Raw genomic sequence first — 115,343 nt, 5'->3', positions numbered from 1 at the left:
ACGCATGCATGGCCTCGGGCTGGTCGTAAAGCATCGCCTTGATCTTGCGGAAGTCCTTCGACGAGCCGCCCTCGACCATGTAGGTCGCCAGCGTCCACGGGCTGCCGGAAAAGCCGATCAGCGGAACACGGCCACCCAGTGCAGATTTGATAGTGCGTACGGCATCCATCACATAGCCCAGATCCTTCTCGGGGTCAGGAATCGGCAACGCATCGATATCGGCAGCGCTGCTGATGACCTTCTTGAAGCGCGGCCCCTCACCGGTCTCAAAATACAGCCCCTGGCCCATGGCGTGGGGGATGGTGAGGATGTCGGAAAAGAGGATGGCAGCATCCAGCTGCGGGTAGCGATCCAGCGGCTGCAGGGTGACTTCGCAGGCGAACTCGGGGTTCATCATCAGCCCCATGAAATCCCCAGCCTTGGCGCGGCTGGCCCGGTATTCCGGCAGGTAACGACCGGCCTGGCGCATCATCCACACCGGCGTGACGTCGACGGGCTGCTTGAGCAGGGCACGTAGGAAACGGTCGTTCTTCAGGGCAGTCATGGGCAGTGTCCAGCAGAAAAGTGCGGGCATTTTCGCAGACCCCAAAACAAAAGGCACGGCGGGTGCCGTGCCTTTCGTCCATCGCGACGATATGCCGCGACGCTGTCACCAGCTCCGGTAAGGCAGGAACTTGCCATTGAGCACGATCTGCACGCGGTCGCCCTTGGGGTCGGCGACGCGGGAAATATCCATGCTGAAGTCGATGGCGCTCATGATGCCGTCGCCGAATTCCTCGTGAATCAGCTCCTTGATGGTCTCACCATAGACATTGATCATCTCGTAGAAGCGGTAGATCAGCGGGTCGGTGGGGATGCTCTTGTCCCAGTGCTTGTGCGGGAAGGCCTGCAGCGCAGCAGACACTTCCTCGGACAGCTCGAGCGTTTCGCACAACGCATCGGCGTGCGCCTTGGGCATGCTGTTCATACCCAGGCAGGCCGAAGTGACCCACACCGGCGACATGTCGATGCCCTGGCCGATCGCCGCCCAGTCGAGGCCGAGCCGCTGCTTGGCGGCGATGATGGTGCTGCTCATCTGTTGCTTATCCATGGTGGAACTCCTTAGCAGGGGACGGTGGTACGACCCTGGTCGCTACGCTGTCGTCCAGGGCTGGATTGATCTCGGGGGCGAACCCATTGGCATCGGCGACGGTGTGGCCACGCAGTTGGGCGGATCGATTGACCAGAAAATCCACGAGGTGATTGCGGATGCGGTAGTACGCCGGGTCATGGATGACCTGATCGCGCTGGCGTGGCCGGGGCAGATCGATGCGTACCGACTCGGCGATACGCGCCTGGGGGCCATTGGTCATCAGTAGGATGCGGTCAGCGAGCAGGATCGCTTCGTCGACATCGTGGGTGATCATGAACACCGTCTGCCGCGTCTCGCTCCAGATCTTGATCAGCTCGTCCTGGATGACGCCGCGGGTCAGGGCATCCAATGCGCCGAAGGGCTCGTCGAGCAACAGCAGTTGCGGCTGCGTGGCAAACGCGCGGGCAATGCTGACCCGCTGGCGCATGCCACCTGAAAGTTGCGCCGGCTTGCGTGTCTCGGAGCCGCCCAGGCCGACCATGGCCAGGTATTGGCGACTGTGAGCCTGGCACTGCGCCCTGGACCAGTCCGGGAAGCGCGCACGCACGCCAAAATCGACGTTATCCAGTGCACTCAACCAAGGCAGCAGGCTGTAGTTCTGGAACACCACGCCGCGCTCCAGGCTGGGGCCGGCAACCTCCTTGCCAGCCATCTCCAGCGTGCCCTCACTGAAGCTGTCCAGCCCGGCGAGGGCATTGAGGATGGTCGATTTTCCGCAACCGGAATGACCGATGATGCAGACGAACTCCCCTTTGGCGAGCCCGAAACTGACCTCTTCGAACACTGTCAGCGGATCTCCGCCGGGCTGCGGGAAGCGCTTGGCCAGACGCCAGGCTTCGAGAAAATAACGGGACATGACATCACTCCTGGTAACTGACGAGCCGGGCGACAGTGCCAAGCATGAGATCGAGGACCATACCCACCACGCCGATCATCAGGATCGAGAAGATCACGCTGGCCAGGTCCAGGTTGTTCCACTCGTTCCACAGGTAGTAGCCGATACCGGTGCCGCCCACGAGCATCTCGGCCGCGACGATCACCAGCCAGGCGATACCCACAGAGATCCGCATGCCGGTGAGAATGGTCGGCAGCGCTGCTGGCAGGATCACGCTGATGGCCGTGCGTAAAGGGCCAAGCTCGTGGGTGCGGGCGACGTTGATCCAGTCGCGGCGTACACCCGCGACGCCAAACGCAGTATTGAGCAGCATCGGCCACACCGAGCAGATGAAGATCACGAAGATCGCCGAGGTCTGCGAATCCTTGATCACGAACAACGCCAGCGGCATCCAGGCCAACGGCGAAATCGGCCGCAGTATCTGGATGAACGGATTCAGCACCCGGTACATCAGAGGCGACATGCCAATGACGAAGCCGACCGGAATCGCCACCAAGGCCGCCAGCAGGTAACCGCTGAGCACCCGGTACAACGAGTGCGCCAGCTGGATGCCGATGCCCTTGTCGTTGGGGCCGTTGTCATAGAACGGCTGGCTCAGCTCCGTGTAGGCATGGGCCAGCACCACCGAGGGCGGCGGCACTCGCGCCTGTTGCTCGGCCTCGCCCATCAGCAGTGCGTACTCGTCATCGGCGGCCGTCGCGCTGCCGGCCGGCACGTGGCAGAGCACTTCCCAGATGGTCAGCAGCAGTGCCAACAGCAACGCGGAAAGAATCGCCGCGCGCAGGGGCATGGAGGCGCTCATCACGACCTCCGCAATGGGAAGCTGGACAGGTAGCCTTCCGGGTCGGCCGCATCGAAGGGCTTGCCCATCACACTGAAGCCCTTGTAGCTGTCGCCCGGCACCGGCAGCCCGAGATCACTCATCACCTTGCCAGCATCGGCGGCGAGAAATACACGCTCGGCGATGGCGCGGTAGTCGACATCCCCCTTGAGGTAACCCCAGCGCTTCATCTGGGTCAGAATCCACACGGCCATCGAGTGCCAGGGGAACGGATCGAAGTCGATGCGCTGCGGCTCGTCATAGACGTTACCCAAGCCGTCGGCATAACGCCCGCTGAGCACCTGCTGCACCACCGCTACGGGTTGATTGAGGTAGTTCTTGGTGGAAATCACCTCGGCGACCGCTTTGCGATTCTCGGCCTTGGAGCTGTACTGGGTGGCGTCAATCAGCGCATGCAACAGGGCGCCGTAAGTATTGGGGTTATCGCTGGCGAAGCGCTGACTGCAAGCAAAGGCGCAGCAGGGATGGCCGGGCCAAAGTTCCTTGGTCAGCAGGTGGATGAAGCCCACCTTCTCCCACACCGCGCGCTGGTTGAACGGATCGGGTGAGAGAAAACCGTCGAGGTTGCCAGCGCGCAGGTTGGCCACCATTTCCGGTGGTGGCACCACCCGTATCTGGATGTCGCGATCCGGGTCCAGGCCGTGCTCGGCCACGTAGTAACGCAACAGGAAATTGTGCATCGAGTATTCGAAAGGCACTCCGAAGCGCATGCCTTTCCACAGCTTGGGATCGCGTTTGTCCTGATGCTGCATGCTGAGCACGATGGCCTGGCCGTTGATGTTCTCCAGCGCCGGCATGACGTAGGGCGTCGGCGTCGCCCCCAGACCAAGGCTGATGGCCAGCGGCATGGGTGAGAGCATGTGCGACGCATCGTATTCACCGGCCAGAGACTTGTCCCGTGCCACGGCCCAGCCTGCGGTCTTCACCGCTTCCACTTCCAGTCCGTACTTGGCGTAGAACCCCATCGGCTCGGCCATGATGATCGGGGTGGCGCAGGTGATGGGCACGAAGCCGATCTTCAGACGCGTCTTCTCCAGCGGCCCGAGGCTGTCCTTGACCGCGGCTTTCACGGCATCGAGCGGAATCAGGCTGGCGAGAATGGCTGCCGCAGTACCGCCGCCGATCAGGCCCATGAAGCTGCGCCGGGAAAGCTCGTCGTGACCGAACAGGCCGCGAACGATGGCATTCTCGACAGCGCGATCGAGCATCGCCTCACTGTTCTGCGGCAGCGCGTCAGCTGCCGGCGTGCAGCGCTGGCACGCGCAGCCTGCGCCATGGCTCAGTTCGCTATCGGGGCTGAACGGATCGTCCAGGCTGTTGACGCTCATGGTGACTCCTCCTGCTGTCGCGTGCCCCAGGATGGTGAGGCGATGTGCTGATGGGCCAGACCGTCGAAGGCCGGTTCTGATCAGCTATTGCAGGAGGCGTACCAACCGTAAAAATACGTAAACAATTGATATCAGGAGACTTTGCAAAAATAACGTTTAACGAAAAATCGTCATTACCGATATCTCGTCATGTAATTTCCCGAGTTTTCGTCATTTGGCATGAGCCTTGATTACTCAAGGCCAGGCACACTTATCGGACAGCCAGATGATCAGCCAAGCCTCCCCCAGCGAACTGCTGCTGCGCCACATGCACGCCGCCACGCTGGTCATCGACCCGGTGAACGACCGTATCCTGCAGGCCAACCCGGCCAGTTGCCTGCTACTGGGCTGGCCAATGGACGCGCTGCTTAGCCAGCGCGCCAGCCGGCTGTGGGGGCATGACCTTGGCGCCATGGTTACCTTCACCGAGCAGGTGCAGGCGCGCGGGCACGCCTGGCACGATGCCCTGGGCCTGCTGGATCGCGACGGTCAGCGCCAGGAGGTCGAGATCAGCGCCAGCCTTCTGCACCATGACAATGCCCCTCTGCTCGGCCTGCTGATCCAGGAACGCCGCCAACTCGATTCCCTGCGCGGCCTGGCGGAAGCCGAACGTTATCAGCGCCAAGGCCTGCTGCAATGGCAGGGTGTCGAGCGCATCTTCCGTCAGTTCGAGCGACAGAATCAGCTGATCCTCGGCGCCGCTGGAGAAGGCATCTACGGCATCAATCGCAAGGGCGAAACCACATTCGTCAATCCGGCTGCCGAGCGCATTCTGGGCTGGCACGCCACTGACCTGATCGGCCACAGCATCCACGCCCTGATCCATCACCATCACCCGGATGGCAGCACCTACGACGATCACACCTGCCCGATCTACGCGGCCTTCAACGACGGCGAAGTGCATCACGTCTGCAACGAGGTGTTCTGGAGCAAGGATCGCCGCGCCATTCCGGTCGAATACACCAGCACGCCCCTACGCGACGATGGCGAGCTGGTCGGCGCAGTAGTGGTCTTCCGCGACATCAGCGAGCGCCTGGAAACCGAGCAGCGCCTGCGCCAGGCCTTGAGCGAGGTGCAGTTGCTCAAGCAGCGTCTGGAACTGGAGAACGCCTACCTTCAGGAAGAGATTCGCGGCGAATACGCCCAGCACAACCTGGTCGGGCGCAGCGCAGCCATGCAGCAGGTCATTCGCCAGATCGAGCTGGTCGCGCCCACCGGCGCCAACGTACTGATCACCGGCGAATCGGGTACGGGCAAGGAGCTGATCGCCCGCGCCATCCATGACAACAGCGGGCGCCGCAGCCGCCCACTGATCCGTGTAAATTGCGCAGCCGTGCCCCGTGAACTGTTCGAGAGTGAGTTCTTTGGCCATATCCGCGGCGCTTTTACCGGCGCCATCAACGACCGAGTGGGCCGCTTTGAACTGGCCGATGGCGGCACGCTGTTTCTCGACGAAGTCGGGGAGATCCCTCTGGAGCTGCAAAGCAAACTGCTGCGTGTGCTGCAGGAGCAGCAGTTGGAGCGTGTCGGCGACACCCGCACCCGTCAGGTTGATGTGCGGGTGATCGCCGCCACCAACCGTGATCTGCGCCAGGAGGTGCGTGCAGGGCGCTTCCGCGAGGATCTATATTTTCGCCTCAACGTGTTTCCTGTCGAATCTGCCCCATTGCGCCAGCGCCCTGAGGATATACCGCCGCTGGCGCAACACTTCCTCGATCGCGTCTGCCGGCAACTGAACCGCCCGCAGCCAAGTCTGCGCCTGGCAGATATCCAGCACCTGCAGGCCTATTCCTGGCCGGGCAACATCCGTGAGCTGGAGAACCTGATCGAGCGTGCCGTGATCATCTCGCCGGGCACGCGGCTGCGCCTGGATCTGCCCAGTGAAAGCCCCGGAGAATTGCCGACGCCACAACCCAGAGAGCAGGACACACGCATTCTCACCCAGGGTGAGCAGCGCCGGCAGACGCGCGACAACCTGATCGCCGCGCTCAGCGCCTGTGCCGGCAGGATCGCCGGCAAACAAGGCGCGGCCCGCCTGCTGGACCTCAAGCCCACCACCCTGCGCTCGCGGCTGGACAGTTTCGCCATCGACCCTCGTGACTATCGTCCACGGCCTATGCGACGTGGCCGCGCCGCCAGCGATCAGCGTTGACAGCTCGGGCAAGCAACACCCGGCGCGCAGCAAAGCCGGAAGTTCCCGAGACAACTCTGCAGGCCTGTAAGAACGTAATTAACGCGGGTAACCACTTCAGGCCGGAAACGACGAGGCCGGCATATTTGCCGGCCTCGTCAGAAAGGATGATGCTCAGACACCGAGGTAGTCGAGAATCCCTTCCGCCGCATTGCGGCCTTCGTAGATGGCGGTTACCACCAGGTCAGAACCACGCACCATGTCGCCACCGGCGAACACCTTCGGGTTGCTGGTCTGGTGCTTGAAGGTAGACTTCTCCGGCGCAACCACACGACCCTGGGTATCGATACGGATATCGAACTCATCGAACCACGGCGCCGGGCTCGGACGGAAACCGAAGGCGATCAGCACGGCTTCCGCCGGGATGATTTCCTCGGAGCCTGGGATTGGCTCGGGGCTGCGGCGGCCACGGGCATCGGGTTCGCCGAGACGGGTCTCGACCACCTTCACGCCTTCGACCTTGTCCTCGCCGACGATGGCAATGGGCTGGCGGTTGAAGAGGAACTTCACGCCCTCTTCCTTGGCATTCTTCACTTCCTTGCGCGAGCCCGGCATGTTCGCTTCGTCACGACGATAGGCGCAGGTCACGGCCTTGGCACCCTGGCGGATCGAAGTACGGTTACAGTCCATCGCCGTATCACCACCACCGAGTACCACGACGCGCTTGCCCTTCAGGTCAACGAAATCTTCCGGCGCCTTCTCGAAACCGAGGTTGCGATTGACGTTGGCGATCAGGAAATCCAGCGCATCGTGTACGCCCGGTAGGTCTTCGCCCGGGAAGCCGCCTTTCATGTAGGTGTAGGTGCCCATGCCCATGAACACGGCATCGTACTCATCCAGCAACTGCTGCAGGGTGATGTCCTTGCCGATCTCGGTGTTCAGACGGAATTCGATGCCCATGCCGGTGAAGACTTCGCGGCGATTGCTCAGCACGCTCTTTTCCAGCTTGAACTCGGGAATGCCGAAGGTCAGCAGCCCGCCAATCTCCGGGTTCTTGTCGAATACCACTGGCGTCACGCCATTACGTACCAGTACGTCGGCACAACCGAGGCCCGCAGGGCCGGCACCGATCACCGCAACACGCTTGCCGGTCGGCTTGACCTTGGACATGTCCGGACGCCAGCCCATGGCGAAGGCGGTATCGGTGATGTACTTCTCCACCGAGCCGATGGTCACCGCACCGAAACCGTCATTGAGGGTGCAGGCACCTTCGCAGAGACGATCCTGCGGACACACACGGCCGCAGACTTCCGGCAGCGTGTTGGTCTGGTGGCTCAGCTCGGCGGCAGCGAGAATGTTGCCCTCCGAGACCAGCTTCAGCCAGTTGGGGATGTAGTTGTGTACCGGGCACTTCCACTCGCAATAAGGGTTGCCGCAGCCGAGGCAGCGGTGCGCCTGGTCGCCAGCCTGGGCTGGCTTGAAGGTGTCGTAGATTTCCACGAACTCTTTCTTGCGCTGACGCAGCAGTTTCTTTTTCGGGTCTTTGCGCCCGACTTCGATGAACTGGAAGTCGTTATTCAGACGTTCAGCCATGTCATAAACCTCTTAGCAGCAGCTACACGCCATAAGCCTGAAGCTGCGAAGACAATCACGTTGAGCTGCAAGCCCGTCACTGCCAGGCAGCTTGGGCTCGCAGCTTGAAGCTGCTTTATTGCGGGTTGGCGCGGATACTGGAGAGCAGCGACTTGAGGTTCGCGGCCTTGGGTTTTACCAGCCAGAACTTGCGCAGGTAGTCGTCCAGGTTCTCCAGCAGATTGCGGCCCCACTCGCTCGACGTCTCTTCGACGTACTCGGCCAACACGCGCTCCAGGTGGCTACGGTAAGCCTCCATGGACTCGTTGTTGATCCGTTGAATCTCCACCAGCTCGTGGTTCACGCGGTCGTAGAAGCTGTTGTCCAGATCGAGTACGTAGGCGAAACCACCGGTCATGCCTGAGCCGAAGTTGTAGCCGGTCTTGCCCAACACGCAGACGAAACCACCGGTCATGTACTCACAGCAGTGGTCACCCACGCCTTCCACAACGGTATGTGCACCCGAGTTGCGCACCGCGAAACGCTCGCCCGCGGTACCCGCTGCGAACAGCTTGCCACCGGTAGCGCCGTACAGGCAGGTGTTGCCGATAATGGCGCTCTCCTGGGTTTTGTACGGACTGCCCTTCGGCGGCACGATCACCAGCTTGCCAGCGGCCATGCCCTTGCCGACGTAATCGTTGGCGTCGCCTTCGAGGTACAGGTTCAGGCCACCAGCGTTCCACACGCCGAAGCTCTGCCCGGCAGTCCCCTTGAAGCGGAAAGTGATCGGCGCTTTGACCATACCGTGATTGCCATGCACCCGAGCGATTTCGCCGGACAAACGGGCACCAATGGAGCGGTCGCAGTTGCAGATGTCCAGCTCATACTCGCCACCACTGGCGCTGTCGATCGCCGACTTGGCCATGGACAGCATCTCTTCGGCCAGCAAGCCTTTGTCGAACGGCGGGTTGCGATCCACCTCACAGAACTGCGGCTTATCCGCGGGGATGTAATCGCTGCCGAGCAGCGGCGTCAGATCCAGATTGTTCTGCTTGGCGCTTTCCCCCGGCAGGATTTCCAGCAAATCGGTACGCCCGATCAGCTCGCCCAGGCTGCGCACGCCGAGCTTGGCCAGCCATTCGCGGGTTTCTTCGGCGATGTAGGTGAAGAAATTCACCACCATGTCGACGGTACCGATGAAGTGATCCTTGCGCAGCTTGTCGTTCTGCGTGGCTACGCCGGTGGCGCAGTTGTTCAGGTGGCAGATACGCAGGTATTTGCAACCCAGGGCAACCATCGGCGCAGTACCGAAGCCGAAGCTTTCAGCACCGAGGATGGCAGCCTTGATCACATCCAAGCCGGTTTTCAGACCGCCGTCAGTCTGTACCCGCACCTTGCCGCGCAGGTCGTTACCGCGCAGGGTCTGGTGGGTTTCCGCCAGGCCTAGTTCCCACGGCGAACCGGCGTACTTGATCGAGCTCAGCGGCGAAGCGCCGGTGCCGCCGTCGTAACCGGAAATGGTAATCAGGTCGGCATAGGCCTTGGCCACACCAGCGGCGATGGTGCCGACGCCCGCTTCGGATACCAGTTTGACCGACACCAGTGCACTGGGGTTGACCTGCTTGAGGTCATAGATCAGCTGCGCCAGGTCTTCGATGGAATAGATATCGTGGTGCGGCGGCGGCGAAATCAGCGTAACGCCCGGTACGGCATAGCGCAGCTTGGCGATCAGGCCGTTGACCTTGCCACCCGGCAACTGACCACCTTCACCGGGCTTGGCACCCTGAGCCACCTTGATCTGCAGCACTTCGGCATTGACCAGGTATTCCGGGGTCACCCCGAAACGGCCAGTGGCGATCTGCTTGATCTTGGAGCTCTTGATGGTGCCGTAACGCGCCGGGTCTTCACCGCCTTCGCCGGAGTTGGAGCGCGCGCCCAGGCGGTTCATCGCCTCAGCTAGGGCTTCGTGGGCCTCTGGCGACAGCGCGCCCAGAGAGATACCGGCGGCGTCGAAACGCTTGAAGATCGACTCCAGCGGCTCGACTTCGTCCAGCGCCAGCGGCGTATCGGCCAGCTTGACCTGCAGCAGGTCACGCAGCATCGACACCGGGCGAGTATCCACCAGCTTGGTGTATTCCTTGAAGGTCTCGTAGCTGCCCTGCTTCACTGCTGCCTGCAGGGTGTTGACCACGTCCGGGTTGTAGGCGTGATACTCGCCGCCGTAGACGAACTTCAGCAGGCCGCCCTGCTGGATCGACTTGCGGTTGTTCCAGGCTTCGCCCGCCAGCGCCTTCTGCTCGGCTTCCAGGTCGACGAAACACGCACCCTTGAGGCGGCTCGGCACACCACGGAAGCACATGCCGGTGACTTCATCGGCCAGGCCGACCGCTTCGAACAGCTGGGCGCCGCGGTAGGAACCGACGGTGGAGATGCCCATCTTCGAGAGGATCTTCAGCAGGCCCTTGGAAATGCCCTTGCGGTAGTACTTGAAGACTTCGTACAGATCGCCCAGCACTTCGCCAGTACGGATCAGGTCGCCCAGCACTTCATAGGCCAGGAACGGGTAAACCGCCGAGGCGCCGAAGCCGATCAGCACCGCATAGTGGTGCGGGTCACGGGCGGTGGCGGTTTCGACCAGGATGTTGCAATCGCAACGCAGGCCGGTTTCGGTCAGACGATGGTGCACCGCGCCAGTGACCAGCGCAGCATGAGCCGGCAGCTTGCCCGGCGCAATGTGACGGTCAGTCAGCACCAGCAGCACTTTGCCGGAACGCACGGCTTCTTCAGCCTGGTCGGCCATGTTGCGCACGGCCGCTTCCAGACCGATCGACTCGTCGTAGTTGAGGTCGATGATCTGCCGCTCGAAACCCGGGCGCTCCAGGTTCATCAGGGTGCGCCACTTGGCCGGGGAGATTACCGGCGAGCTGAGGATCACCCGCGAGGCGTGCTCCGGCGACTCTTCGAAGATGTTGCGCTCGGCACCGAGGCAGATCTCCAACGACATGACGATGGCTTCGCGCAGCGGGTCGATCGGCGGGTTGGTGACCTGCGCGAACTGCTGGCGGAAGTAGTCGTACGGCGAGCGCACGCGCTGGCTCAGCACCGCCATCGGCGTGTCGTCACCCATGGAGCCGACCGCTTCCTGGCCCTGCTCGGCGAGCGGACGCAGCACCTGGTCACGTTCCTCGAAGGTGACCTGGAACATCTTCATGTACTGCTTGAGCTGATCAGCCTCGTAGAAAGCCGAACCATGGTCGTTGTCTTCCATGGTTGCGCGGATGCGCAGCGCGCTCTTGCGCAGCCACTGCTTGTACGGGTGACGCGACTTGAGACGGTTGTCGATGTCGTCGGTGGTCAGTACCTGGCCGGTTTCAGTATCGACGGCAAGTATCTGGCCCGGGCCGACGCGGCCCTTGGCGACCACGTCTTCGGGCTGGTAATTCCATACACCGATTTCCGAGGCCAGGGTGATGTAACCGTTGGTGGTGGTCACCCAGCGCGCCGGGCGCAGGCCGTTACGGTCGAGCAGGCACACGGCGTGACGGCCATCGGTCAGCACTACGCCAGCGGGACCATCCCAGGGCTCCATGTGCATGGAGTTGTATTCGTAGAACGCACGCAGGTCGGCGTCCATGGTTTCGACGTTCTGCCACGCTGGCGGAATGATCATGCGCACGCCGCGGAACAGGTCGATGCCGCCGGTGACCATCAGCTCGAGCATGTTGTCCATGCTCGAGGAGTCGGAGCCCACGCGGTTGACCAGCGGATAGAGCTCTTCGAGGGCAGGAATCTGGCCATTTTCGAATTTGGTACGGCGTGCCTGTGCCCAGTTACGGTTACCGGTGATGGTGTTGATCTCGCCGTTGTGGGCGAGGAAACGGAACGGCTGAGCCAGCGGCCACTTTGGCAGAGTGTTGGTGGAGAAGCGCTGGTGGAACACGCAGATCGCGGTCTGCAGGCGCTCGTCACCCAGATCCGGGTAAAACTGCTGCAGGTCGGCCGGCATCATCAGGCCTTTATAGATGATGGTCTTGTGCGAGAAGCTGCAGATGTAGTGCTCGCTGTCTGCGGCATTGGCCACCGATGAGCGGCGACGCGCGCAGAACAGCTTGATGGCGAAGTCCTGATCGCTCAGGCCATCGGCGCTGATGAACACCTGCTCGATCTGCGGCAGGCGCTCCAGAGCCAGACGGCCGAGTACGCTGGTATCGATCGGCACCTTGCGCCAGCCGACCAGGGTCAGGCCGGCAGCCTGGATCTCGCGGTTCATGTTGTCGCGGGCAGCGCTGGCCTTGGTCTCGTCCTGGTTGAGGAAGACCATGCCTACGGCATATTGCTTGGGCAGCTCGACGCCAAAGGTGTCCTTGGCGACGGCGCGCAGGAACAGATCGGGCTTTTGAATCAGCAAACCACAGCCATCACCCGTCTTGCCGTCGGCATTGATGCCGCCACGGTGGGTCATGCAGGTCAGTGCTTCTATCGCCGTCTGCAACAGGTGATGGCTTGCCTCACCTTGCATGTGGGCGATCAGGCCGAAGCCGCAGTTATCCTTGAACTCATCAGGATGGTACAGACCTGCTTTCATAGGGAACTCTCACCAGACTGCCTTACTCGGCATTTTTCTTTCTAATTCAATCAATTACCCTGCGCGCAGGTCAATGCGCCCAGCTTTGCGCAGGCAAACGGAGGTCATTGTACATAGCGAGATAGACGTCACAAAGAACAATGTGACGAAAAACAGGAATAAAATGTCGCAAAAATGAAAGAACCCGTTACAGCGATTACACCGTAACGGGCACGTTTCTATCAGGGCGCCATTTCCTGAGTGACACTGGCGAAGGTTTTCGGCCACGGCTTACCGGCTTGAACCTTGGCGGGCAAGGTCTTCACGGCGGCCTGGGCGGCGTCGCGGGTGGCAAAGCTACCATAAGTGATGACGAAAAGCGGCTTGCCCTGGTGCATCTTCTTGAAATACCGATACTGCGCGCCATTCTGGCTGACGAAGGAACGCGCACTGCTTTCCGTACTGGTACCGAGAATCTGCAGGGTGTAGTGGCTCTTGGTCTGCATCGCATACCAGCCACTGCCCTGCGTTGCGCCGGCCGCTGCGGGCGCCGGAGGTGCAGGAGTGGGCTTGGGTGCTGGCGCCGGGGTCGGCTTCGGCTGCTCAGCGGGCTTGGGTTGCTGCGCCACTGGCGGCGCTGCCTGAGGGGCGGGAGCAGGCGCAGCGGGCGGCGCAGTCTCGGGGGCTGACTGGGACGCCACTGGCGGCACGGTCACCGGCGTGCTTGCCACTGGCTCGGGCAACTCCACATTGGCCTCACCATCAGTCTCGCCGGCTGCCTGAGCCAGGGGCTGACGAATCACCGGCTGGGACTGGCCAACCAAAGGCAGCGGCAGCGGCTGATTGCTACCGGCGAACTCGATGGCAGGCCGGCCATCCGCTCCCTGCTCGGCGCTTGGCTGAGCCGCCTGAGCTTCGGGCGGCTGTTGCGGCTGTTGCGTGGCATCGATAGGCAACTGCGCCTGAGTTTCCGGAGCATCCGAGGAGCCCGAACGGCCTTGCATCAGCAGGGCCGCTACCACACCGAGAGCGACCACACCCAAGGCGAGCAGATGCTTCCTCGGCAGATTGAAGGAGAAACCACCGGCCTTTGCCGATCCGCGGCGCGACGCCATGGCATCGACCAAGACGTCACGGGCCACCCGATTGATCTCGCCCGGCCAGCCGCCGGAACGATCATGAATCAATTCGATCTGCTCCTCGGAAAGCAACTCTATACCCTGCGCGGCACCCTCCAAACGTAACGCCAGGTATTCACGCGTCTCATCCTCTGCATAAGGCTGCAGTTCGATGACGTGGAATGCCTCTTCTGCGCCTGCCAACGCCTCCAGGCGCGAGATCAGATCCGTATCGGCGAATAGAAAGACATGGGGACGCCCGTCAGAATTGCCTTGAGTGAGCACCAGCAAAGCTTCCAGCGACGCCTCACTGAGCTCCTCGGCATCGTCGATGAGCAGATAAACTTCCTGCCCTGTCAGCGACAACTGGCCGACCTGAGCCAATAACGACGCGCGATCCGTCTGCTGAGTATTGAGGCCCTGCGCGATATGGCGCATCAGTGTCGCAGGGTCTGCCGCGCCCTGAGCAGAAACCACCACGTTGTGCACGGCTTGCTTGTTGGTACTGGCGACCAACGCCTGCCGCAGCAAGGTCTTGCCACTGCCTTCAGGCCCCGTCACCACCAGCAGCAACTGGCTATAACGCGCCAGATGGTGCAACTGCCCAAGCACAGGCTTGCGCTGCGCTGGGAAGAACTTGAAGCCCGGCACCCGCGCCGCGAACGGGTCATGGGTGAACTGATAGTGGTCGAGAAACGCTTCGTCGGCGTGCAAACTGGTCATTGAATACTCACTGATTGTTAAGCCGAGCCACCAGCGCCGAGTAATCGGCAGCCAGGGTGGCACTCAAGATGTCTCGCGGGTAATCGCTGGTCACTACCGCTTCGCCTAGCGAACGCAGCAGTACCAGTCGCAACTGGCCATCCAACACTTTCTTGTCGACTGCCATGTGCTCGAGAAAGTGCGCCGAGTTCATTTCCTGCGGCGGCACTACGGGCAGGCCAGCCGCCTGAAACAGGCGAATACCACGGTCACGCTCATCGGCATTGATCCACCCCAGTCGATGAGACATCTCCAACGCCATCACCGTTCCGGCGGCTACCGCTTCACCATGCAACCAGACGCCATAGCCCATATGAGTCTCGATGGCATGGCCAAAGGTGTGACCGAGATTCAGCGTGGCTCGCACACCCGTTTCTCGCTCGTCAGCGCCAACCACTCGTGCCTTGGCCGTACAGGAGCACTCAATGGCTTGGGTCAATGCAACCTGATCCAACGCGCGCAATGCAGCCATATTGGCCTCGAGCCAGCCAAGAAAGGGCTCATCGCAGATCAACCCATACTTGATCACTTCGGCCAGCCCTGCCGACAACTCACGCGGCGGTAGCGTATCCAAGCTACGCGTATCGATCAGTACCACCTGCGGCTGATAGAAAGCACCAACCATGTTCTTGCCCATTGGGTGGTTAATGCCAGTCTTGCCGCCTACGGAGGAGTCCACCTGGGACAGTAGTGTGGTAGGAATCTGGATGAAATTCACGCCACGTTGATAACAGGCTGCCGCGAAGCCAGCCATGTCACCGATCACACCGCCACCCAAAGCAATGACCGTAGTGCGGCGATCATGACGAGCACCGAGCAGGCCATCGAAGATAGTTTGCAGCGTTTGCCAGTTTTTGAACCCTTCGCCATCGGGTAGTACGACCGAAGTGACGCGATAATCCGCCAACGTCGCCTCCAACCCCGCCAAATACAGCGGTGCGATGGTTTCATTGGTGACAATGGCAACTTGGCGACCGACGATATGCGGCGCCAGCAAATCGGCACGAGTGAGCAGGCCAGCACCGATATGAATGGGGTAGCTGCGCTCAGCGAGATCAACATGGAGTGTTTGCATGGAGCCCCCAATTTAAAAAGGGCTCTAGGATAACGCAGTTCGCCCCAGTCATTAACGGGGCGCTAGCGCTTCCAGCCTCTCTAGAATTTCCTGAACCACCAAACGCGGCGGGCGCTCATCGGTTTCGATGATCACATCGGCAATTTCCCGATACAGCGGATCACGAATAGCGAGCAGGTCAGCAAGCACCTGCCCAGGGTTGGGCGCACGCAGAAGTGGACGATTGCGATCACGCGCCGTGCGGTCGATCTGCTGCTCGACAGAGGCATGCAGATAAACCACTCGCCCGCCGCCTCTTAGTGCTTGCCGGTTCTGGGGTCGCAGCACTGCTCCGCCCCCGGTAGCCAACACCAAGCCTTCAGACTCGCAAAGCGAGCAGATCACCGCTTGCTCACGCTCACGAAAACCCTGCTCCCCCTCGACATCGAAAATCCAGGGAATGTCTGCACCGGTACGCTGTTCGATCTCCTTGTCGGAGTCCTTGAAAGGCAACCGCAACTCTTTGGCAAGCAAGCGCCCGATAGTGCTTTTTCCAGCACCCATCGGGCCGACAAGGATCAGATTACGCACAAATTACCGACTCACGGCCACCGCGGAAGTGTTCATGATGCGCGGAGTGATGAAAACCAGCAACTCGGTCTTGTTGTCAGTCACCATGTCGCGGCGGAACAGACGTCCAAGGTAAGGCACATCCCCCAGGAAAGGCACCTTCTCCGTGGACTTGGTTTGGGTATTTTCAAACACCCCACCAATCACGATGGTCTCACCATCTGCAACCAGAACCTTGGCATTGACTTCGTTCTTGTTGATCGGCGGCACGCCATTGACGGCATTAGCAAAGTCTGGCGCATCCTTGGTCACCTTAACTTCCATGATAATCCGGTTATCTGGCGTGATCTGTGGCGTCACTTCCAAGGACAATGCCGCCTCTTTGAAGGATGTCGAAGTGGCACCACTTGAGCTTGCTTCCTGATAAGGCACTTCCTGCCCCTTGAGAATTTTCGCCGTCTCCTTGTCAGAAGTGACCACTTTCGGCTGGGAAACTATTTCGCCATTGCCCGAGTTCTCCATCGCGGAAAGCTGCAGATCTAGTACAACATTATTACTCAGGAAGCCAATACCGATACCAGAAGTGCTGTTGGTTACGCCCATATCTACGAAAGGTAAGCGCGCCAATCCATCATCCAGCGTCGTGCTGCCAATAGTGTCAGTCCCAACAAAGCCTGCACGCTGACCTGTATCTTCATCAAATGCCTGAACCCCATCCTTACCACTTACATCCCACCCACCTCGTCTTGCGCTCCCCCCCCAACGGACACCCAACGCTTTGTCGTAGTTGACTCTGGCCTCAACGATACGCGCTTCAATCATCACCTGACGAACCGCCACATCGAGCTGAGCCACGATGCGGCGCAGTTCGTCCAAACGCTCTTGAGTCTGATAAGCGATGATGCTGTTGGTGCGATCATCGACGGTAATAGAACCCCGATCATCCGCTACGCCGCCATTGGCACTGGTCACCGACTGGAACAGCTTGGCCATATCGGCCGCCTTGGCGTAGTTGACCTGAATCAGTTCGCGACGCAGCGGTGCCAGTTCGGCAATCTGCTTCTGCGACTCCAGCTCCTGACGCTCACGCGCGGCGATTTCTTCAGCGGGCGCAACCAGCAGCACGTTGCCAATCTGGCGCTTGTCCAACCCCTTGGTTTTAAGCACCAGATCCAGCGCCTGATCCCATGGCACGTTCTGCAGGCGCAGGGTGATATTGCCAGCCACCGTGTCACTGGCGACCAGATTAAGGTCAGTAAAGTCAGCAATCAGCTGCAGCACCGAACGTACGTCAATGTCCTGAAAGTTCAGAGACAGCTTCTCGCCGGTATAAGCAAAGCGCTCAGCCTGACGCTTATCAGCATCTTCCTGGGTCAGCGGCTTGACGCTCAGGGTCAGCTTGTTCTCGGTCTGATAGGCCAAGTAGTCGAAAGCACCAACGGGCTCGATAACGATGCTCGCATCATCACCCGCGCCGCTGGCACTGACGAACTGCACCGGTGTAGCGAAGTCCTTCACATCCAACCGCACACGCAGCGCTTCAGGCAATTGCGTACGGTTGAAATTCAGGATGATCTTGCCGCCGCGCTCCTGAATATCGGGACTCACAGAAGCATCGGACAAATCGATAACAATGTTGCCCTCACCCTGCTCGCCACGCTGGAAGTCGATATTACTGATTGCCTTGTTCACCGCGCCGAACACCTTGGGGGCGGCCGGAGCGGCGACAGGGGTTGCAGGCTGAACAGCGCCTGCCGTACTCACCGGAGCAGCAGCGGTCGTGGCAACACCCGCGCCAACCTGTACAAACAGGTTGTTGCCTTCAGTGCGGGTGTTATAAGGCGACAGACTGGTCAAGTTGATGATCAGACGAGTGCGGTCTTTGGCCTCGACAACAGTCACGCTGCGGGCGTTGCCCATCCCCAGCTCGCGATTCTTCACGCCGAGTTTGTTGGTAACCCCGGGCAGATCCAGCGCGATACGCGCGGGTTGCTCGATGGTGTAGCCGCGCGGCGCCGTCACCGGCTCGTCGAAAGACAGTTTCAGCTCGACGCGGTCACCCGGCAGAGCAGCCACATCCAGCGCCTGCAGGTTGGCCGCCAGGACGGCAGGAGAGAGCATAGCCACCAGTAGCGAAATGCTTAGGCGAGAGAGAGAGCTGTTCATGCTTGGGTTCCGTTTGGCAGACCGGTTATTTCTATTCATGCTTCACCTCGCTCCTCAGGAGCGCTCCTTCAGAGTGAGGGTACGGGGGCGTTCGAGCCAGCCACCATCACCGTCAGGGACGATCTCGACCACGTCGATCTTGGCACTGTCGATGGATACGATTCGGCCATCATTGCGTCCAAGGTAATCCCCGACCTTGACGCGATGAACACCGCCCGCCCCGTTAACCAAGGCGAATGAACCGTTATCGTTGGCGAGCGTGCCCACCATTTCGAAGAGCTCGATATTGAATCCTTCGAGAAACTGCTTGACCCGTGTTTCGTCCGGTTTTACTTCCTTGTCGCCTTTCACCCGACTAACCAAATCAATTTTCACGGGCGGCTGGAATGGACTACGCATCGCTGCAGCGCTATAGGTGAAACTCTCGTAAGGCTGTGGCTGAGGGAGAGGCTCGATCTGACCTTTCGGCCGAGCCCTCACTTCGTCCATATAGGTCTGAAGATCAGAAAAATCACCGCCACCACAGCCCGCCAGGCTAAGCAGTAGCAGACTCGACAGGAAGACGCGCTTCATGGCTGTGCTCCCTTGTCGTTGTAGCGATAGGTTTTCGCCAGGATACTCATGCGCAGTTTGGAGGTGCTGCCCTGCTCTGCAGGAACGAGTTCGAAATCATGTAGCGTGACGATACGTGGTTGGCTAGCAACACCGCTGACGAAGGTAGCCAAGTCGTGATAACCGCCAACCACCTTAATCTGGATGGGCAACTCGATATAGAAAGGCTGAGTGACTTCCGGTAGCAACTTGATCTCCTCGAACTCCAGACCGCTATCCAGGCCAATACGAGTAATGTCCTCGAGCAGCCCTGGAACTTCCGTATCACTCGGCAGTTGCTTGAGCAGTGCTCCGAACGAGACCTCCGCTTCTTTCATCTGCTCGCGATAGGCTTCAAGGTTGGCAGCCTGGAAAGCCTTGGTAGAGAACTGCTCCTTGAGCGTCTCTTCATCCATGCGCTGCTGATCCAGACTGGCCTGCAGATCTTTCAGATGGAAGTTGTACCCAAGCGCCAACACCAGTACCACAGCAATAATACCGGCAATGGCCTTGACCGCTGCGGGCCATGAACCGATGTTGTTGAGGTCGAGATCGTTGAAGTCGATCTTGCGCAAGCCCGCCAGTGAATCGTTCAAGCTCATGGCTTGACCTCCGTTTCTTGCTTGACTGGCTGCGCTTGCTGCACGGTCAACTGGAAGGTATTGGCCTGATCCACCGCACCGGCGGTAACGGCCTTGACCTCGGTCAGATTGGGAGATGCCAACCAGTCGGAGGCGTCCATATCACGCATCAACTTGGAAACCCGACTATTGGATTCGGCCGCACCGACGATCGCAATGGTCTTATCGGTCATTTTCACACCAGTGAAATACACGCCGTCAGGCAGCGTTCGCACCATCTGATCAAACACACGGCCAATGATCGGACGATTGCCCTGCAAATCCTGAATGATCTTCATCCGCTCGAGCAACTGCTGGCGGCGCGTGCGCAGTTCGCTGATTTCAGCGATACGCGTATCCAACACAGCGATTTCCTTACGCACATAGTCGTTGCGCGCCTGTTGATTTTCGATTTCGCCATTAAGGTACTGATCGCCCAAGAAAATCAGCGCTGCAGAAGCGACCAGCAAGCCGCCCAACGAAACCAGAAAGCGCTGCTTGCGCTCTTCGCGCAGTTGTTCGCGCCAGGGAAGGAGGTTAATCCGCGCCATCAGTCGAAACTCCTCATCGCCAGGCCGCAGGCAATCATCAGTGCCGGCGCATCACTGGCCAGCGCACCCGCATTGACCTTGCCACTCAGGGCCATGTCTGCGAATGGATTGGCGACCAACGTCTGGGTACCGATTTTCTGCTGAATGAGTCGATCAAGATCCGGGATCGACGCCGTCCCGCCCGCCAACAGGATGTAATCGACATCGTTGTACTGGCCGGCGGCAAAGAAGAATTGCAGCGAACGGGAGACCTGCTGCACAAGTGCATCCTTGAACGGCTGCAGTACCTCGCTTTCGTAATCGTCGGGCAGACCACCCTGCTTTTTCGCAAGACCCGCTTCGTCGACGGAAAGGCCATAACGGCGCTGAATTTCTTCAGTCAATTGCCGGCCACCGAACAGCTGTTCGCGGGTGTAGATGGTGCGCCCGTTGTGCAGCACGCTGAGCGTGGTCATGGTCGCGCCAATGTCGACCACTGCGACGGTCAGCTCATCATGGACACCACCCAACTGCTCGGAGAGCAAGTTGTAGGCACGCTCCAAGGCATAGGCTTCGACATCCACCACTTTGGCAGTCAGCCCAGCCAACGCCAGGGCAGCCTCGCGAACTTCGACGTTTTCCTTGCGGCAGGCAGCCAGCAGCACTTCAACGCGATCCGAGTTGCGCGGGGACGTGCCCTGAACTTCGAAATCGATCGCCACCTCTTCAAGCGGATAAGGGATGTACTGGTCGGCTTCCAACTTCAGCTGATTTTCCAACTCGTCATCCGAAAGCCCAGATTCCATCTCAATGGTCTTGGTGATGACCGCAGAGCCTGCAACAGCGACTGCCACCGTACGCACATTGGTCTTCGCCTTGGCCAGCAAGCGCGACAGCGCCTCACCGACACCCTCGAGCTCGGCGATATTTTTCTCGACGACAGCATTGGCGGGGAGCGGCTCGACAGCATAAGCCTCTACCTTGTAGCGGCTTCCTGAGCGACTCAATTCGAGGAGCTTGACGGAGGTCGAACTTATATCGATCCCCAAAAGCGTATTCGCTTTCTTACTGAAGAGCCCTAGCACGACCGATTTCCTATTCACATCCATAACTTACGGACGATTTATGTTTTTCCACATTAAATAGCAGACTTGACAGAAGCGCAAATGGCTCCCCAGCAAAAAAAACGCTTATAATGTGATCCGTTTTTGCCTTTTCGCTTTGTCTTCCGCTTAACTCATTCTTTTATCTGGAAATCCAAAAATCTTGATGCGTTTGCTGAAGTTTTTCTGCTGGTCCGTTATCGCTGTTTTTTGTGCGCTACTACTCAGCGTCAGCGGTGCCTTCCTCTACCTGAGCCCGACTCTACCCTCTGTCGATGCCTTGCGCAGCATAGAGCTGCAGATTCCGCTTCGGGTCTACAGCAGCGATGGAAAACTCATTGCCGAATTCGGAGAAATGCGCCGTTCACCCATCGCATTCGCCGACATACCGCCTGATTTCACCAGCGCTCTACTCGCTGCAGAAGACGACAACTTCGCAAACCATTATGGCGTTGATCTTACAAGCCTGATGCGCGCTGCCACGCAATTATTGAAAACGGGGCAAATTCAGTCAGGCGGCAGCACCATCACCATGCAGGTGGCGAAAAACTTCTTTCTCACCAGCGAGCGTAGCTTCTCACGCAAGATCACCGAAATCCTCTTGGCTCTGCAGATAGAACGCGAGCTGAGCAAGAACGAAATCCTCGAGTTGTACGTCAACAAAATCTACCTGGGTCACCGTGCCTATGGAATTGAGGCTGCTGCTCAAGTCTATTACGGCAAATCCATCAAAGACTTGAGCCTGTCGCAGCTTGCGACGATAGCCGGTCTTCCCAAGGCACCTTCGAGCTTCAACCCGCTGACCAATCCGACTCGCGCCAAAGAGCGTCGGGACTGGATCCTCGGCCGCATGCTTCGTCTAGGCCGCATTGACCAGGCCCGTTACGAAACGGCACTCGCCGAACCTGTAGACGCCAGCTATCACGTGAAGACACCGGAAGTTCCGGCGCCCTATGTCGCCGAAATGGCCCGCGCCGAAATGGTCGGTCGCTACGGCAGCGATGCTTACACCCAAGGTTTCAACGTCACCACCACGGTGCCCAGCGACCTGCAACTGATGGCCAACAAAGCACTGCGCGACGGTCTGATCGATTACGACCAGCGACATGGCTACCGTGGCCCGGAAAGCCGTCTACCCGGAATGACCCGGGAAACCTGGCAGGCTGAACTGAGCAAACAGGGCACACGGGGCGGACTGGATCCCGCCATCGTTACTCAGGTCGAGAAAAGCGGCATCCTGGTGCTGACTCGCAGCGGCAGCGAGGAAGCGGTGTCCTGGGACAGCATGAAATGGGCTCGCCCCTTCCTCAATACCAACAGCCTGGGGCCACGACCACAGCAGCCCGCTGATGTGGTGCAGATCGGCGACCTGATTCGCGTGCAGCGCCAGGACGATGAGAGCCTGCGATTCGTACAACTACCTAGCGCGCAGAGCGCCCTGGTTTCTCTGGATCCGCAGAATGGTGCGATTCGCGCCCTGGTCGGCGGTTTCTCCTTCGAGCAGAGCAACTACAACCGTGCCATACAGGCCAAACGTCAGCCGGGGTCGAGCTTCAAGCCCTTTATCTACAGTGCCGCACTGGACAACGGCTACACCGCTTCCAGCCTGCTCAACGATGCACCTATCGTCTTTGTCGACGACTACATGGATCAAGTCTGGCGTCCGAAGAATGACAACAACACTTTCCTCGGCCCCATCCGCTTGCGCGAGGCGCTCTACAAGTCGCGCAATCTGGTGTCGATTCGCCTACTACAGGCCATGGGCATAGAGCAGACGCTGACCTATATCGAGCGCTTTGGCTTCAACCGCCAAGACCTGCCACGCAATCTATCTCTGGCGCTAGGCACCGCGAACCTAACACCCATGGAAATCGCTACCGGCTGGACGACGTTCGCCAACGGCGGGCACAAGGTTCAGCCTTACCTGATCCAGCGCATCGACAACCGCCATGGTGATCCGCAGTTCATCGCCAACCCACCAACCGTACCCAACAGCACGCAAATCGAAGTACCGCCCCCGGTGAATGAGGAAGGCGTGATGAGCACCGCCGAGGCAGCTCCGACGCAGTTGCCGGAGGCGCCAGACCCGGTGGACGCTGAACGCATTCTTGACGAACGCACCGCCTACATCATGACCAGCATGCTGCAGGACGTGATCAAGCGCGGCACGGGACGCCGCGCCATGGCACTGGGACGAACCGATCTGGCAGGCAAGACCGGCACCACCAACGAATCGAAGGACAGCTGGTTCTCCGGCTACAACGCCGACTACGTGACGACGGTGTGGGCTGGCTTCGACCAACCGGAAAGTCTCGGCCGTAACGAGTACGGCGGCACGGTAGCTCTGCCGATCTGGATGGGTTACATGGGCGCGGCACTCAAAGACAAGCCCAACCATACACCGAGCGAGCCGGACGGCATCCTCACCCTGCGCGTCGATCCGCACAGCGGTCGCGCTGCGGCACCAGGAACGCCGGATGCCTACTTCGAGCTGTTCAAGAGCGAAGACTCGCCGCCACCAATGAACGAACTCGACCCAGGAATGGGCGCGCCTGGTAGCCCGCTACCTGCCGACGAGGCCGCGCCGATCGACCTGTTCTAACGAGGCTTCGGCAACTGCAAGCCATATTCACGCTTGCAGTTGCTGACTGCTCCAGGCTACAGCGCGCGCTCCTGAGCCTTCGGCAGCCCACGACATTACTTTGCCATACAGCTCCACCTCTAAAAACAGGCATTAAAAAACCCGCCGAAGCGGGTTTCTTATTTTACCAGCCGATCACTCAGCCGTTGAACACGTCGTTGACCGACTGCAGCGGGTAGTGCTTCGGATACGGCAGAGTCGCCACACCACTTTCGATAGCAGCCTTGGCCACGGCATCGCAAACCACGGTGATCAGGCGGGCATCCATCGGCTTCGGAATGATGTACTCACGGCCGAACTCCAGGGAGATGCCGCCGTAGGCGTCGCAGACTTCCTGCGGAACCGGCAGTTTGGCCAGCTCGCGAAGGGCGTTGGCTGCAGCGATTTTCATTTCTTCGTTGATGCGGGTGGCACGAACGTCCAGAGCACCACGGAAGATGAACGGGAAGCCCAGAACGTTGTTGACCTGATTCGGGTAGTCGGAACGACCGGTAGCCATGATCACGTCATCGCGGGTGGCGTGAGCCAGTTCCGGGGAGATTTCCGGATCCGGGTTCGAGCAAGCGAACACGATCGGATTCGGCGCCATCAGCTTGAGGCCTTCGGCGCTCAGCAGATCCGGGCCGGACAGACCGACGAACACGTCAGCACCGGTCAGCGCATCATCCAGCGTGCGCTTGGTGGTCTCGGTGGCGAATACCGCCTTGTACTGGTTCAGATCATCACGACCGGCGTGGATAACGCCTTTGCGGTCGATCATGAAGATGTTCTCGACCTTGGCACCCATGCTCACCAGCAGCTTCATGCAGGAGATGGCTGCGGCGCCGGCACCCAGGCAGACGATCTTGGCTTCCGACAGTGCTTTGCCAGCGATTTCCAGGGCATTGAGCATGCCGGCGGCGGTCACGATCGCGGTACCGTGCTGGTCATCGTGGAAAACCGGGATGTCGCACTGTTCGATCAGCGCGCGCTCGATCTCGAAGCACTCAGGTGCTTTGATATCTTCCAGGTTGATGCCACCGAAGGTAATGGAAATACGCTTGACGGTGTCGATGAACGCCTGCGGGCTCTCGGCATCGACTTCGATGTCGAACACGTCGACACCGGCAAAACGCTTGAACAGCACGCCTTTGCCTTCCATGACAGGCTTCGAGGCCAATGGGCCGAGGTTACCCAGGCCGAGAATCGCGGTGCCGTCGGAAATGACTGCTACCAGGTTGCCCTTACCGGTGTAACGGTAGGCAAGCTCCGGATCGCGAGCGATCTCACGCACCGGCTCGGCGACGCCCGGGCTGTAGGCCAGAGAGAGATCACGGGCAGTGGCGGTAGGTTTGGTGAGCTCGACGCTCAACTTACCCGGACGGGGCTTCTCATGGTATTCGAGAGCGGCAGTTTTCAGATCAGACATAGTGGCATTTCCGCTTTTTTGGGCTATTGACTGGCAGGCGGCCGAGGATACGCAAAGTGCAGGGGCCTGCACAAGACTATGCAGTCAGCCTGCAAACGTGCCTCAGCGAACCGTCTTGAACCAATCGCCAGGACTAGGCTCGCCCTGTGGATAAAGATTATTGAGCAGGCGCAGGCTGCCTTCGGCATCGCCGGAAAGGCCGCTTTCGGCCGCCAGAGCCTTGATCGTCTGGCCTTGCCCCACGCGCACCAACTGCAACCTCAACGGCTCGGCCAGTTTGCGCTCGGTAGCCTGTAAAGTCCGGAAACTCTTGATTGCAGCGATGAACTGCGCATCGTCTTCCGCACGCACTGCGCGGCCCTTGACCGCGCCGACGAACAGATACGCCTTGCCACCCTTGAGGATAGCCGCCACCCGGCGCGACGCACTGCCGTCGATCACCCCCATGTGGCCCAGCAAACCAGCCTGCTGCAGTGGCGTTTCGTCGCGCAGACGATTGCCGCCGATACGCTGACGCAGCAGCGTCGCGGCATCGAGCTGACGAGGGTTATCTTCAAGAGTCATGGCGACGAACACCTGCTCGTCTGCCGAATGCCCGATCAGCGCCTGCGGCTGATTGATGATGCTCCAGCCTTTGGCAAAGTCCAGCGTAAAGTCCAGATCACGGTGATAGAAGCGCTCACCGCGCCGGATGCCACTCTCGACCGAGTCGCCAAACGGCAGATTCTGCAAGCGCTGCAAAAAGGTCTCGCGATTGACCTCCTGCTGCCCACTTACTAACGCCCGAGCCGGGCCTATTACCTGCTGCAGACGCCGATCGTTGTCAGGGTGTGTGTCGAACAAGCCGTGATAGCCACCAACCGGCTGCTCGTCACCGCGTTTGGCAGCCTGATCACGAGCGAAATCCTCCTGCAGCTTGAGCACCTTGACCACTTCGATCATAGCCTGTGGGTCATACCCGCCGCGCGCCAGGTATTGCGCACCCAGGCCATCGGCCTCGAGCTCCATGTCGCGGCCATAACCGCGCACGAACGCCGTGCCCAAAGCGCCGGTGACATCCCCCGCAGCACCGACACCGGTGCCCATCGCCACAGCCTGCCCAAGAATGCTCCAGGCCGTCGACTGACTTTGCTGGCGTACACCGTGGCGCGCCGTGACATGGCCGACTTCGTGCCCGAGCACCGCCGCCAGCTCCGCTTCCGAGCCGAGATAAGCCATCAGACCGCGATGGATATAGATGTAGCCGCCGGGCAAGGCGAAGGCATTGATATCCGGGCTGTCGATCACCGTAAATTTATAGTCCAGCTGACCGCGATGGCTGTGCCGCGCCACCCGCTCTCCGACACGCTGTACATAGGCCTGCAGCGCCTCGTCGGCGTAACGCGGGTATTGCTGAAGAATCTGCTGATGGGCGTCGCGACCAAGAGTCAGCTCCTGAGCCTCGCTCATCATCACGAAATCGTTGCGCCCGGTTGCCGGGTTGACCGCACAACCGGCAAGCACAGCCAACAGAGAGAGTGCGGCCAGCAGGCGAATCATCATGGCAATACCTCCAGCATGGCCCCGTGGGTCAGTGGCAACATCCAGCGTGCCTGGCCGACCTTCAGGCCGCCCTTGCGGGAGCGGTCGATCATCCAGCCACGCGCTTCGATTCGCTTGCCCTGCAGGTCACGCAGCAGTTTCGGATCGAAGGTATCCAGCACCGGTGGCGCTATACGCAACACCACTGAATGACCAAGTTCGATCCAGACACCACCGCGGTTGCGTTCGACCCGCTGTACCTGACCCTCGAGCAGAGCGAAGCCCCCACTGCGAACGGCGCGCGCCGGCAAGGGGCGCAGCTGCGCCCAAAGCCCGGCCCGCGCGCTGCGGGCCTGGTGCTCGGCCTGCCGATGACAGGTTACCAGCGCCGCATTGGGCGCAACAGCAACCAGCTGGCCGAAACCTTCGGCCAGCATCTGTGCTTCGAGGTTCTTGCCGCTGCTGTCATACAGGTGAGCCAGGGTTCGCCCGTAGCGATCCTTTTTCTGCTCACCAGCCTTGACGCCGACGCGCCCACCATTGGCTTCCACCAACTGGCTCAGGCGCTCACGCGCGGCCTCGGCGTATGGCTCCGCAGGCTGCCCCTTGCGCGCCAGTTCCGGGGCGTTGAGTCCGATCAGGCGAATACTGCGACCATCCACCAGGCGCAGGGTATCGCCATCGACCACGCGCTGTACCTTGACCTGCGCCAGCTTACCCGGCGTCGGGCAGAAGGCTTGCGCCGGTAGGCAAACCACAGAAACGAAAAAGGCGCCCACAAGGGACGCCTTCTTCAGTAGCGCGGCACAGCCCATAAGGCCTCCGTCGCTGCGCGCAAGCTTACTGCTTGGCGCCGAACATGCCGAAACGCTGTTTGAAGCGATCAACACGGCCGCCGGTATCCAGCATTTTCTGCTTGCCGGTGTAGAACGGGTGGCACTCGGAGCACACGTCCAGGCTCAGCGGCTTGGCCAGAGTGGAGCGAGTCTTGATGACGTTGCCGCAGCTGCAGGTGGCGTCGATGGCAACGTATTCCGGATGGATATCGGCTTTCATGATTTTTCCTCAGATCTTGTGCCGCCACCAGACTGGATGTCGGGTACCGCACGTAGGTTGGCCGCGGATCATACCAGAGCGCACCTGCGATGCAAGCCGCAGACTCTGCCGACCGTCGCCAGGGGGGCATGCTAGCAGGCCGTTGAAAAACGTTTGCGAGGCAGCCAGCGCAAGGCAAAAACAGGCGAAAAAGCGCAGTTTACTGGTTGTAAATGAGCATTTTGAGCCTGTTTTTAACGCAGCGATGGCAACGTAGGTAGTTTTTCAATGGCCTGCTAATATCGCGCCTCGCCTGCCTGGAGCCCTCCGCGTGCCCGACGCCATCCTGCGACTCGCCCTGCCCTCGCCGCTACGCCGCCTGTTCGACTACCTCGCCCCGCCTGGCGTGTCGGCCCGCGACCTGCAGCCCGGCGCACGCCTACGCGTGCCATTTGGCCGCCGCGAGATGATCGGCGTCCTGATCGAGGTCAGCGACCACAGCGAGGTACCGGCCGACAAACTCAAGCCGGCCCTGCAACTGCTCGACCTGCAGGCGCCCATGCCGCCGGCACTGCTACGACTGTGCCAGTGGACGGCCCAGTACTACCAGCACAGCCTGGGCGACACCCTCAGTTGGGCACTGCCAGTGCTGCTGCGCCAGGGCGAGCCGGCCGAAGCACGTCAGGAGCGTTTCTGGCTGATTGCCAAGGATGCGAAACTGGATGACCCGCGTTTGACAAGGGCTCCGCGCCAGCGTGACGCGCTGAAGACCATCGCCCAGCACCCTCATGGGGTCGCCCATCAGTTGCTCAGCCAACTGCAGATCAACCGCGACAGCCTGCAATTACTGCAGGAAAAGGGCCTAGTACGCGTTGAAGTACGCCGCCTGAGCAGTCCCGAACGCCACACCAGCTGGCTGGCCCAGCCAGAGCTGCCACTCAACCCCGAGCAGCGCGCCGCCGCCGAGGCGGTGCGGGCCGGCCTCGACAGCTTCAACGCGTTTCTGCTTGCAGGGGTCACCGGCAGCGGCAAGACCGAGGTTTACCTGCAACTGATCCGCGAGACGCTGGAGGCAGGCAAACAGGCACTGGTACTGATTCCGGAAATCAACCTCGGCCCGCAGACCCTGGCGCGCTTCGAGCGGCGCTTCAATGCGCGCATCGCCCTGCTGCACTCGGCAGTCAATGACCGTGAGCGCCTGGACGCCTGGCTGGCCGCCCGCGATGGCGAGGCCGACATCATCATCGGCACCCGCTCGGCGCTGTTCACGCCGATGAAGCGGCCGGGCCTGATCATCATCGACGAAGAACACGATGCCTCCTATAAACAGCAGGAAGGCCTGCGCTACCACGCCCGCGATCTGGCCGTTGTGCGCGCCCACCAGGAAAACGTCCCGATCGTGCTCGGCTCGGCCACGCCCTCGCTGGAGAGCCTGCATAACGCCCACAGCGGCCGCTACGCAATGCTACGCATGAATCAACGTGCAGGCGGCGCCCACCCGCCGCGTTTCCTGCGCCTGGATATCAAGAGTCGTCCACTCGACGCCGGCATGTCCCCGCCGCTGCAGCAAGCCATTGCGAAAACCCTGGCAGCAGGCCAGCAGGTGCTGGTGTTTCTCAATCGCCGCGGTTTCGCGCCGACGCTGCTGTGCCACGAATGCGGCTGGCTGTCGCAATGCCCACGCTGCGACGCGCGGATGACCGTGCACCAGCGCAGCCGTGAGCTGCGCTGCCACCATTGCGGCCATGCCGAACGTCAGCCAAGCAACTGCCCGAGCTGCAACAACGTCGACCTGCGCCCGGTCGGTGCTGGCACCGAACGAGCAGAGGAGCGCCTGGAGATCCTGTTCCCCGACGTGCCGGTGCTGCGGGTAGACCGCGACAGCACTTCGCGCAAGGAAGCCATGACCACCCTGTTCAACACCGTCCAGCGTGGCGAGCCGTGCATCCTGGTCGGCACCCAGATGCTCGCCAAAGGGCACCATTTTCCGCGGGTCACCCTGGTGGCCATCCTCGACGCCGACGGCGGCCTGTTCTCCGCCGACTTCCGCGCCAGTGAGCGCATGGCTCAGTTGATCGTCCAGGTGGCTGGCCGGGCCGGGCGCGCGGAGGAGCCGGGCAAGGTGATCATCCAGAGTCATCTGGCCGATCACCCACTGCTGGTGCAACTGACCGAGCAGGGCTACTTCGCCTTCGCCGACCAGGCCTTAAGCGAGCGCCGCGCGGCCGGCCTGCCGCCGTTCTGCCACCTGGCGCTGCTGCGCGCCGAAGCACACAAGCCCGGCCAGGCTGAAGGGTTCCTCGACGAAGCCTGCAACGAGGCCGAACAATTGCTGGGCGAGCTGAACCTGACCGGAATCGAGCTGCTCGGCCCGGTGCCCGCGCCCATGGAGCGCCGCGCCGGCCGTTACCGTGCCCAGTTGCTGCTGCAAGGCAACGCTCGCGCGCCCCTGCACAAGCTGCTCGCCCACTGGCTGCTGGTGCTCGAAAGCCTGCCCAGCGGGCGGGCCGTGCGCTGGTCGCTGGATGTCGATCCGATAGACCTTTTTTGAGCGGCAAGCCTCAGCCTGCAAGGCTAGAGGCAACGTTGAGGCATGCTTTTACTTGTGGCTGGTGGCTTGCAGCTGGCCGCTGCTTTTATAATGCCCCGTTTTCCACCCACGCTTTCGAGCGGCGCCGCACCTAGCGGTCGAATGAGCAGACCATGAAAGACAGTATTCGCCACCTGATCCAGCAAGCCCTGACCCGCCTGACCGCCGAAGGCGTTCTGCCCGAAGGCCTGAGCCCGACGATCCAGGTGGAGAACACCCGCGACAAGACCCACGGCGACTTCGCCAGCAACATCGCCATGATGCTGGCCAAGCCTGCGGCGATGAAGCCCCGCGACCTGGCCCAGAAGCTGATCGATGCGCTGCCTGCGGATCCGCAGGTGAGCAAGGTCGAAATCGCCGGCCCGGGCTTTCTCAATTTCTTCCAGAACAGCGACTCCCTGGCAGAACGCCTGGAAGCCGCGCTGGCCGATGATCATCTCGGCGTCCGCAAGGCCGGTGCGGCCGAGCGCGTGGTCGTCGACCTGTCCTCGCCCAACCTGGCCAAGGAGATGCACGTCGGCCACCTGCGCTCGACCATCATTGGCGACGCTGTGGCACGGGTGCTGGAGTTTCTCGGCGATGACGTGATCCGCCAGAACCATGTGGGCGACTGGGGGACCCAGTTCGGCATGCTGCTGGCCTTCATGGAAGAGAATCCTGCCGCTGCAGAAAGCGAGCTGGCCGATCTTGAAGGTTTCTACCGCGCTGCCAAGAAGCGCTTCGACGAATCCACCGAGTTCGCCGAGCGGGCGCGTGCCCTGGTCGTCCAGTTGCAAGCCGGCGAGCCGGAATGCATGCGCCTGTGGCACCGCTTCAACAGCATCTCCCTGAGCCACTGCCAGAAGGCCTACGACCGCCTGAACGTCAAACTGACGCCGGCCGACGTCATGGGCGAAAGCGCCTACAACGCGGAGCTGCCAGGGGTGATCGAAGCCCTGCGCGAGAAAGGCCTGCTGACCGAAGACAACGGCGCCCAGTGCGTCTTCCTCGACGACTACAAGAACGCCGAAGGAAACCCGCTGCCGGTGATCGTGCAGAAGGCCGGCGGCGGCTACCTGTACTCGACCACCGACCTGGCCGCCATGCGCTACCGCAGCCAGCAGCTCAAGGCCGACCGCGCACTGTACTTCGTCGACCAGCGCCAGGCCCTGCACTTCCAGATGGCCTTCGAAGTCGCGCGCCGCGCCGGCTTCGTGCATGAAGGCATGCAGCTCGAACACATGGGCTTCGGCACCATGAACGGCGCCGATGGCCGCCCGTTCAAGACCCGCGATGGCGGCACGGTGAAGCTCATCGACCTGCTCGACGAAGCGGAAACCCGCGCCTACGAGCTGGTCAAGGAGCGCAACGACCAGCGCCCTGCCAAGGGTGAAACGCCGTTCGACGAAGCCGAACTACGCGAAATTGGCCGAGTGGTGGGCATTGCCTCGGTGAAGTACGCCGATCTGTCCAAGCACCGCACCAGCGACTACAGCTTCAACTTCGAGCTGATGCTCAGCTTCGAGGGCAATACTGCGCCCTACCTGCTCTACGCCTATACCCGTGTGGCGAGCATTTTCCGCAAACTGGGCAAGGGCTTCGATGAGCTCGACGGCCGTATCGAACTTCAGGCGCCCCAGGAAATCGAACTGGCCGGCAAACTCGCGCAGTTCGGCGAAGTGCTGAGCAGCGTCGCGGACAAGGGCACGCCGCACTTGCTGTGTACCTATCTGTACGACGTTGCCGGGCTGTTCTCCAGTTTCTACGAGCATTGCCCGGTGCTCAGCGCTGAAGACGAGACCACCCGCCAGAGCCGCTTGCGCCTTGCCGCGCTGACCGGCCGCACACTCAAGCAAGGCCTGCAATTGCTCGGCCTGGAAACCCTGGAGCGCATGTAAGTGGCAGCCCGCAAGAAGCCCGCACCGAAACGCGGCGCCAGCCGTTACAAGGCCCCGAGCAAACGCCCGGTACCGGGCTGGATCTGGCTGGCCTGCGGCCTGGTGGTTGGCGTGTTCGCCATGCTGCTGTTCAACCTGCAGCCGGGCAGCGATGCGATCAAGCGTGAAAAACCGCAGCCGGAGCGCGCCAGCACCACGCCCAAAGCGACGCCGTCGGCGACCAGCCAGGAACCGGGCAAGCCCAAATACGACTTCTACACCCTGCTGCCGGAGTCGGAAGTCATCGTGCCGCCGGACGCCGTACCGCCGCCCACTACGCCGACCCCGCCGCCGGTAACGCCCGAAGAAGCGGCCAAGATCGACGCGGCCCGCGCACAAGCTGCGCTCAACGGCGAAACCCCACCGCCCGCTCCGCCCGTGGTGACCCCGACTCCTGCCGTGCAAGCGCCTTTGGCTACGCAGTTCTTCCTGCAGGCCGGTTCATTCCGCCGCAAGGACGACGCCGAAGGCGTGCGCGCGCAGATCACCCTGCTCGGTCAGAACGTACGCGTCGAGTCCGGCACGGTGCGTGACGAAACCTGGCACCGCGTGCTAGTCGGCCCGTTCGCCAACCGCGAGCAACTGGCTCAGTCGCAGAAAGCCCTGGCTGCCAACGGCTTCAGTAACCTCCTGTTGCAACAGCGCCAGAGCCGCTAAACCTCCCGCACCTCGTGGATTTGGTGGGCTAAAGCCCACCCTACAACAGGGGCACCCTCTGTAGGGTGGGCCGGGCGGCGATCCGTTTCAGCCCACCGAACCAGACCTTACCCGCCACCCCGCAGCCACGGCCATTCTTCTACCGTTCATGCCGGCCGCCTTGAAGCGCGCACAAGCCATCCCCATATAACAGGTCAACCCCGGAGCTGCCGAAGGAGCACGCCCTTGACCACTATCGTTTCAGTCCGCCGCCACGGCAAAGTCGTCATGGGTGGCGACGGCCAGGTTTCCCTCGGCAATACCGTGATGAAAGGCAACGCGAAAAAAGTCCGTCGCCTGTACCACGGTCAGGTCATCGCCGGTTTCGCCGGCGCCACTGCCGATGCCTTCACCCTGTTCGAACGTTTCGAGTCGCAGCTGGAAAGGCATCAGGGCCACCTGGTTCGTGCCGCCGTAGAGCTGGCCAAAGACTGGCGTACCGATCGTTCCCTGAGCCGCCTGGAAGCCATGCTGGCCGTGGCCAACAAAGATGCCTCGCTGATCATCACCGGTAACGGAGACGTGGTCGAACCCGAGCATGGCCTGATCGCCATGGGTTCTGGCGGTGGCTTCGCCCAGGCCGCTGCCATGGCGCTGCTGCAAAAAGGCAGTGAAGACCTGGACGCCCGCGAGATCGCCGAAACCGCGCTGAAAATCGCCGGTTCCATTTGCGTCTTCACCAATCAGAATCTGACCATCGAGGAGCTGGACTCGGCCATCTAGGCCAGTCCTGATCGGAGCCCGCTCATGTCCATGACACCCCGCGAGATCGTCCACGAACTCAACCGCCACATCATCGGCCAAGACGACGCCAAGCGCGCCGTGGCCATCGCCCTGCGCAACCGCTGGCGGCGCATGCAGCTGCCAGCCGAGCTGCGCGCCGAGGTCACCCCCAAGAACATCCTGATGATCGGCCCGACCGGCGTCGGCAAGACCGAAATCGCCCGGCGCCTGGCCAAGCTGGCCAATGCGCCCTTCCTGAAAGTGGAAGCGACCAAGTTCACCGAAGTCGGCTACGTCGGCCGCGATGTCGAATCGATTATCCGCGACCTGGCCGATGCCGCACTGAAGTTGCTGCGCGAACAGGAAATCATCCGCGTACGCCACCGCGCCGAAGACGCTGCCGAAGATCGCATTCTCGATGCCCTGCTGCCAGCGGCACGCAACGGTTTCGCCGAGGAAGCTGCGTCGGGCACCGATTCCAATACGCGCCAGCTGTTCCGCAAACGCCTGCGCGAAGGCCAACTGGACGACAAGGAAATCGAAATCGAAGTGGCGGACAGCCCTGCCGGTATCGAAATCATGACGCCGCCCGGCATGGAAGAAATGACCAGCCAGTTGCAGAACCTGTTCTCCAACATGGGCAAAGGCAAGAAGAAAAGCCGCAAGCTCAAGGTCAAGGACGCCCTGAAGCTGGTGCGTGAAGAAGAAGCCGGGCGCCTGGTCAACGAGGAAGAACTCAAGGCCAAGGCCCTGGAGGCCGTCGAGCAGCACGGCATCGTGTTCATCGACGAGATCGACAAGGTGGCCAAGCGCGCCAATGCCGGTGGTGCCGACGTTTCCCGTGAGGGTGTGCAGCGTGATCTGCTGCCGCTGATCGAGGGCTGCACCGTCAACACCAAGCTGGGCATGGTCAAGACCGACCACATCCTGTTCATCGCATCCGGGGCCTTCCACCTCAGCAAGCCGAGCGATCTGGTGCCGGAGCTGCAGGGTCGCCTGCCGATCCGTGTCGAACTCAAGGCGCTGTCGCCTGAAGACTTCGAACGCATCCTCAGCGAACCCCATGCATCGCTCACCGAGCAGTATGTGGCGCTGCTGCAGACTGAAGGCCTGGGCGTGGAGTTCGCTGAAGACGGCATCAAGCGCTTGGCCGAGATCGCCTGGCAGGTCAACGAGAAGACCGAAAACATCGGTGCCCGTCGCCTGCATACGCTGCTGGAGCGCCTGCTGGAGGAGGTATCCTTCAGTGCCGGTGATCTGGCCGGCCAGCAGAATGGCGAGGTCATCCGTATCGACGCGGCCTACGTCAACAGCCACCTCGGTGAGCTGGCCGAGGACGAAGACCTGTCACGCTATATCCTCTAAGAGCAGCCACAAGCTGCAAGCTGCGAGTCGCAAGCACATCCGCTTCGGCTCTTCTTGCGGCTTGTAGCATGTGGCTTGGAGCTACCATCATGCTCGTCCCTACCTCGATCAAGCTGCACAAGGCGTCGCGCACGCTGGAACTGCAATACGGCAACGATAGCTACAGGTTGCCGGCAGAATTCCTGCGCGTGCATTCGCCGTCGGCCGAGGTGCAGGGCCATGGCAAACCGATTCTGCAAACCGGCAAACTCAATGTTGCATTGATCGGCATCGAGCCGGCAGGCAATTACGCGCTCAAGCTGACCTTCGATGACGGCCATGACAGCGGGCTGTTCAGCTGGGATTACCTTCAGCAACTGGCGCTGCGCCAGGACGACCTCTGGCGTGACTATCTGGCCGAGCTCGCCGCCGCGGGCAGATCTCGCGACCCCGATGAGTCGGTCGTGCGCCTGATGCTCTGATGCGCAGTCATCCGTAACGATTTGACGCAGCTATTTTCCTGCTGCAATGAAAACGCCCGGCACAAGACCGGGCGTTTTCGTTACCGCGTGCACCTTCAGGACTGATTGCCCGAGGCTGGCGTTGTAGCGGTTGCCGGTGAGGCGGCAGGCGTCGATGTGCTAACAGGCGCAGGCTTGGCAGCCGCTGGCTTCTTCGCTGCAGGCTTGCGTACCGGCTTGGCAGCTGGTTTAGGCGCAGCCTTCGCTGCCGGCTTGGCTGCAGGTTTGGCGGGACTCTTGGTGGCAGACGCAGGCTTGGCAGCTACCGCTTTGCCCGCTGCCGCTTTGGCGGCCGGTTTCACAGGCGCTTTCGCCGCAGGCTTGCTGGCAACTTTGCTCGCCGTCGCAGGCTTGCTCGCGGGCTTGGCGGCAGTGGACTTAGTAGCCGGTTTAGCGGCTGCCTTTGCGGGCAGGCCGGTAAGCGCCTCCAGTTGCCTGGTCAACAGCTCGACCTTGTCGTTGAGTGACTTGACCTCGCTGCGACTCGGCACGCCCAGGCGCGAGATGGCGCTATTGAGGCGTTTATCGAAAGCCTCCTCGAGCTCACCCCACTTGCCGATTGCCCTGTCCTTGACCTCATCGACACGGGATCTGGCACTACCGGTCGAAGGCTTCGCTGCATCGGCTTGCTGGCCTGCATCGCTCTTGGCAGCCTTCTCGGCTCTCTCGCCATCCTTGACCAGCGTGTCGAACAGCTTGGTGCCGTCCTTGCTGACCTTGGAATACGCGCCCAAGCCCGCCAACCAGATCTGCCGCGAGTACTTTTCAACCTCGCCGACCCACGAGCCGGTCTGTTTCTCGGATTTCTTTTTGACAGCCATCCTGCTCTCCTTATTGGGTAAGCGCGACGTGCTCGAGCAACGCGCTCAGCTCATCCAGCGTAGCAGACAGGGCTGGGGAGCCTGTCGCGCGGGAATGCCGAGCCGGTTGGGGGCGCCTGCCACGCTAGGATCCAGGGCCCGCTCGATCTTTCGATACTCACGACGACCCTGTTCTTCACGAAGGACACTCTGTTTCTGACTCCGTCGGCTGGCCTGTTGACCCATTCGACTCCTTCATTGACCCGCTTCTTGGCGCGCTGTTCCGCTGCATCGCCAATCCAGGCCGGCGCTCGGGAGAAGTACGAGCCCAGGCACACCACAGGATTTACATCCCCAGGCCAGTTACCTGCAGCTTGCGAAACATGGAAGCGACGACAAGGGAAACGGGCGCAACCGGCAGGCGCGGCAGAGAGGCGCCGAAACAGCAGGAAGGCAAGACAAGGATGTAGCAGCGAATCGATGCGAGCCATACCCTCGCGGGAGACAGCCCGCGAACACTCCGACAGGGAGTGCTCGCAGGCTTTCAGACAGCTGAATCAGCTGGCGTTAGGCGGGGTTACACCATTGGTATTGCTCGCCGCCGGAGCTGGAGGCGGGCTCGACTCGCTGGCAGGTTTGCCTGCAGCAGGGGCTGCAGCAGCCGGCTTGTCAGCTACAACTGGCTTGGCCGCAGGTTTGGCCGCCGCTGGTTTCGCTGGTGCTTTGGCAGCAGGTTTCGCGGCAGTAGGTGCTGGCTTGGCTGCGGTCTTGGTAGCAGCAGGTTTGGCAACTGGCTTGGCGGCGGCTGGTTTTGCAGCGGCTTTAGCAGCTGGCTTGGCGGCAGCAGGTTTCGCGGCGGCCTTGGCAGCTGGCTTGGCGGCAGCAGGTTTCGCAGCGGCTTTAGCAGCTGGCTTGGCGGCAGCAGGTTTCGCAACGGCTTTAGCAGCCGGCTTGGCGGCAGCAGGTTTCGCAGCGGCTTTAGCAGCCGGCTTGGCGGCAGCAGGTTTCGCGGCGGCTTTGGCGGCTGGCTTGGCGGCAGCAGGTTTCGCGGCGGCTTTGGCGGCTGGCTTGGCAGCAGCAGGTTTCGCGGCGACTTTGACAGCTGGCTTGGCAGCAGCAGGTTTCGCAGCGACTTTGACAGCTGGCTTGGCAGCAGCAGGTTTCGCAGCGACTTTGGCAGCGGGCTTGGCGGCAGCGGCAGGTTTGGCTGGGGCCTTGCTGCGAGTGGCCAAAACCTTGCTGGCAGCTTCACGAACCTTGCCGACGCCTTGGGCCAGTTTCAGGCTTTCCTGAGCATCACGCTTGAGCTGCACGATGTACTGACGGGTTTCGCTCTGGCGAGCCTGCAGCCCATCCAGTACGCCTTCCAGCTCGCCGACGGCGGACTTGGCCTTGGACTGAGCCTTGGCTTTGCCTGCAGCAACGGAGGCTTGCAGTTTACCGCGAGCCTTGTGCAGTTTTTCCTGTGCAGCACCGCGTTGCTTTTCCAGTTTGGCGAGCACTTTTTCAGCGTCGACCAAGGCTTGCGAGCAGGCACTTTCGAGGTGCTCGAGCAAGCTTCCGGAAAGCTGTTGAAGCAGGTGCAGCGGAGTGGTGACCGATTTCTTTTTCACGTTTTTCGTGGCCGACATGGCGCGCCTCCTGGCGGATGAGATGAAGCCATACTAGACCTGTGAATTTGCGCCCGCTAGCGGCGCTTTGCAAGCACATGCGTACAGCAACCGGAGCGGGCACCCGCACACAGAATCGGAGGAAACTAAAACGCCGCGAACTCGCGCGGCGTTGAGCGTCATACCGCGTCGGCGGTGGCCTGCTGCTGGTGAGCGGTGTGCAGCACTTCGATCAGGCAGTCTTCGAGTTCGAAGCGCTCATGCAGCATCTGCCCGAGGCGTTTGAGTTCGGCACTGACTGCCTCGACATCGCCACAATCACCTTCATCACAGCGATCATTGAACGCCAGTGCGGCTTCGGTGATCACTTCGAGGCGCGGGTAGATCTGCTTGGCCAGCTCGAGACCGCGCTGGTCACCGAACGCTCGGGCCTCTTCGGTAAGCTGCTGGTAGACCTCGAAATGCCCAGCGGAAACGTAGTCGACGAGGATCTCGCAGAAACGCTGCACGACGGCCTTGTCGCTGACATCATCGATGGCCGCATAAGCCTTGATCAGTTCAGCACGCTCCTGCAACCAGCGATCGATCAACAGGTGTACGCCGCCCCACCGCTCCTGTGCATTCTGGCAACTCTCGAGCATGGTGATCTCCCTCCCTTATCGGTATTTCCTGTAGGCATCCGGGCAACAACTATCGTTCAGCAAATCGTCGTCGCCCCGAATCGGAAGTTGGCTGATCGCCCTATCGGCAGCATTCACCTGCTGCCGTTCTGGTGTGAGCCATGCTCGTGCACCGACAACGACGAAAGCGTCACGCCTGATCCCTGAACGTGCAGCCGAGTCCGGACACTAGCATGATTCGTATTGCAGTCCGAACACTCATTTCCGCTCAGGGTATGCCCCCTCATCCAAGGCTTCAAGGCGCTTCGTCATAAGCACCGGAGCAGCGCCAGCGCAAGTCATCATGGCTCAGCTTGCAGGGCGCACAGCCTGCGACTCGGCGGTAGCGACGGCGGGAACGCTGACGACCTGCCCACTGAGGCGGCGATCGAGCAGGCCGAGGCCCTCTTGAAACAAGCGGTTACTGCGCTCCACTTCACCCAGTTGCGCGAGCAGCCGTGCGAGATCGGCACAGGTTTCCGGATGACGCTCGAAGGTCAGGCTGCTCTCGAAGTACTCTCGGGCCTTGCCCCACAGCTGGTTATGCAGGCTCAGACGGCCAAGGGTCAGCAGCAAGCCGGCATCGTTGGGGTGCTGTTTCAGCCAGCCCTCGGCAGCCTGCAGCTGGCGAGCCGGATCACGGCCATGCAGAAGGCCGTAAAGACGCGCCAGGCGACTGTCGTATTCGCGATTCAGTGCCTTGTTGAGCAGTTCCTCGGCACCCGGCTCGGCACCCAGCATACGCAGACGATCAACATATACCGCAAGCAGTTCGGGCTCGCCGCGCAGGTTGGGCGACAGTCGCTCCCAGGCCTGGGCCAGGGAAGGCAACGCGCTTTCATCGGCAGCGTTCAAGTCTATGCCGGTGAGGTATTCTCGCCAGGCACGACGCTCCAGCATCATCAGCTCGGCAGGAGCCAGCGCTTTCTCCTTGCGCAACACCGGCAGCAGTTTGAGCAGTGCTTGCCAGTCGCCACGTATCACGTACAGATCCTGCAATTGGCGTAACACTTGCGGGTTACGCGGATGACGCTCCTGCATCACCAGCAGCGTTTCCTGAGCGGTGTCCACCTGCCCACGTGCCAGTTGCAGCTCAGCGTGGGTCAGGGCGATGGCCAGCTCGGCATTGGGCTGGCGCTCCAGCGCCTCGGCCAACAGCGCGTCGCTTTCCTCGTAGTGCTCGAGATTGTGGGCGGCGCGGGCAGCGCCGAGGTAATGAATCAGCGGGCGCGGCTCATTGCGGGCAATTCGGCTCAGATGCGTCTGAGCCTTGGCCCAGCGGCCCTCGATCAGTTCCTGAAAGCCGTGTTCCGAGGCGCTGCGCACACGGCGCTCACGGTGCAGGCGTGACCACGGATTGACCAGCCCAAGCGAGGTCAACAGCGCACGAATGACCAGGCGCAGCAGCCACAGCGTCAGCCATACCGCCACGATCAGCAGCACGAATGCCCACAGCGTCGACTCGTAGCGGAAGCCCTGGTAGGCGAACAGCACATAGCCCTTGTGTTCGGAGATGGCCAGGCCAAGCAGCGCCAGGCCACCGATCACCACCAGGGCGAGCAGCAGCAGGTAAACGCGCTTCATGGGCGCTCCTCCTCGTTGCCAGCTGCCTCATCGGTCGGCGCATCCTTGAGACGCTCACGTGCCGATTGCTTGTGCTCGATGTAGGCCTGCACCGCATTGAGTGACTGCGTCAGCTCGGGCACCTCCACTTCGATGGGCTTGTCGACCAGTTCGCCAACCCGCGTGCGCAGGGCACGGCTATCGGGGTTGTCGCGATTGAAGTTGGCGTCCAGTACCTCGCCAGCCTGCTGCAGCGCCTGACGATAGACCTGGGTCTCGCCGTGCAGCGCCGCCCACTGCGCCTGTTCGAGCGCAAGACTCAGTGCCAGGCGTACCTGGGTCAGGCTTTGCCCGGCAAGCAGCGGGCGAATGTTCTGGTCGGCATTGAAATCGAGACGGAAGTACTGCGACAGCGTCTGCAGACCATTACTCCACCAGGTGCCTGGCGCGCTGTCCGCAGCCAGCTCACCGAGCACACCACCGTCTGCCACGAATTTCGGATTCAGCGAGTTCAACTGCGACGCCTGCTCGCGCAGGGCGCCAAGTTGCAGGAACAACCCGGTACGATCCGGATTCTCGGTCGAACGCAGCGCCTCCAGGCTCCTGGCCAATTGCTCGCGGGCCGCGAACGCTGCCGGGTCATTCTGATCGCGAACAATCTCGTCGGCCGCCTGCACCAGCGCCGTGGCGCTGTTGGTGTCCTGCAACGCGGACAAACGCAGACTGGCCAGACGCAGCAGATGCTCGGCCTCGGCCAGGCGCCAGTCCTGGCGGCTGGCGCCCAGCACGGTTTCCAGACGCTGATTGAGCAGTTGCTGATCACCCTGCAACTGGGCCACCAGGCGACGGCGTTCTTCCAGCTCCTCGACGGTCGGCAGCTGCCCGAAACGGTTGTCCAGAGTATTGGTACGCTGCGACAGCGCCTGGGTTTGGCTACGCGCCTCCTCGAGCTGCCCTGACTGCTGCGCCGCCTCGGCCTGCAAAGCGCGCAGTTGCCAAGCACTCCAGCCGCCGACACCAACACCGATCGCGCCGATCAGCAGGGCCACGGCCGCCAACGCAGAGCCCCGCGAGGCGGGTCTGGCTTCGCCGGTAGCCGGAGAAGATTCGAGGGCGGGTTGTACAGGCTGCTCCTGCTCTTTCGGGGTAGTCGCTTCGCTCACGTATCCATCCTTTGCTTCACAAGTCGGGCGAAGCCTGCGCACGCAAGGCCGCCAACAACGCCGCGGTATCAGCACCACGGCAATCCACAACATTCAGCGCACCCAGTTCGCGGGCCATGATGGCGACTCGCGGGCTGGGTACGAACAAGGGTAGTTGCGCCAGCTGCGGCCAGTCATCCGCTGCCAGTTGGCGCAGATGCATCAGACCCTGCCCACTGCTGACCGCCACGCCATTCAAGCGTTCCACCTGAAATAGCCGCTGCAGGGTGCCAACAGGATAACCCGGCAGCACGCGCCGATAGACCGGCAGGTAGTCGACCTCGACGCCCTGCCCCCGCAATTGCTCGGCTAGTAGGGTGCGCCCATCCTCGCCACGAATGATCAATACCCGGGGAAACAGCGCATCCTGCAGCGCCGTTTGCAGTGCTGGCAAGGCCAGTAACGCCTCGCTGTCGTCACCACCCTCTGGCCAGGCTACAGGCAGCCCGTAGTCGGCGAGAATCTGTCCGGTTCCCGCCCCTACGGTGAACCAGGGCTGATCGGCCAGCGGTTGTGGCCAGTAGCGATCGAGCAGATCGAGGCCGAAACGCGCAGCTGGCTTGCTGACCACGATGACCGCGGTATAGCGATGCAGGTCACAAATGAGCGCACTTTGCTCCGGGGTCTCCGGCAGCGGTTCGATACCCAGCAGTGGCAGGCAGGCGCCATGGACGCCCTCGCTGGCGAGCGCCGCAGCGAGCACCTGGCATTCCTGCTCGGGGCGCGTCAGCAGCAGGCGCCAACCGCTCACTCGGCAGCAGCCTCGCCGTAAATGGCCTGCAGGATCTCGCCAGCACCCTGGGCGAGCAAGGCTTCGGCTACCTCGATGCCGAGGCGCTCGGCATCTTCTGCGTCACCACGCTGCTCGGCACGCAGCAAACGGCTACCATCGGGCTCGCCGACCAGGCCGCGCAGCCACAGTTGCTCGCCTTCAAGAATCGCGTAGCAGGCGATCGGCACCTGACAGCCACCATTGAGGCGCTTGTTCATGGCCCGTTCGGCAGTGACCCGCAGGGCGGTCTCAAGGTGATTGAGCGGCGCCAACAGGGCCTGCAGTTCAGCATCATCAACCCGGCATTCGATACCGACCGCACCTTGCCCACCTGCAGGCAGACTGTGTTCGATGGCGATGGAGTCACGGATGCGCGCCTCGAAACCCAAGCGAATCAGGCCGGCAGCAGCGAGGATGATGGCGTCGTACTCACCGGCATCCAGTTTGGCCAGACGGGTATTAACGTTGCCGCGCAGGAACTGGATTTTCAGATCGGGCCGACGCGCCAACAACTGCGCCTGACGACGCAGGCTCGAGGTGCCGACCACGCTGCCCTGGGGCAGAGCGTCGAGGCTGTCGAAATGGTTGGAGACGAAGGCATCGCGCGGGTCTTCGCGCTCGCAGATGCAATACAGCCCCAGGCCCTCGGGAAAGTCCATCGGCACATCCTTCATCGAATGCACGGCGATGTCGGCCTGGTCTTCCAGCAGCGCGGTCTCCAGCTCCTTGACGAACAGCCCCTTGCCACCAATCTTCGCGAGCGGTGCATCGAGCAGTTTGTCACCGCGGCTGACCATCGGCACCAAGCTCACCAGCAACCCTGGATGGGCCTGTTCGAGACGAGCCTTGACGTATTCAGCCTGCCAAAGGGCCAGGGCGCTCTTGCGGGTAGCGATGCGAATTTCGCGGGGCATGGGGCAATTCCAGAAAACCGATTGCCACCGATGATAACAGGCTCTCGGGCCGCCAGCCCGAAGCCTCCTGCGACCCTTCGCCCTATCAGGTACGTGCGCTAGATGTGATTCATCATCTTGCGCACACCCGCCACGTGACGACGACTGACCACCAGTGCATCGCCATTGAGCCCCTTCAGATAGAGCTGAAAATGCCCCAGCGGCGTGCGCTGCAATCGCTCGATGCGCTCGCGAGCCACCAAGGCATTACGGTGGATGCGCACGAAGCGGTCACCAAACTCGTCCTCCAGCGCCTTGAGCGGCTCGTCCAGCAGTACTTCACCGCCCTCATGACGCAGGGTCACGTACTTATGATCAGCGATGAAATAGATCACATGATCAAGCGGGATCAGCTCGATGCCTTTACGGGTGCGGGCGCTAATATGACTGCGCGGTCCAACGCCACTTTCTGCAGCGGGACGGGTGAGCGCGGCCAATTGCACGCGGTTAAGACGCTCGGCCTTTTTCAGGGCCTCTTCGAGATGCTCGGGGCGTACCGGTTTAACCAGATAACCCACGGCACTGACCCGAAACGCCTCCAAGGCAAACTCATCATGAGCGGTGCAAAAGATCACCGCAGGCGGCGCTTCGCGTTCGCAAAGCCGAGCGGCAGCCTGGAGACCATCAAGGCCTGGCATGCGGATGTCGAGCAGCACCACATCGGGTTTGAGGCTTTCGACCAGAGCGAGTGCCTCTTCACCGTTGCTCGCAGAGGGCTCGACAACACGATAACCCTCCAGCGCGGCAACCATGCGGCTCAAGCGCTCTCGGGCAAGGGGTTCGTCATCGACGATCAAGACATTCATAATGATCTGGCTTCCTGCATGGGTCTTGCACATGGGTAGCGTAGACGGGTGTAGTGTCGGCCATCACGACGCTCCACGCTGAGACTGGCTTGCGAACCGAAAAGTGCCGCAAGACGCGCGTCGATATTGGCAAGCGCCTGGTGGGTACCGCGCGAGACCAAAGGCGTACCGCTGTCCTCGTATGGATTGCTGACACTGAGGTGAAACACACCATCGATGTAATTGGCTGATATCTGCACCAGTCCCCCTTCGATACGTGGTTGGATACCATAGATCAAAGCATTCTCCAGCAGCGGCTGCAGGGTCAGCTGCGGAATGGGTAAATCAGCGGGAACCTCATCAATCTCCCATTGCAACTGTAGTCGCTCGCCGAGCCTATAGTGCTCGATCGACAAGTATCGCTGCGCCAACTCCAGTTCCTCACTCCAACTTACGAGGGTACCGGGCCTGGCCAGACTTGCACGAAACAGGTCGGAAAGATCCAACACAGCCTGTTCCGCCCTGACAGAGTCTGTGACAACCAGGCTAGCGATGCTGTTCAAACTGTTGAACAGGAAATGCGGGCGGATCCTTGCCTGCAATGACTCGATGCGCGCACGCAGCTCCGCCTGCTCCTGGCGCCGCCACTGGCTCTGCAGATAGAAATAGCGCAACAGCAGTGCCGACATGATCAGGCTGATCAGGGCGTGACGCAGGTACAGGTTCACCTCGCCCTCGTGAGGTAGCGGTCCGCCAAGGTCGTAGTAATCGGCGACCGCCGTACAGCCGAGCGTCAGGCCGACCACCAGAGCGCAGCACGCCGCCCCGGCCCACATAGCCTGCAGCCGGGCGAGCAGGGGCCGCAAGCGGCACAGCAGCGCTGAGGACAACAGTACGATCCACTGCACGAACAACGACGTCAGCGCCAGGCGCACCCAGTCGAAACCGGGCAGCATCGGCTCGGCGAGTACCAGCACGAGCACCAGCAGTTCGGCTAGCAGTACGGTGGTGAGCAGCGCCTCGGGCTGGCACAGCTCGGGCACGAAGAAATCATCGGGCGCGGAGGGGGTCGAGGTCTTTCGATTGGTGTTCATCGCCGCAGTGTCCGCGCGCGCCTCGAAGCGAGCAAGAGAGCCCACCGCAAGCGGGCGAAATAACCCACCGAAATGCGTTACTGCTGATGAAATTGTGATCCAGCCAACACTCGCCCGAGCCGCTGCGCAGGCCGACGTGTCTGTTATCATCAGCAGACTTTTCCGTCGTGCCGGAAACTTCCGGCCCGTCCGCACCTGCATACAGCCGAGTCAGACCATGAGCATCGAAAAAACCAATCAGTCCTGGGGCGGCCGCTTCAGCGAGCCCGTCGACGCCTTCGTCGCCCGTTTCACCGCCTCGGTGGAATTCGACAAGCGCCTGTATCGCCACGACATCATGGGCTCCATCGCCCACGCCACCATGCTGGCCAAGGCGGGCGTGCTGACCGATGCGGAGCGCGATGCGATCATCGACGGCCTGACCCAGATTCAGGGCGAAATCGAAGCTGGCCAGTTCGACTGGCGCGTCGACCTGGAAGACGTGCACATGAACATCGAGGCGCGCCTGACCGACCGCATTGGCGTGACCGGCAAGAAGCTGCACACCGGCCGCTCGCGCAATGATCAGGTGGCCACCGACATTCGCCTGTGGCTGCGTGACGAGATCGACCTGATCCTCGCCGAGATCACCCGCCTGCAACAGGGCCTGCTGGAGCAGGCCGAGCGTGAAGCCGAGACCATCATGCCCGGCTTCACCCATCTGCAGACCGCTCAGCCGGTAACCTTCGGCCATCACCTGCTGGCCTGGTTCGAAATGCTCAGCCGCGACCACGAGCGCCTGGTCGATTGCCGCAAGCGCACCAATCGCATGCCCCTGGGCAGCGCCGCACTGGCGGGCACCACCTACCCGATCCAGCGTGAAATCACTGCCGAGCTGCTCGGTTTCGACGCTGTGGGCGGCAACTCGCTGGACGGCGTGTCGGATCGTGACTTCGCCATCGAATTCTGCGCCGCGGCGTCCATCGCGATGATGCACCTGTCGCGCTTCTCGGAAGAGCTGGTGCTGTGGACCAGCGCCCAGTTCCAGTTCATCGACCTGCCGGATCGGTTCTGCACCGGCTCCTCGATCATGCCGCAGAAGAAGAACCCGGACGTACCCGAGCTGGTACGCGGCAAGACCGGCCGTGTGTTCGGCGCTCTGACCGGCCTGCTGACCCTGATGAAAGGCCAGCCACTGGCCTACAACAAGGACAATCAGGAAGACAAGGAGCCGCTGTTCGACGCCGCCGACACCCTGCGCGACTCGCTGCGCGCCTTCGCCGACATGATCCCGGCGATCAAACCCAAGCACGCCATCATGCGCGAAGCGGCCCTGCGCGGTTTCTCCACGGCCACCGATCTGGCTGATTACCTGGTACGCAAGGGCCTGCCTTTCCGCGACTGCCACGAAATCGTCGGCCACGCGGTGAAATACGGCGTGGACAGCGGCAAGGATCTGGCCGAGATGAGCCTCGAAGAACTGCGCCGCTTCAGCGACCAGATCGAACAGGATGTGTTCGCCGTGCTGACCCTGGAAGGCTCGGTGAACGCCCGCGACCATATCGGCGGCACCGCACCACGCCAGGTACGCCTGGCTGTGGAACGCGGCCGGGCCCTGCTCGCCTCGCGCTGATGATTGCCGGCCGACGCATTTCGGTGGTCGGCTGTTCGGGCGCGGGCAAGACCACGCTGTCACGCCAACTGGCGCGACAGCTCGGTTATCGCCATGTCGAACTGGATGCCCTGTATCACCAGCCTGACTGGCAAACCCTGCCCACTGAGCAGTTTCAGGCACAGGTCGCCGAGGCTATAGAGGGCGATGGCTGGGTCGTGGAAGGCAACTACTCCTCGGCTCGCCCTCTGGTGCTGGAGCGCACGGACATGGTGATCTGGCTGGATTTACCGCGGCCAACCGTGATGCGCCAAGTGCTGTGGCGCACATTGCGACGGTTGTTCAGCCGCCAGGTACTGTGGAACGGCAACCGCGAGCGCTGGAGCAACCTGTTTAGCCTCAAGCCCGAACAGTCGATTCTCGTCTGGGCCTGGACGCGTCATGCCATTTACCGGCAGCGTTACGGCGAAGAAATGCGCAACGCCCCGGCTCATCGTCATTACCTGCGACTCGATTCACGCCAGGCAGTCGAACGTTTCCTGACCAGCCTGCCGACTGACGTAACCATTCGATAACACGATTCACTCTTTCCGGAAGAACCAGATGCCACTCAACATTCGCCCTGCGGTGCGCGAAGACGCCGCCCTGATCCTGCGTTTCATCACCGACCTGGCCATCTACGAAAAGGCCGAGCACGAGGTCAAGACCGACGTTGCCGGCATCGAGAGCAGTCTGTTCGCCGAGGGTGGCACGGCCCATGGCCTGATCTGCGAGCTGGACGGCGAGCCCATCGGTTACGCCGTGTACTTCTTCAATTACTCGACCTGGCTGGGCAAGCACGGCCTGTATCTGGAAGACCTCTACGTCACCCCGCAACAACGCGGTGTTGGCGCAGGCAAGGCGCTGCTGCGCCACCTGGCCAAACTGGCGGTGGCGCGTGGTTGCGGGCGTTTCGAGTGGTCGGTACTGGACTGGAATCAGCCGGCCATCGACTTCTACGACTCCATCGGCGCGAAACCGCAGAACGAGTGGATCGGCTACCGCCTCGCCGGCGAAGCCCTGACCCGCTTCGCCGCAGGCTGATCAGCCCGCCACGCGGGCCTTCATGTGTGCCATGAACGGCCCGAACGCCGCCTCTTTGTCAGCCGCTACCCGCTGTACATTGGGGTTCGTGGCAAAGCGCTCGAGCAGTGCGCGGGCCTCGGAAAAATCGGCGAGCAGGTCGATCTCGAACAGCTTGTGCGCCACGGCGGCGGCCAGGTCGATGCTGTACAGGAAGTACAGGTCGGCCAGGCTCATGCTGTCACCGGCCACGTAAGGCGAGAACACACCCAGGCGCTTTAGCGAGTCGACACCGGCGAGCAATTCCTCGCGACCCTTTTTGAGAATCGCCGGATCCAGCTGCATGCCGAAAAACGCCTGGGCGTAGCAGTAGCGCGCCGGCAACTCGATATACAGCTCGATGTGCCTGGCCAGCTCACGCGCCTTCGCCTGCTCGAACGCACCCTGCGGCAATAGCGCGGTGCCCTGCCCCAGCGCCTCGAGGTACTCGAGGATCGCCGAAGTCTCGCTGATAAAGCCCTCGTCGCACTCCAGCACCGGCACCTTGCCGCGTGGGCTGATGGCCAGGAAGGCTTGCTCGCGGCATGCGTAGGCACGCACCTCTTCGAAGGGCAGCCCCTTCTCCAGCAGGGCGAGCTTGACCATGTTGTAGTAATTGCTGACGGCGAAACCGTGGAGCCTGAGCATGGATAGGTATCCTCTGATAGACAGCCGGGACGAGCACGCTAACCTCATTTCAGGCGCGTTACCACGAGCGCTCCAGTCCAACTGGCTGCGGCCGCTCTGGCCTGCTACTCTCCCGCCGCCTCGGGCTCGGCGCCCGGGAATCCCTACCATGGACTGGAGTTACACCATGAAGAACCTGTTCTTCTTCGACGCGATGCTCACCCCGAAAATCATCACCTTCGTCTACTGGCTGTTGCTGCTCAGTGTGGCGATCAGTGGCCTGACGATGATGTTCAGCGGTTATGGCAGTTTTCTTGGCGGCCTCGGCACCCTGATCGGCGGTGCCATCGGCGCGCGTATCTGGTGCGAGCTGATGATCGTGCTGTTCAAGATCCACGAAAACCTGCAGAAGATCGCCAACCGCACGTGATGTGAGTACGCCCGCGCACCTTGCATGCGCGGGCGCTGCAGCTACTCCAGCGCGGCGGCTCCTGCCAGCGCGACCTGCCCGTCCTGGGTCGGGTGCATGCCCGACACACCGATGGCGCCGATGACCTTGCCGTCCTGCACCAGCGGCACACCGCCCTCCAGCAGAATGGCGTTGTGCATCGACAACAAGCGCAATGCCGCACCGCCGGTAGCCAGGGTCTCTTCGAAGCCCTTGGTGGAACGCTTGAACAGCGCAGCGGTGGAGGCCTTCTTGATCGCCACCTCGACACTGCCCAGCGCCGCTTCATCGAGCTTGTGCAACACCACCAGATGACCACCGCTGTCGGCCACGGCAATCACCATCGGCCAGCCATTGGCGCGAGCCTCCCGCTCGGCAGCCGCCGCGACATGCCGCGCCTGCTCCAGACCGATAGGCAGGCCATAACTCAATACCCCTGGGGCGAAAGCGACTGACGCAGTCATGGCATCGCCTGCCCGCCGTTGACGTCGAGCACCTGGCCGGTGATGTAGCCACTGCAGGCATGGGACGCGAGAAACAGGTACGAAGGCGCCATTTCCTCTGGGGTGCCGAAGCGACCCATCGGGATGGTGGTACTGACCGCAGCGCGTGCGGCCTCATCCTTGTCGGCGTGAAAGGCGGTGTCCACGGTACCCGGCGAGACGATGTTGAAGCGGATATTGGCCGGAGTGAATTCACGCACCCAGTTGCGCTGAATGTTGTGCAGCCAGGCCTTGGCCGCCGCATACAGGCTCGCGCCCGGGCCACCGCCGCCATGTGCGGCAATCGAGCCGGTAGTGATTACCGACGCGCTTTGCCCGCTGGCCTTGGCCGAAGCGCGCAGATGAGGGATGGCTTCTCGGGTGACCATCAGCGCCGAGCGCAGGTTGACGTCGGTCATGGCGTCGAAGAAGACGTCGTCGATGCTCTCCAGACCTCGGCGCTCCAGCAGTGCGCCGGCGTTGTTGATCAGCACGTCGATGCCGCCGAAACGTTCGACGAACGCCGCGACTGTAGCCACACAGGCATCGGTCTTGCCCAGATCACCGGCGAAAAACGCGGCCTGGCCGCCATCGGCCGACAGCTCGCTGAGCAGTGCATCGAGATTGGCCGGCGTGTTGCGCGCGGTGATGCCGACATGGGCGCCAAGCTTGGCGAAGGCACGCGCGGTGGCCAGGCCGATGCCCAGGGTGGAGCCGGTGATCAGCACGCGCTTGCCGCGCAGGTCATTGAAAGTCATTGGGTACATTCCTCTTTGCGATGGGCAGGTGATTGCGGGGGGATGCCGGCACGGCGCTTGAGCACGCGCAGTAACAGCGGCAGCATCCACAGCGACAGGGTGATGATGGCCAGCGTCAGGGAAACCGGGCGTTCGAAGAACACCATCAAGTCGCCCTGGGCACGCATCATCGAAGTGATGAAGGTTTCCTCGAGCATCGGCCCAAGAACGATGCCAAGAATCATCGGCGCCAGCGGAAAGCCGTTTTCTTCCATGAAGAACCCGATGATGCCGAAGGCGAGAATGATGGCGATGGCGAACAGGGTGTTTTCCACGGCGAAGGCGCCGACGATGGAGAACGCCAGGATCACCGGCATGAGGATGCTCTGCGGCACCTGCAGCACACGCTTGAACAGCTTGATGGCGAGAAAGCCAAAGGGAACCAGCAGGATGTTGGCGAGGAGGAAGGCCAGGAACACCGCGTTGATCATGTCGGCGTTCTCGGTGAAGATCGTCGGCCCCGGATTCAGCCCCTTCATGAACAACACGCCGATGACGATGGCGGTCAGCGAGTCGCCTGGAATGCCAAACACCGTGGCCGGGATGAAGCTGCCACCCACCGCCGCGTTGTTGGCTGCAGTAGCCGGGACGATCTTGGCCATGTTGACCTCGTCCGGCGTGGTGCGTTTGGCCGCAGCGCGCTTGGACATGGCGTAGGAAATGTACGCCGCCACATCGGCCCCCGCCCCCGGCAGGATGCCGATCAGCACGCCCACGAACGAGCCTTGAGCCACGCCCGCCTTGTATTTGAAGATGTCGCGCAACGCCTGCAACAGCATGGGTTTCTGCGGCACCAGCGCGGCCTGCCGGGAATTACCGACGCGGCTGTTGCGGGTGCAGAAACGCAGAATTTCCGCCACTGCGAACAGGCCGATGATCACCGGGATAAAACCCAGGCCACCGAGCAGGTCGGCATTGCCAAAGGTGAAGCGCGCCTCGCCAGACACCGGATCCAACCCCACGCTTGCCACCAGCAAACCCAGCAGCAGCGAAACCGCGCCCTTGACCGGCGAGCTGTCGGAAACCGCGATGGCGGCGGTCAGCCCCATGCAGGCCAGCCAGAAGTATTCGAACGAACTGAAGTTGAGGGCGAACTCGGCCAGGAATGGTGCGAACAGAATCAGCGCCAGTACGCCGATGCTGCCGCCGATTGCCGAACTGACCGCGCTCATGCTGAGGGCATATTCGCCTAGGCCACGTTGCGCGAGGCTGTAGCAGGGCTCGGTATAGGCCGCCGAAGCCGGCGTGCCAGGCATGCGCATGTACACCGCGGGCAGGTCACCGGCGAAGATCGCCATGGCGGCCATGGTGACGATGGCAGAAATCGCCGGCACCGGATCCATGAAGAAGGTCACCGGTACCATCAGCGCTACCGCCATGGTCGCGGTGAGGCCAGGGATGGCACCGACGAACAGGCCGTAGATGGCAGCCACCACCATCACCGCCAGAACCTCGAATGTCATCACCATGCCGAAAGCATTGATTATCGCGTCCACACTCAGCCTCCTAGGTAGTCGGTGAGAAAGCCCATGGGCAGTTGCACGCTCATCACCTGCTGAAAGAACAGGTAGAGAAACAGGGTGACCAGCACTGCAGTCACCCAGGACAACAGCGGTCGGCCACTGAAGCGCTGGCACAGCACGCCGACCAGCACCACGCAACAGAGCAGGAATCCGGCGCTTTCGATGGCGGCGATGAACGCCACCACCAGCAGCGGTACCAGCAGGATGTTGATCACCCGCTCACGATCACGCAGCCAGGGGCCGGCCTGCACCAGCCAGAAGCCACCGCCCTGCTGAACCAGCGCCAGGCGCACGCCCTTGATCAGCAGGATCACCCCGCAGACCGCCAGCAAGCTGCCGATGATCGACGGGAAAAAACCGGCACCGTATTGGAAGAACGGTGAAACCTTCATCTGCTGGCCGTGCAAAAGAACACCCAGCCCGAGCAGGGTGAAGAGCACCCCAAGGGTGATGTCGCTGAATTTCATGCTGTGCGCTCCTGACGATCAGCCGCCCTACCGCCTGCCTGTTCGGCAGGCGGGTGGCGCGACGATTACGGATTGAGCTTGCTGATCAGTGCCTGGACGTCACGGGTGTGCTGCTCCAGGTACTCACCGAAGGCTTCGGCGTTGCGCCACTGCGGACGGAAGCCGCGAGCTTGCATTTCCTTGCGCCATTCGGGGTCGTTGTAGATTTTCTCCAAGGTCGCTTCGAGCTTGACCTTGATGTCATCCGGCAGGCCGGCAGGCGCCACCAGCGCGCGGAACGAACCCAGTTCCAGATCCAGACCGGTTTCTTCTTTCAGGGTCGGCACGTCTGGATAGGCGGCCTGGCGCTCGGAGCCGAAGACCGCGAGGCTGCGCACCTTGTTGGAACGCAGCAGCGCATCGGCCTCAGGCAGCGAGCACGGCACGAAGTCGACGCCACCGGCAGCCAGATCCTGCATCGCCGCAGCGGCGCCCTGACCGGGAATCATGCGAATTTTCTGCAGGTCGACCTGCCAGGCATCCAGCAACCCGGCCACGGCCATCGGCCAGGAGCCGCCACAACCGCCGGCACAGGCGATGGTGTATTTGGCGGGGTCGGCTTTCAGCGCATCGAGCGCCTGACGCAGGCTGGTGAAGGGCGAATCGGTATTGACCTGGAAACCGGCCAGGTCGAAGTTGTACTGGCCGATGGGCGTGAAGTCGCTGGCCTTGAAGTCGGCCTGACCCATTTCCTTGTAGTGGGCATAGTTGAACAGGATGCCCAGGGTGTAGCCATCGGCCTTGGAGCTGATGATCTTCTGGATACCGACCACGCCACCGCCCTGCCCCAGGTTGATGACGTTGAACTGCTGCCCCAGCTCCTGCTTGAGGTACTTGGACAGGATTCGCGCGGTACCGTCGGAGCCACCGCCCGCACCAGCCGGCACGATGATGCTCACCGGGCGGCTTGGCCATTCGGCGGCCATCGCCGGCATGGCCAGGCCCAGTGCCAGGGTCAGTGCGGCCAACTTGCAGCCGGCGCGGCTCAGCAGTTTGCCGAAAGTGGAAGACTGCGACATGCGAGGTGCATGGTTAACGAGCATAACGAGCTCTCCTTTTATTATTGTCGAGTACGGCTGTCATGTTGATCGGGTGCAGCGAATCTCAGTGTTGCGTCGCCCTCCAGGCCGCCACGAAGGCCTTGCCGTTTTCGCCCACTTCAGCAGCGCTCATGCCCGGCGTGTACAGCGCCGAACCGAGACCGAAGCCGCTGGCACCGGCATCCACATAGGCCGCCATGCCGGCAGGCGTGATGCCGCCGACCGGCAGCAGAGCGATGTCGCGCGAGAACACCGCGCGCCAGGCTTTGACGATCGACGGGTTGAACTGCTCGGCGGGAAACAGCTTGAGTACCTGGGCGCCGGCTTCCAGCGCGGCGAAACCTTCACTGGGCGTAGCCACGCCCGGCGAGCTGAACAGCCCGGCGCGGCGTGTGGCGCGAATCACCTCAGGGTTGCAATTGGGCGACACGATCAGTCGGCCGCCGGCCTGCGCCACCTCCTCGACCTGCCCGGTGCTGAGCACGGTGCCGGCACCGATCAGCGCTCGATCACCCAGTTCAGCGGCCAGCAAGCCGATGCTCTTCAAGGGTTGCGGCGAGTTGAGCGGAATCTCGATCAAGCGGAAGCCGGCTTCATATAGCGCCAGGCCGACCGGCACGATCTCCTCCGGCTTAACGCCACGCAGGATGGCAATCAGTGGCAATTGCTGCAGATAGGAATCAGACATGCAGAGCACTCCTCGAAACGACGGTGGGCGTTGCGGTGACAAGGGCGGCAGCGCAGGCCAGGTGCCAGAGCCCTGCGACCCCGGCGTTTTCCAGGGTGCGTACGAAGGCCACGTCGAAGCGCCCCAGGGCTAAGCGATAGCGTTCGCACAGGTGCGCATCACCGATCAGCACCAGGGGCGGGCAGGCGCCTTCCTCGATGCCGGCGAGCACGCTGCGCAGCTCCTCACCGATCAGCAGCCCGGAGAGGTAATCAAGGCTTTCGCCGGCGGTCAGGCGCTCGGTCAGCAACAGGCTCCGGGTGCTGAACAGGCGCCCGGAAACACCTTCGGCGGCGCTTTGTCGGGCGGCGTCGAGGCCGCGAAAAAAGGCTTCATCGCTGCGCTCGATGCCTTGCTCGCGGGCCGGACGCCCGAGAATCGAATGATCACGCAAGACCGCGAACAGCTCGCCGGTCATATGGGTGGTGAAGTGGCTGATCGCGCCGTCGCGTACCGTCACCCATTTACTGTGGGTGCCAGGCAATACCAGCAAGGCATTCTCACGCAGTTCCGGGGCCAGTTGCAGGGCGCCGAACACCTGGGTTTCCTCACCACGAATCACGTTGGGCAGTGCGCTGGCATCGAGCACACCTGGCAGCAGATGCAGCGGGCCAAAGGCGGTATCCACAACCAGCAAACCGTCGACCAGATCGCTGGAAGTAGCTGGGCACAGTGCGTAAGGCACCTCGCGCCAACCCTGACGGCTGCCAATCATGCCGCACGTCAGCGCCGGCAGGCCCGGCCATTGGCGATACCAGTCACCAACCAGTTCTTCATAGGCGCGGGCGAAGTCGCCATCCGGCGTGTGCTGGACGCCCCACGGCCGGCTCTGCATGGCCAGCACCTGACCGCCTTCACCCAGTAGATAGGCGCGTAGCGATGAGGTGCCCCAGTCGAGGGCGATCAGCGTCGGCGTGAGGCGTTCGGTCATGAGGCACTCCAGCCCAGTTCTCGGGAAATGGCGACGGCACAGGCGATCACGTCCGGGCGCAACTCGTGCAAGCGCGCTTCCGGCATGTAAGGAATGGCACTGGCGACACTCAGCGCGGCGACGATCTGCCCGCTGGCATCGCGCACTGGCGCAGCGACACAACGCACGCCCAGCTCGTTCTCTTCCAGATCAAAGCTGAAGCCGCCTTCGGCATAGCGGCTCATAAGCCCACGGAAATCGTCCCAGGGAGTGAATTCTTCACGCAGACCAGACTGCCCGGCGCGACGCTGCAGGCCCTGCTCATAGAACTCAAGCCATTGCGCTTCAGGCAGATCGAGCATCAGTGACTTGCCGATGCCGGTCAGCGCCAGCGGCATACGCAGGCCAATCCGCGAGCGCATTTCCAGGCCACGGCTGCTCGGCAATTTCTCGATGTAGAGCACATCGCCGTCGTCTCGAATGCCCAAATGCACAGTGTCTTGGGTAAGGCGTGCCAGCGCTTCGAGGTGGGGCCGCGCAACGTTTGCCAAGGGCATTTGCGCACGGGCCTTGTAGCCCAGCTCGATGAGCTTGGGGCCGAGCTGATAGCCACCGGCACTGCCACCGATGGCACGCAGGTAACCGGCCTGTACCAAGGCGGCGATCAGACGATGGGTTGTACTACGCGTGCAGCCGATAGTCGCGCCGATGTCGACCAGGCTACTGGCGCCTTGGGCAACGGCGTCGATTACAGCCAGGCCTCTGAACAGCGCCTGGGCACCTGAAGGTGCTTGGTTGTTATTTTTATCGGGCATGGGGCTCTCCTGGAGGTGGACTCTAATCGGCTTTCTATCAATTCTCAATATGCGAGATAAACTCCCATATTATAGGAATTAGTTGTGGCATATGGCATTACGCATGGCCAGCCTGCGGGCGCTCTGTCTAAACTGGCAGCTCCTTCCCGCCACATGGATCTGCGACATGAGCACTGCCGACGAGCACGACGACGAAACCTTCACCGAGAACACGCTGGTTCAGGCCATCGAGAATCAGTTGGAATCCGGTGAGCCGGCCTTCACTCAGTCAGTGCTGAACAAGCTGACGCTGGTAGGCTACGAGCGCGAAGAGATCGTGCAGATGATGGCCATGGTGCTCGCCCACGAAGTGGACGCCATGCTGCGCGAGGATCGTCCCTTCGATGCTGAAGGTTACGAGCAGGCGCTACGCGCCCTGCCGACGCTGCCCGAGGAAAGCTGAACCGGCAATGACCGCGAGCCACCTTTTCCACTGCCTGGCTCGCTGGTAAGGTGTTCCGATAGCCCATGTGGATTAGCTACGGATGCGCAACTCCACCTCTATCCGCTTTTGCCTTGCGCTGCTGGTTGCGGCGAGCAGTTCGGTGCGGAGCCAGGAAACCCTGCGCATCGGCGCCGAAGACGACTGGTATCCCTACACCGCGTACCGTGACGGCAAGATTCAGGGCATGTCAGTGGATATCGTCGAAGCGGCCTTCGGCGCCAGCGACATTCCCATCGAACTGGTGCCATATCCCTATTCGCGCTGCATGCAGATGGCTCACGACGGCCAACTGGCAGCATGCTTCAACACCTCGCCGGACGAGCGTATCGACAGCGACTTTCTGATCCCCCAGGAGCCGCTGTTCAGTGATGACATCCTGCTCTGGGGGCAACGCGGTGTGGCACCCGATGAAAAGCTCGAGCACCTGGACGGGCGCAAGGTCGCCGTGACCATCGGCTATGAGTACGGGCCACGGCTGGATAACGACCAACAGGTGATCCGCGTGCCGGTGCGCCGTGACCTCAGCGGTTTTCTGATGCTGCAACATGGCCGCGTCGACTTCGTCGCAGCCTACCGCGGCACCGCGCAGGCATTGTTTATTGAACACCCCGAGCTACAGGGCCAATTCGCCGTGGTGGCGACCCTGCATCGACCCGAATTGTACCTGAGCTTCTCACGTCACCAGCCCAACGCGGCAGAGCTGGTCAAGCGCTTCGAGCAGGGCATGCGCACCATCCATGACAATGGCCGCTACCAACAGATTCTCGATAGCTGGCAACACGCCCCAGCGAACTGACGCCGGCTTGACTACACTTGCCCTGCGGGGCGCCAGACACCCCCGGAGCCCACGGCAGACGCCGTGTACGACAACAACAGGCAGGAGTCACCATGGCATTTACCGCCGAACTGGTCGCCGAACTGGAAATCCTTTTGCTGTTCAATCTGGACAACGGTCAGGAGGGATTGAAGATCCACCATACTGCAGCACCCTCTGCCGTCGCCGCTGCCGGGCGCCTGCACGAGAAGGGCCTAATCAGCCTCAGCGATGGCGGCTACTTGACCCGCCTGGGTCACGAGGCCGCCGAGCATGCGCAAAGCCTGCGGGCCATTCTCACCGCACCACAACCGGCTTGACCTCTGACCAACGCCTGCTGCCTTGATGGCGGCAGGCACCTCCCCGCGTAACGATCGCGCCAGAGCACTAAGCATCTATTCAGAGTGACTGCTCAGCCCTTCGCAACACAGCTTGCGCTGAAACGGAAACACGCCCTAGTCTTGCTCACCATTCGGCCGAGCCTGAGCATGAAGCGCCACCCGCCCCTACGCCCAGATATTGACGACGGCATTGACCGCAAGGTGCTCACCCAGTTGCGCGCACGCTTCATGCGCATCAATCACGGGCGCCAAGAGCGGGCCATGCAGGCATTATCGAGCCGCCAGCAGCGGGTGCTCACACTTCTGCCACTGTTGTTTCACGTCAATCATCCGCTGCTGCCCGGTTACGTCTCCGCACAGACACCTGCCGGTCTTAGCGGCTTCGAGCCCAGCGCCGAGCTGCTCACCGAGGCACAGCGCCTGACTCGCTCCTTCGCCTACAAACCAGCCCACGGCCCAGCGCCCACGCCAATCCATGGCCTGTTTCTGATGGGCAGCCTTGGTACCGTGGCTCAGGCCGAGCAGAGCGACATGGACCTGTGGCTCTGCCATGCCAGCGACCTTACCGCTGCTGCCCGCGACGAGCTGCGCCGCAAGTGCGACCTGCTGCAAACCTGGGCCGCCAGCCAAGGCACCGAGGCGCATTTCTTCCTGATCGATGCGCAGCGTTTTCGTGCTGGAGAACGCGAAGCGCGACTCACCTCAGACGACTGCGGCACCACTCAACACTTTCTGCTGCTAGACGAGTTCTACCGAACAGCAATCTGGCTGGGTGGCCGCACACCGCTCTGGTGGCTTGTGCCCGCCATCGACGAACACCGCTACGAGCTCTTTACCGCGACCCTGCTGAGCAAGCGCTTCATCCGCGCCGAGGACGTACTCGACCTCGGTCACCTGGCCCATGTGCCTTCCGGGGAATTCATCGGCGCGGGCATGTGGCAGCTGTTCAAGGGCATCGAGTCGCCTTATAAATCAGCGCTCAAGCTACTGCTCACAGAGGTCTACGCCAGTGAGCACCCGCGGGTGGAATGCCTGTCGCTACGCTTCAAACAGTCGGTATACGACGGCTTGCTGGATCTTGACGAGCTCGACCCTTACGTTCTGATCTATCGTCGGTTGGAGGAGTACCTCAAGGCTCGCGGCGAGCCCGAGCGCCTGGAGCTAATGCGCCGCTGTCTGTACCTGAAGGTCAACAAAAAGGTCAGCAAACCGCCGCGTAACCGCGCCAAGAGCTGGCAGCGCCTGTTGCTGGAACGCCTGACCGCCGAGTGGGGCTGGGGCGAACGCCAGTTGGTGATGCTCGACAGCCGCAGCCAATGGAAAGTCCGCCAGGTAAGCGCCGAACGCCGAGCACTGGTCAACGAACTCAATTACAGCTACCGCTTTCTATCCTTATTCGCACGCAACCATGCCGGTGCTGCAGCGCCGGATACCCGTGAACTGGCGGTGCTCGGCCGGCGCCTGTATGCCGCGTTCGAACGTCGGGCCGGCAAGGTGGAGTTCATCAACCCGGGTATCGCTCCGGATCTCGGCGAAGACACCCTGACCCTGGTGTACTGTTCCACGTCGAAGGGCAGCCACTGGGCGCTGTTCAACGGCAGCCTTGGTTCTCAGGAGTGGCTCGACTTCGCACCGCTGCGACAAGCCCGTAGCCTGATCGAACTGCTTGCCTGGGGCCACCGCAACGGCGTCATCGACAGCGGTACGCACCTGTCACTGCACCCAAACGACAGCGACCTCAGCGAATTCGAACTCAGCAACCTACTCACCAGCCTGGCGCAGACGCTGCCCATGCCGCTGGACAGCGTGCCGGAAAGCGCCCTGCTGCGCGCGCGACAACCTAGAGAAGTGCTATTGCTGGTCAACGTCGGCGTCGACCCGCTAAAACAGCACAGTCAGATGAATGTGCACATGACCAGCGAGCGCACGGATCCGCTGGGTTACTCCGGCGTGCGTGAGAACCTGGTGTTGACCCTTGACCTGATCACCCTCAACAGCTGGAACGAGCTCTTGGTGGAGCGCTACGAAGGCCCCAATGCCCTGCTCGACTGCATTGCCGGCCTGCTCAACACGCTGCCTGCCAATGGCGATCGTCCCACCCTGCATGTGCGCTGTTTCTGCCGCAATCGCGCGGTGGCCATCGCCGAGCGTGTAGAGAACCTGCTACGCGAGCTGATCGCCAGTTTCGACAGCGGCGAGCGACAGCGCTATCTGCTGCAAATCACCCGGCGTTATCACCTGCTCGAATTGACGCCTGGCCAGGTTCGTCACATCACACTGGATGACCTGCCAGCGCTGCTCGAACACCTGGCCCAGGATCGTATTGAGTACACCCCCCTGAGGCTCGACCGTAACGCCCTAGAAGGCGAGGATCTGGCGCTGATTCTCAGCGCGGCCCGGCCCGCCTGCATTCAAGTTTTCTATCGTCTGTACGAAGCGGGTACCCAGGCGCAAATCACTGTGCTCGACGAGCATGGCGCGGTGTGGCGCACTCAGGCAACCTTCCATGACGAAGCCAGCCTGCTGGCCCCCCTGCAGCGTTTTCTGCAATCGCTGCTGTACCGGCGCAACGCCACGCTCGCCCTGGAAAGCCCACAGACACCGCTAGAGATCATCTACCAGCAGTTGCAGCCCGCCGCGCCACTACGCGCCCAGCGCCTCGAGCAACGCCCCGCGCCACTGACACAAGTGAGCCAGCCGTTTTACGACGTGCAGGCAATCGTCGAACCCGGCAGCGGCCAGCGCGCCTACATCAGCCTGTACTGCAACCACCGGGAATTCTCCGAACTCGAATACGGCGACAACCTGTTCAGCGCCGTCGCCCGGCATATCCTCGCCCTGCGCAGCGAGGCAGAGCGCTACCCCTGCTACATCACCGACCTGGATCTTTCCGCTCTGCTGGGCGACCGGCAGCCGTCGGTGGTGCACTACTTGCGCTACAAAGCCAGCCTGGAAGAGGCACTGAACAATGCCCTGCGTGCTCTTTAACGCTGATCGGCGTCAGCCACCAGCCAGCGGTGCAACGCCTGTTCGAGCGCAGCATTGATCTTCAGGAGTGTGGAGCGGCATGCAGGCCGGTAGAGCGGGGACTCGCGACGGCCTGAGCAGATTCCCGGGTCGCGACACTCGACCCGGGTCATGGAGCGCTGACCCGTTACGAGTCAGGCGAAGAAGGCAGCCTTAACGGGCGTATTCGCCTGCCGCTTCCGGCTGATATTCCACCGCCAGCAGCGTCAGTTTGAGCTGCTTGCCGCCCGGTGCAGGCCAGTCGATATGCTGGCCGACGCTGAGCCCCAGCAAGGCAGTGCCAACCGGTGCGAGGATCGATACCTTGCCTTCACCGCCAGCATCCTGGGGATAGACCAGGGTAAGGTGATAGTCCTTGCCGCTGCCTTCCTCGCGGCAATGCACGCGCGAGTTCATGGTCACCACGCCTGACGGCACCTGATCGTGGCCGACCACCTCCGCTCGATCCAGTTCGGCCTGCAAGGCTTCGGCAGTCGGGCCGAAATCGTCGAGGCTGTCGAGCAATTGCTCCAGGCGCTGCAGATCGAGGCGGGTAATGGTGATGGTCGGTGTGCTGGCCATGGTGCGGGCATATCTCCTTTGCTGGACGCCAAAAAAGCAAAACCCCATCGAGACGACGGGGTTTTGCACAGGTTGAGCCGACCGTAACACAGCCACCCAAATAAACAAGGGCAGCCTCAGCCCAGCATCAGACGCTCTTCGGCCAAAGCCCGAATGGCCAGGCGACGCCCATCATCGGCGTTACCCCACTCGAGAATTTCCGCCATCAGACGCCCACAACCCAGGCACCTGTCAGCCTCGTTCAAGCAGCAGCGCCGCACACAAGGAGACGCAATGGGCGAATGAGCCAAGGGCCGATCAGCCGCAACGCTTTCAGATTTCATCGAAATCAAGGTTGGCGCCGGACTGTTCAGCAACGATGCGATCAAGCATCTCGCTCAGCAGCTCGTCGCTGGTGTCGCATATCCAGCGCTGGTTGTCCTCTTCATAATCGAAGTGGAAGCCACCAGAGCGGGCCGCCAGCCATAGCTGACGCAGCGCAGGCTGACGGCTGAAAATCAGCTGCGAGCCATTTTCGAAGCGCACCGTCAGCACGCCAGCGGAGTTTTCCAGATCGAGATCCAGATCGCTGTCGTCGAAGATGTCTTCCACCGCCTGCTGCACGGCATCGACCAGGTCGTGGAAACGGGCTTCGGTCAAACTCATTGCACTTACCTCATGAAAGATTCAGCAACATCGTACGCAAAAGAAGGAACCGCCGCGCCCCATTCGGCGCGCGCCAGTATGCCAGGGCAAAGCCCCGCCGGACGGGAACCCCACCGCATAGGCAACATGCCGGGGGGTCGGTATACTCAGGGGCAATTATGCTTTATTACAAGGATTTGACCATGAAGCGGCTGTTCACTGCCCTCATCGCGCTCGTCGCCGTCACCACCCTGCTCAGTGGCTGTGGCCAGAAAGGCCCACTGTACCTGCCGGATGATACCCAGTCCGCACCTGCGCAAGATCAATAAGGACGGCTCATGAACACCTTCGAATACCGCGACGGCTCGCTGTTCGCGGAAGGTGTGGCGTTGTCCGCCGTTGCCCAGCGCTTCGGTACGCCCACTTACGTCTACTCGCGCGCTCACATTGAGGCGCAGTACCGCGCCTACGCCGACGCGCTGGCCGGCATGCCGCACCTGGTGTGTTTCGCCGTCAAGGCCAACTCCAACCTCGGTGTACTGAACGTACTGGCGCGCCTGGGCGCGGGCTTCGACATCGTTTCGCGCGGTGAACTGGAGCGTGTGCTGGCCGCTGGCGGCAGTGCCGACAAGATCGTCTTCTCCGGCGTCGGCAAGACCCGTGACGACATGCGTCGTGCCTTGGAAGTGGGCGTGCACTGCTTCAACGTCGAGTCCACCGACGAGCTGGAGCGCCTGCAACAGGTCGCCGCCGAACTCGGCAAGACCGCGGCGATCTCCCTGCGCGTCAACCCGGATGTGGACGCGGGCACTCACCCGTACATTTCCACCGGTCTGAAAGAAAACAAGTTCGGTATCGCCATCGCCGATGCCGAAGCGGTCTATGCCCGCGCCGCGGCGCTGCCCAACCTGTCCGTGGTCGGCGTCGATTGTCACATCGGCTCGCAGCTGACCAGCCTGCCGCCGTTCCTCGATGCGCTCGACCGCCTGCTGGTACTGGTCGACCGCCTTGCCGAGCAGGGAATCCACCTTCGTCACATCGACCTGGGCGGCGGCCTTGGCGTGCAATACCGCGATGAGCAACCACCACTGGCCGGTGACTACATCCAGGCGGTGCGCCAGCGCATCGAAGGTCGTGACCTGGCACTGGTGTTCGAGCCGGGCCGCTTCATCGTCGCCAACGCCGGCGTGCTGCTGACCCGCGTGGAATACCTCAAGCACACCGAGCACAAGGATTTCGCCATCGTCGACGCGGCGATGAACGACCTGATCCGCCCGGCCCTGTATCAGGCCTGGATGGAAGTGGTGCCGGTGCAGCCGCGCGATGGCGCCAGCCGTCAGTACGACATCGTCGGGCCGATCTGCGAAACCGGTGATTTCCTCGCCAAGGAACGCGATCTGAGCCTGGCCGAAGGTGACCTGCTGGCCGTGCGCTCGGCGGGTGCCTATGGCTTCGTGATGAGCTCCAACTACAACACCCGCGGCCGCGCCGCCGAGGTGATGGTGGATGGCGAACAGGCCTTCGAGGTGCGTCGGCGAGAAACTCTGGACGAACTCTTCGCGGGCGAAAGCCGCCTGCCGGAGTGATGCCGATGTTATTGCGATTTACCAAGATGCATGGCCTGGGCAACGACTTCATGGTCCTCGACCTGGTCAGCCAGCATGCCCATATCCAGCCCAAGCATGCCAAGCAGTGGGGCGATCGCCACACCGGCGTGGGCTTCGATCAGCTGCTGCTGGTCGAGCCGCCGCAGCATCCGGACGTGGATTTCCGTTACCGCATCTTCAATTCCGACGGCAGCGAAGTGGAACAGTGCGGCAATGGTGCGCGCTGTTTCGCCCGCTTCGTGCTGGACAAGCGCCTGACGGTGAAGAAAACCATCCGCGTGGAAACCAAGGGCGGCATCATCGAGCTCCAGGTACGCGCTGATGGCCTGATCACCGTGGACATGGGTGCGCCGCGCCTGGTGCCCGAGCAAATCCCTTTCCAGGCCGACGCCGAAGCCCTGAGCTACGCCGTCGAGGTCGACGGCAAGGCTCACGAGCTGGCAGCGGTATCCATGGGCAACCCCCATGCCGTGCTGCGTGTCGATGATGTCGACAGCGCGCCGGTGCACGAACTGGGGCCGAAGCTGGAGCATCATCCGCGCTTTCCACAGCGGGTGAACGTCGGTTTCCTGCAGATCGTCGACCGCCAGCGCGCACGCCTGCGTGTCTGGGAACGTGGCGCCGGGGAAACCCAGGCCTGCGGTACCGGTGCGTGCGCCGCAGCTGTCGCCGCGATCCGCCAGGGCTGGATGGACTCACCCGTCCAGCTGGAACTGCCGGGCGGCAAGCTGACCATCGAGTGGGCAGGCCCTGGCCAGCCGGTTATGATGACCGGCCCCGCCGTGCGCGTGTACGAAGGACAGGTTCGTTTATGACTGACCAGCAGAATTCGCCCAAGCCCCTGGATTCGGAAACGGTCGCTGCCTACCTGCGCCTACACCCCGAATTCTTCATCGACCACGATGAGCTGATCCCCGAACTACGCATTCCTCATCAGCGCGGCGATACCGTGTCGCTGGTCGAGCGTCAGGTCAAACTGCTGCGCGAGCGCAACATCGAGATGCGCCAGCGCCTGTCGCACCTGATGGACGTGGCACGCGACAACGACCGGCTGTTCGACAAGACCCGCCGCCTGATCCTCGACCTGATGGACGCCAGCAGCCTCGAAGAAGTGGTCAGTTGCGTAGAAGACAGCCTGCGCCGCGAGTTCCAGGTGCCCTTCGTGGGGTTGATCCTGTTCAGCGACACACCGCTGCCCGTTGGCCGTAGCGTCAGCAGTGCGGAGGCCCACCAGGCCATCGGCGGCCTGCTGGCTGGCGGCAAGACCATCTGCGGCGTACTGCGCGAGCACGAGCTGAACTTCCTGTTCGGCGACGCGGGCGCGGACGTCGGCTCGGCGGCGGTGGTCGGTCTTTCCTATCAGGGCCTGCATGGCGTGCTGGCGATCGGCAGTGCCGATTCGCAGCATTACAAGAGCTCTCTGGGCACGCTGTTCCTAGGTTATATCGCCGAAGTCCTATCGCGGGTGTTGCCACGGTTCTCCACCCCGCTGCGCTCGGTCAGGTAATACCCAGATATTCGGAGCACACAAAGGTCGGACTGTAAGCTTCACGCCCGAGCACTCGATGGGTTACGCGGCGCACGAATGCCTGAAGACACGAAGGCCTTGTACCAGGCGCCGCTAACCCATCCTACGGAGTTTTTAGCGTGAAGCTTGCCGCCGACCTTGAGGCCTATCTCGAACACCTGCGCAGCGAGCGCCAGGTGTCTGTCCACACCCTGGATGGCTACCGCCGCGACCTCAGCAAGCTGCTCGCCTATTGCGAGAAGGAACAGCTTACCGAGTGGGCCGCCCTGGATACCTCACGCCTGCGTCGCCAGGTGGCTCGCCTGCACATGGAAGGTCAGTCGGCACGCAGCCTCGCACGCCTGCTTTCGGCCACTCGCGGCCTCTATCGCTACCTGATCCGTGAAAAGCATTGCCGCCACGACCCCGCCAGCGGCCTGACACCGCCCAAAGGCGAACGCAGGCTGCCAAAGGTGCTGGATGTGGATCGCGCCAGCCAATTGCTCGATGGCGCCCAGGAAGACGATTTAATCGCCCGCCGCGATCACGCGATGCTCGAGCTGTTCTATTCCTCGGGGCTGCGCCTGTCGGAACTGGTCGCGCTAAATATCGACGGCCTCGACCTGCCTGCAGGCTTGGTGCGAGTGGTCGGCAAGGGCAACAAGGTGCGTGAGCTGCCGGTCGGCAGCAAGGCCCGTGAAGCCATGGAGCAATGGCTGCCTCTGCGCGCCCTGGCCAACCCGGCGGATGGCGCGGTATTCATCAGCCGCCAGGGGCGACGCATCGGCGCCCGTGCGGTGCAGCTGCGGGTTCGCCAGGCAGGTATCAGCGAGTTGGGTCAGCACATCCATCCGCACATGCTGCGTCACTCCTTCGCCAGCCATATGCTCGAATCCTCCCAGGATCTGCGTGCGGTACAGGAGCTACTGGGCCATGCCGACATCGCCACCACGCAGATCTACACCCACCTGGACTTCCAGCACCTGAGCAAGGTCTACGACAGCGCTCATCCACGGGCCAAACGCAGCAAGGAACAGGACTCATGAGCATCCGTCTGGTCACCTTCGACCTCGATGACACCCTGTGGGACAACCGCCCGGTGATACTGGGTGCCGAGACCGCCATGCGTGACTGGATCAGCGCCCACGCACCGCGCCTGGCAAGCCAGCCGGTGGATTACCTGGGGCAGACCCGCGGTCGCCTGCTGGAGGCCGAGCCTAGCCTGAAGTATCGCCTTAGCGAGCTGCGCCGCCGCACCCTGCGTCACGCCCTGGAAGGTGTCGGTCATGCTCCCGACGAAGCCCAACACCTGGCCGAAGGCGCCTTCCAGGCCATGCTCGAAGCGCGGCACGCGATCACCTTCTTTGCCGATACCGTCGCCACACTGGAGCAGCTAGCCAACCAGTACCATCTAGGCGTGATCACCAACGGTAACGCCGACGTACGCCGCCTGGGGCTGGCCGACTACTTCAGCTTTATCCTCTGCGCCGAAGAGCTGGGCGTCGGCAAACCCGATCCCAAACCATTCCAGGAAGCGCTCAGCCGCTCCGGCATGCACGCCGAACAGGCTGTGCATATTGGTGATCATCCGGGTGACGATATCGCCGGCGCACGCGCAGCAGGCTGGCGCGCGGTGTGGTTCAACCCCCAAGGCAAGGCCTGGGATGGCGACGACGAGGCCGACGCGCAGATCCGCAGCCTCAGCGAGCTACCGGCACTGCTGCAACGCTGGGCGTAGTGTTGGTGGGCTAAAGCCCACCCTACAGGGGTGATTGTCGCAGGGTGGGCTTCAGCCCACCAATCGCATGTTCAGCAGCGCATTCTCGGCGACCAAAAAGCAAAAGCCCGCCTGAGAAGGCGGGCTTTTTCGTGTGCAACCGGCTTTGCCTCAGATGGGGCGACTGCCGTATTTGCTGTCTGGCTTCTTGGGCGGATCGGAAACCACGTTGGGCTCCACTTCCTGCACCTTGCCACCACGGGAGAGGAACTCTTCCATGGCGCGAGCCAGTGCATCGCGTTCCTTCTGCTTGGCTTCGACACTCGGCAGCTCTTCAACTTCGACAGCCTTCTTCGCTTTGCCCTTGGCGGGCGCCGCGCTATCGGACTCGCTGTCGTCATCGGCTACATCACCATCCGCGGCCGCCAGCTCCTCGCCGTCGTCCTCGTCTGCGCCTTCCAGCTCGTCTTGTTCCAGTTCTTCGTCGCTCATGTTCAGCCTCATGACTTGCGAAAAGCAGGTTAGTTATAGCCCAGTCGTCCAACGTTGCCGAACGCCTGGAAAAAATTCAATTTGCCGTACCTTGCAAGGTCGCCAACACTCGACGCGCACCACCCTGCTCACGGTGCTCGCCCAGGTAAATCCCTTGCCAGGTGCCCAGTGCCAGACGCCCATTACTCACGGGCAGCTGCAACTGAACGCCCAACACGCTCGACTTGAAGTGCGCAGGCAGATCGTCCGGGCCTTCGTCGCAGTGCTCATACCCCGTTGCGTCCTCAGGGACGAGACGGCGAAAAAAGCGCTCGAAGTCACGGCGTACCGCCGGGTCGGCATTCTCGTTGACGGTCAGTGACGCCGACGTGTGCTGCAGCCACAGGTGTAACAGACCTACCCTGTAGCTCGCCAGTTCCGGTAACGCATCCTGCAACTCATCGGTTACGAGGTGAAAGCCTCGTGCCCGTGGACGCAAGCTGATCAGCCGTTGCTGCCACATATCGTCGTCCTCTTTTCAACGGGCGCATTCTAGCGCGCCGTAGAAAAAAACAAAGGGCGCCTGAGCGCCCTTTGCGATTGTTCGACCATCATTTTTCGTGATGAGGTGCTGGAAGGCCGAAACCTTCAGCCCAGGTCGATCAGATCACTTCTTGTTGGTGAACTCGGGATAGGCTTCCATCCCGCACTCGACCAGGTCGACACCTTCGTATTCCTCTTCCTCGGATACCCGCAGGCCAACCGTTACCTTGATGATGCCCCAGACGATCAGGCTGGCAATGAACACCCAGGCGAAGATGCTGGCGATACCCAGCAGCTGTGCGCCAAGGCTGGCGTCGCTATTGGTCAGGCAGACGGCCAGGGTGCCCCAGATACCGGCAGCGCCGTGTACGGAGATGGCACCGACCGGATCGTCGATCTTGATCTTGTCGAAGCCGAGGATAGCGAACACCACCAGCACACCACCGACACCACCGATCAAGGTGGCCTGCAGCGCAGTCGGGGTCAGCGGTTCGGCGGTGATCGACACCAGGCCAGCCAACGCACCGTTGATGGCCATGGTCAGGTCAGCCTTGCCGAACAGGATGCGCGCTACGATCAGCGCAGCGATCAGGCCACCAGCAGCGGCCATGTTGGTGTTGACGAACACCTGAGCGACGGCGTTGGCGTCTTCGATGGTGCTCATCTTCAGCTGCGAGCCACCGTTGAAGCCGAACCAGCCCATCCACAGGATGAACATGCCCAGGGTAGCCAGCGGCAGGTTGGCGCCCGGGATGGCGTTGATCTGGCCATTGGCGCCGTACTTGCCCTTACGCGCACCGAGCAGGATCACACCGGCCAGAGCGGCCGCAGCGCCCGCCATGTGTACGACACTGGAACCGGCGAAATCGAGGAAACCGGCTGCGTCGAGGAAACCGCCGCCCCATTTCCAGAAGCCCTGAACCGGGTAGATGATCGCGGTCATGACCACCGCGAAGGCGATGAACGACCACAGTTTCATGCGCTCGGCCACGGCACCCGACACGATGGACATGCAGGTAGCAGCGAACACGATCTGGAAGAAGAAGTCCGAACGTGCGGCGTAATAGGGGGCGTCTTCGCCACCGGCCAGCACGGACTCGACGCTGTTCTCGTCACCGATCAGAAAGCCGAAGTTCGGCAGGATGCCGCCTTCAGGGCTGGAGTACATGATGTAGTAGCCGATCAGCAGATACATGATGCAGGCGATGGCAAACAGGGCCACGTTCTTGGCGAGAATCTCGGTGGTGTTCTTGGCGCGTACCAGGCCTGCTTCGAGCATGGCGAAGCCCGCCGCCATCCACATCACCAGGGCGCCACAAATCAGGAAGTAGAAGGTATCGAAACCGTACTGCAGTGCAGTCAATGCTGTGTTGTCCATTATTCATTCACCTCTGGCCGTTGCGCTTTTAGCAGCGCTGTTCGGTCGAGGCGCCCGGGTTGGCTCCGGGCGCACTCCGTGTGCTTTGGGCCCGCCGCAAGCAGCGGGCCCCTGATACTTACAGGATGTAGCCACGCTCGTTGTGCTGAGCCAGGTCGAGGCCGACCGACTCTTCTTCTTCAGTGACACGCAGCCCCATCACCACATCGATGACCTTGAGGATCACGAAGGTCACGATGGCGGTGTAGATCACGGTAAAGGCGACGCCTTTGAACTGGATCCACAGCTGCAGGCCGATGTTCTCGACTTCGCCGAAACCGCCCAGGGCAGGTGCTGCGAAGATACCGGTCAGCAGCGCGCCGACGATGCCGCCCACGCCGTGTACGCCGAAGACGTCGAGGGAATCGTCGTAGCCCAGCTTGCGCTTGAGGCTGGTGGCGCAGAAGAAGCAGATCACGCCAGACGACAGACCGATGATCATCGCGCCCATCGGGCCGACGGTGCCGGCAGCAGGGGTGATGGCAACCAGACCTGCGACCACACCGGAGGCGATGCCCAGAGCACTTGGCTTACCGTGTGCGACCCACTCGGCGAACATCCAGCTCAGGGCAGCAGCAGCGGTAGCGATCTGGGTAACCAGCATGGCCATGCCAGCGGTCTGGTCAGCGGCAGCAGCGGAGCCGGCGTTGAAGCCGAACCAGCCGACCCACAGCATCGCAGCACCGATCAGGGTGTAACCCAGGTTGTGCGGCGCCATGGCCACGCTCGGGAAACCCTTGCGCTTGCCGAGCACGATGCACGCCACCAGGCCAGCGATACCGGCGTTGATGTGCACCACGGTGCCGCCAGCGAAGTCCAGCACGCCCCAGTCCCACATCAGTGCACCGTCGCCGCCCCAGACCATGTGCGCGATTGGCGCATAGACCAGGGTGAACCATACGGTCATGAACACCAGCATCGCCGAGAACTTCATGCGCTCGGCAAAGGCACCGACAATCAGTGCAGGGGTGATGATGGCGAAGGTCATCTGGAAGGTGACGAACACGCTTTCCGGGAAGGCCGCGGTCAGCGATTCCTTGGTCAGGTTACCGAGAAACATGTTGCCCAAACCGCCCACGAAGGAGCTGAAGTTGGTCACACCAGCTTCCATCCCGGTGGTGTCGAACGCCAGGCTGTAGCCGTAGGCGAACCACAGGAGGCTCATCAACGCGGTAATGGCAAAGCACTGCATCATCACCGAGAGGACGTTCTTGGAACGCACCATGCCTGCGTAGAACAGCGCCAGACCGGGGATGGTCATGAACAGCACCAAAGCAGTGGCGGTCAGCATCCAGGCGGTGTCACCGGAATTCAGCGTCGCCTCCTGAGCCATGGCCAAGCCTGGGAAAAACAGGGACGAAAGGGCTCCGAGCCCTGCGACTTTTCGCAGAGTCATGATTTAACTCCTGGGACGATTTGGGGGGTGGGGGGCGGAGCTTAGATCGCGTCGGTATCGGTTTCGCCGGTACGGATGCGGATCGCCTGCTCTAGGTTTACAACGAAAATCTTGCCGTCACCGATCTTGCCGGTGTTGGCAGCCTTGGTGATTGCTTCGATGACACGATCCAACTGATCGTCGGCGATGGCCACATCGATCTTCACCTTGGGCAGGAAGTCGACGACATATTCGGCACCGCGGTACAGCTCGGTGTGACCTTTCTGACGACCGAAGCCTTTCACTTCGGTCACGGTGATGCCTTGCACCCCGATTTCCGATAGCGACTCGCGGACGTCGTCCAGCTTGAACGGCTTGATGATGGCAGTGACTAGTTTCATGAAACTCTCTCCCGTGTAAGGTGGACTTGCCCCAGGAATTATTACCCCGCTGCAAGTCTAAGCTCAGTGTCTGGCTTTTGTATGCACCGGTTGCCAAGACAGGCTGATCCGATACCACCAACTGCTCCCGGCGAAACATTCCCCGCCCGCACGATACAACCGAACCGCATCGGTGCATGGGTCAGTAGCGACTAAGCAGAAAGCTTGCCAATAACGGCAAAGCGCCTCGTTGCAGGACGTTACGGGCCTACAAAGGCTTGCCTGGAAGTCTTCCGAGCGGATGTCGCACCAGAACAGCGCCACGCAGCCCCCTCAATCGCACACTATTGGTGCGCCAACGTCAGGCAGCCCTAAAAACACGCCGTGCTACACTGCCGACACTCGTTTTCGGAAGGTTCCCATGCTGCCACCCAAAGCTCTGCTCGACGCCCTCAGCAGCCAGGCCACGCGCCTGCTCAGCGGTGATACCCCCTTGCCACGCAGTGAAATCGAGAGCCAGCTCAAGGCTCTATTGCAGAGCACCCTCAGCAAGCTGGATCTAGTCAGCCGCGAAGAATTCGACAGCCAAATGGTGGTGCTGGCCCGTACCCGTGCACGTCTCGAGGCCCTGGAAGCCAAGGTCGCAGAAATCGAGTCGCGCAGCGCGCCAGCACAGCAAATACCAGTCGAGTAACATACTCGGCAGTAGGGGCGGTTGTCGTTCAACGCGACCGCACAGCAGCGCCGGTAGCACCCAAAGATCAAGGAGTGATCGATGTCATTGGCCGTAGTCCACAGCCGCGCCCAGGTTGGTGTAGACGCCCCCATCGTTACCGTAGAGGCCCATTTGGCCAACGGCCTGCCGTCCCTGGCGCTGGTCGGGTTACCGGAAGCGGCAGTCAAGGAAAGTAAGGATCGTGTGCGCAGCGCCATCCTCAATTGCGCTCTGGATTTTCCGCCTCGTCGTATCACCTTGAATCTGGCACCAGCCGATTTACCAAAGGACGGCGGCCGTTTCGACCTTGCCATTGCCCTGGGCATTCTGGCCGCCAGCAGCCAGGTACCAGCAGACTCCCTGACCCCGCTCGAATGCCTTGGCGAACTGGCGTTATCTGGCGCCATCCGTCCAGTACAAGGCGTGCTGCCTGCAGCTTTGGCGGCTCGAGAAGCTGGGCGCACCCTTGTGGTGCCCAAGGAAAATGCCGAAGAAGCCAGCCTGGCGTCAGGGCTGACGGTGCTGGCGGTCGGTCATCTCTTGGAACTGGTCGCTCACCTGAACGGCCAGACGCCATTGGCCGTTTACCAAGCTCAAGGCCTGCTACGCCACACTCAACCCTATCCGGATCTGGCCGAAGTGCAGGGGCAAATTGCTGCCAAGCGTGCTCTGCTGGTGGCTGCTGCCGGGGTGCACAATCTGCTGCTGAGCGGCCCACCTGGCACGGGCAAAACGCTACTGGCGAGCCGTCTACCCGGCTTGCTGCCGCCCCTTACAGAAGAAGAGGCCCTGCAGGTTGCGGCGATTCGCTCGGTCGCCAGTCACACCCCTTTACAGAGCTGGCCGCAGCGACCATTTAGGCATCCCCATCACAGCGCATCGGGGCCGGCGTTGGTGGGTGGCGGCAGTCGTCCTCAACCCGGAGAAATCACCCTCGCTCACCACGGAGTGCTGTTCTTGGACGAGTTGCCCGAGTTCGACAGGCGCGTCCTCGAGGTGCTCAGAGAGCCACTTGAAAGCGGTCATATCGTTATCGCCCGGGCCCGCGACAAAGTCAGCTTCCCTGCCAGGTTCCAACTCGTCGCCGCCATGAACCCCTGCCCCTGCGGCTTTCTCGGTGACCCCAGCGGCCGCTGCCGCTGCAGCCCGGATCAGATCCAGCGCTATCGCGGCAAGCTGTCCGGCCCGCTGCTCGATCGCATCGACCTGCATATTACCGTTGCCCGAGAAAGCACGGCGCTCGGCATGCCACAGGAAAGCCGCGAAAGCAGTGCAACAGCGGCGGCTCGAGTCGCCGCGGCGCGGGATATCCAGTTACGCCGCCAGGGTGTCGCCAATGCCTTTCTCGACCTACCAGGATTACGTGAGCACTGCGCCCTGAGCGACATCGACCGCCAATGGCTGGAGCACGCTTGCGAACGCCTGACCTTATCACTGCGTTCCGCTCACCGCGTGCTCAAGGTAGCACGCACACTGGCAGATCTGCAGGCGCAAGAGGCGATCAGCCGCCAGCATCTGGCAGAAGCTCTGCAGTACCGCACCAACCTGTGAAGGATGCAGAAATAAGCTGAACAAAACCGCAAGCAAACCTATCGATAGCTGGCACATTCAAGAACCTGACTATCGTGATGGTACAATCGCGGGCCTTCCGCCTTTGGCGGCCATCCGATAGACCGAGTCGTTTCTCCATCCGTCCGCCTGCCTGATCTGGCCTAAGCTCGAACAGGTATACGCGTATCTCATGGACTGACTCCGACCAAGGAGAGCTAGCTCAATGGAGGCACCTCTGTCTTCCCGCTCCACCCTCAACCCGCCGGTTTTCTACGGCTCAACCTTTCTGATCGCCTGCCTGGTGATCTACAGCACCGTGTTCAAGGACAACGCCCAGAGCGTATTCGGTGCCACACAAGCCTGGATCATCGAGAACGCTAGCTGGGTTTACATCCTCGCCGTTGCCCTGATTCTGCTTTTCGTGGTGTTCCTCGCGGTGAGTCGTTATGGCGACATCAAGCTTGGCCCCGATCACAGCGAGCCTGAATACAACAACACCACCTGGTTCTCCATGCTGTTCTGCGCGGGCATGGGTATCGGCCTGATGTTCTTTGGCGTGGCAGAGCCGGTGATGCACTTCATCGATCCGCCGGTGGGCGACCCGCAGACCGTCACCGCGGCGAAGGAAGCGATGAAGCTGACCTTCTTCCACTGGGGCCTGCATGCCTGGGCAATCTACGCCATCGTCGCACTGATCCTCGCCTACTTCGCCTACCGACATAACCTGCCTCTGACCCTACGCTCAGCGCTCTACCCACTGATCGGCGACCGTATCTACGGCCCCATCGGTCATGCGGTAGACATCTTCGCGGTAATCGGCACCGTGCTCGGTGTGGCGACCTCGCTGGGCTACGGTGTACTGCAGATCAATACCGGGCTGAACCACCTCTACGGCCTGCCGACCACCACCACGGTGCAAATCGGCCTGTTGATCTTCACCATGCTGCTGGCGACGATTTCTGTGGTCAGTGGCCTGGACAAGGGCATTCGCCGCCTCTCCGAGCTGAACATGATCCTGGCTGTCGGCCTGCTGCTGATCGTGCTGGTGCTCGGCCCCACCGTATTCATCCTGCAGACCTTCGTGCAGAACACCGGTGGCTACCTGTCGGAGATCGTCAGCAAGACCTTCAACCTCTACGCCTACGAGCCAACCGACTGGATCGGTGGCTGGACGCTGTTCTACTGGGGCTGGTGGCTGTCCTGGTCGCCCTTCGTGGGCCTGTTCATCGCGCGTATTTCCCGCGGTCGCACGATTCGCCAGTTCATCAGCGGCGTACTCGTAGTACCGGCTGGTTTCACGCTGTTGTGGATGACCGTATTCGGCGACACCGCCATTCACATGATTCTGGTCGACGGCGTCACCGACCTTGCCGAAGCGGTGAACAAGGACAGCTCTCTGGCGCTGTTCGCCTTCCTCGAACACTTCCCGATGTCGATGATCCTGTCGCAGATCGCGGTGCTGATGATCGTGGTGTTCTTCGTCACCTCGGCAGACTCCGGTGCCATGGTGGTGGATATGCTCGCCTCCGGCGGCAAGGATCAGACGCCGGTCTGGCAGCGCATTTTCTGGGCGGCGCTGATGGCGGTAGTGGCCGCCTCGCTGCTGCTGGCCGACGGCCTCAAAGCACTACAGACCGCGACCATCGCCAGCGCCCTGCCCTTCGTGGTAGCACTGATGGCGTCGATGTGGGGCCTGCTGCGTGCTCTGCAGCTGGACGCGGCCAAACGTGGCCTACGTGATCAGGTGTCGCTAAGCTCGCGCGGCAGCTCCGGCCCCGGCGGTTGGCAGCGTCGTCTGCGTAGCATGGTCATGCTGCCTCGTCGTTCTCATGTGAATCGCTTCATCAGCGAAACCGTCCTGCCAGCCTGCGAGCAGGTTGCAGATGAACTGCGCAAGCAGGGCCGTGAAGCCAAGGTAGAAAGCGGCGAGGATGGCCGCGTGACGCTATCGGTCAGCCATGGCAGCGAGGCGGACTTCCAATATCAGGTGCGGCCACGCGCGCTGATCCAGCCAAGCTTCGTGATGCGCGACACCCGCGATGACACCAACGAAGAGCGCAAGTATTTCCGCGCCGAAGTCCATCTGGACGAAGGTGGCCAGGATTACGACGTGATGGGCTGGAACCGCGAAGAAGTGATCGGCGATATCCTCGACCAGTACGAGCGCCATATGCACTTCTTACACATGACGCGCTAACGCTTCACGCAAAACAGAACGCCCGGGCCAATGCCCGGGCGTTTTCGTTATGGCCGCGTATTCGTATCGGCGGGCGGTTCCAGCTGGCGCGTTGATGACATCCATGACGAGTAGGAGCCGGCTTGCCGGCGATACTATGGATACGCGTCTCGCCCGCAAGCCGGCTCCTACGGACGTCGACAGCGAAGCAACGCCCTCAGAAACAACAATGCCCGCCTTGCTGACGCAGGGCGGGCATTGCTTGCGACCGAAAGGCTCAGTGAGCGGGCCTGACCTCCGGCCGGGCAGAAATAGCCACCTGACTTTCTTCCATGACCTGCTGAATCGCCTTGCGCCGCCGCTCTTCCGCGCGGTGGGCGAAGAACCATACCAGGAAGGTAACGAAGGACACCGCCAGCAGGATCAAACTGGCCACGGCATTGATTGCCGGAGTAACCCCCAGGCGTACTTTGGAGAAAACCTCCATCGGCAGCGTGGTGGCGCCAGGACCGGACACGAAGCTGGCCAGCACCAGATCATCGAGGGACAGCGCGAAAGACATCATGCCGCCAGCCACCAACGAAGGCGCGATCATCGGAATGGTGATCACGAAGAACACCTTCCAGGGCCTCGCGCCAAGATCCATCGCAGCTTCCTCGATGGACAGATCCAACTCACGCAGACGCGCCGAAACCACCACGGCCACATAAGCCGAGCAGAAGGTGGTGTGGGCGATCCAGATGGTCATCATGCCGCGTTCTGCCGGCCAGCCGACCAGTTGCGCCATGGCCACGAACAGCAGCAGCAACGACAGACCGGTGATCACCTCGGGCATGACCAGCGGCGCCGTAACCAGGCCGCCAAACAGCGTGCGCCCTTTGAAGCGGTGCACCCGGGTCAGTACGAAGGCCGCCATGGTGCCCAGCGCCACTGCGGCGATCGCCGTGTAGCAGGCGATTTCCAGGGAGCGCCACACCGCGCCCATCAACTGTCGGTCATCGAGCAGGCTGACGTACCACTTGAACGACCAGCCACCCCACACCGTTACCAGCCGCGAGGCGTTGAACGAGTAGATCACCAGGATGAACATCGGCAGATAGATGAACGCGAAACCGACCCAAAGCATGAGGGTGGAGAAACGGAAGTTTTTCATGCTTTGCCCTCCATTTCTTTCGCTTGGTTCTTGTTGAACAGAATGATCGGAATCAACAGCAGCGCCAGCATCACTACCGCCAGGGCGGAGGCAACCGGCCAGTCACGGTTGTTGAAGAACTCTTGCCACAACACCTTGCCGATCATCAGCGTTTCCGGGCCGCCAAGCAGCTCGGGAATGACGAACTCGCCCACCACCGGAATGAACACCAGCATGCAGCCAGCGATGATGCCGTTCTTCGACAACGGCACGGTGATTTTCCAGAAGCTGTTGAAGTTGCTCGAGCCGAGATCCGAGGCAGCCTCCAGCAGGCTTTGATCGTGCTTCACCAAGTTGGCGAACAACGGCAGGATCATGAACGGCAGGTACGAATAGACGATGCCGATGTATACCGCGGTGTTGGTGTTGAGGATCTGCAGCGGCGTGTCGATCAGACCGATGCTCTGCAAGAAGCCATTGAGCAGGCCGTTGTTGCTGAGGATGCCCATCCACGCATAGACGCGGATCAGGATCGCAGTCCAGGTCGGCATCATCACCAGCAGCAGGAGAACCATCTGGGTCTCCTTTTTCGCGCGGGCAATGGCGTAAGCCATCGGGTAACCGATCAGCAGGCAGGCAACGGTGCTGATGAAGGCGATCTTCAACGAGCCCAGGTAGGCAGCCACGTACAGCTCATCTTCACTGAGGAAGATGTAATTACCCAGGTTGAGCACCACCTGCAGGGTGTTGTCCACCCAGGTGTAGATTTCCGTGTACGGCGGAATCGCCACGTCGGCTTCGGCGAAGCTGATCTTCAGCACGATGATGAAGGGCAGCAGGAAGAACAGGAACAGCCAGATGAACGGAACGCCGATCACCAGGTGTCGGCCGGTTGGCAGTCGCTTGGTCAGGCTGCTCATTTTCATGACTGCAGCACCACGCCGCTGTCGTCTTCCCAGAACACCACTACCGGGTCATCCCAGGTCGGTCGTTTGCCACGGCGCTCGGCGTTGGCGATGAAGCACTGCACGATCTGCCCCGAGGTGAGCTTGACGTAGTACACCGAGTGGCCGCCCAGGTAGGCGATATCGTGAACGCTGCCGTGGCTCCAGTTGTAGTCCGGGTGCTCGTGGTCGCTGGGCAGTTGTGTGGCCATCAGCAGCTTTTCCGGACGCATCGCATAGGTGACCTGGGTCTCCTGGGCGCGGGTGCTGATGCCATGGCCGATGTAGATCGGCTTGTCGAGCTGCGGGCAGTTGATCACCGCGTGGTCGGTGTCATCGTGAACGATCTCACCTTCGAACAGGTTGACGTTGCCGATGAACTCGCAGACCAGGCGGCTGGCCGGCGTTTCGTAGATGTCGATGGGGCTGCCGATCTGCGCGATCCAGCCCAGGTGCATGATGGCGATGCGCTGGGCCATGGTCATGGCCTCTTCCTGGTCGTGGGTCACCATCACGCAGGTCACGCCGACGCGCTCGATGATTTCCACCAGTTCCAGCTGCATCTGCGAACGCAGTTTCTTGTCCAGCGCGCCCATGGGCTCGTCGAGCAGCAGCAGCTTGGGTTTCTTCGCCAGGGAGCGGGCCAGGGCCACGCGCTGACGCTGGCCACCGGAAAGCTGATGGGGCTTGCGCTTGGCGTACTGGCTCATCTGCACCAGCTTGAGCATTTCAGCGACGCGAGCTTCGATCTCGGCCTTGGGCAGCTTGTCCTGCTTGAGGCCGAAGGCAATGTTGTCGGCTACGCTCATGTGCGGGAACAGCGCGTAGGACTGGAACATCATGTTGATCGGCCGCTCGTAGGCCGGCATGTCAGTAATATCCTGGCCATCGAGAAAGATGCGCCCTTCGGTGGGCCGCTCGAAGCCGGCGAGCATGCGCAGCAGAGTCGACTTGCCCGAACCGGAGCCACCGAGCAGGGCGAAGATCTCACCCTTATTGATGGTCAGCGACACATCGTCGACGGCAATGGTCTCATCGAACTTCTTGGTCACGCGCTCGATCTTGACCAGCACCTCTTTCGGTTGCTGGCTCCCTTCGATGACCTTCTTGTAGGTACTGGAAGCAACTGCCATTACCAAACTCCCGCAGCAAAAATGGCGCCCGGCAAAGGCCGGGCGCTAATGGGTTCATCTTCCGGACTTGATCTTCGTCCAGCTTCGCGTCATCAGGCGCTGCGCCGTGGGCGGCAGTTCGGCTGAGATGTACAACTTGTCCAGAACGGCCTGCGGTGGGTACACCGACTCGTCCTGGCGAATGTCCTGATCCATCAACTCCCCAGCCTTGGTGTTGGGGTTGGCGTAACCGACATAGTCACTGACCCCAGCGATCACTTGTGGATCGAGCAGGTAGTTGATGAAGGCATGGGCCTGCTCGACGTTGCCGGCATCCTTGGGGATAGCGAGCATGTCGAACCACAGGTTGGCGCCCTCCTTGGGAATCGCATAGGCGATTTCGACGCCCTTTCCGGCCTCCGCGGCACGGTCTGCGGCCTGTAAAACATCACCGGAGTAACCGAAGGCCACGCAGATGTTGCCGTTGGCCAGATCGCTGATGTATTTCGAGGAGTGGAAGTAGCTCACGTAGGGCCGTACTTCCAGCAGCTTGGCTTCGGCCTTGGCGTAATCATCGCCACTCTGGCTGTTCGGATCGAGGCCCAGGTAATTGAGTACCGAGGGAATCATCTCGTCCGCCGAATCGAGGAAGGAGACACCACAGGTGGCCAGCTTCTTCATGTTCTCCGGCTCGAACAGCACGGCCCAGGAGTCGATTTCGTCGACACCCAGCACTTCCTTGACCTTGGCGACGTTGTAGCCAATGCCGTTGGTGCCCCACAGGTAAGGAACCGCATATTGATTGCCCGGGTCGTTGGCTTCGAGTTGCTTGAGCAGCGCCGGGTCGAGATTATTCCAGTTCGGCAGCTTGCTACGGTCGAGCTTCTGGAACGCGCCCGCCTTGATCTGCTTGCCGAGAAAATGGTTGGACGGCACCACCACGTCGTAGCCGGTACGGCCAGCGAGCAGTTTGCCTTCCAGGGTTTCGTTGGAGTCGAAGACGTCGTAGACCGGCTTGATACCCGTGGCCTTCTGGAATTCGGCCAGCGTTTCCTCGCCGATGTAATCGCTCCAGTTGTAGATATGCACGGTACCGTCCGCATGTGCCAGGGTTGCCAAGCCAACCGAAAGCGCGGTCGTTGTCAGGATCTTGCCCAAGGGAAAATGCACAGGTCGTCCTCTTCTTGTGGCTCATCACCAATCGGTGACACATCGCGGTTTGAGTGAGCGGCGCAAATCAAGCGCAGCGCTCGGCAGGCGGCGATCCGCCCGTTGCCTTGCAGGAACACGAGCCGCGGCGCCAAACAGCGCCGCGGTTATCACGCGATCAGCGACCGGACTTGATCTTCGTCCAGCTGCGGGTCATGGCGCGCTGGGCAGCCGGCGGCAGATCCGGGAAGGCGTAGAGCTTGCCCATGGTTTCCTCGGTCGGATAGATACCCGGGTCGTTGCGGATGGCTTCATCCACCAGTGCAGTCGCCTTGGCGTTGCCGTTGGGGAACTGCACTTCGTTGGTGATTTCAGCCATGATTTCCGGCTTCATCAGGAAGTTCATGAAGGCGTAAGCCGACTCGACGTTTTCCGCATCGGCAGGGATGGCAACCATGTCGAAGAAAGTACCGGCACCTTCCTTCGGAATGTTGTAGGCCACATTGACCTTGCCACCGGCTTCCTCAGCGCGGGACTTGGCCTGGTACACGTCACCCGAATAGCCCACGGCTACGCAGAGGTTGCCGTTGGCCAGGTCGGAAATGTACTTGGACGAATGGAAGTAGGTGACCGAAGGACGGATCTTCAGGAACAGCTCTTCAGCTTCCTTCAACTGCTTCGGATCGGTGCTGGTCGGCTCGTAGCCCAGGTACTGCAGTGCGATCGGCAGGATCTCGGTTGGCGAGTCGAGGAACGACACGCCACAGGACTTCAGCTTCTCGATGTTTTCCGGCTTGAACAGCAGATCCCAGGAGTCCACCGGTGCGTTCTCGCCCAGTGCCGCCTTGACCTTGTCAGGGTTGAAGCCGATGCCGATCGAACCCCACATGTACGGGAAGGCGTACTGGTTACCCGGATCACTGACTTCGACAGTTTTCAGCAGGTTCTTGTCCAGGTTTTCCCAGTTCGTCAGCTTGGACTTGTCCAGCGGCTGATAAATCTTGGCCTTGATGTGCTTGGCCAGGAAGTTGTTCGACGGCACCACGATGTCGTAACCGGATTTGCCGGCGAACAGCTTGGCTTCCAACGTTTCGTTGGAATCGAAGACGTCGTAGGTGACCTTGATGCCGGTTTCCTTGGTGAACTTGGCCACGGTGTCCGCAGCAATGTAGTCCGACCAGTTGTAGACGTTCAGTACCTTGCTATCTGCCTGCGCCATACCGGCCACGGTGCCGGCCAGCGTCACGGCTAGCAGAGTCTTGCCGAAAGTCTTGATCATGCGGTTCAGCTCCATTTGTGGTGTTGATTATTCGGGTTGCCACGCAATGCTGCATGGCCCCTTTTATGGCCGGCGCAGTCTGGCGATAACTGCCTTGTCGCTCAAGCCTTAAACCAGTAAAGCACGGGCAGTGAGATCCAGGCATTTGCGGGCCTTGTCCACCAACTCGTCGATTTCCGTCTTGCTGATCACCAGTGGCGGAGAAATGATCATGGTGTCGCCCACGGCGCGCATGATCAGCCCGTTCTCGAAACAGTGACCGCGGCAGATCATACCGACAGCCTTGTCGCTCGGATAACGCTCGCGGGTCTGCTTGTCTTTGACCAGCTCGATGGCGCCCAGCATGCCGACTCCACGCACTTCCCCCACCAGCGGGTGATCCGCCAGTTCACGCAGTCGTTTCTGCAAATACGGTGCCGTTTCTTCTCTGACTCGCTCGAGGATCTTTTCTTCGCGCAAAATTCGAATGTTTTCCAGCGCCACGGCAGCCGCCACTGGATGCCCGGAGTAGGTGAAACCGTGGTTGAAGTCACCGCCTTCGTTAAGGACCGCGACGATTTCGTCACGCACCACCAGCCCGCCCATTGGCACGTAGCCGGAGGTCAGGCCCTTGGCGATGGTCATCATGTCCGGCGTGTTGCCGTAATAATCGCTACCGAACCACTCACCGGTACGGCCGAACCCACAGATCACTTCATCGGCGACGAAGAGGATTTCGTACTTGGCGAGAATCTCGCGCACCTTGGGCCAGTAGCTGTCTGGCGGAATGATCACGCCGCCCGCTCCCTGGATCGGCTCGGCAATGAATGCCGCGACGTTGTCTTCACCGACTTCGAGAATCTTCTTCTCCAGCTCCTCGGCTGCCCAGATACCAAAGGCCTCTGGCGTCATGTCGCCACCTTCGCCAAACCAGTACGGCTGGGCAATATGGACGATGCCAGGAATCGGCAGATCGCCCTGCTCATGCATGCCTTTCATGCCACCCAGGCTGGCCCCTGCGACGGTGGAGCCGTGGTAACCGTTCTCGCGGGCGATGATGACCTTCTTGCTCGGCTTACCTTTGAGCGCCCAATAGTGGCGCACCATACGCAACATGGTGTCGTTGCCTTCGGAACCGGAACCGGTGAATACCACATGGTTCATCCCCGCCGGGGTGACTTCGGCGAGCGACTTGGCCAGCTCAAGCACAGGCGGATGAGCGGTCTGGAAAAAGGTGTTGTAGAACGGCAACTCGCGCATCTGCCGGCTGGCAGCCTGCACCAACTCTTCACGGCCATAGCCCAGCGCGACGCACCAAAGCCCAGCCATACCGTCGAGAATCTTGTTGCCTTCACTGTCCCACAGGTGCACGCCTTCACCGCGGGTAATGATGCGCGGGCCCTTCTCGGCCAACTGCTTGAAATCACTGAAAGGCGCCAGATGATGGTCGCGGCTCATGGCCTGCCATTGCTGGGTTTTCGGGTTCTTTACCGTCATGTTCACCTCTTTATATAGTCAGGGCCGTGCGGATCACGCACCGGCCCTGGTTAAATCACACCGAGAGCAGCAGGAACTCGCGCTCCCACGAGCTGATCACACGCTTGAAGTTCTCGTGTTCAGCACGCTTGACCGCTACGTAACCACTGACGAACTTTTTCCCCAGGTACTGCTCGACCACCTGGCAAGTTTCCATGCGTTCCAGCGCGGCCTCGAGGGTCAGCGGCAGGCGCAGGTTGCGGCGCTCGTAGCCGCGCCCCACCACCGGAGCGCTCGGTTCGATGCCTTCGACCATGCCGATGTAACCGCACAGCAGGCTGGCCGCCAGGGCCAGGTAAGGGTTGGCGTCGGCGCCAGCCAGACGGTTCTCGACCCTGCGGTTCTCCGGCGTGGCATCTGGCACGCGCAGGCCCACGGTACGATTCTCCTCGCCCCACTCGACGTTCACCGGTGCCGAGGTATCCGGCAGGAAGCGGCGGAACGAGTTGACGTTGGGGGCGAACAACGGCAACAGCTCCGGGATGTACTTCTGCAAGCCGCCGATATGGTGCATGAACAGCTCGCTCATCGAGCCGTCTTCATTGGAGAAGATGTTCTTGCCGGTGTTCTTGTCGATGATGCTCTGGTGCAGGTGCATGGCACTGCCGGGCTCGTCGGTGATCGGCTTGGCCATGAAGGTCGCCGCCACGTCATGCTTGAGTGCTGCCTCGCGCATGGTGCGCTTGAACACCAGAATCTGGTCAGCCAGGTGCAGCGCTTCGCCGTGACGGAAGTTGATTTCCATCTGCGCCGGGCCCTCTTCGTGGATCAGGGTATCCAGATCCAGGCCTTGCAGCTCGCACCAGTCGTACATGTCTTCGAACAACGGATCGAATTCGTTGGCCGCGTCGATCGAGAAGCTCTGCCGACCGGTTTCCGGACGCCCGGAACGGCCCATCGGCGCCACCAGCGGGAAGTCCGGGTCGCTGTTGCGCTTGGTCAGGTAGAACTCCATCTCCGGCGCCACGATGGGTTGCCAGCCTTTTTCGGCGTAGAGGCGCAGTACTTTCTTGAGGATGTTGCGCGGCGACAACTCGATCGGATTGCCTTGCTTGTCGTAGGTGTCGTGGATCACCTGGGCAGTCGGTTCGATGGCCCAGGGCACGATGAATACGGCGTTCTCGTCCGGACGGCAGATCATGTCGATATCGGCAGGGTCGAGCAGGTCGTAATAGACGTCATCTTCGACGTAATCGCCGGTAACGGTCTGCAGCAATACGCTTTCAGGCAGGCGCATGCCCTTTTCGTCGAGGAATTTGTTGGTCGGCGAGATCTTGCCACGGGCGATACCCGTCAGGTCGCTGACCAGACATTCGACTTCGGTGATCTTGCGTTCTTTCAGCCAGCTGGAGAGCTGATCCAATTTGGTACTCATAGAGACCTCAGGGTTTTTGAAACCGGCATCCTCGGCCGGCTCGACATGCCCTGCCCTCTAACAAACCTCGACTGGAGGTTGGCCAGAGCGCAGGAAAATTCGGATTGCCACGTGGCCTCCGGCGAGCAGCCGTTACGCCACTCAGGTGAACCCGGCCAGCAGGCACGGTTAACGGGCCTTCACCACACAGGCCGAGACTGTAACCGACCTTTGTTGCACTCGACAGACCCAGCCTCACCTGCAAAGCGTGGGCCGCCACGCAGCGGCACGAACCCGCGTTACTAACAGCGCAAGCGCACGCGCGAGTTGACCAGCGACATAACGAAGCATCAAGCCACTCTGGCTTGCGAGGCAAAGTGCTCGGATGAGGGTAGGGAAAACTGACGGAGTGTGCAGATTTTCGAGCGGGGTAAGAAACTTGGGCTGCGCTCAGGCAGCAGCACCGATAATGTGCAACCGCGGCCTGATGATCGCGACCAGCAGCAGGGCCAGGATACGCAACACACCGCACAGCACAAGCAGTGGCGCTGGAGAGCTGCACGTACATCATTAAACACCCGTATTGTTGGATTATTAGGGGTTCATCCGAGCTTAGCCTTGTTCATTTTTTTATACAACACAGCGATACTGGAAACGCAGCGCTGCCATATGCATGACCAGCATGATGGTGGATCAGACCTTTGAAAGGCCCTGAGACGCCCTAAAAATGGCCACTGCGCCCTTATTTAGAGCACATTTACTGGGCATCAACAGTACCTTGCGCTTGAAATTGACGTCCCAGGTCGTTAGCCATTGATTGATATTTTTAACAGCATAGATGCTGCATCATCTTGGTAACACGCGTGCCGTTCCACGTCCCTCAGGCACATCCTGACGTTCAGTTCGTCGACCTGCTGAGATAATATCCAGCCTATTTAAGCCGCACCCCGTCACGGAGTAACGCCATGTCGACCTTAACCACCACCCCACGCGCCGATGGCTTTCGTATGCCGGCTGAGTGGGAACCGCATAGCCAGACGTGGATGGTCTGGCCAGAACGCCCGGACAATTGGCGCCTGGGCGGCAAGCCTGCACAGCACGCGTTCACGGCCGTAGCCAGAGCCATCGCCGAGTTCGAACCGGTGACCATCTGCGTTTCCGCCGGGCAGTACGAGAATGCCTGCGCGCGCCTGCAGCACGAGCACATTCGTGTGGTGGAAATGACCACTGACGACGCCTGGGTACGCGATACCGGACCAACCTTCGTGACCAACGAGAATGGTGAATTGCGCGGTGTCGACTGGGGCTTCAATGCCTGGGGCGGTTTCGAGGGAGGCTTGTACTTTCCGTGGCTGCGCGATGACCAGGTCGCCAGCAAGATTCTAGGCCTGGAGGGCCGCGACCGTTACCGCACCGAAGGCTTCGTGCTCGAAGGCGGCTCGATTCACGTCGACGGTGAAGGCACTCTGATCACCACCGAGGAATGCCTGCTCAACCACAACCGCAACCCGCACCTGAACCGCGAGCAGATCGAAGCCGTGCTGGCCGATCATTTGGCCATCGACAAAGTCATCTGGCTACCGGACGGTTTGTTCAACGACGAGACCGACGGCCACGTCGACAACTTCTGCTGCTACGTACGCCCTGGCGAAGTACTGCTGGCCTGGACGGACGATCCGGAAAACCCCAATTACCCACGCTGCCAGGCCGCCCTGCGCGTGCTGGAAAGCACCCGCGACGCCAAAGGTCGTGCCCTGACCGTGCACAAGATGCCGATTCCCGGCCCGCTGTATGCGAGCGAAGAAGAATGCGCTGGTGTTGATCACGTACTGGGCAGCCAGGAGCGTAGCCCCGAGGTACGCCTGGCCGGTTCTTACGTGAACTTCCTGATCGTCAACGGCGGCATCGTCGCGCCGAGCTTCGATGATCCCAAGGACGCAGAAGCCAAAGCCATCCTCGAACGCCTGTTCCCTGAGCACCGCGTGGTCATGGTGCCGGGCCGCGAGATCCTGCTCGGCGGCGGTAATATTCACTGCATCACGCAGCAACAACCGGCAGTCACTGCAGCGGGTTGAGGACTACTCTCAAAGCCCAGACAAGCAAAAGCCCGGAACCAGTCCGGGCTTTTGCATTGAGACGAGCCGCCGCGTGGGGCGGCTCGTACTGCTCCCTTAGAACAGTGGCAGGCTGTAGGTAACGAACAGGCGATTCTGGTCTACATCGCTGGCGGCCTCACTGCGGAATGCCGCGTTACGCCAGGCGAAGCCAACACCTTTGAAGGTGCCTTCCTGCACTACGTAGTCCAGAGTGAAATCACGCTCCCACTCTTTCTGGTCGCTGCCAGAAGCAGTCTTGATGTTGGTGCCCTTGAGGTAAGCCACCGACGCCTTCAGACCCGGAACGCCGACGCTGGCGAAATCGTAGCTGTACTGACCGAAGGTCGTACGCTCACCCGCACGGGTGAAGCTGTTTGCCAGACGGTCAGTCAGCAGATAGACACTAGAACCACCTGCACCTTCGTTGGGCAACAGCGAGCCTTGGTTGATCTGCACGAAGTTGCTGTTTTCAGATACGCGCTGATGACCCAGCATCACGGCATGAGAACCCAGGCTGTAGGTGAAAGCAGCGCTCCAGGTATTGTTGTCGATCTCACCATCACCGTTACGGGTGTAGCCATTGGTGAGATAGCCAGCGGTGCCTGAGCTGTTGGCACCATCGGAATCGGTCTTGAAGTAGCGCAGGTCGGTCTTGAACGACTGCTTGTCACCCAGCGGCAGAATATGTACCAGCCCAGCAAAGTGCTGTTTGTAGTAATCATCGAGGTTGGCGTAGTAGTACTGCGCAACCAGCTCTGGAGTGATTTTCCAGTCACCGCCACCGAACCAGAACTGATTGCTCTGCTCGGTACCGCCCGCAACGGCCAGGCCAGTACTGTTGCTCGAGGCACGGCCGACAGCGTGTTCGATCAAACCACCGGTCAGGGTCAGGTTATTGATCTCATTGGAAGTGATCTGCCCGCCCTCGAAGGTTTGCGGCAACAGACGACCGTCGTTGGATACCAGAATCGGCAGCTTCGGCATCAGTGTGCCGATACGCGCTTCGGTCTTTGACACACGCAGCTTGCCGGTCACCCCGAGGTGGCTGAATTCGTCGACAGCGCTGCCATCGCTTTCAAGGGGGAACAGCGCGCTAGGTGCGCGGCTCTGCCCAGCTTTACCAGCGCGGCCACCACCATCGAGGCGCACACCCAACAGACCAATTGCATCGACACCAACTCCCACGGTGCCTTCAGTGAAACCGGACTGGAGGTTCAGCTGAAAGCCCTGGCCCCACTCTTTGGTGCTAGCGCTGTTGGAGTCACGAATATCGTTATTGAAATAGAAGTTACGCAGATCCAACTTGGCGGTGCTGTCTTCGATAAAGGCAGCGTTAGCAACGTTGCCCAAGGTCAGACCCAGGGTGCCAGCGGCTACGGCCAGCGCCAGGGAAGCTTTTTTCATCGTGATCTCTCCAGTGTGTTTTCTTTTATTGGTTGCTACACATCGGTCTGATGGGTGATGCCTCAGCGGCACTAAATCAGCCGAATTCGGGGCACAACCGTCGAACACCAGGCAGCCAAGAGACGCCACAGGTGGTTTGACGGCAGTACGAAAGTGCTCAGAAATGAAGACGTATCAGATAGGAATGAGAACGAGGGCAACGGGAAAAGGACATGTTCGATTCTCTGCATTGTTATTGTCGGCCGCTGTTAGGCCTTTGCTGAACGAATCTAGCACAGCAGATTACGTGCCATTGGCGAACAGAGTCGCACAACACACGATATTTCAATATGTTACGAATAATAGCGAGAGAAGAGCGGCAGTCGCTCACCGGAGAAAATGAGCAATTAACCGCCGACAGGAGGATGCAAATTGGCGGCTTATCGCCACCATCAGCTGGTGACGATCTGATTTTTCCCCTGACGCTTGGCCTGGTACATGGCCGCGTCAGCACGGGCGTAGAGCACATCCAGACCTGGGTCACCACTGCGCAGCGAGGTCAGCCCCTGGCTAACGGTGATGCCAAAAGCGTTACCTTCATGATTGAAGGCCAAGCGCTGAATTTCTCGCTGCAGACGCTGGGCGATCTGCGACGCCAGCTCTGGTTCGCAGCCTGGAAACAGCGCCGCGAACTCCTCACCACCGATGCGCCCGAACAGATCACCGCGGCGCAAGACAGAACTGGCGCAACTGGCCAGTTGCTGCAGTACCTGGTCGCCCGCCTGATGGCCATAGCTGTCGTTTATATGCTTGAAATCATCTAGATCCAGCAGCAGAAAGGCCAGCGGCTGCCCCTGATTTCGGGCCAGCTCGAACTCACTCTGCGCGCATTCGAAGAAGTGTCGGCGGTTGCTGCTTTGAGTAAGTACGTCAGTAGTAGCCAGGCGATGCAACTCGCCTTCGAGCTGCTTCTTCTCGGTAATATCTTCAGCAATACCAAAGATAATCGGCGACGCGAGGCTGTCACTGTGCCGGCCGATAAAGCACTTATCGCTGAGCCAGCGAATCTCGCCATCAGCGCGGATGATGCGGTATTCACGTGCCTCGACTGCGCCGGTCTCCAGAACCTGCGCCATGCTCTCGGCGGCGAACTCCAGATCGTCGGGGTAGATGCTGTTACGCCATTCGCCGTAATCGCCCAGCAATAACCCTGCCGAACGCCCAAAGACCAGCTCATAGGCCGGGCTGACATAAATGATCTGCTGGGTCTCCCAATCAAACGCCCAGAGCACGGCGTTGACGCTGCCTAATAACGTGCTGAACAGCTGCTCGCGCTCGCGCAAGCGGGTACCTTCCGCGCGGCTGTGCAACAGCGCCATGGTCAACTCTTCCAGGTCGATAGTGCCGAGTTCATCCATATACCGATCCTGAGCAACGCCAAATAGATTGCGGTGGGGCTGCCATGCGGGATCAAAAAAGCCCGCTATGTGGCGGGCTTTTAGGTGGCAACCGGGTCACTGCTATGACCGTGGCCACTGCGGGCGGTTCAAAGCCCCGTGCGCGATTGCGCGCTAGGTCACACTGCGGCGGGGCGCAACGAGTAGGTTTTGAGCTGCTCGGCAAAATCACGAAGGGACTGAATGCCACTGGCTTCGGCGTCCTGCACCCAGTGCTTCATCGCTTCGAGCATGTCATGGCCATTGGCGCTGGTCTTGGCCCAGATCTGCTGCAGCGCCAAACGCTTCTCGTAGATAACCTTGAGCGCTTGACTGTGCGCCAGCATCGCATCGATATGCACCTGCTGCTTATCCTGAAGCAAGCTCGGCTCACGGGATAGCAGCCGCTTGGCGCGGCGGAACTGATGACGTACCGACTCATCAGCCTTGGCCAGCTCCTGCTTGACCAGCGGGCCGATCACCAACTTGCGGTACTGGGCCATGATCTGGAAGCGGTTGTTGAGGATCGCCATGGCGGTGTCCATATCCAGGACGCCCTTGCCAGGAACGCGGTGCGCGATCGGTGCGACCCGCTGTACTTTGGCCAGACGCAGAAAGCTGAACAGCTGTATCCACGCCCAGCCCATATCGAACTCCCAGCGCTTGACCGACAGCTTGGCCGAGTTGGGATAGGTATGGTGGTTGTTGTGCAGCTCTTCGCCGCCCACGATGATGCCCCAGGGCACCAGGTTGGTGGCCGCGTCACGGCACTCGAAGTTGCGATAGCCGACGGCATGGCCAAGGCCGTTGATGACACCGGCGGCCCAGAACGGAATCCACATCATCTGGATCGCCCAGACGGTAAGGCCGAGCGCGCCGAACAGCGCCACATTGATGATCATCATCAGGGCGATACCGCCCATGGGAACACGCGAGTAAACCTTGCGCTCTACCCAGTCATCGGGGCAGTTCTTGCCGTAGATACGCAGGGTATCCTGATTCTTCGCCTCTTCGGCGTACAATTCAGCACCTTTACGCATAACCGTGCCCAGCCCTTTCACCACCGGGCTGTGGGGGTCTTCGGCGGTCTCACACTTGGCGTGGTGCTTGCGGTGGATGGCCGTCCACTCGCGGGTGTTCATGGCAGTGGTCAGCCACAGCCAGAAACGGAAGAAATGCTTGAGCGCAGGATGCAGTTCCAGGGAACGATGCGCCGAGTAACGGTGCAGATAGACCGTCACGCTGACGATGGTGACGTGGGTCATCAGCAAGGTGACGACAATGACTTGCCAGACCGACAGATCGAGAAAACCGTTGTACCACATGGGCAGGGGTACCTCTTGCAGGGAAAGACGCGGCGGCCGATGGCCGACTCCTGCATTATCAACATCATCGGGTGGAAAACCACTTGGTCTTTTGGCTGAGGATGTTACAACGGTGGCACCAACCGTCGCCCTTACCCGTAACAAAGAACCCAATCACCCGCTATGAGTACTCGCCAAGGCGCATTGCGCCTGACTTTTAACTATCTGTTGGCAGCCGGGCTGTGGATCGTCTTCAGCGATATGCTGTTGGCGTCGCTGGGCCTGACTGTCCGACAGACGGAGCAGATCCAGGTCTGGAAAGGCCTGATCTTCGTACTGCTGACCAGCGCCTTGCTCTACGTGACGATACGTCGCCATCTCGAACGGCAGGCCCGCATCGGCTCAGCCCTGCAGGCGAGTGAAGAGCGTCTCAGCCTGGCGCTTTCGGCAACCGAAGATGGCCTGTGGGATTGGGATTTGCGCCACCAGAGCATCTATTACTCCGCCGGTTACCACGCGCTGCTGGGCATGAAAAACGGCGAACTGAGCGCTGATCGCGAGCAGTGGATGCAACTGCTGCATCCTGACGACAGGCAGCATTACCAGCGCGCGCTCGCCGACATCATGCAGGCAACCAGCGACACCTCTTACGAGAATACCTACCGCCTGCGCCATCGCGACGGCAGCTACCGATGGGTAATGTCCCACGGCCGTTTGCGCCTCGACGCCCAGGGCCGCCCAGAGCGTTTCATCGGCACCGTAAGGGATATCACCCAACGACGCGCCGATGCCGACAGCCTGCGTCAGGCCGCGGCGGTCTTCGAAGCGACACAGGAAGGCGTGCTGGTCACCGATGCGCGACAGAACATCGTGCACATCAACCCCGCGTTCAGCCGCATCACCGGCTACAGCGAAGCGGAAATCCTCGGCAAGCACCCCACGCTGCTGAAATCCGGCCGCCACGACGCAGCCTTCTACCAGCACCTCTGGCACAGCCTGCAAACTCAAGGCACCTGGAGCGGTGAAGTCTGGAACCGCCGCAAGAACGGTGAAATCTACCCGCAGTGGCAGTGCATTCGCGCCATTCATGATGACAACGGCCTGGTCAGCCATTACGTCGCGGTGTTCTCCGACATCACCGTGCTCAAGCACTCCCAGCACGAGCTGGATCACCTCGCCCACCATGACCCGCTGAGCAACCTGCCCAATCGCCTGTTGTTCACAGAACGTGTCGAGCACGCCTTGGAGCGGGCCCAGAGCGAGGCGGATCGAGGTGCAGTGCTGGTGGTCGACTTGGATCACTTCAAGCATATCAATGAAAGCCTCGGCCATAACGTCGGTGATCTGCTGCTCAAGGCCACCGGCGAACGCCTGGCCAGCCAGCTCGGCAAGGGCACCACGCTGGCGCGCCTGGGCGGTGACGAGTTCGGCCTGCTCAGCGAAGACTGCAAGCAGACCGAGCAGGCCGCTCACCTGGCGCAACGGCTGATCGACTGTCTAAACGAGCCGTTCATGCTCGATGGGCAGGAGCTGTTCATTTCCGCCAGTATCGGTATCTGCCTGTATCCGGATGACGCGAAAACCGTCGAGCAGGTGCTGCGCAACGTGGATTCGGCGTTGTTCAAGGCCAAGAGCAGCGGGCGCGAAGGCTTCGCCTTCTATGATCAGGAACAGACCGAATACGCCCGACACCGGGTGGAGCTGATCGCCGGCATGCGCCACGCGATCGACAACGACGAGCTGCGCGTGCATTACCAGCCGCTGCGCTGCCTGGCTGACGGGCGCATGATCGGGGTCGAGGCGCTGGTGCGCTGGCAGCATCCGCAGCGTGGCTTGGTACCGCCGGGCGAGTTCATTCCGATCGCCGAGGACAGCGGTATGATCAACGCCATCGATGCCTGGGTGCTAGAACACGCCTGTCGGCAGATGGTCAGTTGGCGCGCCGCGGGCAGTGCCCTGCAGTTCGTCGCAGTGAACATTTCCAGTCGCCTGTTCAGCCGTGGCGAACTCGATCAACGCGTTGCTCAGGTGCTCGCCGACACCGGGCTGCCAGCCGAATGCCTGGAACTGGAAGTGACCGAGAGCGCAGTGATGGACGACCCGGATCAGGCCCAGGCGCTGCTCGAGCGTTTGCGCAGCCTGGGTGTACGCCTGGCCATCGACGACTTCGGCACCGGTTACAGCTCACTGGCACGCCTCAAGCGCCTGCCGGTGCAAAAGCTCAAGCTCGACCAAAGCTTCGTCGCCGGCCTGCCCCATGACAAGGACGACCGGGCGATCACCCGCGCGGTCATCGCCCTCGCCCACAGCATGGAAATGAAGGTGCTCGCCGAAGGCATTGAGCGCGGTGAACAGCAGGATTACCTGCGCCAGCTCGGTTGCGACTATGCCCAGGGATACTTCATCGGCCACCCCGTACCCGCCGACGCGCTGAACCTGGAGTAGCGATGCGTCACCAGTGAGCCCAGCCGATAGAGCAGGGCTCACCACTGGCAGACTCAGAACAGCGCTTTGCGCGCTCCGCTGCTGAGCACTTCTTCGGGGCGCTGGGAAATCGCCTCGGCGACCTGATAGGCACGCTGCACCGCAGAGCGGTTGCCCATCCGCGCCAGCCAGGCGGCCATGTTGGGGAAGTCTTCGAGACGCTGACGCTGCAGCTCCCAGCCTTTGGCCCAAGGGTAGATGGCGATGTCCGCTATCGAATAATCGCCGGCCACGTATTCCTGACCTTCGAGCTGACGATCCAGAACACCGTACAGGCGGGCGGTCTCCTTGACGTAGCGGTCGATGGCGTAAGGAATCTCCTCAGGTGCGAAACGCACGAAGTGATGATTCTGCCCGGCCATCGGCCCCAGGCCGCCCATCTGCCAGTGCAGCCATTGCTGAACCTGAACGCGCAGCCGCGGCTGCAGCGGCATGAACCGCCCGACCTTGTCGGCCAGGTACTCGAGAATCGCGCCGGACTCGAACACCGAGATCGGCTCACCACCATCACTGGGGTTGTTGTCGACGATGGCCGGAATCCGATTGTTCGGCGAGATTTTCAGGAATGCCGGCTCGAACTGCTGGCCGGTACCGATATTCACCGGATGCACGTTGTAGTCCAGGCCGCTTTCCTCGAGAAAGATGCTGATCTTGTGGCCGTTGGGGGTCGTCCAGTAATGGAGGTCGATCATGGGGCACTCCTTTCGATCGGGCGCAGCTGCTCTGCAACTGCCGATTGCAATGGGTAGAACTTGGAGCCGGGCCACCCGCGCAGAGTTCAGGCCCGGTGACCTGCCAGGCGCTGGAGTCGTCCAGCATGCCTGCCAGCAACGTGGCCGCCAGCGATACTTTTACGCACATGGCGCGAACCGCCTCTCGTCCTGCACACTCCAAGCGAGGCACAATCGAAGCGCCGTATGCTGATGGCTGCGGCCCAGCCCATTCAATCGTGAGGTCGCTAACCCGGATGTCGTCCCCCTCCCTGCGCCACTCCCTGCGTCGTCTCTGGGCAATGGACAAGTTCAGCTACAGCCTGCGGGTGTTCATCGCCCTGGGCGGCAGCCTGGCGCTGTGCTGGTACCAGGGCTGGATGCACAGCCTGATCCCGCTGTTCCTCGGAGTGATCGCCAGCGCCCTGGCGGAAACCGACGACAGCTGGCAGGGCCGCCTGACCGCGCTGCTGGTAACGCTGGGCTGCTTCAGCGCTGCGGCCTATACGGTGGAGTTCCTGTTTCCCTACCCCTGGCTGTTCGTCAGCGCCCTGGCCCTGTCGGCGTTCTCTCTGACCATGCTGGGCGCCCTGGGAGAACGCTTCGCGACGCTCGGCTCGGCGACGCTGATCCTCGCCGTGTACAGCATGATCGGCGTGGAGCAGCGCGGCGGCATCGCCGGGCTGTGGCTGGAACCGTTGCTGCTGGTCGCTGGCGCCGCCTGGTACGGCGTGCTGTCGGTGATGTGGCACGCATTGTTCGCCCATCAGCCGGTGCAGCACAGCCTGGCGCGGTTGTTCCGGGAACTGGGCCTGTACCTCAAACTCAAGGCGGCGCTGTTCGAACCCTTGCGCCAGCTCGACGTGGAAGCCCGCCGCCTGGCTCTCGCCAAGCAGAACGGGCGCGTGGTGGCGGCACTCAACGCGACCAAGGAAATCATCCTTCATCGGGTCGGCAACGGCCGCCCAGGGCCGAAAGTCAGTCGCTACCTGAAGCTGTACTTTCTCGCCCAGGACATCCACGAGCGCGCCAGCTCCTCGCACTATCCGTACAACGCCCTGGCCGAAGCGTTCTTCCACAGCGACGTGATGTTCCGCTGTCAGCGCCTGCTGCGCCTGCATGGCAAGGCTTGCCACGCCCTGGCCCAGGCCATCGAGCTGCGTCAGCCGTTCGAGTATGGCGAGCAGCACGGTCAGGCCCTGGCCGATCTGCAGGCCTCGCTGGAGCACCTGCGTATCCAGAGCAACCCGGCCTGGCGGCACCTGCTGCGCTCGCTCGGCGCCTTGGCGGGCAACCTCGGCACCCTCGACCGCCTGCTGGGCAGCGCCAGCAACCCCGATGCTCTGGCCGAGGAACAGGACAGTTCCCTGCTCGACCGCGAGCCACAATCGCTGCGTGACGTATGGGAACGCATCCGCCTGCAGCTCACCCCCACGTCACTGCTGTTCCGCCATGCCCTGCGCCTGTCCATCGCCCTGGCCGCCGGTTACGGCGTGCTGCACTGGATTCACCCCACCCAGGGCTACTGGATTCTGCTGACCACCCTGTTCGTCTGTCAGCCGAACTACGGTGCAACGCGGATGAAGCTGGTGCAGCGCATCATCGGCACCGTGCTCGGCCTGCTGCTTGGCTGGGCACTGATCGACCTGTTCCCGGCCCCGCTGATCCAGGCGTTCTTCGCCGTCGCAGCCGGCGTGGTGTTCTTCGCCACCCGCTCCAGCCGCTACACCGTGGCAACGGCGGCCATCACCCTGCTGGTGCTGTTCTGCTTCAACCAGGTGGGCGACGGCTACGGGCTGATCCTGCCGCGCCTGTTCGATACCCTGCTCGGTAGCCTGATCGCCGGCCTCGCGGTATTTCTGATCCTGCCGGACTGGCAGGGCCGTCGCCTGAATCGCGTGGTCGCCAACACCCTGAGCTGCAACAGCACCTACCTGAGGCAGATCATTCGCCAGTACGCCGAGGGCAAGCGCGACGACCTCGCCTACCGCCTGGCCCGTCGCAACGCCCACAACGCTGATGCAGCGCTGTCCACCACCCTTGGCAACATGCTCATGGAGCCCGGGCATTTCCGTAAGGAAGCGGACATCGGCTTCCGCTTTCTGGTGCTCTCGCACACCCTGCTCAGCTACCTCTCGGGCCTCGGCGCGCACCGTGGTGAAGCCCTGCTGGCGGATGAGCAAAGCGAGCTGCTGAGTAGCGCCGGGCGCATCGCCGAAAGCCTCGACGAGATCGCTCGCGGCCTCAACGAACAAAGCCCGATAGCCATTCAGAGCGACAGCGAGGAACACCTCGCCACAGCCCTTGAGCAGATCCCGGAAGAGCTGGAGGATGCGCAGCGGCTGGTACAGACCCAGTTGTCACTGATCGCTCGGCAGCTCGCCCCGTTGCGCACGCTGGCCGTTCACCTGCTGAAGAATCGTCCCAAGGCGGCTGCATGATGGATAAGCAACCCATCGTCCAGCAGGTCATCGAGCAACTGACTGCCGACCTGCTGGCCGCCGAACAGGCAGCGCGGGTCGCCCACGAAACGGCGACCCACGAAGAGAACATCGCGGAAAACAAGTACGACACTCTGGGTCTGGAGGCGGCCTACCTGGCTGCCGGCCAGGCACGCCGGGTGGAGGAAATCGGCCAGAGCCTGCGGGCCTGGCGGCAGTTGCAGTTGCGCCCCTACGACCAGGCATTGGGTATCCGCCTTGCCGCTCTGGTGTTGTTGGCTGACGAGGATGGCCGTGAGCAGTGGCTGTTCCTCGGCCCGGATGGTGCAGCCATCAAGGTACGCATGGAACAGCGGGAAATCCTCGTGCTCAGCCCCAACGCGCCACTCGGCCAGCGCCTGCTGGGGCGCCATCCCGGTGATGAGATCGAGCTGCAAATCGCCGGGCGCATACAGCATCACGAAATCATCGCGGCGCATTGACCAGCGCCAAAGGATTCAGCTCGGGGGATTGGACTGCAGATCGCGCCAGGTCAGGTACAGACGCAGGTCGAACTCCAGTTGCTGGTAGTCCGGCAGCATGTACTCGCAGAGTTTGTAGAACGCCTTGTTGTGGTCGCTTTCCTTCAAGTGCGCCAGTTCGTGCACCACGATCATCTGCAGAAACTGCGGTGCGGCGTCGCGAAACAGCGAGGCAACGCGGATCTCTTTCTTGGCCTTGAGCTTGCCGCCTTGCACCCGGGAGATGGTGGTGTGCAGGCCGAGGGCACGATGGGTCAGATCGAGGCGATTGTCGAACAGCACCTTGTCGATGGCCGGTGCGTTCTTCAAGTGCTCCTGCTTGAGCGCCATGACGTAGGCGTATAGCGCCTTGTCGCTCTGGATCGCGTGGCGGCCCTCATAACGCTGCGCCAGGTAATCGCCCAGGCGCTCGCCGGCGATCATCTGACGCACCTGATCCTGCAAAGAGACGGGATAACCCTGGAGATACTTCAGTGGTGTCATGACGGTTCACGCATCTGGGCTGGCGGCGAATTATGCCTCAACCTACAGGGGCACGACCCGCAATAGCCGGCCTTCGGCGTTATCCGTAAGCAGGTACAAGGCACCGTCAGGCCCATCGTAGACGCCACGGATGCGCTCTTCGAGCTCCAGAAACAGCACGTCTTCACCGGCCAGACGCCCTTTGTCCAGGCGCACTCGGCGTACGCTCTTTTCCGCCAGGGTGGAGACGAACAGGTCGCCCTTCCAGTGCGGGAAACGGTCACCGGTGTAAAGCGCCAGCCCGGAGGGTGCTACCGATGGCGTCCAGTGCAACTGCGGCGGCAGATAGCCCGGCAGCTCGGTGAATGGCGTGACCATGGCCCCGGTGTAATCGACGCCGAAGGAGGTCAGCGGCCAACCGTAATTGCCGCCAGCCTGGATCAGATTCAGCTCGTCGCCGCCCTTGGGGCCGTGCTCGTGGCTGTACAACCGCTTGCGACTGCTGTCATAGACGATGCCCTGCACGTTGCGGTGCCCCAGGCTGTAGATCTCTTCGGCAGCACCGGGCTGACCGCGCAGCGGATTGTCTTCGGGAATGCTGCCGTCACGGTTCAAGCGCACCGTTTTGCCCAGGTGATTGGCCGGATTCTGCGCCTGCTCGCGCCAGTCGAAGCCGTCTCCCAGGGTCAACACCAGGGTCTCGTCGGGCAGAAAGGCGATCCGCCCGCCGTAGTGCGAAGCGCCGGCCTTGGCCGGCTGGGCGGTGAACAGCACCTCGAAGTCGCGCAATTCGCCATCGACCAGGCGAGCCCGCGCCAGTCGCGTGTTGTTGGCGTCGATATCACCATGGGCATAGCTCAGGTAGATCCAGGGATCGTTGGCGAACGCAGGATCCAGCACCACCTCCATCAAGCCAGCCTGAGTGGCGACGAAGGGCGTCGGCATGCCCTTGATCGGCTCGGCCTGCAGCTTGCCCTGGGCATCGATCAGGCGCAGTTGCCCGGTACGCTCGGTAACCAGCATGCGGCCATCGGGCAGGAAGGCCAGCGACCAGGGATGCTCGAGACCGCCAGTGACAGTTTCGATCCGGTAATCGGCATGGGCCAGAGCACCTGCGCAAAGGCCCAGCATCAGCAGGACAGCTTTCAACATCACACCTTTGATTCGAGGAAAGATCATCAACGGCCAGCACCGCTAAAGCGGGCGAAGGCCAGGCTACCCAGGCTGCCGCAAACCATCAGTGCCGCGGTGCCGGCCAGGGTACGGTTAGCGCCGATCAGCGTCGGCATGGGTGCCACGGCATTGGCCACACACAACGCCAACCAGACCGCCAAGGCGCCGGCGAGCAGGAACACCAACCAGCGCAGCGCGCCCAGAGCAGGCGCAAACCAGGCAGCCAAAGGCAGTGCAATGATGAACGAAGCGATGACCAGTGCGGCGAACGTAGGGCTGAAGCCCAGCAGATCGTGCAGGGTGGCCTGCATGCGCACGCCCATGGAGATACTGGCGCCGAGCTGTTGCAACGCGGCGAGATTGAACTGGGTCTGGACGATGCTGCCGAGCAGCGTAGCCACGACGACGGCCACACAGAACGGCAGCCAGGGGCGGGAATTTTGAGGCATGGGAGCCGACATCCTGAAACGCGTGGCGGCAGTATGGCGTAGAGCAAGCACCAAAGCGGCGCAGGTGTTTTACATGGTTTTACGCCGGCCGAACGCGCGCTCGAAAAATCGCCTGGTGGCAACGTTCAATGAGTATGTTCATGACGGTCGTATACGTAGGATGGCGTGGAGCGAAGCGATACCCATCGCAACAGGCGGTGCAGAACGATGATGGGTATCGTCGCTGCGCTCCTCTACCTGCGCGGCCATCAGCCCAGTGCGGACATAAAAAAGCCGCTCGTCCATGACGGACAAGCGGCTTCTCGGTGCGAGGCGGAACGCTTCGATCAGTTGATCTTGGCGGCCAGCTCACCCTTGGCGTAACGCTGGAACATACCTTCCAGGGAGATCGGTTTGATCTTCGAGGCGTTGCCGGCGGTGCCGAAGGCTTCGTAGCGGGCGATACAGATATCACGCATGGCAGTGATGGTATGGGCGAAGTATTTGCGCGGGTCGAACTCGCTCGGGTGCTCGGCCAGGAAGCGGCGGATGGCACCGGTAGAGGCCAGACGCAGGTCAGTATCGATGTTGACCTTGCGCACGCCGTACTTGATGCCTTCGACGATCTCTTCGACCGGCACGCCGTAGGTCTCTTTGATCTCGCCACCATGCTCGTTGATGATCGCCAGCCAATCCTGCGGCACCGAGCTGGAACCGTGCATCACCAGGTGAGTATTGGGGATGCGTTTGTGGATCGCCTTGATGCGCTCGATCGACAGCACGTCACCGGTTGGCGGCTTGGTGAACTTGTAGGCGCCGTGGCTGGTGCCGATGGCGATGGCCAGGGCATCGACCTGAGTCTTCTTGACGAAGTCGGCGGCTTCTTCCGGGTCGGTCAGCAGTTGGCTGTGGTCGAGCACGCCTTCTGCACCAACGCCGTCTTCTTCGCCGGCCATGCCGGTTTCCAGGCTACCTAGGCAGCCCAACTCACCTTCAACCGATACGCCGCAGGCGTGGGCGAAGGCAACGGTCTGCTGCGTGACACGCACGTTGTAGTCGTAGTCGGCGGGGGTTTTGCCGTCTTCTTTCAGCGAGCCGTCCATCATCACCGAGCTGAAGCCCAGCTGGATGGAACGCTGGCAGATGTCCGGGCTGGTGCCGTGATCCTGGTGCATGCACACCGGGATATGCGGGAACTCTTCGATCGCAGCGAGAATCAGGTGGCGCAGGAACGGCGCACCCGCGTACTTGCGGGCACCAGCGGAGGCCTGGACGATGACCGGCGAATCGGTCTTGTCGGCAGCTTCCATGATGGCGCGCATCTGCTCGAGGTTGTTGACGTTGAAGGCCGGCACGCCGTAGCCGAATTCGGCGGCGTGGTCGAGCATCTGGCGCATGCTGATAAGTGCCATGTTTTGCTATCTCCCGATAGGGCTCGTTAATCGTTCAAGCCTGCCGCAGTGGCAGGCGCTATTCAAGTACTGCTGTCAGGGCGCCTTGCAGCCGCGCCCCAGCAAATCGTCATTGGCGGTACGGTAGATCAGGCCTTCCTCACCCTTGGTGTGAAAGGACAGCGTACCGTCGCTGTACAACACGCCGGAACCCGCGGGCTCCTGGCTCAAGCGGTGGACGACATCGCTGCCACCCATCCGCACATCGACTTTCTCGTGGGCACTGTCGGCATAGCGCCAGAACACTTCGGCATGGCTGTCACACACCCAGCGGTTCCATTCCTGGCTGTCGGCATAGTCCTTCCCGGCACAGCCAGCGAGCATTGCCAGGCCGAACAACACGGCGGCACCTTTATAACGGTTCATCGCACTCTCCTTGTTACCTAGCAGTTCTGCTCACCAACGGGCGGCGTCGAATCACCGGTGATCTGCCCTTCGATGCGCGGTTCGTCGCGCGTGGTCGGCAGATCGATTTGTGCCGGGCTGAACACATCGCACGCTTGCTCGCGCGGCGATCCACCACCGGCACACCCACCCAGAACAGCACACACCACCACTACCATGGCCATGTTACGCATGAGGTCACTCCTTGCTGGCTAGTATCCGTACAAGGTAATGACCGCCCGCAGGAGCCAAGGTTTAGGCGTTCTGCCTTACTTGGCTGCGCGTTGCTGCAACACTTCGACTGCCGGCAGTACCTTGCCCTCGACAAACTCGAGGAAAGCGCCGCCACCGGTAGAGATGTAGGAAATCCGCGACGCCACATCGTACTTGTCGATGGCCGCGAGGGTGTCGCCACCACCGGCAATGGAGAACGCCGGGCTTTCCGCGATGGCCAGGGCCAAGGTCTTGGTACCTTCACCGAACTGATCGAACTCGAACACACCAACCGGACCGTTCCACAGAATGGTCTTCGAGGCCTTGAGCAGCTCGGCGAATTGCGCTGCAGTTTGCGGGCCGATGTCGAGGATCATGTCGTCGTCAGCCACATCGGCCACCGCCTTGACGGTCGCAGTCGCGGCTTCGGAAAACTCCTTGGCGACCACTACGTCCACAGGCAGCGGCACGCTAACCTTGGCGGCGATGGCCTTGGCGGTATCGACCAGATCGGCCTCGTAAAGGGATTTGCCGACCGGATAACCGGCAGCGGCGAGGAAGGTGTTGGCGATGCCACCACCGACGATCAGCTGATCGCAGATGCTGCTCAGGCTGTTCAGCACGTCCAGCTTGGTCGACACCTTGGAGCCAGCGACGATCGCCGCCATCGGCTGAGCGGGGGCACCCAGTGCCTTGCCCAGTGCATCCAGCTCGGCAGCCAGCAGCGGGCCGGCAGCGGCGACCTTGGCGAACTTGGCCACGCCATGGGTCGAGCCCTCGGCACGGTGGGCGGTACCGAAGGCATCCATGACGAACACGTCGCACAGGGCGGCGTATTGCTGAGCCAGCTCGTCGGCGTTCTTCTTCTCGCCCTTGTTGAAACGGACGTTTTCGAACAGCACCAGATCACCGGCCTTCAGCTCGACGCCGCCCAGGTAGTCCTTGATCAGCGGTACGTCGCGGCCCAGGGCCTTGCTCAGGTAATCGGCGACCGGCTTGAGGCTGTTCTCTTCGCTGAATTCGCCTTCGGTCGGGCGACCCAGGTGCGAGCAGACCATCACCGCAGCGCCCTTTTCCAGAGCCAGTTTGATGGTCGGCAGGGCCGCGAGGATGCGCGCATCGCTCTTCACCACGCCGTCCTTGACCGGCACATTGAGGTCTTCGCGGATCAGCACGCGCTTACCTTGCAGGTCGAGGTCGGCCATTTTCGTGATGTTTACGGAAGCTGCAGTCATTGAGTCAGTCCTTAACAGGGGCTGGTGAAAGGGGAGCGGCGGCATCGAGAAAATGCACGGCCATGTCGAGCATGCGGTTGGCGAAACCCCATTCGTTGTCGAACCAGGCCAGCAGGTTGACCAGGCGTGGCCCGGAAACCCGCGTCTGACTGCCGTCGACGATCGCCGAGTGGGGATCATGATTGAAGTCGCAACTGGCGTGCGGCAACTCGGTGTACGCCAGCAGACCTTGCAGCGGCCCCTGTTCGGAAGCCTGGCGCAAGATCCGGTTGATCTCTTCGGTGCTGGTGTCACGGGCGGTCTGCAAGGTGATATCCAGGCAGGACACGTTGACCGTCGGCACCCGAATGGCTTTGGCCTGAATTCGCCCGGCAAGTTCCGGAAGCAGCCGTTCGATGCCTCGAGCCAGGCCCGTGGAGACCGGAATCACCGACTGAAAGGCCGAGCGCGTACGGCGCAAATCCTCGTCGTGATAGGCATCGATCACCGGCTGGTCGTTCATCGCCGAGTGAATGGTGGTGATCGAAATGTACTCCAGGCCGATCGCCTCATTGAGCAGCTTGAGCAACGGTACACCGCAGTTGGTCGTGCACGAGGCGTTCGACACCAGGCGCTCGGTACCATCGAGGCACTGCTGATTGACGCCATAAACCACCGTGGCATCGACATCGCTCTCGCTGGCCATCGGCTGGGACAACAGCACCCGCGGCGCACCCGCGCGCAGAAAACGCTCGGCCTGCTCGCGGGTGGTGTATTGCCCGGAGCACTCGAGTAGCAGATCGATATCCAGCGCAGCCCAGTCGACACCTTCCGGCTCACGCTCGCGCAGCACGCGCACGCGTTCGCCATTGATATGCAGGCAATCGCCAACCACCTTCACCTCGCCGGGAAAACGCCCGTGGGTGGAGTCGAAGCGGGTCAGGTACTCGATGCTGGCCTGATCGGCCAGATCGTTGAGCGCGACGATTTCCAGACGCGCGGCGCCAGCACGCTCGTGCAGGGCACGCAGCACGCAACGGCCGATGCGGCCGTAGCCGTTCAGAGCAACGCGATAGGGACGATAGGACATCGGAGATCTCGGATGAACCCGTAGGGTGGATCGCGCTTTATCGATCCACCGGGCGCCGCAGGGTGGGTGGAAAAGAGCGTCAGCTACGCGCCCCGATCCACCCTACGGCGTCGTTCTCACTTAGGCGTCGAGCAGCTCTTCGGCAGTGCCGATGATGTTCTCGACGGTGAAACCGAAATGTTCGAACAGCTCGCCGGCCGGAGCCGACTCACCGTAGGTTTCCATACCGATGACACGGCCTTCAAGGCCCACATACTTGTACCAGAAGTCAGCGTGGGCAGCTTCGATGGCGATCCGCGCGGTAACCTGCAGCGGCAGTACGGACTGCTTGTAGCCGGCGTCCTGCTGGTCGAAGACGTTGGTCGACGGCATCGACACGACGCGTACCTTGCGGCCCTGCGCGGTCAGTTTGTCGGCAGCCTGGATGGCCAGACCGACTTCCGAGCCGGTGGAGATCAGAATCAGCTCCGGTTCGCCGGCGCAATCCTTCAACACGTAACCGCCACGGCTGATGGCCGCTTCGGTTTCATGGTCGCGCAGGTTATGCGGCAGGTTCTGGCGCGAGAAGATCAGCGCGCTCGGGCCATCCTTGCGCTCGACCGAGTGTTTCCAGGCCACGGCAGCTTCGACGGTATCCGCCGGGCGCCAAGTATCCAGGTTCGGCGTGGTGCGCAGGCTGGTCAGTTGCTCGACCGGCTGGTGAGTCGGGCCGTCTTCGCCCAAACCGATGGAGTCGTGGGTGAACACGTAGAGCACGCGCAGCTTCATCAGCGCGGACATGCGTACCGCGTTACGGGCGTATTCCATGAACATCAGGAAGGTCGCGCCGTAAGGCACCAGGCCGCCGTGCAGGGCGACGCCGTTCATGATCGCGCTCATGCCGAACTCGCGCACGCCGTAGTACATGTAGTTGCCCGAAGCGTCTTCGGCGACCACCGGCTTGCAGCCCTTCCACAGGGTCAGGTTGGAACCGGCCAGGTCGGCGGAGCCACCCAGCAGTTCCGGCAGCAACGGGCCGAAGGCATTCAGGCAATTCTGGCTGGCCTTGCGGCTGGCGATGGTTTCGCCTTTCTCGGCCACGGCGCGGATGAACTCGCTGGCCTTGGCGGAGAAATCGGCAGGCAGCTCGCCAGCCATGCGACGGATGAACTCGTTGGCCAATTCCGGGTAAGCAGCGGAATAGGCAGCGAAACGCTGATCCCATTCGGCTTCGGCAGCCAGACCGGCTTCCTTGGCGTCCCACTCGGCATAGATGTCGGCCGGGATTTCGAACGGCGCGTGGCTCCAGTTCAGGGCAGCACGGGTCAGGGCGATTTCGTCATGGCCCAATGCAGCGCCGTGGGACTCTTCCTTACCCTGCTTGTTCGGCGAGCCGAAACCGATGATGGTCTTGCAGCAGATCAGGGTCGGCTGCTCGCTCTTGCGAGCGGTGTCGATGGCCATTTTGATCTCTTCGGGATCATGGCCGTCGACATTGCGGATCACCTGCCAGCCGTAGGCTTCAAAGCGCGCCGGGGTATCGTCGGTGAACCAGCCGTGGACTTCGCCATCGATGGAGATGCCGTTGTCATCGTAGAACGCGATCAGCTTGCCCAAGCCCAGGGTACCGGCCAGCGAGCAGACTTCGTGGCTGATGCCTTCCATCATGCAACCGTCGCCCAGGAAGGCGTAGGTGTGGTGATCGACGATGTTATGGCCATCGCGGTTGAACTGCGCCGCCATGATCTTCTCAGCTAAGGCGAAGCCCACGGCGTTGGCGATGCCCTGGCCGAGCGGGCCGGTGGTGGTCTCGACGCCTGGCGCGTAGCCGTATTCCGGGTGACCCGGGGTGCGGCTGTGCAACTGGCGGAAGTTCTTCAGGTCGTCGATGGACAGGTCGTAGCCGGTCAGGTGCAGCAACGAATAGATCAGCATCGAGCCATGGCCGTTGGACAGTACGAAACGGTCACGGTCAGCGAATTTCGGGTTGGCCGGGTTGTGTTTCAGGTAGTCACGCCACAGCACTTCGGCGATGTCCGCCATGCCCATAGGGGCACCCGGGTGGCCGCTGTTGGCTTTTTGCACGGCATCCATGCTCAGGGCACGAATGGCATTGGCACGCTCACGACGGCTGGGCATCGCTAATCTCCTGCGGGTGGCTGCTCTTAGGCAGCGGGGGTCGAAAAAGGCGGCCATTTTCGCCCAGCAGGCACTGCGGGGGCAATGACAGATGGTCGTTAGCCGAACGATTCCCGCGGTTTTCCTGGATAAAAGTGCTCAGCCTCTGGAAGCGAAGCGGTTTATCTCCCGTCGTGAGTAGCCAGGCAAGCGCGCGGCGAAGACCAATATCAAAACTTTTTGATATTGGTCTTGCTGCACAAAAAATCACCGACTAGACTGCGCGGCTTATGACTGTGCGCGCCTCTCAGCTCGACTTCGAGCCCGCCGATGCTCTCTCCGCCCTGTGCAAGGCAGCGGGCGACCCGCTGCGCCTGAATGTTTTGCGCGCACTGGCCAACGATTCGTTCGGCGTACTGGAGCTGGCGCAGATCTTCGCCATTGGCCAGTCCGGCATCAGCCACCACTTGAAGGTGCTGGCCCAGGCCGGCCTGGTGGCGACGCGCCGGGAAGGCAACGCGATTTTCTATCGCCGCGCCCTGGCCCAGATGGAAACTGTTGGCGGTACGCTGCACGGCGCCCTGCTCCAGGAAGTCGATCGGCTGGCCCTGCCGCTCGAGGTGCGCGAACGCATCGCCCAGGTGCATCAGCAGCGCGCGGCTGCCAGCCAGGATTTCTTTGCCCGTAGCGCAGAGCGCTTCCAGGCTCAGCAGGATCTGATCGCCGGCCTGCCGCAATACCGCGACAGCGTGCTGGCCCTGCTCGACTCACTGGACTTTCCTGCCAACGCCCGCGCCCTGGAGATCGGCCCCGGCGATGGCAGCTTTTTGCCCGAACTGGCGAGCCGCTTCGGCCAAGTCACCGCACTGGATAACAGCCCGGCCATGCTTGAGCTGGCACGCCTGCGCTGTGAGCACGACGGCCTGGATAACGTTCAGTTGCAACTTGCCGACGCCCTGCTCGACGACTACCCCAGCGCCGACTGCGTAGTGTTAAACATGGTGCTGCATCACTTCGCCGCACCGGCTCAGGCCCTGCAGATACTCGCAGGCCGCGTGAACGATGGCGGCAGCCTGTTGATCACAGAACTGTGCAGCCACAACCAAAGTTGGGCCCGCGACACCTGCGGCGATCTCTGGCTAGGCTTCGAACAGGACGACCTGGCCCACTGGGCCGTCGTCGCCGGGCTGACACAAGGCGAGAGCCTGTATGTCGGCCTGCGCAATGGTTTTCAAATTCAGGTGCGCCATTTCCAGCGCACGCCATCACTCCCGTACGTGGCCGAAAGGCCCTCACTCGCCAGGACAACCGATAGATGAGCGAATACTCCCTGTTTACCTCCGAGTCCGTGTCCGAAGGTCATCCGGACAAGATCGCCGACCAGATTTCCGATGCCGTCCTCGACGCCATCATCACCCAGGACAAACACGCCCGCGTGGCCGTCGAAACACTGGTCAAGACCGGCGTGGCGATCATCGCCGGCGAAGTCACCACCAGCGCCTGGGTCGACCTCGAGCAGATCGTGCGCGACGTGATCTGCAACATCGGCTACACCAGCTCGGATGTCGGCTTTGACGGCGCGACCTGTGGCGTGATGAACATCATTGGCAAGCAGTCCCCGGACATCAACCAAGGTGTCGACCGCGCCAAACCGGAAGATCAGGGCGCTGGCGACCAGGGCCTGATGTTCGGCTATGCCAGCAACGAAACCGACGTGCTGATGCCGGCGCCGATCCGCTTCTCTCACGCGCTGGTCGAGCGTCAGGCCGAAGCCCGCAAATCTGGCCTGCTGCCGTGGCTGCGCCCGGACGCCAAGAGCCAGGTCACCTGCCGTTACGAGCACGGCAAAGTGGTTGGCATCGACGCGGTGGTGCTATCCACCCAGCACAACCCGGATGTCAGCCTGAGCGACCTACGTGAAGCGGTAATGGAGCTGGTGATCAAGCACAGCCTGCCCGCCGAACTGCTGCACAAGGACACCCAGTACCACATCAACCCGACCGGCAACTTCGTGATCGGTGGCCCAGTGGGCGACTGCGGCCTGACTGGCCGCAAGATCATCGTCGACAGCTATGGCGGCATGGCTCGCCACGGCGGCGGCGCGTTCTCCGGCAAGGATCCATCCAAGGTCGACCGCAGCGCGGCTTATGCCGGCCGCTATGTCGCCAAGAACATCGTTGCCGCCGGCCTGGCCGAGCGCTGCGAGATTCAGGTTTCCTACGCCATCGGCGTCGCCCAGCCGACCTCGATTTCGATCAACACCTTCGGCACCAACAAGGTAGCGGACGAGACCATCGTCAAACTGGTGCGCGACGTGTTCGACCTGCGCCCGTACGCCATCACCAAGATGCTCGACCTGCTGCACCCGATGTACCAGCCGACCGCCGCCTACGGCCACTTCGGCCGCGAGCCGCAGCAACTGACTGTCGGTGACGACAGCTTCACCAGCTTCACCTGGGAGAAGACCGACAAGGCTGCAGACCTGCGCGCCGCTGCCGGCCTCTAAGGCCGAGTTGCCCGGCGAGAGCCGGGCAACGGACACAAAAAAGCCTCCGTGGACGCAACGCTCACGGAGGCTTTTTCACACCTGCAAGGCAGATATTCTTATTGCTATTTACCGAACAGCGAGCCCAACCCTTTCAGGGTTTCGGCAGCAGCTGTGATGTTTTCAGCTGTGCCATTGCCCTGGGTTTGCGCGACAGTCTCATCGGACGTGGCGGCATTGGCGCCCAACTGACTGCACCCACCCTCGACCTGAGCGATGGTGTCGTTGGCCTGCTGATTGCCGAGCAGGCCGGCCAGTTGCTTGACCTGAGCCAGCTTCTCGGCGTTGGCGGAGAGTTTCTGATCGCACTTGGCCTGCATATCATCAGCCGCCTGTACGAAGGCACTGCCGCATACCAACGAAACAGCACAGAACAAAACGGAAAGACGCATTAGAAGTAGACCCTTGAGTGATGAGACCCGGCAATTGAATCCCGCCGCCGGGCAATTCCATTTGATACGCGGGAAGAAGCGGAATTTTATCATTCACAAATTGTTTCGGCCAAACTTGAAATGGCCAAAATGTCGGCCAGTCGCTACTTACGACCCGCCCGCAGCAGTGCTGTACTGCGTTTGCGGCATGAGCGATATGCGGCTAGCCTGCAGAAATCATCGCCCGAGCAAGGATGCTCCGCCCATGAAACACTGGATCGCTGCCGCCCTTCCCGTCCTGCTGGCCTCACTCGTCCACGCCGACGAATGCCCCAAACAGACAACCGCACACAGCCGCCAACTCAATGAGCTCTCCGCCCAGATAGCCCAATGGGACGACGCCTATCATCGCCAAGGCCGCTCGCTGGTCAGCGATGAACTCTACGATCAAGCCCGCACCCGCCTGGAGCATTGGCAACGTTGCCTGAGCGACACGGCAACGGCCAACCCACTGAGCGGTGCTGGCGGCCCGGCGCGACATCCGGTGACCCAGACAGGTCTGCGCAAGCTCGAAGATGAGCGCGCCGTGAACCGCTGGATGGCCTCACGCCAGGCCTTGTGGATTCAGCCCAAGGTCGATGGCGTCGCGGTCACGCTGATTTACAGCGGCGGCCACCTGCAGCAGGCGATCAGCCGCGGGGACGGCAACACCGGCCAGGACTGGACATCACGCGCCACACGGATTGCGGCCATTCCCAAGCACCTCACTGATGACAGCGAACTAGTGCTGCAAGGCGAGCTGTACCTGCAGCGCCCTGCACACATTCAGGCCAAGCACGGCGGCGCTTCGGCGCGCAGCACGGTCGCCGGATTGATGGCACGAGAGGATCTGCAAGAAGCCCAAGCGAACGACATTGGGCTGTTCGTTTGGGACTGGCCCAATGGCCCGGACGATATGCAGCAACGTCTCGACCACCTGGCGCAGTTGGGTTTTGACGACAGCCGCCACTACAGCCACCCCGTCATTACCGCCACCGAGGCCAGGCAATGGCGCGAGCGCTGGTACCGTAATCCACTGCCCTTCGCTACTGACGGCGTGGTTCTGCGCCAAGGCCAGCGCCCATCCGGCGAACGCTGGCGCGCCGAGCCGCCACACTGGGCAGCGGCTTGGAAATACCCGGCCAGCGAGGCCCTGGCGCTGGTCAACGGCGTCGAGTTCAGCATCGGCCGTAGCGGTCGCATCACCCCGCTGCTGCGTCTACACCCAGTGAAACTCGACGACCGCACCATTCGCGTAGTCAGCGCGGGCTCACTGGAACGCTGGCAGCAACTGGATATTCGCCCGGGCGATCAAGTCGCCATCCGCCTTGCCGGGCAAACCATTCCGCAACTGACTGACGTGGTAGTGCAGACAGCAAACCGCCACGAACTCGACGTTCCGCGCCGTGACGATTACCACGCGCTGAGCTGCCTGCGCGCCTCCGCTCCCTGCACCAGCCAGTTCCACGCCCGCCTTACCTGGCTCAGCAGCAAACAGGCACTAAACCTGCCTGACATCGGCGCTGGAACGTGGGAGAAGCTTTTGCAGGCCCAGCGTATCGACAGCCTGCTCGACTGGCTGGAGCTCAGTGAGGAGCAGCTACTCGCCGTACCGGGCATCGGCCAACAGACTGCTGCCACGCTCAGAAAGCGCTTCGCCGAAGCCCGGCAACGCCCATTCAATGCCTGGCTGCGCGCCCTAGGCACACCAATCAACCCGGACAACCTGGCTATCAAGGACTGGTCACAACTGCAACAGCGCAGCCTGGTCGAGTGGCAGAAGCTGCCAGGAATCGGCCCGACCCGCGCCGCTCAGCTGCAGAGGTTTTTCCAGCACGAGGAGATAGTCGCGCTGGGCGACCGATTGCGCCTGGCCGGCGTCGACGGCTTCTGATCAACAGACGCGGAAAGACTCATCGCCTGGCGTCCGCGCGCCCCAGCGACTCAGTCCTTGAACTGATCCTTGATATAGGTGATTTCGGTCTTGCCGTGGGGCGCAGGCTGGCCGTTCTCGTCCAGATTGACGAAGACCATCTTGTCGATGGTCAGGATGCTCTTGCGGGTGATCTTGTTGCGCACTTCACAGCGCATGGTGATCGAGGTACGACCGAACTCGCTGGCGGTGATGCCCAGTTCGATGATGTCGCTCTGCCGGGCCGAGGCGACGAAGTTGATCTCCGAGATCAGCTTGGTCACCACGCGCTGAGTGCCGAGCTGGATGATGGCGTAGATCGCCGCTTCTTCGTCGATCCACTTCAGCAGGCTGCCGCCGAACAGGGTGCCGTTGGGGTTGAGGTCTTCGGGCTTTACCCACTTGCGTGTGTGGAAGTTCATCTGCACTCCTTATCCATCGCTATCGTTCGCGAACCATGATCGCAAAGGCAGGCGGCAGTTGTCGCGGGCGCGTTTTCAATGGCATCGATTAAGGCTCGGTATCAGGTGCATCGATGGCCGATACGGGACGACGGAAAACCTTGGGCTGGCGCGCCGGCAAGGCTATAATCGCCACGTTTCATACGCTCGGCACTGCCTGAGCGTTCCCGCCACCTGTCCGAGGGGCGCTGCAGCAAGCCAAAGGCTTGTCAGGCTCGGATGGGGCGTTACCCAAACGCATCAACGGCGCCCAATCGGACTGCGTGAAAACGTAGCGAGCCATGGCCATCAGGCCGGGCATACCGGTTTTCACCTATCTGATCACAGATCATCGATTGGAGAGCTTTTGCATGAGCGCTGCTTTTACCGACTACAAAGTCGCTGACATTTCCCTGGCCGATTGGGGCCGTAAAGAGCTGATCATCGCCGAATCCGAGATGCCGGCACTGATGGGCCTACGTCGCAAGTACGCTGCCGAACAACCGCTGAAAGGCGCGAAGATCCTCGGCTGCATTCACATGACCATCCAGACCGGCGTGCTGATCGAGACGCTGACTGCGCTGGGCGCCGAAGTGCGCTGGTCGTCGTGCAACATCTTCTCCACTCAGGATCAGGCCGCTGCCGCCATCGCCGCCGCCGGTATTCCGGTGTTCGCCTGGAAAGGCGAGACCGAAGCCGAGTACGAGTGGTGCATCGAGCAGACCATCCTCAAGGACGGCCAGCCGTGGGACGCCAACATGGTGCTCGACGACGGCGGCGACCTGACTCAGATCCTGCATGACAAGTACCCGCAGGTGCTGACCAACGTCCACGGCGTCACCGAAGAAACCACCACCGGTGTTCATCGCCTGCTCGACATGCTCAAGGCCGGCACCCTGAAAGTCCCGGCGATCAACGTCAACGACGCGGTCACCAAGAGCAAGAACGACAACAAGTACGGCTGCCGTCACAGCCTCAACGACGCCATCAAGCGCGGCACCGACCACCTGCTGTCGGGCAAGCAAGCGCTGGTCATCGGCTACGGCGACGTGGGCAAGGGCTCGGCTGCCTCGCTGCGTCAGGAAGGCATGATCGTCAAGGTTTCCGAGATCGATCCGATCTGCGCCATGCAGGCCTGCATGGACGGCTACGAACTCGTTTCGCCGTACATCGACGGCCGCAATGACGGCACCGACGCCAGCATCGACAAGGCCCTGCTGGGCAAGATCGACCTGATCGTCACCACCACCGGCAACGCCAACGTCTGTGACGCCGGCATGCTCAAGGCGCTGAAAGCTCGTGCCGTGGTCTGCAACATCGGTCACTTCGACAACGAGATCGACACTGCTTTCATGCGCAAGAACTGGGCGTGGGAAGAGGTCAAACCGCAGGTGCACAAGATCCACCGCACCGGCGCTGGCCAATTCGACCCGCGTAATGACGACTACCTGATCCTGCTGGCCGAAGGCCGTCTGGTGAACCTGGGCAACGCCACGGGCCACCCGAGCCGCATCATGGACGGCTCTTTCGCCAACCAGGTTCTCGCCCAGATCTTCCTGTTCGAGCAGAAGTTCGCCGACCTGTCGGCCGAGAAGAAGGCCGAGCGCCTGACCGTCGAAGTACTGCCGAAGAAGCTGGATGAAGAAGTCGCACTGGAAATGGTGAAAGGCTTCGGCGGCGTGGTCACCCAACTGACCACCAAGCAGGCCGAGTACATCGGCGTTCCGGTCGAAGGCCCGTTCAAGCCGGACAGCTACCGCTACTAACCCCAGCTACACGCTACACGCCACACGCTGCAAGAGGGAGCCGACTCCACTTGCAGCTTGTGGCGTGAGGCTTGTCGCTGAGAAGGGAACCTTCTCCATGATCCAGAAAAAAACCAATGTCAGCTTCGAGTTCTTCCCGACGAAGACCGATGCTGGACACGAGAAACTGCTGAATACCGCGCGAGAGCTGGCCGGTTACAACCCGGAATTCTTCTCCTGCACCTATGGCGCCGGTGGCTCCACCCGCGACCGTACGCTCAATACCGTGCTGCAACTCGATGGCGAAGTGAAGGTGCCTACCGCACCGCACCTGTCGTGCGTCGGCGACAGCAAGGCCGAATTGATCGAGCTGCTCAATCTGTACAAGAACAACGGCATCAACCGCATCGTTGCCCTGCGCGGCGACCTGCCTTCGGGCATGGGCATGTCCAGCGGTGAACTGCGCCATGCCAATGATCTGGTCGAGCTGATCCGCCAGGAAACCGGTGATCACTTTCATATCGAAGTAGCGGCCTACCCGGAAATGCATCCGCAGGCGCGTAACTTCGAAGACGACATCGCCAACTTCGTGCGCAAGGCCAAGGCCGGCGCAAGCAGTGCGATCACTCAGTACTTCTTCAACGCCGACTGCTACTTCTACTTCGTCGAGCGTGTACGCAAGTTGGGCGTCGACATCCCGGTGATCCCGGGCATCATGCCGATCACCAACTACAGCAAACTGGCACGCTTCTCCGACGCCTGCGGCGCCGAGCTGCCGCGCTGGGTCCGCAAGCAACTGGAAGCCTATGGTGACGACACCCAGAGCATCCAGCGCTTCGGTGAAGAAATGATCACCGACATGTGCGAACGCCTGCTCCAGGGCGGTGCACCGGGCCTGCACTTCTACACCCTCAACCAGGCCGCCCCTAGCCTGGCTGTGTGGAAGAACCTGCAAGGCTGATTGCCGGGCCGCGAATGTTAGAACTTTCGCGGCCCGCGTCTTTCCTAACAGTCTGCTGAAAACTCAGGCGAGGCAGCGGCAACGCCATCGTTTTCAACAGCCTGTTAACTCGGTACCCGTTGACCCAGAGTCCTCCACTGGCCGACAGTACAGCGCCATCACCCGGACGCCCCATCATGGGTCACGATCACCGGGACTGAATTCTTCATCGCGCGATCAGCCAGGATCGGCTCGAGTTGTCGCGTTACCACGGGATGCCTGCATGCTCACTCGCCAGAAAATCAATGCTTCGGTCTCGCCCAAGGGCAGCCTGGAAACCCTCTCCCAGCGTGAAGTCCAGCAATTGCGCGAAACCGGCTCCGGTAGCGTCTACGCGCTGTTCCGCCAATGCGCCCTGGCAATTCTCAACACCGGTTCGCACAGCGACAACGCCAAGACCATCCTCGAGGCCTATCCGGACTTCGAAGTGAAGATCCACCAGCAGGATCGCGGCATCCGCCTGGAGCTGATCAATGCGCCGGCTGACGCCTTCGTCGATGGCGAGATGATCGCCAGTACCCGCGAGATGCTGTTCAGCGCCCTGCGCGACATCGTCTACACCCAGAGCGAGCTGGAAAACAAACGCGTCGACGTGGACAGCTCCAGCGGTCTGACCGACTACGTTTTCCACCTGCTGCGCAACGCCCGCACCCTGCGCGCCGGCGCCGAGCCGAAGATGGTGGTGTGCTGGGGTGGCCACTCGATCGACACCGAAGAATACAAATACACCAAGAAAGTCGGCCACGAACTGGGCCTGCGTGCCTTGGACGTGTGCACCGGCTGCGGCCCCGGTGTGATGAAGGGGCCGATGAAGGGCGCCACCATTTCCCACGCCAAGCAGCGCATCGTCGGCGCCCGCTACCTGGGGCTGACCGAGCCGGGCATCATCGCCGCCGAGGCGCCGAACCCGATCGTCAACGAACTGGTGATCCTGCCGGATATCGAAAAGCGCCTGGAAGCCTTCGTGCGCATCGGCCACGGCATCATCATCTTCCCCGGCGGCGCGGGCACGGCAGAAGAGTTTCTCTATCTGCTCGGTATCCTCATGCATCCGGACAACGCCGAGCTGCCCTTCCCCCTCGTGCTGACCGGGCCGAAGAGCGCCGAAGCTTACTTGCAGCAGTTGCACGCCTTCATCGGCGCGACCCTGGGCGTGGAGGCGCAGAACCGCTACGTGCTGATTCCCAACGACCCGGCCGAAGTGGCCCGCCACATGGCGGCTGGCATCAAGGCGGTGAAGCAGTTCCGCCGCGAGCGCAATGACGCCTTCCACTTCAACTGGTTGCTGAAGATCGACGAGAGCTTCCAACATCCCTTCGAACCGACCCACGAAGCCATGGCCAGCCTCAACCTGACCCGCGAGCAGCCGGTGCACGAACTGGCCGCCAACCTGCGTCGCGCCTTCTCGGGCATCGTCGCCGGTAACGTCAAGGACAAAGGCATCCGCCTGATCGAGCAACATGGCCCGTATGAGCTGCGCGGCGACAAGACCATCATGCAACCGCTGGATCGCCTGCTGCAGGCCTTCGTCGAACAGCACCGCATGAAGCTGCCAGGCGGCAGCGCCTACGAGCCGTGCTATCGGGTCGTCAGCTGACAGTGGCACATGCCCGCCGGGTGGACAACGCGACGTATGTCCACCTGAGCCGTAGCCTGGGTTGAGCGAAGCGATACCTGGGTCGGATACCAGGGTTCGGGAACCGCGAAGAAGTCTGCGCCCGCACCCCGCACTGGCCGCCACGGACATTAAGTGATAATAATTCTCACATGAATGGCGGCGATCACTGCCGTCACAACAGGAGAGTTCAATGCCACGCCCTGCTCCCCGTACCCTGCGGGTCATTTCATCCACTCCCGTCACGCCGCACATGCTGCGCATCACCCTGGGCGGCGACGAAATCGACAGCTTTCCAACCGATCAGGAAAGCGCCTACATCAAGCTGATCTTTCCCGCGCCGGGCAGCGAAAACACGCTGATGCGCACCTACACCGTGCGCCATCAGCGAGCGGAGCAGTTCGACGTGGATTTCGTCCTGCACGATGATGCCGGCCCTGCCTCCCAGTGGGCCAAAGACGCCAGCCCGGGCGACAGCATCGTCGTCGGCGGCCCCGGCCCGAAAAAGCTGGTAGACAACAGCGCGGACTGGTTCCTGGTGATTGGCGACATGACGGCCCTGCCGGCACTCAGCGTCAACCTCGAACAACTGCCGGCTGACGCCCGCGGGCACGCCATCATCGAGGTGATCGACGAGCGCGATATCCAGCCGCTGCAACATCCTGCTGGCGTCGAGCTGCACTGGCTGATCAACCCGCATCCCGGCGAAGACAGCCAGCTGCTGGTCAATCGCGTGCGCGAGCTGGCATGGCTGCCAGGCCGACCGAGCATCTGGGCTGCCTGCGAGTTCAGCAGCATGCGTGCCCTGCGCCAGCATTTCAGGGAGGAGCGCCAGGTCGACCGCAAGAACCTGTACATTTCCAGCTACTGGAAACTCGGCAACAGCGAAGATCAGCACAAGCTCGCCAAGCGCGAGGATGCCGACGCCCTGGCCGATTGATCCACACCATCACTCGCCGAGGAGTACGGGAACGCCCGTATTCCGCCCGGTCGGCGGCAAGTTGTGCCGATTCTCACCAATCCTGTTACACTCGGGCCTTCCCGCCAGGCTTGCGCCCGGATGCTGACCCCAGAGGCCAGCAGTACCGGACGGGATTGCGCGCCCCACGTGCGATTCAAGCCAGGCACTACACCTATAGGGCCACGCCCTCACCAGACAGGATTGCACATGTCCTTTGCCTCCCTCGGTCTCTCCGAGGCTTTAGTCCGTGCGGTCGAAGCCGCCGGCTACACCCAGCCCACTCCGGTGCAACAGCGGGCCATCCCCGCCGCGTTGCAAGGTCGCGACCTGATGGTGGCGGCCCAGACGGGTACAGGTAAGACAGGCGGTTTCGCGCTGCCGATCCTCGAGCGACTGTTCCCCAACGGTCACCCGGATCGCGAACAGCGCCATGGCCCGAAACAGCCGCGCGTACTGGTGCTCACGCCCACCCGCGAACTGGCCGCTCAGGTGCATGACAGCTTCAAGCTGTATGCCCGCGATTTGAAATTCGTCAGCGCCTGCATCTTCGGAGGCGTTGGCATGAACCCACAGGTACAGGCCCTGGCAAAAGGCGTCGATGTACTGGTGGCTTGCCC

At 61.5% G+C, this 115,343-nt stretch carries 105 protein-coding genes and 1 riboswitch (2 of these 106 cut by a window edge); of the genes, 38 read left to right on the top strand and 67 right to left on the bottom strand.

Features of this window, described 5'->3' with window-relative positions; translation table 11 throughout:
• The 5 genes from hemE to K5Q02_RS06925 form a co-directional block, all read right to left on the bottom strand.
• A protein-coding gene (gene hemE, locus K5Q02_RS06945; RefSeq protein WP_225837700.1) for a uroporphyrinogen decarboxylase crosses the window boundary here: on the bottom strand, positions 1-544 show its 5' portion. It extends 524 nt beyond the left edge of the window; the window shows 544 of its 1,068 coding nt (coding positions 1-544); it begins with the start codon at positions 542-544; its stop codon lies beyond the left edge, outside the window.
• A 105-nt stretch (positions 545-649) separates the two neighbouring features.
• Positions 650-1,090, bottom strand: a complete 441-nt coding sequence (gene cynS, locus K5Q02_RS06940; RefSeq protein ID WP_225837698.1) for a cyanase — start codon at positions 1,088-1,090, stop codon at positions 650-652.
• Positions 1,083-1,988: an ABC transporter ATP-binding protein gene (locus tag K5Q02_RS06935; RefSeq protein ID WP_225837697.1), complete on the bottom strand. Its 906-nt coding sequence runs from the start codon at positions 1,986-1,988 to the stop codon at positions 1,083-1,085. The genes cynS and K5Q02_RS06935 overlap by 8 nt, the downstream gene beginning before the upstream one ends.
• 4 nt (positions 1,989-1,992) lie before the next feature.
• Positions 1,993-2,829, bottom strand: a complete 837-nt coding sequence (gene ntrB, locus K5Q02_RS06930) for a nitrate ABC transporter permease (RefSeq protein ID WP_225837695.1) — start codon at positions 2,827-2,829, stop codon at positions 1,993-1,995.
• Positions 2,829-4,196: a CmpA/NrtA family ABC transporter substrate-binding protein gene (locus K5Q02_RS06925; RefSeq protein ID WP_225837694.1), complete on the bottom strand. Its 1,368-nt coding sequence runs from the start codon at positions 4,194-4,196 to the stop codon at positions 2,829-2,831. The genes ntrB and K5Q02_RS06925 overlap by 1 nt, the downstream gene beginning before the upstream one ends.
• Positions 4,197-4,461: 265 nt before the next feature.
• Here K5Q02_RS06925 and K5Q02_RS06920 point away from each other — a divergent pair, with 265 nt between their 5' ends.
• Positions 4,462-6,387, top strand: a complete 1,926-nt coding sequence (locus K5Q02_RS06920) for a sigma 54-interacting transcriptional regulator (RefSeq protein ID WP_225837692.1) — start codon at positions 4,462-4,464, stop codon at positions 6,385-6,387.
• Between the two features lie 153 nt (positions 6,388-6,540).
• Here K5Q02_RS06920 and K5Q02_RS06915 read toward each other — a convergent pair whose 3' ends face one another.
• The 10 genes from K5Q02_RS06915 to K5Q02_RS06870 form a co-directional block, all read right to left on the bottom strand.
• Positions 6,541-7,959: an FAD-dependent oxidoreductase gene (locus K5Q02_RS06915; protein WP_225837691.1), complete on the bottom strand. Its 1,419-nt coding sequence runs from the start codon at positions 7,957-7,959 to the stop codon at positions 6,541-6,543.
• Positions 7,960-8,074: 115 nt separating this feature from the next.
• Positions 8,075-12,523 carry a glutamate synthase large subunit gene (gltB, locus tag K5Q02_RS06910; protein WP_225837689.1) on the bottom strand — a complete coding sequence of 1,483 codons (4,449 nt, stop codon included), beginning with the start codon at positions 12,521-12,523 and terminating at the stop codon, positions 8,075-8,077.
• 221 nt (positions 12,524-12,744) lie between these two features.
• On the bottom strand, positions 12,745-14,343 hold the full coding sequence (locus K5Q02_RS06905) for an AAA family ATPase (protein WP_225837687.1): 1,599 nt from the start codon (positions 14,341-14,343) through the stop codon (positions 12,745-12,747).
• A gap of 7 nt (positions 14,344-14,350) precedes the next feature.
• Positions 14,351-15,457, bottom strand: coding sequence for a 3-dehydroquinate synthase (aroB, locus tag K5Q02_RS06900; RefSeq protein WP_225837686.1), 1,107 nt, complete (start codon positions 15,455-15,457; stop codon positions 14,351-14,353).
• Positions 15,458-15,508: 51 nt separating this feature from the next.
• Entirely contained in the window at positions 15,509-16,027 is a 519-nt protein-coding gene (gene aroK / locus K5Q02_RS06895) for a shikimate kinase AroK (protein WP_225837684.1), read from the bottom strand.
• A 3-nt stretch (positions 16,028-16,030) separates the two neighbouring features.
• Positions 16,031-18,172, bottom strand: a complete 2,142-nt coding sequence (gene pilQ, locus K5Q02_RS06890) for a type IV pilus secretin PilQ (protein ID WP_225837682.1) — start codon at positions 18,170-18,172, stop codon at positions 16,031-16,033.
• A 54-nt stretch (positions 18,173-18,226) separates the two neighbouring features.
• Positions 18,227-18,745 carry a type 4a pilus biogenesis lipoprotein PilP gene (pilP, locus tag K5Q02_RS06885; protein ID WP_225837680.1) on the bottom strand — a complete coding sequence of 173 codons (519 nt, stop codon included), beginning with the start codon at positions 18,743-18,745 and terminating at the stop codon, positions 18,227-18,229.
• Positions 18,742-19,365, bottom strand: coding sequence for a type 4a pilus biogenesis protein PilO (pilO, locus tag K5Q02_RS06880; RefSeq protein WP_225837678.1), 624 nt, complete (start codon positions 19,363-19,365; stop codon positions 18,742-18,744). The genes pilP and pilO overlap by 4 nt, the downstream gene beginning before the upstream one ends.
• A complete protein-coding gene (locus K5Q02_RS06875) occupies positions 19,362-19,934 on the bottom strand; it encodes a PilN domain-containing protein (RefSeq protein ID WP_225837676.1) in 573 nt (190 codons plus the stop codon). Before K5Q02_RS06875 ends, pilO begins: the two co-directional genes overlap by 4 nt.
• Positions 19,934-20,998, bottom strand: coding sequence for a pilus assembly protein PilM (locus tag K5Q02_RS06870; RefSeq protein WP_225837674.1), 1,065 nt, complete (start codon positions 20,996-20,998; stop codon positions 19,934-19,936). The genes K5Q02_RS06875 and K5Q02_RS06870 overlap by 1 nt, the downstream gene beginning before the upstream one ends.
• A 181-nt stretch (positions 20,999-21,179) precedes the next feature.
• Between K5Q02_RS06870 and K5Q02_RS06865 the strand changes: the two genes are divergently transcribed.
• Positions 21,180-23,618 carry a penicillin-binding protein 1A gene (locus K5Q02_RS06865; RefSeq protein ID WP_225837672.1) on the top strand — a complete coding sequence of 813 codons (2,439 nt, stop codon included), beginning with the start codon at positions 21,180-21,182 and terminating at the stop codon, positions 23,616-23,618.
• A gap of 178 nt (positions 23,619-23,796) precedes the next feature.
• On the opposite strand, the gene K5Q02_RS06860 is transcribed toward K5Q02_RS06865, so the two are convergent.
• The 4 genes from K5Q02_RS06860 to rpmE form a co-directional block, all read right to left on the bottom strand.
• Entirely contained in the window at positions 23,797-25,065 is a 1,269-nt protein-coding gene (locus K5Q02_RS06860) for a malic enzyme-like NAD(P)-binding protein (RefSeq protein ID WP_225837670.1), read from the bottom strand.
• A 102-nt stretch (positions 25,066-25,167) separates the two neighbouring features.
• The gene (locus tag K5Q02_RS06855; protein ID WP_225839612.1) at positions 25,168-26,604 is read right to left on the bottom strand and encodes a M48 family metalloprotease; all 1,437 of its coding nucleotides are present in this window, start codon (positions 26,602-26,604) and stop codon (positions 25,168-25,170) included.
• Positions 26,604-27,401, bottom strand: a complete 798-nt coding sequence (locus tag K5Q02_RS06850) for a thermonuclease family protein (RefSeq protein WP_225837668.1) — start codon at positions 27,399-27,401, stop codon at positions 26,604-26,606. Before K5Q02_RS06850 ends, K5Q02_RS06855 begins: the two co-directional genes overlap by 1 nt.
• A gap of 25 nt (positions 27,402-27,426) precedes the next feature.
• Positions 27,427-27,642 (bottom strand): 50S ribosomal protein L31, encoded by a 216-nt coding sequence (gene rpmE, locus K5Q02_RS06845; protein ID WP_225837666.1) that lies wholly within the window; start codon positions 27,640-27,642, stop codon positions 27,427-27,429.
• 310 nt (positions 27,643-27,952) lie between these two features.
• Here rpmE and K5Q02_RS06840 point away from each other — a divergent pair, with 310 nt between their 5' ends.
• The 6 genes from K5Q02_RS06840 to K5Q02_RS06815 all read left to right on the top strand — a co-directional run bounded on the left by K5Q02_RS06840 (position 27,953) and on the right by K5Q02_RS06815 (position 35,372).
• A complete protein-coding gene (locus K5Q02_RS06840) occupies positions 27,953-30,172 on the top strand; it encodes a primosomal protein N' (RefSeq protein WP_225837665.1) in 2,220 nt (739 codons plus the stop codon).
• A gap of 152 nt (positions 30,173-30,324) precedes the next feature.
• Complete coding sequence (argS, locus tag K5Q02_RS06835) at positions 30,325-32,088, top strand: arginine--tRNA ligase (RefSeq protein ID WP_225837663.1); 1,764 nt, start codon at positions 30,325-30,327, stop codon at positions 32,086-32,088.
• A complete protein-coding gene (locus tag K5Q02_RS06830; protein WP_225837661.1) occupies positions 32,089-32,784 on the top strand; it encodes an SPOR domain-containing protein in 696 nt (231 codons plus the stop codon).
• 225 nt (positions 32,785-33,009) lie between these two features.
• A complete protein-coding gene (gene hslV / locus K5Q02_RS06825; protein ID WP_225837659.1) occupies positions 33,010-33,546 on the top strand; it encodes an ATP-dependent protease subunit HslV in 537 nt (178 codons plus the stop codon).
• A gap of 24 nt (positions 33,547-33,570) precedes the next feature.
• Entirely contained in the window at positions 33,571-34,911 is a 1,341-nt protein-coding gene (gene hslU / locus K5Q02_RS06820; protein ID WP_225837657.1) for an HslU--HslV peptidase ATPase subunit, read from the top strand.
• Between the two features lie 89 nt (positions 34,912-35,000).
• Positions 35,001-35,372: a gamma-butyrobetaine hydroxylase-like domain-containing protein gene (locus K5Q02_RS06815; protein ID WP_225837655.1), complete on the top strand. Its 372-nt coding sequence runs from the start codon at positions 35,001-35,003 to the stop codon at positions 35,370-35,372.
• A gap of 95 nt (positions 35,373-35,467) precedes the next feature.
• On the opposite strand, the gene K5Q02_RS06810 is transcribed toward K5Q02_RS06815, so the two are convergent.
• From K5Q02_RS06810 to K5Q02_RS06770, 9 genes are all read right to left on the bottom strand, one after another.
• Complete coding sequence (locus tag K5Q02_RS06810; protein ID WP_225837654.1) at positions 35,468-36,232, bottom strand: phasin family protein; 765 nt, start codon at positions 36,230-36,232, stop codon at positions 35,468-35,470.
• A gap of 536 nt (positions 36,233-36,768) precedes the next feature.
• Positions 36,769-37,842: an AlgP family protein gene (locus K5Q02_RS06805; RefSeq protein WP_225837652.1), complete on the bottom strand. Its 1,074-nt coding sequence runs from the start codon at positions 37,840-37,842 to the stop codon at positions 36,769-36,771.
• Positions 37,843-38,000: 158 nt separating this feature from the next.
• Positions 38,001-38,462, bottom strand: coding sequence for a sigma D regulator (gene rsd, locus K5Q02_RS06800; protein WP_225837649.1), 462 nt, complete (start codon positions 38,460-38,462; stop codon positions 38,001-38,003).
• 327 nt (positions 38,463-38,789) lie between these two features.
• Complete coding sequence (locus tag K5Q02_RS06795) at positions 38,790-40,064, bottom strand: heme biosynthesis HemY N-terminal domain-containing protein (RefSeq protein WP_225837647.1); 1,275 nt, start codon at positions 40,062-40,064, stop codon at positions 38,790-38,792.
• Positions 40,061-41,206, bottom strand: coding sequence for a uroporphyrinogen-III C-methyltransferase (locus tag K5Q02_RS06790; protein ID WP_225837645.1), 1,146 nt, complete (start codon positions 41,204-41,206; stop codon positions 40,061-40,063). Before K5Q02_RS06790 ends, K5Q02_RS06795 begins: the two co-directional genes overlap by 4 nt.
• A gap of 16 nt (positions 41,207-41,222) precedes the next feature.
• Complete coding sequence (locus tag K5Q02_RS06785) at positions 41,223-41,996, bottom strand: uroporphyrinogen-III synthase (RefSeq protein ID WP_225837644.1); 774 nt, start codon at positions 41,994-41,996, stop codon at positions 41,223-41,225.
• Positions 41,993-42,931, bottom strand: a complete 939-nt coding sequence (hemC, locus tag K5Q02_RS06780; RefSeq protein ID WP_225837642.1) for a hydroxymethylbilane synthase — start codon at positions 42,929-42,931, stop codon at positions 41,993-41,995. The genes K5Q02_RS06785 and hemC overlap by 4 nt, the downstream gene beginning before the upstream one ends.
• Before the next feature lie 98 nt (positions 42,932-43,029).
• The gene (locus K5Q02_RS06775; protein ID WP_225837640.1) at positions 43,030-43,776 is read right to left on the bottom strand and encodes a LytR/AlgR family response regulator transcription factor; all 747 of its coding nucleotides are present in this window, start codon (positions 43,774-43,776) and stop codon (positions 43,030-43,032) included.
• Positions 43,773-44,849 carry a sensor histidine kinase gene (locus K5Q02_RS06770; RefSeq protein WP_225839611.1) on the bottom strand — a complete coding sequence of 359 codons (1,077 nt, stop codon included), beginning with the start codon at positions 44,847-44,849 and terminating at the stop codon, positions 43,773-43,775. Before K5Q02_RS06770 ends, K5Q02_RS06775 begins: the two co-directional genes overlap by 4 nt.
• 217 nt (positions 44,850-45,066) lie before the next feature.
• On the opposite strand from K5Q02_RS06770, the gene argH reads away from it, so the two are divergent.
• The 3 genes from argH to K5Q02_RS06755 are packed head-to-tail and all read left to right on the top strand — an operon-like array spanning position 45,067 to position 47,523.
• Positions 45,067-46,461 (top strand): argininosuccinate lyase, encoded by a 1,395-nt coding sequence (gene argH, locus K5Q02_RS06765; RefSeq protein WP_225837638.1) that lies wholly within the window; start codon positions 45,067-45,069, stop codon positions 46,459-46,461.
• On the top strand, positions 46,461-47,015 hold the full coding sequence (locus tag K5Q02_RS06760) for an AAA family ATPase (protein WP_225837636.1): 555 nt from the start codon (positions 46,461-46,463) through the stop codon (positions 47,013-47,015). Before argH ends, K5Q02_RS06760 begins: the two co-directional genes overlap by 1 nt.
• A 28-nt stretch (positions 47,016-47,043) precedes the next feature.
• The gene (locus tag K5Q02_RS06755; RefSeq protein WP_225837633.1) at positions 47,044-47,523 is read left to right on the top strand and encodes a GNAT family N-acetyltransferase; all 480 of its coding nucleotides are present in this window, start codon (positions 47,044-47,046) and stop codon (positions 47,521-47,523) included.
• Here the strand turns inward: K5Q02_RS06755 and K5Q02_RS06750 are convergent, their stop codons facing one another.
• Positions 47,524-48,189, bottom strand: a complete 666-nt coding sequence (locus K5Q02_RS06750) for a glutathione S-transferase family protein (RefSeq protein WP_225837631.1) — start codon at positions 48,187-48,189, stop codon at positions 47,524-47,526.
• A gap of 148 nt (positions 48,190-48,337) precedes the next feature.
• Between K5Q02_RS06750 and K5Q02_RS06745 the strand changes: the two genes are divergently transcribed.
• Complete coding sequence (locus tag K5Q02_RS06745; RefSeq protein ID WP_228747499.1) at positions 48,338-48,598, top strand: DUF4282 domain-containing protein; 261 nt, start codon at positions 48,338-48,340, stop codon at positions 48,596-48,598.
• Between the two features lie 41 nt (positions 48,599-48,639).
• Here the strand turns inward: K5Q02_RS06745 and K5Q02_RS06740 are convergent, their stop codons facing one another.
• From K5Q02_RS06740 to K5Q02_RS06705, 8 genes are all read right to left on the bottom strand, one after another.
• Positions 48,640-49,080 (bottom strand): GlcG/HbpS family heme-binding protein, encoded by a 441-nt coding sequence (locus tag K5Q02_RS06740; RefSeq protein ID WP_225837630.1) that lies wholly within the window; start codon positions 49,078-49,080, stop codon positions 48,640-48,642.
• Positions 49,077-49,856, bottom strand: coding sequence for an SDR family NAD(P)-dependent oxidoreductase (locus K5Q02_RS06735; protein ID WP_225837628.1), 780 nt, complete (start codon positions 49,854-49,856; stop codon positions 49,077-49,079). The genes K5Q02_RS06740 and K5Q02_RS06735 overlap by 4 nt, the downstream gene beginning before the upstream one ends.
• Positions 49,853-51,391: a tripartite tricarboxylate transporter permease gene (locus K5Q02_RS06730; RefSeq protein WP_225837626.1), complete on the bottom strand. Its 1,539-nt coding sequence runs from the start codon at positions 51,389-51,391 to the stop codon at positions 49,853-49,855. Before K5Q02_RS06730 ends, K5Q02_RS06735 begins: the two co-directional genes overlap by 4 nt.
• A 2-nt stretch (positions 51,392-51,393) precedes the next feature.
• Positions 51,394-51,885, bottom strand: a complete 492-nt coding sequence (locus K5Q02_RS06725) for a tripartite tricarboxylate transporter TctB family protein (RefSeq protein ID WP_225837617.1) — start codon at positions 51,883-51,885, stop codon at positions 51,394-51,396.
• A gap of 65 nt (positions 51,886-51,950) precedes the next feature.
• Positions 51,951-52,967, bottom strand: coding sequence for a Bug family tripartite tricarboxylate transporter substrate binding protein (locus K5Q02_RS06720; RefSeq protein ID WP_225837615.1), 1,017 nt, complete (start codon positions 52,965-52,967; stop codon positions 51,951-51,953).
• Between the two features lie 61 nt (positions 52,968-53,028).
• A complete protein-coding gene (locus K5Q02_RS06715) occupies positions 53,029-53,652 on the bottom strand; it encodes a 2-dehydro-3-deoxy-6-phosphogalactonate aldolase (protein WP_225837613.1) in 624 nt (207 codons plus the stop codon).
• The gene (locus tag K5Q02_RS06710; protein WP_225837612.1) at positions 53,645-54,622 is read right to left on the bottom strand and encodes a 2-dehydro-3-deoxygalactonokinase; all 978 of its coding nucleotides are present in this window, start codon (positions 54,620-54,622) and stop codon (positions 53,645-53,647) included. The genes K5Q02_RS06715 and K5Q02_RS06710 overlap by 8 nt, the downstream gene beginning before the upstream one ends.
• Positions 54,619-55,416, bottom strand: coding sequence for an IclR family transcriptional regulator (locus K5Q02_RS06705; protein ID WP_225837610.1), 798 nt, complete (start codon positions 55,414-55,416; stop codon positions 54,619-54,621). Before K5Q02_RS06705 ends, K5Q02_RS06710 begins: the two co-directional genes overlap by 4 nt.
• A gap of 166 nt (positions 55,417-55,582) precedes the next feature.
• Here K5Q02_RS06705 and K5Q02_RS06700 point away from each other — a divergent pair, with 166 nt between their 5' ends.
• From K5Q02_RS06700 to K5Q02_RS06685, 4 genes are all read left to right on the top strand, one after another.
• A complete protein-coding gene (locus K5Q02_RS06700; RefSeq protein WP_225837608.1) occupies positions 55,583-55,858 on the top strand; it encodes a hypothetical protein in 276 nt (91 codons plus the stop codon).
• An 82-nt stretch (positions 55,859-55,940) separates the two neighbouring features.
• Positions 55,941-56,696, top strand: a complete 756-nt coding sequence (locus K5Q02_RS06695) for a substrate-binding periplasmic protein (RefSeq protein WP_225837607.1) — start codon at positions 55,941-55,943, stop codon at positions 56,694-56,696.
• Between the two features lie 92 nt (positions 56,697-56,788).
• Positions 56,789-57,034, top strand: coding sequence for a TIGR02647 family protein (locus tag K5Q02_RS06690; RefSeq protein ID WP_225837605.1), 246 nt, complete (start codon positions 56,789-56,791; stop codon positions 57,032-57,034).
• Positions 57,035-57,202: 168 nt separating this feature from the next.
• The gene (locus K5Q02_RS06685) at positions 57,203-60,043 is read left to right on the top strand and encodes a class I adenylate cyclase (protein ID WP_225837604.1); all 2,841 of its coding nucleotides are present in this window, start codon (positions 57,203-57,205) and stop codon (positions 60,041-60,043) included.
• 192 nt (positions 60,044-60,235) lie between these two features.
• On the opposite strand, the gene rnk is transcribed toward K5Q02_RS06685, so the two are convergent.
• The 3 genes from rnk to cyaY all read right to left on the bottom strand — a co-directional run bounded on the left by rnk (position 60,236) and on the right by cyaY (position 61,288).
• On the bottom strand, positions 60,236-60,643 hold the full coding sequence (rnk, locus tag K5Q02_RS06680; protein WP_225837602.1) for a nucleoside diphosphate kinase regulator: 408 nt from the start codon (positions 60,641-60,643) through the stop codon (positions 60,236-60,238).
• 116 nt (positions 60,644-60,759) lie between these two features.
• Positions 60,760-60,888 (bottom strand): DUF1289 domain-containing protein, encoded by a 129-nt coding sequence (locus K5Q02_RS24520; RefSeq protein ID WP_442963974.1) that lies wholly within the window; start codon positions 60,886-60,888, stop codon positions 60,760-60,762.
• A 67-nt stretch (positions 60,889-60,955) separates the two neighbouring features.
• Positions 60,956-61,288 carry an iron donor protein CyaY gene (gene cyaY, locus K5Q02_RS06670; protein ID WP_225837598.1) on the bottom strand — a complete coding sequence of 111 codons (333 nt, stop codon included), beginning with the start codon at positions 61,286-61,288 and terminating at the stop codon, positions 60,956-60,958.
• 182 nt (positions 61,289-61,470) lie between these two features.
• On the opposite strand from cyaY, the gene lptM reads away from it, so the two are divergent.
• From lptM to K5Q02_RS06640, 6 genes are all read left to right on the top strand, one after another.
• Entirely contained in the window at positions 61,471-61,596 is a 126-nt protein-coding gene (gene lptM, locus K5Q02_RS06665; protein ID WP_083328585.1) for an LPS translocon maturation chaperone LptM, read from the top strand.
• A gap of 9 nt (positions 61,597-61,605) precedes the next feature.
• Complete coding sequence (gene lysA / locus K5Q02_RS06660; RefSeq protein ID WP_225837596.1) at positions 61,606-62,853, top strand: diaminopimelate decarboxylase; 1,248 nt, start codon at positions 61,606-61,608, stop codon at positions 62,851-62,853.
• A 5-nt stretch (positions 62,854-62,858) separates the two neighbouring features.
• Positions 62,859-63,689 (top strand): diaminopimelate epimerase, encoded by an 831-nt coding sequence (gene dapF, locus K5Q02_RS06655; RefSeq protein ID WP_225837594.1) that lies wholly within the window; start codon positions 62,859-62,861, stop codon positions 63,687-63,689.
• The gene (locus K5Q02_RS06650) at positions 63,686-64,381 is read left to right on the top strand and encodes a DUF484 family protein (protein WP_225837592.1); all 696 of its coding nucleotides are present in this window, start codon (positions 63,686-63,688) and stop codon (positions 64,379-64,381) included. The genes dapF and K5Q02_RS06650 overlap by 4 nt, the downstream gene beginning before the upstream one ends.
• Before the next feature lie 140 nt (positions 64,382-64,521).
• A complete protein-coding gene (gene xerC / locus K5Q02_RS06645) occupies positions 64,522-65,427 on the top strand; it encodes a tyrosine recombinase XerC (protein WP_225837590.1) in 906 nt (301 codons plus the stop codon).
• Positions 65,424-66,119 (top strand): HAD family hydrolase, encoded by a 696-nt coding sequence (locus K5Q02_RS06640; RefSeq protein ID WP_225837588.1) that lies wholly within the window; start codon positions 65,424-65,426, stop codon positions 66,117-66,119. The genes xerC and K5Q02_RS06640 overlap by 4 nt, the downstream gene beginning before the upstream one ends.
• 150 nt (positions 66,120-66,269) lie before the next feature.
• Here K5Q02_RS06640 and sutA read toward each other — a convergent pair whose 3' ends face one another.
• The 5 genes from sutA to glnK all read right to left on the bottom strand — a co-directional run bounded on the left by sutA (position 66,270) and on the right by glnK (position 70,305).
• A complete protein-coding gene (gene sutA / locus K5Q02_RS06635) occupies positions 66,270-66,590 on the bottom strand; it encodes a transcriptional regulator SutA (protein WP_070885922.1) in 321 nt (106 codons plus the stop codon).
• 76 nt (positions 66,591-66,666) lie between these two features.
• Positions 66,667-67,092, bottom strand: a complete 426-nt coding sequence (locus K5Q02_RS06630) for a secondary thiamine-phosphate synthase enzyme YjbQ (RefSeq protein WP_225837586.1) — start codon at positions 67,090-67,092, stop codon at positions 66,667-66,669.
• A 144-nt stretch (positions 67,093-67,236) separates the two neighbouring features.
• Positions 67,237-68,490 (bottom strand): ammonium transporter, encoded by a 1,254-nt coding sequence (locus K5Q02_RS06625; RefSeq protein ID WP_225837585.1) that lies wholly within the window; start codon positions 68,488-68,490, stop codon positions 67,237-67,239.
• 118 nt (positions 68,491-68,608) lie between these two features.
• Positions 68,609-69,925, bottom strand: a complete 1,317-nt coding sequence (locus K5Q02_RS06620) for an ammonium transporter (protein ID WP_225837583.1) — start codon at positions 69,923-69,925, stop codon at positions 68,609-68,611.
• A 41-nt stretch (positions 69,926-69,966) separates the two neighbouring features.
• Positions 69,967-70,305: a P-II family nitrogen regulator gene (gene glnK / locus K5Q02_RS06615; RefSeq protein WP_003096476.1), complete on the bottom strand. Its 339-nt coding sequence runs from the start codon at positions 70,303-70,305 to the stop codon at positions 69,967-69,969.
• 400 nt (positions 70,306-70,705) lie between these two features.
• Between glnK and K5Q02_RS06610 the strand changes: the two genes are divergently transcribed.
• From K5Q02_RS06610 to K5Q02_RS06600, 3 genes are all read left to right on the top strand, one after another.
• Positions 70,706-70,978, top strand: coding sequence for an accessory factor UbiK family protein (locus tag K5Q02_RS06610; protein ID WP_225837582.1), 273 nt, complete (start codon positions 70,706-70,708; stop codon positions 70,976-70,978).
• An 81-nt stretch (positions 70,979-71,059) separates the two neighbouring features.
• The gene (locus K5Q02_RS06605; RefSeq protein ID WP_225837581.1) at positions 71,060-72,550 is read left to right on the top strand and encodes a YifB family Mg chelatase-like AAA ATPase; all 1,491 of its coding nucleotides are present in this window, start codon (positions 71,060-71,062) and stop codon (positions 72,548-72,550) included.
• Positions 72,551-72,773: 223 nt separating this feature from the next.
• The gene (locus K5Q02_RS06600; RefSeq protein ID WP_225837570.1) at positions 72,774-74,747 is read left to right on the top strand and encodes a BCCT family transporter; all 1,974 of its coding nucleotides are present in this window, start codon (positions 72,774-72,776) and stop codon (positions 74,745-74,747) included.
• 256 nt (positions 74,748-75,003) lie between these two features.
• Here the strand turns inward: K5Q02_RS06600 and K5Q02_RS06595 are convergent, their stop codons facing one another.
• The 7 genes from K5Q02_RS06595 to K5Q02_RS06565 form a co-directional block, all read right to left on the bottom strand.
• Entirely contained in the window at positions 75,004-75,879 is an 876-nt protein-coding gene (locus tag K5Q02_RS06595; RefSeq protein ID WP_225837568.1) for an ABC transporter permease subunit, read from the bottom strand.
• Positions 75,876-76,757, bottom strand: coding sequence for an ABC transporter permease subunit (locus K5Q02_RS06590; protein WP_225839607.1), 882 nt, complete (start codon positions 76,755-76,757; stop codon positions 75,876-75,878). The genes K5Q02_RS06595 and K5Q02_RS06590 overlap by 4 nt, the downstream gene beginning before the upstream one ends.
• Before the next feature lie 23 nt (positions 76,758-76,780).
• Positions 76,781-77,935, bottom strand: a complete 1,155-nt coding sequence (gene potA / locus K5Q02_RS06585) for a polyamine ABC transporter ATP-binding protein (protein WP_225837566.1) — start codon at positions 77,933-77,935, stop codon at positions 76,781-76,783.
• Between the two features lie 54 nt (positions 77,936-77,989).
• Positions 77,990-79,072, bottom strand: coding sequence for a polyamine ABC transporter substrate-binding protein (locus K5Q02_RS06580; RefSeq protein ID WP_442963991.1), 1,083 nt, complete (start codon positions 79,070-79,072; stop codon positions 77,990-77,992).
• A 169-nt stretch (positions 79,073-79,241) separates the two neighbouring features.
• Positions 79,242-80,342 carry a polyamine ABC transporter substrate-binding protein gene (locus K5Q02_RS06575; protein WP_225837562.1) on the bottom strand — a complete coding sequence of 367 codons (1,101 nt, stop codon included), beginning with the start codon at positions 80,340-80,342 and terminating at the stop codon, positions 79,242-79,244.
• Positions 80,343-80,450: 108 nt separating this feature from the next.
• A complete protein-coding gene (locus K5Q02_RS06570) occupies positions 80,451-81,818 on the bottom strand; it encodes an aspartate aminotransferase family protein (protein WP_442963973.1) in 1,368 nt (455 codons plus the stop codon).
• A 55-nt stretch (positions 81,819-81,873) separates the two neighbouring features.
• Positions 81,874-83,232: a glutamine synthetase family protein gene (locus K5Q02_RS06565; protein WP_225837559.1), complete on the bottom strand. Its 1,359-nt coding sequence runs from the start codon at positions 83,230-83,232 to the stop codon at positions 81,874-81,876.
• 390 nt (positions 83,233-83,622) lie between these two features.
• Between K5Q02_RS06565 and K5Q02_RS06560 the strand changes: the two genes are divergently transcribed.
• Together K5Q02_RS06560 and aguA are read left to right on the top strand one after the other, a co-directional pair.
• Positions 83,623-83,916 (top strand): hypothetical protein, encoded by a 294-nt coding sequence (locus K5Q02_RS06560; RefSeq protein WP_225837557.1) that lies wholly within the window; start codon positions 83,623-83,625, stop codon positions 83,914-83,916.
• Positions 83,917-84,176: 260 nt separating this feature from the next.
• Positions 84,177-85,286 carry an agmatine deiminase gene (gene aguA / locus K5Q02_RS06555; RefSeq protein WP_225837555.1) on the top strand — a complete coding sequence of 370 codons (1,110 nt, stop codon included), beginning with the start codon at positions 84,177-84,179 and terminating at the stop codon, positions 85,284-85,286.
• Positions 85,287-85,382: 96 nt separating this feature from the next.
• Here the strand turns inward: aguA and K5Q02_RS06550 are convergent, their stop codons facing one another.
• The 3 genes from K5Q02_RS06550 to desA all read right to left on the bottom strand — a co-directional run bounded on the left by K5Q02_RS06550 (position 85,383) and on the right by desA (position 89,451).
• Positions 85,383-86,711 (bottom strand): OprD family porin, encoded by a 1,329-nt coding sequence (locus tag K5Q02_RS06550; RefSeq protein ID WP_225837553.1) that lies wholly within the window; start codon positions 86,709-86,711, stop codon positions 85,383-85,385.
• Between the two features lie 431 nt (positions 86,712-87,142).
• Positions 87,143-88,108: a GGDEF domain-containing protein gene (locus tag K5Q02_RS06545; RefSeq protein WP_225837551.1), complete on the bottom strand. Its 966-nt coding sequence runs from the start codon at positions 88,106-88,108 to the stop codon at positions 87,143-87,145.
• A 158-nt stretch (positions 88,109-88,266) separates the two neighbouring features.
• On the bottom strand, positions 88,267-89,451 hold the full coding sequence (gene desA, locus K5Q02_RS06540; protein WP_225837549.1) for a delta-9 fatty acid desaturase DesA: 1,185 nt from the start codon (positions 89,449-89,451) through the stop codon (positions 88,267-88,269).
• Positions 89,452-89,613: 162 nt separating this feature from the next.
• Here desA and dibA point away from each other — a divergent pair, with 162 nt between their 5' ends.
• Complete coding sequence (dibA, locus tag K5Q02_RS06535) at positions 89,614-91,875, top strand: phosphodiesterase DibA (protein WP_225837548.1); 2,262 nt, start codon at positions 89,614-89,616, stop codon at positions 91,873-91,875.
• 53 nt (positions 91,876-91,928) lie between these two features.
• Here the strand turns inward: dibA and K5Q02_RS06530 are convergent, their stop codons facing one another.
• Entirely contained in the window at positions 91,929-92,606 is a 678-nt protein-coding gene (locus tag K5Q02_RS06530) for a glutathione S-transferase N-terminal domain-containing protein (protein WP_225837546.1), read from the bottom strand.
• 275 nt (positions 92,607-92,881) lie between these two features.
• Here K5Q02_RS06530 and yccS point away from each other — a divergent pair, with 275 nt between their 5' ends.
• A complete protein-coding gene (gene yccS / locus K5Q02_RS06525) occupies positions 92,882-95,065 on the top strand; it encodes a YccS family putative transporter (RefSeq protein ID WP_225837545.1) in 2,184 nt (727 codons plus the stop codon).
• On the top strand, positions 95,065-95,547 hold the full coding sequence (locus K5Q02_RS06520) for a GreA/GreB family elongation factor (RefSeq protein WP_225837543.1): 483 nt from the start codon (positions 95,065-95,067) through the stop codon (positions 95,545-95,547). The genes yccS and K5Q02_RS06520 overlap by 1 nt, the downstream gene beginning before the upstream one ends.
• A gap of 15 nt (positions 95,548-95,562) precedes the next feature.
• Here the strand turns inward: K5Q02_RS06520 and K5Q02_RS06515 are convergent, their stop codons facing one another.
• The 9 genes from K5Q02_RS06515 to tkt all read right to left on the bottom strand — a co-directional run bounded on the left by K5Q02_RS06515 (position 95,563) and on the right by tkt (position 104,119).
• On the bottom strand, positions 95,563-96,069 hold the full coding sequence (locus K5Q02_RS06515) for a M48 metallopeptidase family protein (RefSeq protein WP_225837541.1): 507 nt from the start codon (positions 96,067-96,069) through the stop codon (positions 95,563-95,565).
• Positions 96,070-96,111: 42 nt separating this feature from the next.
• Positions 96,112-97,200, bottom strand: coding sequence for a PQQ-dependent sugar dehydrogenase (locus K5Q02_RS06510; RefSeq protein ID WP_225837539.1), 1,089 nt, complete (start codon positions 97,198-97,200; stop codon positions 96,112-96,114).
• A 26-nt stretch (positions 97,201-97,226) separates the two neighbouring features.
• Complete coding sequence (locus tag K5Q02_RS06505; RefSeq protein WP_225837537.1) at positions 97,227-97,670, bottom strand: hypothetical protein; 444 nt, start codon at positions 97,668-97,670, stop codon at positions 97,227-97,229.
• Between the two features lie 326 nt (positions 97,671-97,996).
• Positions 97,997-99,061: a class II fructose-bisphosphate aldolase gene (gene fba, locus K5Q02_RS06500; RefSeq protein WP_070880313.1), complete on the bottom strand. Its 1,065-nt coding sequence runs from the start codon at positions 99,059-99,061 to the stop codon at positions 97,997-97,999.
• A gap of 75 nt (positions 99,062-99,136) precedes the next feature.
• Complete coding sequence (locus tag K5Q02_RS06495; RefSeq protein ID WP_442963972.1) at positions 99,137-99,466, bottom strand: MliC family protein; 330 nt, start codon at positions 99,464-99,466, stop codon at positions 99,137-99,139.
• Positions 99,467-99,483: 17 nt separating this feature from the next.
• Positions 99,484-99,678 (bottom strand): hypothetical protein, encoded by a 195-nt coding sequence (locus K5Q02_RS06490; RefSeq protein WP_225837535.1) that lies wholly within the window; start codon positions 99,676-99,678, stop codon positions 99,484-99,486.
• 75 nt (positions 99,679-99,753) lie between these two features.
• The gene (locus K5Q02_RS06485) at positions 99,754-100,932 is read right to left on the bottom strand and encodes a phosphoglycerate kinase (protein ID WP_225837532.1); all 1,179 of its coding nucleotides are present in this window, start codon (positions 100,930-100,932) and stop codon (positions 99,754-99,756) included.
• A 4-nt stretch (positions 100,933-100,936) separates the two neighbouring features.
• Positions 100,937-102,001, bottom strand: coding sequence for an erythrose-4-phosphate dehydrogenase (gene epd, locus K5Q02_RS06480; RefSeq protein ID WP_225837530.1), 1,065 nt, complete (start codon positions 101,999-102,001; stop codon positions 100,937-100,939).
• 120 nt (positions 102,002-102,121) lie between these two features.
• Positions 102,122-104,119 carry a transketolase gene (tkt, locus tag K5Q02_RS06475; protein WP_225837528.1) on the bottom strand — a complete coding sequence of 666 codons (1,998 nt, stop codon included), beginning with the start codon at positions 104,117-104,119 and terminating at the stop codon, positions 102,122-102,124.
• Positions 104,120-104,388: 269 nt separating this feature from the next.
• Here tkt and K5Q02_RS06470 point away from each other — a divergent pair, with 269 nt between their 5' ends.
• Together K5Q02_RS06470 and metK are read left to right on the top strand one after the other, a co-directional pair.
• On the top strand, positions 104,389-105,417 hold the full coding sequence (locus K5Q02_RS06470) for an ArsR/SmtB family transcription factor (protein WP_225837526.1): 1,029 nt from the start codon (positions 104,389-104,391) through the stop codon (positions 105,415-105,417).
• Positions 105,414-106,604 (top strand): methionine adenosyltransferase, encoded by a 1,191-nt coding sequence (gene metK / locus K5Q02_RS06465; RefSeq protein ID WP_225837524.1) that lies wholly within the window; start codon positions 105,414-105,416, stop codon positions 106,602-106,604. The genes K5Q02_RS06470 and metK overlap by 4 nt, the downstream gene beginning before the upstream one ends.
• Positions 106,605-106,708: 104 nt before the next feature.
• Here metK and K5Q02_RS06460 read toward each other — a convergent pair whose 3' ends face one another.
• Entirely contained in the window at positions 106,709-106,963 is a 255-nt protein-coding gene (locus K5Q02_RS06460; protein WP_225837522.1) for a hypothetical protein, read from the bottom strand.
• 316 nt (positions 106,964-107,279) lie between these two features.
• Here K5Q02_RS06460 and ligB point away from each other — a divergent pair, with 316 nt between their 5' ends.
• Positions 107,280-108,947, top strand: coding sequence for an NAD-dependent DNA ligase LigB (ligB, locus tag K5Q02_RS06455; RefSeq protein ID WP_225837520.1), 1,668 nt, complete (start codon positions 107,280-107,282; stop codon positions 108,945-108,947).
• A gap of 50 nt (positions 108,948-108,997) precedes the next feature.
• On the opposite strand, the gene K5Q02_RS06450 is transcribed toward ligB, so the two are convergent.
• Positions 108,998-109,387, bottom strand: a complete 390-nt coding sequence (locus tag K5Q02_RS06450) for an acyl-CoA thioesterase (RefSeq protein ID WP_042552436.1) — start codon at positions 109,385-109,387, stop codon at positions 108,998-109,000.
• A 213-nt stretch (positions 109,388-109,600) separates the two neighbouring features.
• A riboswitch (S-adenosyl-L-homocysteine riboswitch) is annotated at positions 109,601-109,685 on the top strand.
• A gap of 91 nt (positions 109,686-109,776) precedes the next feature.
• On the opposite strand from K5Q02_RS06450, the gene ahcY reads away from it, so the two are divergent.
• The 5 genes from ahcY to K5Q02_RS06425 all read left to right on the top strand — a co-directional run.
• Positions 109,777-111,171 (top strand): adenosylhomocysteinase, encoded by a 1,395-nt coding sequence (gene ahcY / locus K5Q02_RS06445; RefSeq protein ID WP_179539662.1) that lies wholly within the window; start codon positions 109,777-109,779, stop codon positions 111,169-111,171.
• A gap of 97 nt (positions 111,172-111,268) precedes the next feature.
• A complete protein-coding gene (gene metF / locus K5Q02_RS06440; RefSeq protein WP_225837518.1) occupies positions 111,269-112,111 on the top strand; it encodes a methylenetetrahydrofolate reductase [NAD(P)H] in 843 nt (280 codons plus the stop codon).
• A 262-nt stretch (positions 112,112-112,373) separates the two neighbouring features.
• Complete coding sequence (ppnN, locus tag K5Q02_RS06435) at positions 112,374-113,747, top strand: nucleotide 5'-monophosphate nucleosidase PpnN (RefSeq protein ID WP_225837516.1); 1,374 nt, start codon at positions 112,374-112,376, stop codon at positions 113,745-113,747.
• Positions 113,748-113,958: 211 nt separating this feature from the next.
• On the top strand, positions 113,959-114,705 hold the full coding sequence (locus K5Q02_RS06430) for a siderophore-interacting protein (protein ID WP_225837515.1): 747 nt from the start codon (positions 113,959-113,961) through the stop codon (positions 114,703-114,705).
• Positions 114,706-114,933: 228 nt separating this feature from the next.
• Positions 114,934-115,343, top strand: the 5' end (the start) of a protein-coding gene (locus K5Q02_RS06425) for a DEAD/DEAH box helicase (RefSeq protein ID WP_225837513.1). Its footprint extends 1,447 nt past the window's final position; 410 of the gene's 1,857 nt are visible here — the first part of the coding sequence; the start codon lies at positions 114,934-114,936; its stop codon lies off the right edge, out of view.

This window comes from Pseudomonas sp. MM211 (genome assembly GCF_020386635.1).
GTDB lineage: Bacteria > Pseudomonadota > Gammaproteobacteria > Pseudomonadales > Pseudomonadaceae > Aquipseudomonas.
This window is presented reverse-complemented; position numbering and strand designations above follow the sequence as displayed.

Bases quoted from the DNA above. Each gene is read 5' to 3' on its own strand.
- cynS (WP_225837698.1), bottom strand. From the start codon at position 1,090: ATGGATAAGCAACAGATGAGCAGCACCATCATCGCCGCCAAGCAGCGG.
- K5Q02_RS06935 (WP_225837697.1), bottom strand. From the start codon at position 1,988: ATGTCCCGTTATTTTCTCGAAGCCTGGCGTCTGGCCAAGCGCTTCCCG.
- ntrB (WP_225837695.1), bottom strand. From the start codon at position 2,829: ATGAGCGCCTCCATGCCCCTGCGCGCGGCGATTCTTTCCGCGTTGCTG.
- K5Q02_RS06925 (WP_225837694.1), bottom strand. From the start codon at position 4,196: ATGAGCGTCAACAGCCTGGACGATCCGTTCAGCCCCGATAGCGAACTG.
- K5Q02_RS06920 (WP_225837692.1), top strand. From the start codon at position 4,462: ATGATCAGCCAAGCCTCCCCCAGCGAACTGCTGCTGCGCCACATGCAC.
- K5Q02_RS06915 (WP_225837691.1), bottom strand. From the start codon at position 7,959: ATGGCTGAACGTCTGAATAACGACTTCCAGTTCATCGAAGTCGGGCGC.
- gltB (WP_225837689.1), bottom strand. From the start codon at position 12,523: ATGAAAGCAGGTCTGTACCATCCTGATGAGTTCAAGGATAACTGCGGC.
- K5Q02_RS06905 (WP_225837687.1), bottom strand. From the start codon at position 14,343: ATGACCAGTTTGCACGCCGACGAAGCGTTTCTCGACCACTATCAGTTC.
- aroB (WP_225837686.1), bottom strand. From the start codon at position 15,457: ATGCAAACACTCCATGTTGATCTCGCTGAGCGCAGCTACCCCATTCAT.
- pilQ (WP_225837682.1), bottom strand. From the start codon at position 18,172: ATGAACAGCTCTCTCTCTCGCCTAAGCATTTCGCTACTGGTGGCTATG.
- pilP (WP_225837680.1), bottom strand. From the start codon at position 18,745: ATGAAGCGCGTCTTCCTGTCGAGTCTGCTACTGCTTAGCCTGGCGGGC.
- pilO (WP_225837678.1), bottom strand. From the start codon at position 19,365: ATGAGCTTGAACGATTCACTGGCGGGCTTGCGCAAGATCGACTTCAAC.
- K5Q02_RS06875 (WP_225837676.1), bottom strand. From the start codon at position 19,934: ATGGCGCGGATTAACCTCCTTCCCTGGCGCGAACAACTGCGCGAAGAG.
- K5Q02_RS06860 (WP_225837670.1), bottom strand. From the start codon at position 25,065: ATGTCTGATCTGAAAACTGCCGCTCTCGAATACCATGAGAAGCCCCGT.
- K5Q02_RS06855 (WP_225839612.1), bottom strand. From the start codon at position 26,604: ATGATTCGCCTGCTGGCCGCACTCTCTCTGTTGGCTGTGCTTGCCGGT.
- K5Q02_RS06850 (WP_225837668.1), bottom strand. From the start codon at position 27,401: ATGGGCTGTGCCGCGCTACTGAAGAAGGCGTCCCTTGTGGGCGCCTTT.
- rpmE (WP_225837666.1), bottom strand. From the start codon at position 27,642: ATGAAAGCCGATATCCATCCGGAATACGTTGCCATCGACGCCACCTGC.
- argS (WP_225837663.1), top strand. From the start codon at position 30,325: ATGAAAGACAGTATTCGCCACCTGATCCAGCAAGCCCTGACCCGCCTG.
- hslU (WP_225837657.1), top strand. From the start codon at position 33,571: ATGTCCATGACACCCCGCGAGATCGTCCACGAACTCAACCGCCACATC.
- K5Q02_RS06815 (WP_225837655.1), top strand. From the start codon at position 35,001: ATGCTCGTCCCTACCTCGATCAAGCTGCACAAGGCGTCGCGCACGCTG.
- K5Q02_RS06810 (WP_225837654.1), bottom strand. From the start codon at position 36,232: ATGGCTGTCAAAAAGAAATCCGAGAAACAGACCGGCTCGTGGGTCGGC.
- K5Q02_RS06805 (WP_225837652.1), bottom strand. From the start codon at position 37,842: ATGTCGGCCACGAAAAACGTGAAAAAGAAATCGGTCACCACTCCGCTG.
- rsd (WP_225837649.1), bottom strand. From the start codon at position 38,462: ATGCTCGAGAGTTGCCAGAATGCACAGGAGCGGTGGGGCGGCGTACAC.
- K5Q02_RS06795 (WP_225837647.1), bottom strand. From the start codon at position 40,064: ATGAAGCGCGTTTACCTGCTGCTGCTCGCCCTGGTGGTGATCGGTGGC.
- hemC (WP_225837642.1), bottom strand. From the start codon at position 42,931: ATGCCCCGCGAAATTCGCATCGCTACCCGCAAGAGCGCCCTGGCCCTT.
- K5Q02_RS06775 (WP_225837640.1), bottom strand. From the start codon at position 43,776: ATGAATGTCTTGATCGTCGATGACGAACCCCTTGCCCGAGAGCGCTTG.
- K5Q02_RS06770 (WP_225839611.1), bottom strand. From the start codon at position 44,849: ATGAACACCAATCGAAAGACCTCGACCCCCTCCGCGCCCGATGATTTC.
- argH (WP_225837638.1), top strand. From the start codon at position 45,067: ATGAGCATCGAAAAAACCAATCAGTCCTGGGGCGGCCGCTTCAGCGAG.
- K5Q02_RS06760 (WP_225837636.1), top strand. From the start codon at position 46,461: ATGATTGCCGGCCGACGCATTTCGGTGGTCGGCTGTTCGGGCGCGGGC.
- K5Q02_RS06755 (WP_225837633.1), top strand. From the start codon at position 47,044: ATGCCACTCAACATTCGCCCTGCGGTGCGCGAAGACGCCGCCCTGATC.
- K5Q02_RS06750 (WP_225837631.1), bottom strand. From the start codon at position 48,189: ATGCTCAGGCTCCACGGTTTCGCCGTCAGCAATTACTACAACATGGTC.
- K5Q02_RS06745 (WP_228747499.1), top strand. From the start codon at position 48,338: ATGGACTGGAGTTACACCATGAAGAACCTGTTCTTCTTCGACGCGATG.
- K5Q02_RS06740 (WP_225837630.1), bottom strand. From the start codon at position 49,080: ATGACTGCGTCAGTCGCTTTCGCCCCAGGGGTATTGAGTTATGGCCTG.
- K5Q02_RS06735 (WP_225837628.1), bottom strand. From the start codon at position 49,856: ATGACTTTCAATGACCTGCGCGGCAAGCGCGTGCTGATCACCGGCTCC.
- K5Q02_RS06725 (WP_225837617.1), bottom strand. From the start codon at position 51,885: ATGAAATTCAGCGACATCACCCTTGGGGTGCTCTTCACCCTGCTCGGG.
- K5Q02_RS06720 (WP_225837615.1), bottom strand. From the start codon at position 52,967: ATGCTCGTTAACCATGCACCTCGCATGTCGCAGTCTTCCACTTTCGGC.
- K5Q02_RS06715 (WP_225837613.1), bottom strand. From the start codon at position 53,652: ATGTCTGATTCCTATCTGCAGCAATTGCCACTGATTGCCATCCTGCGT.
- K5Q02_RS06710 (WP_225837612.1), bottom strand. From the start codon at position 54,622: ATGACCGAACGCCTCACGCCGACGCTGATCGCCCTCGACTGGGGCACC.
- K5Q02_RS06705 (WP_225837610.1), bottom strand. From the start codon at position 55,416: ATGCCCGATAAAAATAACAACCAAGCACCTTCAGGTGCCCAGGCGCTG.
- K5Q02_RS06700 (WP_225837608.1), top strand. From the start codon at position 55,583: ATGAGCACTGCCGACGAGCACGACGACGAAACCTTCACCGAGAACACG.
- K5Q02_RS06695 (WP_225837607.1), top strand. From the start codon at position 55,941: ATGCGCAACTCCACCTCTATCCGCTTTTGCCTTGCGCTGCTGGTTGCG.
- K5Q02_RS06690 (WP_225837605.1), top strand. From the start codon at position 56,789: ATGGCATTTACCGCCGAACTGGTCGCCGAACTGGAAATCCTTTTGCTG.
- K5Q02_RS06685 (WP_225837604.1), top strand. From the start codon at position 57,203: ATGAAGCGCCACCCGCCCCTACGCCCAGATATTGACGACGGCATTGAC.
- rnk (WP_225837602.1), bottom strand. From the start codon at position 60,643: ATGGCCAGCACACCGACCATCACCATTACCCGCCTCGATCTGCAGCGC.
- cyaY (WP_225837598.1), bottom strand. From the start codon at position 61,288: ATGAGTTTGACCGAAGCCCGTTTCCACGACCTGGTCGATGCCGTGCAG.
- lptM (WP_083328585.1), top strand. From the start codon at position 61,471: ATGAAGCGGCTGTTCACTGCCCTCATCGCGCTCGTCGCCGTCACCACC.
- lysA (WP_225837596.1), top strand. From the start codon at position 61,606: ATGAACACCTTCGAATACCGCGACGGCTCGCTGTTCGCGGAAGGTGTG.
- dapF (WP_225837594.1), top strand. From the start codon at position 62,859: ATGTTATTGCGATTTACCAAGATGCATGGCCTGGGCAACGACTTCATG.
- K5Q02_RS06650 (WP_225837592.1), top strand. From the start codon at position 63,686: ATGACTGACCAGCAGAATTCGCCCAAGCCCCTGGATTCGGAAACGGTC.
- K5Q02_RS06640 (WP_225837588.1), top strand. From the start codon at position 65,424: ATGAGCATCCGTCTGGTCACCTTCGACCTCGATGACACCCTGTGGGAC.
- sutA (WP_070885922.1), bottom strand. From the start codon at position 66,590: ATGAGCGACGAAGAACTGGAACAAGACGAGCTGGAAGGCGCAGACGAG.
- K5Q02_RS06630 (WP_225837586.1), bottom strand. From the start codon at position 67,092: ATGTGGCAGCAACGGCTGATCAGCTTGCGTCCACGGGCACGAGGCTTT.
- K5Q02_RS06625 (WP_225837585.1), bottom strand. From the start codon at position 68,490: ATGGACAACACAGCATTGACTGCACTGCAGTACGGTTTCGATACCTTC.
- K5Q02_RS06620 (WP_225837583.1), bottom strand. From the start codon at position 69,925: ATGACTCTGCGAAAAGTCGCAGGGCTCGGAGCCCTTTCGTCCCTGTTT.
- glnK (WP_003096476.1), bottom strand. From the start codon at position 70,305: ATGAAACTAGTCACTGCCATCATCAAGCCGTTCAAGCTGGACGACGTC.
- K5Q02_RS06610 (WP_225837582.1), top strand. From the start codon at position 70,706: ATGCTGCCACCCAAAGCTCTGCTCGACGCCCTCAGCAGCCAGGCCACG.
- K5Q02_RS06605 (WP_225837581.1), top strand. From the start codon at position 71,060: ATGTCATTGGCCGTAGTCCACAGCCGCGCCCAGGTTGGTGTAGACGCC.
- K5Q02_RS06600 (WP_225837570.1), top strand. From the start codon at position 72,774: ATGGAGGCACCTCTGTCTTCCCGCTCCACCCTCAACCCGCCGGTTTTC.
- K5Q02_RS06595 (WP_225837568.1), bottom strand. From the start codon at position 75,879: ATGAAAAACTTCCGTTTCTCCACCCTCATGCTTTGGGTCGGTTTCGCG.
- potA (WP_225837566.1), bottom strand. From the start codon at position 77,935: ATGGCAGTTGCTTCCAGTACCTACAAGAAGGTCATCGAAGGGAGCCAG.
- K5Q02_RS06575 (WP_225837562.1), bottom strand. From the start codon at position 80,342: ATGATCAAGACTTTCGGCAAGACTCTGCTAGCCGTGACGCTGGCCGGC.
- K5Q02_RS06570 (WP_442963973.1), bottom strand. From the start codon at position 81,818: ATGACGGTAAAGAACCCGAAAACCCAGCAATGGCAGGCCATGAGCCGC.
- K5Q02_RS06565 (WP_225837559.1), bottom strand. From the start codon at position 83,232: ATGAGTACCAAATTGGATCAGCTCTCCAGCTGGCTGAAAGAACGCAAG.
- aguA (WP_225837555.1), top strand. From the start codon at position 84,177: ATGTCGACCTTAACCACCACCCCACGCGCCGATGGCTTTCGTATGCCG.
- K5Q02_RS06550 (WP_225837553.1), bottom strand. From the start codon at position 86,711: ATGAAAAAAGCTTCCCTGGCGCTGGCCGTAGCCGCTGGCACCCTGGGT.
- K5Q02_RS06545 (WP_225837551.1), bottom strand. From the start codon at position 88,108: ATGGATGAACTCGGCACTATCGACCTGGAAGAGTTGACCATGGCGCTG.
- desA (WP_225837549.1), bottom strand. From the start codon at position 89,451: ATGTGGTACAACGGTTTTCTCGATCTGTCGGTCTGGCAAGTCATTGTC.
- dibA (WP_225837548.1), top strand. From the start codon at position 89,614: ATGAGTACTCGCCAAGGCGCATTGCGCCTGACTTTTAACTATCTGTTG.
- K5Q02_RS06530 (WP_225837546.1), bottom strand. From the start codon at position 92,606: ATGATCGACCTCCATTACTGGACGACCCCCAACGGCCACAAGATCAGC.
- yccS (WP_225837545.1), top strand. From the start codon at position 92,882: ATGTCGTCCCCCTCCCTGCGCCACTCCCTGCGTCGTCTCTGGGCAATG.
- K5Q02_RS06520 (WP_225837543.1), top strand. From the start codon at position 95,065: ATGGATAAGCAACCCATCGTCCAGCAGGTCATCGAGCAACTGACTGCC.
- K5Q02_RS06515 (WP_225837541.1), bottom strand. From the start codon at position 96,069: ATGACACCACTGAAGTATCTCCAGGGTTATCCCGTCTCTTTGCAGGAT.
- K5Q02_RS06510 (WP_225837539.1), bottom strand. From the start codon at position 97,200: ATGTTGAAAGCTGTCCTGCTGATGCTGGGCCTTTGCGCAGGTGCTCTG.
- K5Q02_RS06505 (WP_225837537.1), bottom strand. From the start codon at position 97,670: ATGCCTCAAAATTCCCGCCCCTGGCTGCCGTTCTGTGTGGCCGTCGTC.
- fba (WP_070880313.1), bottom strand. From the start codon at position 99,061: ATGGCACTTATCAGCATGCGCCAGATGCTCGACCACGCCGCCGAATTC.
- K5Q02_RS06495 (WP_442963972.1), bottom strand. From the start codon at position 99,466: ATGAACCGTTATAAAGGTGCCGCCGTGTTGTTCGGCCTGGCAATGCTC.
- K5Q02_RS06490 (WP_225837535.1), bottom strand. From the start codon at position 99,678: ATGCGTAACATGGCCATGGTAGTGGTGGTGTGTGCTGTTCTGGGTGGG.
- K5Q02_RS06485 (WP_225837532.1), bottom strand. From the start codon at position 100,932: ATGACTGCAGCTTCCGTAAACATCACGAAAATGGCCGACCTCGACCTG.
- epd (WP_225837530.1), bottom strand. From the start codon at position 102,001: ATGTCCTATCGTCCCTATCGCGTTGCTCTGAACGGCTACGGCCGCATC.
- tkt (WP_225837528.1), bottom strand. From the start codon at position 104,119: ATGCCCAGCCGTCGTGAGCGTGCCAATGCCATTCGTGCCCTGAGCATG.
- K5Q02_RS06470 (WP_225837526.1), top strand. From the start codon at position 104,389: ATGACTGTGCGCGCCTCTCAGCTCGACTTCGAGCCCGCCGATGCTCTC.
- metK (WP_225837524.1), top strand. From the start codon at position 105,414: ATGAGCGAATACTCCCTGTTTACCTCCGAGTCCGTGTCCGAAGGTCAT.
- K5Q02_RS06460 (WP_225837522.1), bottom strand. From the start codon at position 106,963: ATGCAGGCCAAGTGCGATCAGAAACTCTCCGCCAACGCCGAGAAGCTG.
- ligB (WP_225837520.1), top strand. From the start codon at position 107,280: ATGAAACACTGGATCGCTGCCGCCCTTCCCGTCCTGCTGGCCTCACTC.
- K5Q02_RS06450 (WP_042552436.1), bottom strand. From the start codon at position 109,387: ATGAACTTCCACACACGCAAGTGGGTAAAGCCCGAAGACCTCAACCCC.
- ahcY (WP_179539662.1), top strand. From the start codon at position 109,777: ATGAGCGCTGCTTTTACCGACTACAAAGTCGCTGACATTTCCCTGGCC.
- metF (WP_225837518.1), top strand. From the start codon at position 111,269: ATGATCCAGAAAAAAACCAATGTCAGCTTCGAGTTCTTCCCGACGAAG.
- ppnN (WP_225837516.1), top strand. From the start codon at position 112,374: ATGCTCACTCGCCAGAAAATCAATGCTTCGGTCTCGCCCAAGGGCAGC.
- K5Q02_RS06430 (WP_225837515.1), top strand. From the start codon at position 113,959: ATGCCACGCCCTGCTCCCCGTACCCTGCGGGTCATTTCATCCACTCCC.